Raw genomic sequence first — 114,439 nt, forward strand, 5'->3', positions numbered from 1 at the left:
TAGGCAATCAGGTCGCCTTTGCCGAGCATGGCGGCGCCGCAGAAGCCGGCCACCGACAGCAGCATGCCCAGCCGCCAGCAGCGCAGCGGGCCCCATTTGCGGGCCAACGCGGTCCAGGCCGGCAGACCGCAGGCGGCGGCGCCGAAATAGCAGGCCAGGAAGATGCCGGACAGTTGTGGCGCCCCTAGTTGATCGGCGATGTAGAACAGCGCCAGCGTTGCCGGTATTGCGACCGACAACGCATTCAGGAAATACGGCAGCAGCAGCGCGCGCAGTGGACGGTTGCCGGCCAGTGCGCGCCAGGTATCACGCCAGCCGGCGGACGCCTCGCGTTGCGGTGCGGCCGGCGCACGCCGCAGCAGGGCCAGCATGGCAATCGCCGTGACCAGTGCGAACGCCAGGCTGTAGGCGATAAGGCGGGGACGAACCTGCGCCGGGTCGCCGGCCAGAATGGCGGCAGGAATGAGGCTGGCTGTCAGCATGCCGGCCAGTCCCAGGCCTTCGCGCCATGCCACCGCGCCGAGCGTTCCGCTCAGCTGCGCGCCCCACGCGAGGTAGGCGATGTTGACCAGGCTGTGCGCGCCGTAGGCGATCACCAGCATGAGCGCCAGCCAGGCGCCGGTGGGCACGCTGGATGGCGGCAGCCACAGCGCGGCAAATGCCAGCACCAGCACGCCGGCGCCGAGCGTCATCCAGCGCCGGCGCCGGGCCGGCGCGCGGTCCAGCAGATGGCCCAGGAGTGGGTCTTGCAGCATGTCGATCAGGCGCGCGGCGAACAGCACGACGCCCAGCGGCGCCAGCGCCATGCCGAGGTGGGTGGCGTAGTAGGCTGGCAGTTGCACGAACAGCGGCAGCGCCGCCATCGCCAGCGGTGCGCCTAGCAGGCCGTAGGCGGCGTTGCTCATGGCGTGGCTCCCGTCAGGCGCTGGCGCAGTTTGCGGTCGCGGCTGTCTGGATTGAGCCAGATGTCGAAGAAGGCGCGGGCGAGGGCGTCGTCGTCCACGTCGGCGAGCAGGCGTTGGCGGTCGTATAGCTGCATGCCACGGCCTGGCTGGTAGACGCCAATCAGTTCGTCGCCCTCGCTGACGTCGACAAAGGCCGATGTCAGCAGTGCTTCCCAGCGCGACAGGGTGGCGGGCGGGATCGGCGCGCGGCTGAGGCGGCGGATTTCATCCATGCTGGTGGATACCAGCCGCTGCCGGCTGATATGCCGGTAGTAGCTGAGCTGCAGCGCGAACGGCTGGCCAGCGTCGAACGGCTTGCTGGCCGACCACAGGGTGGCGCGGTAGATGCGCAGGCCGAACCACGTCATGTCGCCGCTGCCGAGTGCTTGTGCTTGCGGCAGCGTGGCGCGCCACGGCGCTGCGTCGGCGGCGGTCGCGCTGGCCGCGGCGCCGGGGGCTGACGCTACTCCGCTTGCGCCGGCGCTCACGCTCATGACAGCGCCCATGGCCTGCGCCGCCGCAGTCAGGCTGAACGCGGCGCCGGCCAGCAGTGCCGCGCGCAGCAGGCGCCGGCGGTCAGGCTTTGTGCAAATGGAATTGAACAACATCGGTCCGGCCCTCGTCGAATGCAGCTTCGCAGTATGCGAAATACAGGTCCCATATGCGCATGAAATGGGTGTCCAGGCCGAGTGCGCTCGATTGCACAGCGGTAGCGTGATAGGCGGCCCGCCAGCGGCGCAGGGTTTCGGCGTAATCGCGGCCGAAGCCGAAATGTTCCGTGCAGCAAAGGCCGGCTTCGGCGGCGTGCTGCTCAAACCGCGCTACGCTGGGCAGCATGCCGCCCGGGAAGATGTACTCCTGAATGAAGTCCGCCGTGCTGCGATAGCGCTCAAAGTGGCGCTCGTCGATGGTGATCGACTGCACCAGCGCTTGGCCGCCGGGTTTCAGGCGCGTCGCCAGCGTGTCGAAATATTCCGACCAGTAGCGTTCGCCTACCGCTTCAAACATTTCAATCGACACCACCGCGTCGTAGGTGCCGTCGATGTCGCGGTAGTCGCGCAGCTCCAGTTGCGCCAGCTTGCCCAGGCCGGCGACATCGATACGGCGGCGTGCGATCTCCAGCTGCGACGGCGAAATCGTTACGCCGTGCACCTGGATGCCCTGGCGCGCCGCCTGTTCCGCAAAGCCGCCCCAGCCGCAGCCCACTTCCAGCACGCGGTCGCCGGCGCGCAGGCCCAGCGTGTCGATGATGCGCTGGTATTTGCGGTGCTGCGCCTGCTCCAGCGGCTGGCTATAGTCGCCGTCGAAGATGGCGGCTGAATAAGTCCAGCTCGGGTCCAGCCACAGCCGGTAGAAATCGTTGCCGATATCGTAGTGGCTGTGAATATTGCGACGGCTGCCGCTGCGGGTATTCGGCCGCAGCCAATGGCGCAGGCGATACCAGCAGCGCGCCAGCACACCGCCAAACAGCGCCGGCTCCAGCGCCGCCTCGTTTTTCAGCGCCAATCGCAGCAGCGCGACCAGATCCGGGCTGCTGATCCAGCCGGCGGCCCACGCTTCGGCCAGACCGATGTCGCCGGCGCGCAGGATGCGGCCGCAGGCGCGCCAGTCATGCAATTCCAGCGAGGCGGCGGGGCCGGCATGGGCGTTGCCAAATACCATGCGCGTATGGTCGGGCGTGATCAGTTCCAGATGGCCGTGGCGCAGGCGGCCCAGCAGATTCAGGAACACCCGCGCGGCGGCGGGGGCGCCCTGCGTGGTGGTCGACAGCGTTTGACTCATGGGAGCGGCTCCTGGTGAACGGTAATATGGGGAAGGGAACGCGGCGGCTTGCCGAAGAAGGGCACGCCCTTCAGCCATAACCGCAGCGCTTGCCAGTGAATGCGAAAAACGATGCCGATTCCCAGCAGCGGATAGCGCACCAGGGCGGCCGCAGCTGCGGCGCTGCTCATCGGCTGCGCCTGGCCGGACAGGGTGGTGCGAATCAGCAAGCCCTGCTCGTCGTGATAATCGATGGCGGCATGGGCGAGCTCGGCCTGCAGGCGGAAGCGGAAGCGGTAACTGCCGCGCGTCTCGCAGAACGGCGACACGTGCATCTGCTTCTGGCAAGCGCCGTGGGCGTGGCCGTCCAGTTGCAGCAGATAGCGGTGCGTCTCGCCGAAAGTGTTGTTGACCTCGGCCAGCACCGCGCGCAGGCGGCCGCCGGCGTCATGGCAATGCCAGAAACTGACCGGATTGAAGACGTAGCCGAAAACGCGGGGGAAAGTTTGCAGCCAGATTTCGCCATCGGCCTCGATGCCGTGCGTAGCCAGCAACGCGCGCATCCACTGTTGCAGATCGCTGCCGTCGCGCGGGCCGTAGTCGCGGGTGCGGATCGACAACGGGCGGCGGCGGTCGATGCCGAACCATGGCGACTGGCAATCGTCGAGCCGCGCCAGATTCACCCGCACATAAAACACCGGGTAGACAAAGCGGTGAAAGACGGGCCGCAGGCGCGCATGCATCACGCGCGCGTGCACCAGTTGGGCGGCTGGCGACTTCATGGCAGCGACATCCACGCGGGCGCGGCATCGAAGGCGGCGGCGATGCGCAGCGCTGATTTCAAGCCGTCTTCATGGAAGCCGTAGCCGGTCCACGCGCCGGCATACCACAGGCCGTTTGTGCCCTGGATGCGCGCCAACGCCTGCTGGGCGTCGATGGCCGGCTGGTCCATGATCGGATGATCGTACTCAAAGCGCGCCAGCACGGTATCGGCCGCCGGTGGGGTCGGCGGATTAAGCGTGACCACTACCGGCGTGCTGAACGGCAGGCTTTGCAGCTGATTCAGCCAGTAGCTGACGCACACCGGGCGGCTGCCATCCGTCTGGTGCGTCGACAGATAGTTCCATGCCGACCACACCTTGCGCCGTTGCGGCATCAGGCGCGCATCGGTGTGCAGCCAGGCGGTGTTGGGCTGGTAGCGCACCGCGCCCAGAATAGCGCGCTCATCGGCGCTGGCGTCGGACAGCATGGCCAGCGTGGCCGGCGCATGGGTGGCCAAGACCACCGCGTCAAAGATTTCCGTTTGCGCGCCGGTCTCGACCAGCACCTGGCCGTCGACGCGGCGCAGCGACCGCACCGGTGTCTTCAGCCGGTAATCGGCCAGCGTGGCGGCGATCGCCTGCACGTAGTTGCGCGAGCCGCCGCGTACGGTGCGCCATTGCGGCCGGTCGTTGACCTGCAACAGCGCGTGATTCAGGCAAAAACGCAGGAAGGTCGCCGCCGGAAACGCCAGGATGTCGCTTGGCGAGCTGGACCAGATGGCCGCCGCCATCGGCAGCAGGTAACCATCGCGGAACAGGCGGCCGTAGCCCTGGCGTGTCAGCAGTTCGCCCAGCGTGGCGCCATCGGCCGCGCTGCGCAACAGGAATTCCTCGGCATGGCCGTTGAAATGCAGGATGTCGCGCAGCATGCCGAGGAAGGCCGGCGAGAGCGCGTTGCGGCGCTGGGCGAACACCGTGTCGAGATTGGTGCCGGCCCATTCGAGCGCGCCGCCGTCCATGGAAACGCCAAACGACATATCGCTGGCGATGCTCTGCACGCCGAGTTCATCGAGCAGCGCGATCAGGTTCGGATAGGTTTTCTCGTTATACACCAGGAAACCGGTATCCACGGCGCAATGCTGTCCTTCGACCTGGATGTCCACCGTATTGGCATGGCCGCCCAGATAGCTGCCGGCCTCAAACAGCACCACGTCGTGCCGGCGCTGCAGGAAGTAGGCGGCGGCCAGGCCGGAAATGCCGGCGCCGACGATGGCGATGCGTTGCTTGCGTTGCGTTTGCATGGTTGTTTTGGGCGGATGATCGCCTGTTTATCTACCGGTGTGCTAATATTACTACTAATAAATCAGAAACGCTACTGATTAGTAGCGAAACGTACCAATGAGTATTCTCTCCAAATTCAGCTTCAAAGACCAGGCGTTTAAACTGCGCGAGAGCGCCATCCTGGACGCGACCACCTCGGTACTGGGCAGCAAGGGCTATGACTTGATGACCATGGACGATGTGGCGGGCGCCGTTGGCATCTCCAAACCCAGCCTGTACAAGCACTTCAAATCCAAGGAAGAACTGGTGGGCGAGGCGTTGATCCGCCTGCTGGACGGCGCCATCGATCAGATGGCGGCGATGGATGCAACGCTGACGCCGGTGCAGAAACTGTCGGCCCTGCTGGAGTGGGCGCTACGGGTGCGGCTGGCCGGCGGCCTGCCATTCCTGCCGTCGACCAGCCCGCATGTGCGGGATATGTTGATGCGCAACGTCAAATACATGCTGCGCGTGGTCAAGCTGAACCGCCAGCTGGAAGGGCTGGTCAAGCAGGCGCAGAAGGACGGCGACCTGAACGCCGCCTTGCCGAGCGACGTGATCCTGTTCAGCTACTATGCCCGCACCTGCGATCCCGCCGTGGAATTCCTGAGCAAATTCAGCAAGATGAGCGATGACGCCATCGTGCAGCACATGCTGACGGTGGCGTTCAAGGGCCTCTGACGTCATTCCCGCACACGCGGGAATCCATGCGCCGCTTGCAAGCCAGCGCAGTGAGGATGCCCGCAATTGCGCAGAACTATTGGCCGGCGGCGCTAGAGCGCAGCAGCTGGCCTTTCAGCTTGCCGTTTTCCACCGACGCCACAATGGCGTTGACGATGGAACCGCCCTTGGCGTCCAGTCCTTCCACGCTGGCCGGATTGTATTGTCCCGGCAGCTTGCGGAAGGCCTGATCCATCTGCGCGCGGATGGCGGTGGCGTCGCTGACGGTGCCGGCCAGCTTCATCGCTGCAATGGTGGCGTGCACTGCGGTGTAGTTGAGCGCCACTTCGCTGCTGGGGTCCTTGCCCTCGTTCAGCTTGCGGTAGCGCGAGGTGAAGGCGACCGCATCCGGCCGGTCGTCGCCGCTCATCGGCATCACGCCGACCGCGCCCTCCAGCGTACTGTAACCGCCGGTGATCTTCGCCATCTCGTCCAGCTTGGCCTGGTCCAGCACGATGAACGCGCCCTTGAAGCCCAGTTCGCGCGCCTGCTTGGCCACCAGTGCGGTCGGTTCCGACGCGCCGCCGATGAACAGCACATCCGGCTTGGCCTGGATCACGCGGCTGACGCCGCTGTAGAAGTCGGCCGCCTTGTTATATGACATCGGATTATCCGCCACCACTTTGCCGCCCGCCGCTTCCCACGCCGGCTTGAAGGCGGCTGACCAGGCCTTGGCGTAGTCGTGATCGGCCTGGGCCAGCGCCACGTTCTTGCCGTATTTGCTCATCGCCGCCTTGATGAAGGGCGAGATATAAGTAGTGAAGTCGGGCGGAATGCGCACCGTCAGCTTGTTGCCGCGCTCGGTCGCGGCAGGCAGGCTGGTGTAGGCCAGCAGCAGTACCTTCAGTTTTTCATTGGCGGCCTGCGCCGCGAATACGCCTCCAGAATGCGGCACCAGCACGGCGGCGGTCTGGTGCTGCTGCACCAGGCGTTGCAGGTTGATGCCGGTTTCGCTGGGGTTGTACTTGTCGTCCAGTGCGACGATCTCGACCTTGTAGCGCTTGCCGGCGATCTCGACCGGTGCCGCGCTGATTTCCGCAGCGGCCATCTGCATGCCGTTCAGCACGCTCTTACCGTACAGCGCGGCGCCGCCGCTCAGCGGGCCGGAATAGCCGATCTTGATGGTGTCCTGCGCATACGCGCCGCCGACGGCCAGGCTCAGCGCAAGCGCTACTGCTTTGAAGCGGGGGAATTGGTACATGGTACGTCTCCTTCATTATAAGTATGACCACAATGCTAGGCGCCGATATAGGCCTTGCGCACTTGCTCGTTGCCGAGCAATTCTTCACGACTTCCTTCCAGGACGATCCGGCCCTGTTCGATGACGTAGGCGCGGCTGGCGATATTCAGCGCCGCATAGGCGTTCTGTTCCGCCAGCAGCACCGTGGTGCCGGCTTGATTGATGCGGGCGATGATCTCGAACATCTGCCTGACCACCAGCGGCGCCAGCCCGAGCGACGGTTCATCCAGCAGCAGCGCCTTGGGCCGGCCCATCAGCGCGCGGCCGATGGCCACCATCTGCTGCTGGCCGCCGGATAGCGACCCGGCCGGGCAGTCCTTCTTTTCATGCAGGATGGGGAACAGCGCAAACACTTCATCGAGCAGGCGCTGGCTGCCCTTGCCGTCGCGCCGGTGGACGTAGCCGCCCAGCGTCAGGTTCTTCAGCACCGACATGCCCGGGAACAGCTTGCGGCCTTCCGGGCAATGCACCAGGCCATCCTCGACAATCTGCGACGGCTTGCGGCCGACCAGTTCTCGTCCGCCGAAGCGGATGCTGCCGCCGCTGGCGCGCTGCAAGCCGCTCACGGCGTGGAAGATGGAGCTTTTGCCGGCGCCGTTGGCGCCAAGCAGCACCACCAGTTCACCCTCGTCGGCGTGGATGTCGACACCGTGCAGCGCCTGGAAGTTGCCGTAGAGCAGCGATACCTTGTCAAGCGTGAGCATGGTCGCTCCCGAGGTAGGCTTCGATGACGACCGGGTTGGCGCGCACTTCGGCCGGCGTGCCTTCGGCGATCTTTTCGCCGTAGTTCAGCACCAGGATCTTGTCGGCCAGGTTCATGATCATGTCCATCTTGTGTTCGATCAGGCAGATGGTCAGGCCGCTGCGCTTCATTTTGCGGATCAGGTCGGCGAGGCCAACGGTCTCTTCCGGATTGACGCCGCCGGCTGGCTCGTCCAGCAACAGCAGCGTAGGATCGGTGGCCAGTGCCAGCGCGAAGGCGACGCGTTTGCGCTCTTCCTGCGAAATGTCGCCGGCCAGCCGCGCCTCGATGTGCGCCAGACCGACGAAATCCAGCGCCTCGCGGGCCTTGCGGCGGCAGGCGGCTTCCTCGTCGCGCAGGCGGCGGGTGCCGACTATCACGTCCAACAGGTTGGATCGGGTGCGCAGGCGGTGGCCGACGATCAGGTTGTCTACCACGCTGGCGTTGTCGAACAGCGTGGTGGACTGGAAGGTACGGCCGACGCCGATGCACGCCATCTGGTCGGCGCGCAGACCGGTGACGTCGCGGCCATCGATGACGATGCGGCCCTCGCTGAGCGGCATCGCGCCGCTGATCAGATTGAAGAAGGTGGTCTTGCCGGCCCCGTTCGGCCCGATGATGGCGTTGATGGTGCCGCGCTCGAAGCCGACGCTGATGCCATTGACGGCGGTTAGCCCGCCGAAGCGTTTGGTCACGGAAGTCAGTTCAAGCACGGCTGACTCCTTCACTGGTGACCAGGGGCACCGGCGGCGCGGCCGCCTGTTGCGCCGCCTTGCGCTTGCGCCGCGCCATCCACGTGCCGACGATGCCATGCGGCAGGAAGATCACCAGCGCCACCAGCATCGGGCCGAACACCACGAAGCGGTAGTCTTGCAGGAACTGCAACTGCTGCGTCAGCCACGGCATGCCGATCGCACCCAGCAGCGGACCGGCCATGGTGCCGATGCCGCCGATCAGCATATACATCGTCATGTCGAAGGTATGCTCGACGCTGGCCAGCTCGGGGCCGAGGAAGCGCACATAGCCGGCATACAGTCCGCCCGCCAGTCCCGCAAAGAACACCGACAGCATGAAGGCCAGCAGCTTGTTGCGCATCAGGTTGATGCCGAGCGCCTGCGCCAGCTCGTCGCCGTTGCGGATCGCCACAAAAGTGCGGCCCAGCAGCGAGTTGACGATGCGGTGCATGAGCCACATGCTCAGCGCCAGGAACAGCAGCACCAGATAGTACTGGGTGCGCGGCTCGGCGAAGTCGAGGCCGAACACCGACTCCGGCGCCGGAATGCCGACGATGCCGCCGCTGCCGTGGGTCAGGCTGTCCCATTTCTCGATCAGCAGGAACATGATGTAGCCGACGCACATGGTAAAGATCGAGAAGAAGTGCGTCTTCAGGCGCAGCGAGACCAGGCCGATGAAGAAGCCGAGGCCGGCCGCCACCACGCCGGACAATGCAAACGCGACCCAGAACGGCAGCTGGTAATCCACGGTCAGGATGCCGACCGTGTAGGCGCCGACCGCCATAAAACCGCTGTGCGCCAGGTTGAACTGGCCGGTGTAGCCGGTGATCAGGTTGAGGCCGACGGTGGCAATCGCATAGATGTAGGCGGTCGACATCACGGTCAGGTGATAATCGTTGCCGGCCATGAAAGGAAAGGCCAGACCCAGCGCCAGCAGCGCGCTCCAGCCGATTTTGGCGTTCATCAGTACGCTCCTTTGCGGAACAGGCCTTCCGGACGCAGCGACAAAATCGCCACCAGCAGCACAAAGGCGATGATGTCCTTGTAATCAGTGGAGATATAGAACGCGCCGAAGGACTCGGCAAAGCCAATGATCAGCCCGCCGGCAATCGCACCCGGCACGCTGCCCATGCCGCCCAGCACGATAATCACGAAGGCCTTGGTAATCACCAGATGGCCCATCGAGCTGTAGACCAGGTTGATCGGCGCATACAGCACCGCAGCCATCGCAGCCAGCACGCCGGCGATGGCAAAAGTCAGCATCGCCACGCGGTTGGCGTCGATGCCGACCAGCGCCGCGCCGTCACGGTTCTGCGCCATGGCGACGATGGTGGCGCCGGTGATGGTCTTTTTCAGGAATAGCTGCAACAGCAGCACCAGCACAAATGCCGCCACGATAATCAGCAACCGCTGCGCCGGCAGGGTGACATCGCCAAAGGACAGGATCTGGGAATAGGGCGTGGCCATGCGATGGAAGTCCGCACCCCACAGCGCCTGCACGCCGGATTCCAGGAACAGCAGGATGCCGATCGACGCGATCATGTGATGCAGGTAGGGAGCATTGCGCAGCGGATGGAACACCAGCCGCTCCGCCAGCACGGACAGCAACGCCACAGCCAGCGCGGCACCGGCCATCGCCAGCCAGTAGTGGAAACCCAGGCGGTCGATCAGGAAGAAGGCGGCATATGCCCCCGCCATGTAGAAAGCGCCATGGGCAAAGTTGGGCACATGCAGAATGCCGTAGACCAGCGTCAGGCCCAGCGCCACCAGGCAATAGACGCCGCCCAACGTCAGTCCATTGAGGACCTGTTGCAGGAATAACTCCATCGTGTCTCCATCATTATAGTTAGTTTTGCTGTGCGAAACTGTATTGTGTAAAATGGAATAGCACGAGCGTACGGCATTTTTAAAGGCCGGGCAAATGGTTTTTTTACAACAGGGAATGGCGATGCAGGCAGGTCTCGAAGAACGGTATTTCATCACGGCACTGGCGCGTGGTCTCGAGGTGCTGGGGTGCTTCCGCGTGGCCGATAAAGGGCTGAGCAACCAGCAGATCGCCGAGCGCTGCGGCTTGCCGAAGTCGACCATCACCCGCATCACCTACACGCTGACCCGGCTCGGCTATCTGGCACAGGACGCCAATCACAAATACGTGTTGGGCACGGCTACGCTGCGGCTGGGCAGCACCATGCTGCAAGGACTGGATATCCGCGAACTGGCGCGGCCGATGATGCAGGCGCTGGCCGATTCGACCGGCACCACGGTGGCCATCGCCGTACGCGACCGGCTGTCAATGATTTATGTGGATGTGTGCCGCAGCACGGCGGCGTTGTCGTTGTCGCTACAGGTCGGCGCGCGGCTGCAACTGGCGGCCTCGGCGATCGGGCGGGCTTATCTGGCCAAGGCGTCGGCAGCGGAGCGCCAGGAAATACTCAGCCGCAGCCGGGAGCTGGATGACACGGTCTACGACAGCATGCGGCAAGGCGTGGCGCGCGCGCTGCACGATGAGGCGGACTTCGGCTGCGCCACCTCGTTCGGCGAATGGCAGCAGGACATCAACGGCATCGCCGTCAGCTTCATGCCGATCTCGGGCGGGCAGCGCATGTCGATCAACTGCGGCGGGCCGTCGTCCAGCATCTCGCAGGAATATTTGCTGGACGAAGTCCGCCCGCGGCTGATCGCCATCGCCCGGCGACTGGAATCCTGAACCCGAAAAGTCTGCTATCTGTGCTAAGGTTGCCGCTGTTACCACAGTGAGCCTCGCACATGAAGATACAAGCCTCTCTCCCTATCTGGACCATCGCTGCACCCGTGCTGGGGTGGCTGGCTATCGGCGGAAAGTCGCTGTTCGGCGGGGATGGCGCGCCGTCGGTGCTGATGCTGGTGGTGCTGGCCGCCTGTTTGTTCGGCGGCGTGCTGGCGGCGGTGTTCCATGCCGAAGTGGTGGCGCACAAGATCGGTGAACCGTTCGGCACACTCGTGCTGGCGGTGGCGGTGACCTCGATCGAGGTGGCGCTGATCGTTTCGCTGATGGTGGCGGGCGGGGCCGAAACGACCGGGCTGGCGCGCGATACCGTGTATGCGGCGGTGATGCTGATCCTGAACGGTATGGTCGGGCTGTGTCTGCTGGCGGGCGGCGGCCGGCATGGCGAGCAAAGCTTTACGGCCACCGGCGTGTCGGCCGCGCTGGCGACGCTGGCGGCGATTTCGGTGCTGACCATGGTGCTGCCCAATTACACCATTACCACACCGGGCCCATCCTACAACAGCAGCCAGCTGATTTTTATCGCGGTGATTTCGCTGGTCCTGTACGGCACGTTTGTGCTGGTGCAGACGGTGCGGCATCGCGAATATTTCCTGCCACAGGAAGGCGCGGCCGCCGAGGATGAGCATGCGCCGGTGGCCTCGTCGCGCATGGCCTGGATCAGCGGCGCATTGCTGCTGGCTTGCCTTGGCTCCGTGGTGTTGCTGGCGAAGTCCTTGTCGCCGTCACTGGAAGCCGCAGTGCTAAAGATGGGTGCGCCGAAAGCGCTGGTGGGGATCATCATCGCGGCCGTGGTGCTGCTGCCGGAAGGCATCGCCGCCTTCCAGGCCGCGCGCGCCAACCGCCTGCAAACCAGCCTGAATCTGGCGCTCGGTTCGGCCCTGGCCAGCATCGGCCTGACGATCCCCTGCGTGGCGATTGTCGCATTGATGAACGGCTGGACGCTGACGCTGGGCATCGACATCAAATCCACGGTGCTGTTGCTGCTGTCGCTGATCGTCACCTCGTTGTCGCTGACCGGCGGCCGGACCACGATCATGCAGGGTACGATCTTGCTGACGATTTTTGCGGTCTACCTGTTCGTGACCATCGTTCCTTGATCAGGTTGCGCGCCACCGTCGCCAGGAACCGCGCCCTGGACGCGCTGCGCCGCCTCGATAATCACATAGTGCTTGCGGACCGGTTCGATCACCTCAAACACCCCCTTGAACCCGGAGGGGATCACCATGGCGTCGCCGGGTCCGGCTTCGGCGGCGTTGCCATACTCGTCGATGACGCGGCAACGGCCTTCTAGCACATAGAAATACTCGTCCTTGTTTTCGGCGAAAGCGATGCGCCAGCTGCCGCGTTCGCAGGCCCAGATTCCAGCGTTAACCTCGTTGCTGGCGCTGGTGAAATGATTCCAGGTCGTGCGCCGCGGATTGCCCTCCAGCCGGCGCTCTTCACGCGGATAGTCGTATTCGGGCGGCGGGGACTGAAGGCGGAATTGGGTAATGGTCGGCGTATTCATGGCGGAAGTTTAGCAGTTCAGAGATAGCGGCGGCGGTCGCTGAGATCATGATAGGATGGTTGAATCGCTATTAAGTAAATTTGTTCAATGTCGAACGTCGATGAACTGATAAAAAGATTTACAGATCGTATTTGGCTGCACGAAAACAGAACACGCTCACTTGCGAAAGCGAATCTGTTAGATCGCGCCGTCTTGTCAGAGCCGTTCTGCCGTGACATTGTCAATATCCTCCTGACGCGCGCATTCAAAAGTACTAACACTCGGCGTGCCAATGCCGACACAATCGATTTAGATGACGACACCCCCCCTCCGGTGTGTGCGCAAGTTACGATCAGGCAGGATCGCGCCAAAATTGATGAGACGCTAAAGCAGTTCTTTGAGAAAAATCTGCATAACAAATATGACGAGATTTACTTCTTCATTATTGGCGCAAAGCCCGATTACGATGAAAAGAAACGATTCCTCAGCGCTGACGGTTTCCTTTTTAAACCCGCTATCCACGTCATTTCTATCCCCGAGATGATCAAAATGGCTGCCGCTCTTCCCCTTGAACGTTTGGAGGCGCTGGTGGCAACCGCAGAAAAACATCTGGACAAGCGCGGAAAAGCGGTTGGCTGGTGGAGACGGAACGCCGTGGCGGGATGCGTAGCGGCGCTGACGCTTGCTATGGGCTTGTTCGCCGGCTATAAGATAAATCTCGGTGCTGAACGCACGGTTGTGATTCCGGGTGCCAATGCGTTGGAGCAGCAGATCAACCGCGCGAAGATGGAGGGGATTACGACAACGCTGTCAAGCGCGCAGTTTGTGGAGGCGTATGTGTTTGCCCGCCCTAGCTTGAGCCGTGACAGCCTGGAGCAAATGGGCGACCAAGTTGCATTGTCCAACGCCTCACCGCTGGAGCCTGAAGGCCAGGATCTGGTTTTTGCTGCCGGGCGTTGCCGTTTTTTAGGGCATGTTAAATGGCAGGACTTGTCTGCCCTCACTGCGCGGGCTGTAATCACGGTTATCAGCTGCCAGTTGGATAACCGCGATACCTACGAACTCGGAAACTACGATGGTCCGGGAATCGGCATGGTGGTGCGCGCTGCCACGCCGGCTATCCCAGATCTGCAACTGATCAAGGAGGACCGCGCTTTTACGCTGCCGGCTAATGAAAAATATGTGATACGTTTTACGCAGCCAATTCATCAGCTCCACCCCTCAGGAAAGTCTGCCATCGCCTGGTAAGGTCAGAGATAGCGGCGGTAGGCGGAGGGGGGCTCGCCGAAGGCGCGCTTGAACAGGTTGATGAAGGCGCTGGCGGTGGAGTAGCCGAGGTCCAGCGCTACGGTCCGCACCGGCACGTCTTGCGCCAGCAGTTCCAGCGAGCGCAACAGGCGGGCGCGCTGGCGCCATGCATTCGCCGACAGCCCCGGCAAGAACCGTATCGAGTCGCTACGCAATCCGGACCACGACGCACGGCTCGGCATGCTGTTCATCTTTCCCGGACTGGAGCTGTTCATGCGCATCAACGGTCGTGGCCGGGTATCGACCGATGCGGCGCTGCTAGAACAGTTCAGCGAAGGCGGCTGTGTGCCGAAAACCGTCACCGTGGTGGACATCGACGAAGTGCTACTCCACTGCGGCAAAGCCATCAACCGCGCCAAACTGTGGAGCCCGGATTCGCAACTGGATCGCGCGGCCCTGCCGACCGTCGGCCAGATGATCGCCAAATTCAGCAAACTGGCCGATCCCAAAGCCGAGATGGACGAGGCGCAGGTGGCACAAGTCGATCAGCACTACCAACACTCGGTACTACATGACCTGTCTAGCGCGGCGGCAGGTAGAATGCCGTCTTTTATTCCAGGGAGATACACCATGCGATTCCGGCACTACAAAGGCGGCGAGTACGAATTGGTCTGCGAAGCCACGATGGAGGCCGATCTGACGCCGCTGATCGTCTACCGCGCCGCCAACGGCGGCATCTGGTGCCGTCCGCGCGCCGTGTTCTTCGAGGAAGTCGAAGTGGACGGCAAACGCGTGCCACGCTTTGCGCCGATTATTGAGGCCTGAGCAAAAAGTACGGCGCACGGTCGATGTTGTCGCGTAAAATAATTGGTTCCATTGACCGTTTATTTTTCTATGCCATCCTCTGCGCCGCTTCATACTTCGTCCGATATCAATTGGCTGGCCGGCGGCGGCGAGATGGCGGCCCTGATTGCCACCATCGACTGGTCGCGCACGGCGCTGGGACCGATCGATGCCTGGCCACAGAGTTTGCGCACCACGGTCAGCCTGTGCCTGTCTTCGACCTTCCCGATCCTGGTGGCGTGGGGGCCCGAATACATCCAGATTTATAACGACGCCTACCGCCCGATCTGCGGCGGCAAGCATCCGGCGTCGATGGGCGAGCCGTTCAAGGTGTGCTGGGCCACGGCCTTGCCGGTGGTCGGCGACAAGTTCGACCGCGCGCAGCAGGGCGAGGGCACCTATATCAAGGACCAGCGCATGTTCCTGGACCGCGATGGCTATCTGGAAGAAGCGTTCATGACCTTCTCGTTCTCGCCGATCCGCGACGAATCGGGCGAGGTGGGCGGCATCTTCCACCCGATTACCGAAACCACCGCGCAGGTGCTGAACGCGCGCCGTTCGCAAAGCCTGCGCGACCTGAGCGCCGCGATCGTCGATGCGCGCACGGTGGACGACATCGGCCGCGATCTGGCCGGCCAATACGAACAGCTGTCGCTGGATGTGCCGTTCCTGCTGTTCTACCAGCGCGACGAGGACAGCGGCCAGTTGCAGCTGCGCGGCAGCGCCGGCATCGCCGCCGGCAGCGCGCTGGCGCCGCAACACACGCCGATGGATGACGCATGCTGGCCGTTCGCCCAGGTCGCGGCCAGCGGCAAGGCATTGCAGGTCGACGGCGTGGCGGCGCGTTTCGGCGCTACGCCGTGCGGTCCGTATGAAGAAGCGCCCAATTCCGCGCTGGTGCTGCCGGTCAGCCTGCCGGGCCAGCAGGAGGTGTTCGGCTTCCTGGTGGCCGGCGTCAGCGCGCGGCGCGCGGTCGATGAGGAGTACCGCAACTTCTACGCCTTGCTGAATGCTGCCTTCAATACCGCCGTCGGCAACGTCACTGCCTATGAACAGGAACAGCGGCGGGCCGAGGAACTGGCGCGCATCGATCGCGCCAAGACGGCATTTTTCTCCAACGTCTCGCACGAATTCCGCACGCCGCTGACGCTGATTCTCGGTCCGCTGGATGACGCGCTGGCCAACGACGGCCTGTCGCCGGAACAGCGGCGCCGCATCGAAACCACGCACCGCAACGCACTGCGCCTGCTTAAGCTGGTCAACTCGCTGCTGGACTTTTCGCGTATCGAGGCTGGCCGCGTGCAGGCCAGCTACCAGCCGGTGGACCTGGCGCAACTGACGGCGGAACTGGCCGGCGTGTTCGAATCGGCCATGATCAAGGGCGGCTTGCGCTACACGCTGGACTTGCCGCCGCTGGCGGAAGCGGTGTATGTCGACCGCGATATGTGGGAGAAGATCGTCTTTAACCTGCTGTCGAACGCCTTTAAATTTACGCTGGCCGGCGAAGTGACGCTGACGCTGCGCGAACACGCGGGCATGGTGCGGCTGTCGGTGCGCGACACCGGCGGCGGCATTCCGGCGCATGAGCTGCCCCGTACTTTCGAGCGTTTCCATCGCATCGAAGGCGCGCCGGGACGCACCTACGAAGGCAGCGGCATCGGCCTGGCGCTGATCCAGGAACTGGTGCGCCTGCACGGCGGCCAGATCGCGGTGCAGAGCGTGGTGGGCGAAGGCACGCAGTTTGATGTCGATCTGCCGTTCGGCCATGCGCATTTGCCGGCGGAGCGCGTGGTGGCGGTGGATGCCGATCCCGCACTGGCCAGCAGCGGCACGCCGCGTACCGGCGCCGCGTTTGTGGAGGAGGCGCTGCGCTGGCTGCCGGATGAAGAGCAGAACAAACCAGCCGCACGCCTGAACCATGGCGACGACGAGGCGGCCGGGCCGCAGCAGCAACGCCCGCGCATCCTGATCGCCGACGATAACAACGACATGCGCGCTTATCTCAAATCGCTGCTCGATGCGCACGCCGACGTGACCGTCAGCGCCGACGGTGAAGCGGCCTTCGCGCATCTGCTGCAGTATCCATGCGACCTGCTGCTGAGCGATGTGATGATGCCAAGGCTGGACGGCTTCGGCCTGATCGCCCGCATTCGCGCCACCGAAGCCGTGCGACATCTGCCTGTGATTCTGCTATCCGCGCGCGCCGGCGAGGAAGCGAAGATCGAAGGCTTGCAGGCCGGGGCTGACGATTACCTGGTCAAGCCATTCTCCACCAACGAGCTGCTGGCGCGGGTGCTGCGCCAGGTCACGCTGGCGCGCGAGCGCGAACAGCAGCGGCAGGACGGCATGCAGCGCGAGGCTTATTTCCACGCGCTGATCGACGCCTCGCCGGTGATCCTGTGGACTACCGACGCCGATGGCCAGACCACCTATCTGAGCCAGCGCTGGTATGACTACACCGGCCGCACGCCGGAGCAGGACTTGGGCGTCGGCTGGCTGGAGAACGTGCATCCCGACGATAAGGAGCGGGTGCGTCAGACCTTTGATGCCGCCTGCGCGGCCGGCATGCCGTATTCGGCGGACCTGCGGCTGCGCCGTCATGACGGCGTTTATCGCTGGTGCATCGACGCCGGCATGCCGCGCACGGGCGACGACGGCAAGCCGGCCGGCTTTGTCGGCACCGTCATTGACATTAACACGCGCAAGATGCTGCAGGAGCGCTTTGCGCGTGTGGCCGGCGCCGGCGATATCGGCGTGTGGCACGCTGATGCGCCGTTCGACGCGCTGCGCATCAATCCGCAGATGGCGGTGCACCTTGGCCTGGCAGGACAGGATACGATGTCGATCGATCAGCTGCTGTCAGTGGTGGACCATGAAGATCGCAACCGCCTCGCGGATGGCATCACGCGTGCCCTGCGCGACGGCGTGCCGCTCGATGTGGAGTTCCGCGTCGCCGGCGCCGCCGATACCGATACGGCGCCGCGCTGGCTGCGCGCTGTGGCCTGGTGCGACGTCGACGACCAATGCCAGCCAACCCGCTTTGACGGCATCAGCCTCGATATCACCAACCACAAGCAGGCGGAGATGAAACTCCAGCGCCTGGCCGGCGAACTGACCGAGAAGAACCAGCGCCAGAGCGAATTTCTCTACACACTGGCGCACGAGTTGCGCAATCCGCTGGCGCCGATCCGCGCCGGATTGGAATTGATGGCGGCGCGGCCGGCAGGCGCCGCAGCCGGCGACCTGCAAGGCATGATGCTGCGGCAGGTGGACCACATGGTGCATCTGGTGGACGACCTGCTCGATATCGCGCGGCTGGCCGAAGGCAAGGTCACGCTGCGGCATGAACGCGTGCCGCTGGCCGATGTGGTCAGCGACGCGGTGGAAATCAGCACGCCGCTGATGACCAAGGGCGCGCACCAGTTGTCGCTGCGTCTGCCTACGGCGCCGCTGATGCTGGAGGTGGACCGTCACCGCATTGCGCAGGTACTGAGTAATCTGCTGAATAACGCGGCCAAGTACACGCCGAGCGGCGGCCGCATCGAACTGTCCGCACGCGTGGCGGATCGTGAACTGGCGCTGACGGTGTCGGACAACGGCATCGGCATCGAGCCGCAGCTGCTGTCGTCGGTGTTCGATATGTACGCGCAGGCGCCGGCCGGCCAGCAGATGGCGCAGGGTGGTTTGGGCGTGGGATTGAATCTGGTGCGGCAAGTGGTGCAGCTGCACCATGGCCGGGTGCTTGCGGACAGCGATGGCGCGGGCCGGGGAAGCCGCTTTACGGTGTGGCTGCCGCTGCCCGAGCAGGAACTGGCCGGCGAGCAGCCGGTGCTGGCGCCGGCGTCTGCGCCACAGGCAAGCGGCCTGCGGGTGCTGGTGGTGGACGATAACGTCGACGCCGCCGAAACCCTGGGTGCGCTGCTGGAATTCAGCGGCCATCAAGTGCAGGTGGCGCACAGCGGCGCGGCGGCCCTCAGCAGCGCGGCCGCGCACTTGCCGCAGGTGGTGTTCCTCGACATCGGCCTGCCCGACATCAGTGGCTACGACGCCGCGCTGGCCTTGCGCGGCATGGAAGGGATGGCCGGCGCCCGCATCATCGCGCTGACCGGCTGGGGCACGCCGTCCGACAAGGCGCGCTCCAGCGCCGCCGGTTTCGACCAGCACCTGACCAAGCCGGTCGATTTCACTCTGCTGCTGGCGGCGCTCACTTGACGTGCAGCCCGGTAAGCATCAGGATGGGGCGATGACAAAAACATGGTCTCTCCACCTGATAGTCGCTTGCTTGTTGCTAGGCTTCACCGGCGGCGCGCTTGCCAAAGACTGCATCGGTTTCATCCCCAGCGGCGGTGGCGGCATTTTCTGGAAGGGCGTCCACAGCGGCGCAGTGGAGGCCGGCAAGACGCTGGGCTACGACATTTATTTTCGTGGCCCGCAGGAAGAAAGCCAGGCCGCCATCCAGACCGCCGTGCTGGAGATGGTCCGGCAGCGCGGCTGCAAGGCCTTGGTGATCGCGCCCGGTTCGGCCGACATGGCGCTGGCGGTGGGCAAGCTGCAGCGCAGCGGCGTGCCGGTCATTTACGTGGACCGCAACCTGGGCGCACCGGCGGCCACCGGCATGGTCGGCACCGACAACTACAAGGCCGGGCAAATGGCCGGCGAAGCCATGGCCAGGAGCCTTAAAGGAAAGGGCTCGGTGCTGCTGTTCCGCATGAAGCACGGGTTACAGACCACCGACCAGCGCGAGAACGGTTTTGCCGAAGCCGCGGCCCGCAAGGGCTTGCAGGTGATTGATGGCGGCTATCTAGGCGCCGTGTATGGCGAAGCGTTCGTCAACGCCTCGTCGGCGCTGGCCAGTCAGAAGGGCAAATTCCAGGGCGTATTCGCGCCCAACGAAGCCACCAGCATGGGCGTGCTGGCGGCGTTGCGCGACCAGCACCTGGCCGGCCAGGTGACCTACATTGCCGTCGACGTCACCGACCGGCTGCTGGAAGGCTTGCAAAGCGGCGCGGTGCAAGGCCTGGTGGTGCAAGCCGCGCACGCCATCGGCTACCAGGCGGTGCGAATGGCGGTCAGCGCCGTCGACAAGAAAATGCCGGTCAACCGCCGCGTGACGGTGGATGCGATCTACCTCACCAGAGAGACGGCCGACTCCTACATCCCCTGAGCTTGCTCACCGCATTCGCGTGCTCGCTGCGGCACAAACCTGTGCGCCAGCGCGGCCGCCGACATCGGTTCGCTGAAGTAAAACCCTTGCGCCTGGTCGCAGTGGAGTTGGCGCAGGAAGTCGCGCTGCTGTTCGGTTTCCACGCCTTCCGCCACCACCGTCAGCCCCATGCTGTGGGCCAGCGCGATGACGGCGGCGGCGATGGCGCCGTCGTCGTTGCTGGCCGCGCTCTTGGCCGCGATGTCGCGCACGAAGGAGCGGTCGATCTTCAGCGCGTTGATCGGGAAGCGCTTCAGGTAGGACAGGCTGGAATAGCCGGTGCCGAAGTCGTCGATGGCCAGCTGCACGCCCATGTCGCTCAGCCGCTGCAAAGTCTGGGCCGCGCTGTCGGGCCGCTCCATCAGCACCGATTCGGTGATTTCCAGCTCCAGCCGGTCAGCCGGACAGCCGGTTTCGGCCAGCACGCGGGCCACCATCGCGTCCAGCCCCGGCTGGCGGAACTGGCGTGCCGACAGGTTGACCGCGATCCGCAGGTCGGGCAGGCCGCTCTGGCGCCATGCTACCTGCTGCGCGCAGGCGGTGCGCAGCACCCATTCGCCGATCGGCACGATCAGCCCGGTTTCCTCGGCGATGGTGATGAACGCGTCCGGCATCACCAGTTGCTGGCCGGCCGGGCGCCAGCGCAGCAGCGCTTCGGCGCCGAGCATGGCGCCATCGGCCAGGTCGATCTGCGGCTGGTATTTCAGCTCCAATTCGCCGCGCTCGACGGCATGGCGCAGGCCGCTCTCCAGCGTCAGGCGGTCCAGCGTGCGGGCGTTCATTTCTTCCGAATAGAACTGGTAGTTGCCACGGCCCATGGCCTTGGCCTGGTACAGTGCGGCGTCGGCATTCTTCAGCAGCGTCTTGCCGTTGTCGCCGTCGCGCGGATACAGGCTGATGCCGATGCTGCACGCCGGCGCCAGTTCGTGGCCGTGGATCAGCATCGGTTCAAACAGGGCGCTGAGGATTTTTTGCGCCAGCGCAGCGGCGATGTCTTCGGTCGGCAGCTCCGGCAGCAACACCACGAATTCGTCGCCGCCGAAACGCGCCACGGTGTCGGCGTCGCGCACCGCCTGCTTGAGACGGCGGCCGACCTCGATCACCACGCGGTCGCCGGCGTCGTGGCCCAGGCTGTCGTTGATGGTCTTGAAGCGGTCCAGGTCGAGGAACAGCATGGCGACCTGGTTGCCGCTGCGGCGCGCCTGGGCGATGGCCTGCGACACCCGGTCCAGCAGCAGCGTGCGGTTGGCCAGGCCGGTCAGGGCGTCGTGCCGCGCCAGGTGCATCAATTCTTCCTCGAACTGCTTGCGCTGCGAGATATCCTCGATCACCGCCACCAGCGCGGCGTCGCCGGCGTCCGGCTGCATCGCGGTGACGGTGGCCTTGACCCATACGCGGCGGCCGTCTTTGCACAGGTAGCGCTTCTCGCGCGACGAGGTCTCCAGCTCGCCGTGCGCCAGCGCGCGCAGCAGCGGGGCGTCGATCTGCCAGTCCTCCGGCGTCACCAGGTCGGCCACGTGCATGCCGCGCAGTTCTTCCTCGGTGTAGCCGACGATGTCCTGCAGCTTGCGGTTGACGCGCAGCCACCGGCCGTCGGCCGACAACTGCGCCAGACCGACCGCCGCCTGGCCGAAGGCGCCGCGGAAGCGCGCTTCACTGTCGCGCAGCTGCTGGCGGCCGGCCTTGATATAGGTATCGAGCGCCAGGCCCATGTCGAAGCTGCCCACCTTCATCAGCGCGCTGTAGGTGGGCAGGAACAGGCCGGGACGGTCTTGCAGCAACTCTTGCAGCACCGGGCCGAGATCGCCAAGGTATTTGCGGTAGGCGCCGATATACCACTCCGGCGCCAGGCCGATGCGCTGGTGCGCCAGCCCCACGCGCAGCCGGTGGCGCACATAGTCAATGCCGTAGTCGCCCGCCGTCAGCGTCTGGAAGTAGGCCGCCTGCAGCTGGTACAGCCGGTCGAGCACCACCGGGTCCTTGAGCAGGCCGCGCAGGACCGGGATGGTTTGCAGGTGACGGTAGAAACCGGCGATGACCTCGGGCAGCCGTGGTTGCAGCAGCGGATGAACCTCGCGCAGCAGACGGACATCTTCCGCCGTCACCTCCAGAAACTGCAAGCGCAGCTGGATCTCGGCATCGGCGGGCATCATGTGACTGGCGGTACGGTCCAATTCGCTGGGGTCTGCAAGCATGCGGTGCTTCCTGGTCGGGCCGGCGCGCGGGGGCGTGCCGCGCACGGTGAGCACTGTAAGCTGCATCTTGCCAAAAAGAAATGTCGCAGATCAAGTTTGGACCACTCCTGGCGGATTTCAAAAATATCGGCCGTTTACATAAACGCTACATTTTCCTGTAGGATACCGACTTCTTCCATAAGCAGGATGGCCACAAGCTTTGCTGCCGAGGAGGTTGTTATTTTTTGGGCAAGGGAATCATACTGACGGCTTCCTTCATGTCCCGATCTCTGGAGACGGAATGGGAGTTTCACGCCCACTAGGGCAACGGCCAGGCAAACTGGCACTGCTGATATGTTTAATGGTTGTCGCAGTCGTGGCAGTCGCCGAAGGCTGGCGCGGCTCGCGCACGACGCCCCAACATGCCCGCCCGGACGTCGCTGGCGCGGTGGCGGCGCCGCCACCGATCACCCTGACCGAAATTTCCCGCGCGATTATTCCGATGCCGCCCGGCGTGCCGTCGGCGCACGCCAGCGCGCTGGCGCAGCTGCCGCATGGCGATTTGCTTGCCTTCTGGTGGGCCGGCAGCCGCGAGAGCGGGCCGGACGTCAAGGTCTACGCTTCGCGCTGGCGCAACGGCCAATGGAGCAATAACTGGGTCGTGGCCAGCCGCGATTCGCTCGGCGACGCGCTGGGCCACGGCGTGCGGCGCATCGGCAACCCGGTGGCGTGGACCGCCACCGACGGCAGCGTGCACCTGTACGTGGTGGCCACCGGCATGGGCGGCTGGGCCGCTTCGCGCGTGGTGCAGCTGCAATCGACCGACGAAGGCGCCACCTTCAAGGTGCGGCGCGTGCTGCCGATGTCGCCCGTATTCAATACCAGCGTGCTGGTGCGCGCGACCCCGGTCGGCCAGGCGGACGGCGGCTGGTGGCTGCCGGTGTATTTCGAAATCGGCCACAAGTACCCGATGCTGGTGTCGTTCGACGCCCACGGCGATCCGCAGCGCCTGACCCGTATCGGTGCGCGCACCCGTTCGCTGCAACCGACGCTGGTGCAGGTGTCGCCGACCGAAGTGCGGGCCTGGATGCGCGACGCCAACAAGGAACGCTCGGTGGTGCAGCAGGCCGTCAGCCATGACGGCGGCGAAAACTGGGACGATCTCGGCCCGACCACGATCCGCAATCGCGGCACCTCGCTGGCGGTGCTGCGGCTGCACAACGGCACCTTGCTCATGCTGGGCAACCAGGGCACGTCGAGGGCGACCGCGCGCAGCACGCTGGCGCTGTCGATGTCGGCCGACGGCCACCACTGGCAGCATGTGACCGACATCGTCAGCGGCCAGCCGCGCGACGAATTTTCCTATCCGGCCATGTTCCAGGTCGGCGACGAGCTGCACATCACCTACACCTACCAACGGCGCGCCATCGCCCACCATCGCCTGAAAATCGTAGAGGGAAAGGATCCGCTATGAGCTTGCCCGATCTGGCACTGCAAATCATTTATGCCCGCATCGCCTGGGGGCTGGTCGCCGCCGCGATGCTGCTGTCGGTGCTGCCGACGCTGTTGCCGCGGATCTTTCCGCAACTGGCGCAGCGCTCCAAGGCCATCGTCGCCATCACCATCGCCATCATGATGGCGCTGCCGGGCGCCGGTTCGCCGGCTTACTGGCTGACGCTGATATTCCAGTATCCGAGCGGGCTGCTGGCCGGGTACAGCCTGGTGGCGCTGTGTGCGCGCTGGACCGGGCGGCCGGTCGACTTTTTGCTCCATCCGGTATTCGCGCTGGTGCTGACCCTGGTTGGCATCGTGCTGTACCTGGACGCCTTCGGCGTGCTGGCACTGGGGCTGTATTACCGCGGCTTCGACTCCGACGCCGCCACGCTGCTGGCGATTGCCGCCGCAGTGGCCGGCGCGGCGGCGGTGCTGATGCGCCGGGCCGTCAGCGGCGGCGCCGCGCTGCTGGCCGCCGTGTTGCTGTTCTCGTTGCTGCGTCTGCCGACCGGCAACCTGTGGGATGCGCTGCTCGATCCGCTGCTGTGGGCCTGGGCGTTCGGCTCGGTGGTGGTAACTGCGCGCCGTTATTACTACAGCCGCAGCGGGCGTCCGGTCACGGCGCCAGAGCCGGCGTCGGAGCTGGTGCATGCCAGCGGTGTTGAACAACTTTAATATAAACATAGTAAAACTGGGAGTGGTACATGGCAGAGCAGAAGTGGTATATCCATCCGGTGATCGCGGTCGGGGTCTTGATGAACATCTTCGTGATGGGACTGGCACTGGCCTTCTCGCATGACCATGACGCCATGTGGCGTCTGCTGGTGGAAGACGGCATCGTCGAATGGATGCAGTTCCTGTGCTTCACCCTGTTGTCCGCCTTGCTGGGTTTCCTGGCCGTGGAACAATGGCAGCGTGAGCCGAAAATCAACCTGCAACTGGCAGCGTTTGTATTTCTGTCGGCGCTGGTCGGCCTGGCGGCGCTGGAAGAAATCAGCTGGTTCCAGCGCGTGCTGCACATCATTCCGCCGGACTTCTTCGTACAGAATAACCGTCAGGGCGAAACCAATCTGCACAATCTGGCGCTGGGCAAGAGCAGCCTGCACAAGGCCGTGCTGCTGAAAGTGATCGTGATCGTCGGCCTGACCCACACCATCTTCCTGCCGCTGCTGGCGCGCAAGCGTCCGGCGATCCGCACCTTCGTCGAGAAATTCGGCCTGTACCTGCCGCCGGTATGGCCGTCGTTGATCTACGTTGGCCTGGTGATCCTGTCGAATGTGGTGGTGGACCACCCGCGCAAAGGTGAACTGGGTGAAGTCTTCGGCGCCGTGCATTACCTGACCACCGTGGTCGCGGCGTACTTCTTCGGCGTCAACTACGGCAAACCGCCGGTGTTCGCACCGTCGCGTGACAGCCGCAACATCGCCACGCTGTTCTGCCTGGTGCTGGTCTTCATGCTGCTGATCGGCTGGATGCTGAGCGCCGGCGCCGGTGCCGGCGCCTACATCGCCTCCCACCCAGGCTTTGGCGCGGAATGATGTTTTATCGTCCTGAGACCCGGCTGACGCGTTGCGCGGCCTGGCTGGCGCGGCTGACCTTGTGGGCCGGCCCGTTCGCCGGCGTGCTGCAATTGCTGCTGCTTGGCCTGGTGATCTTTTCGCTGTCGCGCGCCGGGCTGATGGCCTGGCAGTGGACGCGGGTTTCCGCCACCGGCATTCCCGGTGAGATGCTGGTGCAGGGCGTGCGCGCCGATCTGATCATGCTCGGCTACCTGATCGTCCTGCCGGTGGTGCTGGCGCCGTTGCTGGCGTATCAGAAGACGCTGCGCGTATGGAAAACCCTGAATGTCGTGTGGGGTACGCTGGCGTTGATCTTCATCATCTTCATGGAGCTGTCGACGCCGCAGTTCATCATGCAGTTCGACATCCGTCCGAACCGCCTGTTCATCGAATACCTGTCGTATCCAACCGAAGTGATCGCCACACTGTGGCATGGCTTCCGCATCGCGCTGGTGCTGGGCATTGTGTTCACGGTGCTGCTGGGTACCGGCATCTACAAGCTGCTGAAGGCGGCATCGGTGAACATCACGACGTGGCGTCCGTTGCCGCTGTTGCTGGTGTGGCCGGTGCTGGTGCTGCTGGTGGCGGTCCAGATCCGTTCGACCCTGGCGCACCGTCCGGCCAACCCGTCGATGTTTGCGCTGACCGGCGACGCCATGGTCAATTCGCTGATCATCAATTCGCCCTGGTCGGTGCTGGATGCGTATGGCGCCATGAGCCACGAGGCCAATTCGTCCGAAATCTACGGCAAGTACCCGCGCGACAAGGTCTTGCCGACGGTGAAAAGCGCGCCATGGCTGCGCGACCTGCAATTTACCTCGGCCGAGCTGCCGACCCTGCACAAGCAGCAAGCGGTAATGCAGCGCGAACGCCCGCTAAATCTGGTGATCGTGCTGGAGGAAAGCCTGGGCGCGACCTTCGTGCAATCGCTGGGCGGCCTGCCGGTGACGCCGGAGCTGGAAAAACTGAAACAGGACGGCTGGTGGTTCGAGCAGCTGTACGCCACCGGCACCCGGTCGGTACGCGGCATCGAAGCCGTGGTGGCCGGCTATCCGCCGACGCCGGCGCGCAGCGTGGTCAAGCTGTCGCTGTCGCAGCAGAATTTCTACACGCTGGCAGCGGGCCTGGGCAAGCAGGGCTATCACACCGAATTCGTCTACGGCGGCGAAGCGCACTTCGATAATATGCGCGGCTTCTTCACCGGTAACGGCTTCCAGAAAGTGGTGGACCGGCGCGACATGAACCCGGTGTTTGAAGGCAGCTGGGGCGCTTCGGACGAAGACTTGTTCAACAAGTCGCTGGAGCGTTTGAAAACCCTGCACGATAGCGGCAAGCCGTTCTTCAGCCTGATTTTCTCGTCGTCCAACCATGAGCCATTCCAGTTCCCGGATGGCCGCATTACCTTGCACGACAAAGACAAACAGACGGTGAACAACGCGGTCAAGTACGCCGATTACGCGCTGGGCCGCTTCATTGCCGAGGCGAAGAAGCAGGACTACTGGAAGGATACGGTGTTCCTGATCGTGGCCGACCACGACAACCGCGTGTATGGCGACAGCCTGGTGCCGATCAATAAGTTCCACATCCCTGGCCTGATACTGGGCGCGGATGTGAAACCGAAGAAGATCACCACCATCGCCAGCCAGATCGACCTGGCGCCGACCCTGTTGTCGCTGATGGGCGTATCGAGCGAGCATCCGATGATCGGCCGCGATCTGGCGCGCGACAGCGATACGCCGGGCCGGGCGCTGATCCAGTTCGATAATTACTTCGCGTGGCTGGAAGGTTCGTCGGCGACGATTCTGCGTCCGAACCAGGCGCCGTTGCTGGGACATTACGATGCCGCCAGCGGCGTGCTGACCACCGGCGGCGTGCCGGATGCCGCGCTGGTCGACAAGGCGATGTCGCACGTGGTGCTGCCATCGATCCTGTATCGCGAGCAGCGCTACAAACTGCCGCCCGCGCCGCGTTAACGCCGCATTAACGCCGCATTAACGCCGGTTAAGGCTGGTTAAAGCTGTTTTGTGCAGAGCTGGAATTCCGGATCGTCCTCATACGGACGGATATGGAATTCCAGGCTGCCCATCAGGCGCAGCATGCCGCGGTTCTTGCGCAGCACCAGGCCGACGATTTCGCTCAGACCCTTGTCGCGCGCCACATCCATAATCTCCAGCATCAAGCGCGTGCCCAATCCCTGGCCGCTGAACTTGTCGTCCACCAGCAGCGAGAACTCGCAACTGCTGCGATCCGGATTGGCGATGTAGCGCGAGACGCCGATAATTTGTTCGGTCTCGGTGAAGCTTCCGTCGTCATCGGCGGTACGCGTGGTGAGCACCGCCACCAGCGCCATCTCGCGGTCATAATCAATCAAGGTATAACGCGCCAGCATCTGCGCCGACAACTCGCGCAGCGACGACGCAAAGCGGTTGTAGCGCGACTGGTCGGACAGGCCGCGCACCAGCGATTGCAGCATCTCCGCATCGGTCGGCTGCACCGGACGGAGTGTGTACTGGCCGCCGCCGCGCATCGGCCAGTCGCGCGCGTAGCTGGACGGGTAGGGCATGATGGCCAGCTGGTCGTAACGCTGCGCCGACGGCGGCGCCACGCCCACCGCCACGCGCGCGTCCACCGCCAGCACGCCGAACTGGTCGACGATCAGCGGGTTGATATCCAGTTCGCGCAGTTGCGGCAGTTCGCACACCATTTCCGACACGCGCAGCAGAATGTGCTCGATCGCCTGGCGGTCTACGCCCGGCGCGCCGCGCCATTCGCCCAGCGTGGCGGCGACCCGTGCGCGGTCGATCAGGCGCTGCGCCAGGAAGGGATTCAGTGGCGGCAGCTCGACGGCGCGGTCGTTTAGCAACTCCACCATCGTACCGCCGGCGCCGAAGCCGATCACCGGTCCAAACAGCGGATCGCTGGCGACGCCGATATACAGCTCGCGGCCGTCGCGCTTGCCGGCCATGCGCTGCACGGTCACGCCATTGATGCGCGCCTCCGGCTGCAAACGTCGAACGTTGGCGAGCATGTCGCCGTAGGCCGCACCCAGTGCGCCGGCGTCGGACAGGTTGAGCACCACGCCTTGCACGTCGGATTTGTGCGGAATGTCGGGTGAGTCGATTTTGAGCGCCACCGGATAGCCCAGCTGCGCGGCAATCAGTTGCGCCTCGGCCGCGCTGCGGGCCGGCATAGTCGGCGTGATGGGAATGTGGAAGGCCGCCAGCAGCGCCTTCGATTCCATTTCGGTCAGCACGCTGCGGCGCTCGGCCAGCACGCTTTCGACCAGGCGGCGCGCGCCTTCCAGGTCCGGCTTGGCCAGCTGCGACAGCGGCGGCGGAGTTTGCTGCAACAGTTGCTGGTTCTGATAAAACGCGGCGATGTTGCCGAAGCCATCGACCGCCGCTTCCGGGGTGCGGAAGGTGGCCAGGCCGGCCTGGCCGATGACCTTGCGCGCCGGCGCCACGCGTTCGTCGCCCATCCAGCAGGCCAGCAGCGGTTTGCCCAGGCCTTTGGCGGCAGCGGCCACGCTGTGCGCGATGGCGGTGGGGTCGCCATCCAGCTTGGGCGAGTAGATCACCAGCAGGCCGTCGACGTTGGCATCCTGCGCGCAGGCGCGGATGGCGGCGGCGTAGTGTTCCGGCCCGGCTTCCTCGGACAGGTCGAGCAGGTCGGTCAGCGTGGCGTGCACCGGCAGCAGCGGCGCCAGCGCCTTGGCCGATTCCGCGCCCGGACGCCCCAGTTGCAGGCCGAGTTGCCCGAGCCAGTCGGCCGCCAGCACGCCGGGACCGCCGCCGTTGCTGATCACCGCCAAGCGCGGCCCGACCGGGCGGTAGCGCGACGCCAGGCACTTGGCGGCCGAGAACAGCTGCACGAAGGTGTTGACGCGTACCGCGCCGGTACGCCGCAGCGCCGCGTCGAAGATCTCGTCACTGCCGATCAGCATGCCGGAGTGGGTGGCCGCCGCGCGCGAGGCCGCCGCCGCGTTGCCGGACTTGATGATGACCACCGGCTTGGTATTGGCCGTGCCGCGCAGCGCCGACAGGAAGCGGCGGGCATCGGTGATGCCTTCCATGTAGATGACGATGCTTTCGGTGGCCGGATCGGTGGCCAGGAAATCCAGCGTCTGCGCCAGGTCCACGGCCGTGTTCGGACCGAGCGAGACCACCGCCGACAGGCCGACCGAGTTGGTGCCGGCCCAGTCGAGGATGGCCGAGGTCAGCGCACCGGATTGCGAGATCAGCGCCAGGCTGCCGCTTTGCGCCAGCTTGCCGGCCACGCCGGCATTCAGCTTCAGGCGCGGACGCTGGAACCCCAGGCTGTTCGGTCCAAGCAGATACAGGCCGTGCTTGCGGGCGATGTCCTGCAATTCCGCCGCCAGTGCCGGCGGCACGCTGGACGAGACGATCAGCGCCGATTTGCACTGGATGCGGCCGGCCACTTCCAGCGCGAACGCCAGTTCCTCGTGCGGCAGCGCGATCATGGCCAGATCGGCGCGCGATTGCACCAGGTCGGCCAGGGTGCCGGTCATGCTGACGTCGAGAAAGGTCAGGGCGCCGTCATAGCCGCCGTCGCGCAACTGCGCGCACAGGCTGCGGCCGTAGGCGGTCTGGCGCTGCGGCTGGTCCGGCGGACCGGCAAAGACGACGATGGATTTGGGCGCAAACAGCGGGCTGAGGTAATGCAGATCCATGAGCTTATTCTCGACAATGACAGGCAAACCACACTATACGGCAAATCATCGGCGCTTGACCTGCATCATGGATTTCTGACAAGCAAGTGGGCATAGTGTGATGGTGGAGAGGAGACATGATGGATACGACTGCATTGACCAATGAGATGGTGCTGGGGATTCCCCTGTTTGACGAGGCGCATGCGGCGCTGGCCGAGCAGATCCACATGCTGCTGGACGGGCCCGACCACGACTTCGACGCCAACCTGGCCGGGCTGGTGGAATGCCTGGAGGTCGATTTCCGGCTCGAGGAGCAGCTGATGGAGGCGATCGATTATCCGGCCACGCGCAGCCATCGCGAGCAGCATGCGCGGGTGCTGGCCACGCTGCACGGCCTGGCGCCGGGCGATATCGTCAATGGCCGCAAGGTGGCGGCGCTGATTTTGCCGTGGTTTCAGGTGCATCTGGCGACGGCGGATACGACGCTGGCGATTGCATTGCAGATCGCCGGACGGGCGCAAGGCAAGCCGGCCGGCCAGGATGTGCCGGCTGCACGGTTGACGCCGCGCCGCCGGCCGGCGGCAATCAACTAAGACGCGCGCCGCGTCAGGCATCCAACGCCAGCGGCGCGCCGGCCGCCACCTTCTCCACATCCCGCAGTCCCGGCAGCGTGTACGCGCGCTGCGCCATCGCCAGCCAGCCGTGCCGCCGCAACACGCTCAGGCAGCGGCTGACGGTAGACGACGTCAAGCCCAGATAATCGGCGATGTCCTGGCGCGACATCGGCAAGGTGGCGCGGGCCAGCCCTTGCGCCACGCCCTGCGCCTGTTCCAGCCGTTGCAGCAGGAACTGCGCCACCCGCTGGATCGCCGATGTGCTGCGCAACATGGCCGCGTGCTGCTGGTGACGCGCAATCGTCCCGCTCAACAGCTGGCCAAACGCCTCGGCACTGCGCGGCTGCCTATCCAGGAGGGCCGTCAACAGCGTGTACGGCACGGTGGCAATCTCGCAATCGGTGAGCGCCACCGCGCCGGCATGGCGCTGATGCTCGTTCAACGACTCCAGCCCCACCCACGCGCCAGGTCCCAGAAACTCGATAATATGCTGGCCGCCATCGCTGCCGTGCTGGTACAGCTTGATGTCGCCCTGGCGGATGATGTACAGATGCTGATCCACTGCGTCGGACACGCGGAACAGGTGCTCGCCGCCGCGCAGCCGGATGCAGCGCTGCTCCATGCACGGCGCGCTGCGTTCGGCGTCTTCCGGCAGCTCGTCCAGACACAGCACGTTGAGCGGACAGCCGTGGCAGCGGCGGATGCTGTCGGCCAGCGCCGGCGTCACCAGGCGAAGTCGATGGCTCATGCGCCGCTTTCCACGCCGGCCGCCGCGCGTTGCAGCGCTGCCGGATCGAGCAACGTCAGGTCGCGCCGCTGCAACTGCACCAGCCCCTGACGGCGGAACTGGTCCAGCAGCCGGCTCACGCACTCGGCGCTGACGCCGATGTAGCTGGCGATATCGCAACGCGACATCGGCAGCCGGAAGCGCAGCGCCGAATAGCCATTGCTGCGATGCGCCTGCGACAAATTCAACATCAGGTCGGCCATGCGCTGGCGCGAATGGGTGTGATGCAGCAGCGCTGTGGCCTGCTGCGCGCGGCGGATTTCGCCCGCCAGTAGTGCATGCAGGCCAGGCCGCTGCATCGGCTGGCGGCGGCCGCGAAACGCCTGGCGATCCCAGTCGATGACGCACACTTCGCTATCCTCCAGCGCCACCGCCGAGGCGTTGTGGCCGGCGGCGCCCAGCGTGTTCAGGCCGAGAAATTCCGGCGCCATGGCAAAGCCGGTCACCTGTTCCTCGCCGCCGGGGCGCGTCATCACCATCTTGAAACTCCCGGAACGGATGCTGTAGATGCGGTTGCCTGGCGACTCGCCGGCGCGGTACAGGCTGTCGTGGCGGCGCACGCGCAGGCGATGGCCGGCGATCTGGTCGGCGTCGGCCGTGCCCTCGCACAGCGGCAGGTGGATGCAGCGTTCACAATTGCTGCGGTAACTGTCAATACGCATTGCCCGGCCCCGATTAATGCGCCATCAGCACGGGCAGCGTCATCGACTGCAGCACGCGCCGGGTGACCCCGCCCAGCACGATTTCGCGCCAGCGCTGGTGGCCGTAGGCGCCCATCACCAGCAGGTCGGCGCCGATATCGGCGGCCAGCGACAGCAGCGCGTTGCCGATGTCCAGCCCGGAAGGGGCATGCTGCTGCGCCACCTCGACCTTGACGCCATGGCGCGCCAGGTAAAGGGCGATGTCGGCGCCCGGCTGCTCGCCGTGCGCGCCGTCATTGACTTGCGGATTGAACACTGCCAGCGTGACGCGCTTGCTCTGACGCAGCAGCGGCAGCGCATCGGTGACGGCGCGGGTGGCGGCGCGGCTGCCGTCCCAGGCCACCAGCGCGTGCTGGTCGATGTGGCTGTAGCGGCCGGCGTAGGGCACCAGCAGCACCGGGCGGCCGCCGTGCAGCGCCAGGTGTTCCGGCAGCGTGCGCAGCAGGTCGGGGCCGTTCAGGCTGGGGTCGTTCTGGCTCAGCACCAGCAGGTCGGTGTAACGGGCTTGCAGTACCAGGCCGGTTTCGGCGTCGTCATCGCTGAGGCGGCGCTCGTGGCTGTTGCCGGCGGCATCGGCCTGGGCGACGAAGCTGGCCAGCGCCTGTTCGGCGCGGCTGGTGATCGCCTCGATTTCTTCCTGGGTCAGCAGCACGCCGCCATAGGCAAACGCGGCGTTCCGATACACTTCCACCGCCATGCCGGTAAAGGCGGCGCCGACCAGATGGGCGTCGTGACTGAGGGCGACCTGGCTGGCCAGCGCATAGCGTTGCGCGGCGTGGGGCGACAAGTCGGCGTGAACCAGAATATTTTTGTAAGACATGATGAGCTCCTTGTGATGACCGTTATCAGGCTATCAAAGCTCATCGACAAATTTTATGATCTGGATCAAATTTCCTCGGATAAATTATTGCGCTGTCCGGTTGACGGCCGCACAAAGCCGCGCTTACGTGTCGCCTCAGATTGCCGCTGTCGCCGCAGCGCGGGCGCTTTCGGCGTAGCGCAGCAGGGTATCGCCAAAGCCGCCGCGCGCCTTGGCGTCGCAGCGCGCGCTGGTGGTCACGCGCGGTGCGGCGCTCCAGGCGAAACGGGCGCCGCACCGTTCCAGCGCCGTCACCAGCGCCACGTCTTCACTGCAGGCCAGCGGCTCAAAGCCGCCGGCGCGCAGATAGGCGTCGGCCGCCACGCCCATGTTCGCGCCATGGATATGGTGATGGCCGTCGGCGTCGGTATAGCTGTTGCGGAAGTGCTTGCGCAGCAGGTCGGCGTTGTCGTTGTGCGGCGACCAGTCATCCACCGCCACGGTGCCGCATACCACGTCGACATTGAGGCGCAACTGCGCCGCCAGCCAGTTGGGCGAGACCTGGGTATCGGCATCGGTGAACGCCAGCCAGCGCGCGCCGTGGCGCAGCATGTGGCGGGCGCCGGCGGCGCGGGTGACGCCGACGTTGCGCGCCTCCACGCACACGTAGTCGATGACGCAGCGTGTGTCCGACTGGGCCGCGTGGCGTTCGACGACGGCATGCGAGCGGTCGGTGCAGCTGTCGAGCGCGACCGTGATGCGCACCGCTTCGCCGTGCAGTGCCGGGTCGGCGGCAGCGGCGCGGGCCGCACGCAGGCAGGCGTCCAGATACAGTTCCTCGTTGTGGGCGGGGATGACGATGCCGATCATGCCGTAACTCCTTCCTGTTGCGCGACCGAGCGCGGATCGGGCGACCAGACGTCCAGCAGGAAGTCGGCCTCCTCGTGACGGGAAACGCGGTGCAGTTGCGGAATGGCGTCAAACGCGGCGTGGATGGCGTCGGCGTCCTGCCTGCCGTCGCCAATCGGCCGGCGCCAGTGGCACAGCACCAGCGCGCCGCTCAAGCCCAGCGAGTTGACGCAGTTGGCACGCAGCTGCTCCAGTTCGTCGGCGTCGAGATAGTAGGCCATTTCGCTGATGACGATCAGGTCGAAGGCGGCGCCGGCCGGCCAGTCCTGCGGCACGCGCTGGCAGGCGACCGAGACGCGGCCGGCGGGCAGGCCGGCGACGCGGTTGCGGGTCAGTTCCACGGCGGCCGGCGAGAGGTCGCTGGCGGTGACGCAATCGGCGCGGCGGGCCAGGGCGGCAGTCAGTTCGCCATTGCCGCAGGCCGGCTCGAAAGCGTGATGGTAGTGCGGCGAGGGCAAGCTGGCCAGCAGCAAGGCGCGCTTGCGCTGCTCGTACCAGCGCTGGCGCACCTGCCAAGGATCGTTGTTTTGCTCGTACAGATGCTGGAAGTGTTCACTCATGTGAAGTAGATCTCGTAGGGATGGAGCAGGCGGGCCAGCACGTGCGGCGGCAGGATCGCCTGCTGCCCGCTGGAGGGATCGTCGTGTAACTGGGTCTGAAAACACTGGACGGCCTGCTGCTTGCGGCGCAGGACTTCGTCGCCAAGTTGCAGGCGGCGGGCGCGGTGCCATGGCAATCGGTGGTCGCCCGGCGTGGCCCAGTGCCAGCTCCATACCGGCATTTCGACCAGCGTGGCGCGGCAGGCGCGGGCCGCCAGCGATGCGGCCAGGCCGCAGGCTTCGTGGTCGGGATGGCCGTCCTGGCGCCAGGTGACAAACACCGTGTCTTCGGGCCGCAGCAGTTGGCGCAGCAGCGTATGGAGTTGTTCCAAATGCGCGCGCACCTGGCCGTCGGGCAGGCGCGCGCGCAGCAGTTGTGGCGCGTTGCCGCCGTCGAGACCCAGCGTCCGCAGGGCGGCGGCGGTTTCCTGGGGCCGCAGGCGCGCCAGGTCGGCAGGCGTCAGCAGGCCGGAGCCGGGATGGCTGGCCGTGCCGTCGGTGACCGCCAGCAGCACGGTGCGCGTGCCCTGGGCGTGCAGCAGTTGCAGCAGGCCGCCGCAGGCCAGCACTTCGTCGTCGGGATGCGGCGCGATGATGATGGCGCGTCCTTGCGTCGGCGCCAGGTCGGCTGCGGTGATGGGCGGCAGTTCGGCCAGGCCGCGCCACGCTTGCCACTCGGCGTCCGGCGTACCGCGGCCGGCGATGTGGCGTTCAGCGGTCTGAGGTCCCTGGGCAGCGCTTGGTGGCTGCAGCGGCTGCGGCCGGCGTGGCGCTTGTGGTGCCTGCGGCGCTTGCGGCTGTGGTGTGTACGCAGTGGTCATAACGCCCATGGCGCTTCCTCCTGTTGGGTGAGCAGGCTGCCGAGGGTGGCGAGATCGCGCTCGGCATGGCTCTGGCGCAGGAACACCGGCAGGTCGGCCGCCAGCCGCGCAAAGCGGGCGTCCCGGCACAGTGGGCCTGCGCCCAGCGCGCGGGTGGCATTGCGCAGCACTTCGGTGGCTGCGGCTTCCACCGCCAGCCTTGCGCGCATGGCGCTACGGCCGGCATAGGCGCCGGGAGCACGGTCGATCGACGCAGCGGTGGCGCGCAGCAGCGCGGCGGCGGCGCTGAGGGCGATGTCGGTCTCCCCCAGGTGCGCCAAGCGGTGCGGTTCGGGCTTGGACTGAACGCGCGCGGCGTCGTGCAGATAGTCGCCCAGCGCCTGAGCCGCGCCATACCAGCAGGCGGCGATGCCGGCGCCGCCATACCAGAAGCCGGGGCGGCTCAAATACTCTCCCGGCGCGCCGACCGGGATCGCCGGCACGTCGTCGAACAACACGTCGACACTGGCGGTCGCCGCCATGCCAACGGCCTGCCAGCCTTCATTGGTGACCGTCACGCCGGGATCGCGCAGCGCCACCGCGACCAGCATCCGTTCGCCGTGAGCGTCCTGGCAGCTGACCAGCGCGTGACTGAGCGCGGCTGCGCCGGAACACCACTGCTTGCGGCCGGAGATCAGCGCCTGCCCGGCGCTGTCGTGACGCAGCGTGACAACGGCGTCGGGCGGCTCGGCACACCACACGCCCCAGGCGGCACCCGGGCGTGACGGGCCACCGAGTTCCGCCAGAATCGCCAGGGCGTCGGTATGGCTTTCATACAGCTTGGCCAGCGTCAGATCGTAGTGTGCGACCTTGGCCAGGCATTGCCAGCGCTGCAGCGTGAGACCACTTGCCGGTAGCGGCAACTGATCCTGCCCGGCAGCGATCAGCTGCGCCAACTGCGCGCCGGCAGATTGCTGCGGGTCCAGTCGTATCAGCGCTTCGTCAAGCGTGTGCGCAGATGCATAGGGGAGTCGGTCGATTTTCATGCGCATGTCCTGAAGTTTGGAACATGATGGGCCGCGTTCGCGCTCGCTGTCTGTTAGTGCACGCACTCAGCCAGACGTTGTTCGGTGGCGGTGAGGTGGCGTACATACTGGCCAGAGCAGATCGGCGAAGCTGTGATTTCCTCAATTGGAGAAAAGCGCGTCCATGAATGATTGGCTCGATTTGCTGCAATGGCCGGCCATGGCCGTGACCGTTGGGGCGGGGCTGCTGGTCGGCTCCCGCACGCCAATGCGGCGCAAGGCCGGATTCATCGCTTTCCTGCTCAGTAACGCGCTGTGGATCGCGTGGGGTTGGCACGATGACGCCTGGGCCCTGATCGCGTTGCAGCTTTGCCTGGTGGTGACCAATGTGCGCGGTATCCTGAAAAACGAAGAAGGAGTCTCATGACCACTTATCCTGTGCGGCTGCAGCTCAATGGCGAGTCGCGGCAATTTGAGGTAGAAGCGTGGGTGACGCTGCTGGACCTGTTGCGTGAGCGCGCAGGCCTGACCGGCACCAAGAAGGGCTGCGACCATGGACAGTGCGGTGCATGCACGGTGCTGGTCGGCGGCAAACGTATCAATTCCTGCCTGACGCTGGCCGTCATGCAGGATGGCCGCGAGGTCACCACGGTGGAAGGACTGGCGGATGGCACGCAGCTGCATCCGCTGCAACAGGCCTTCATCGAGCACGACGCCTTTCAGTGCGGTTACTGTACGCCCGGCCAGCTGTGTTCCGCCGTTGGCCTGATGAACGAAGGCGAAGCTCACACCGTCGCCGAGGTGCGTGAGCTAATGAGCGGGAACATCTGCCGCTGCGGCGCCTATCCAGGCATTGTGGCGGCAGTGACCGACGTCATGGGGCTGGCGCAGCACGAGGACAATCCCGATCGTCCGTACTTGCCTGGCACGGTGCCGGCATGAATCCCATCGCCTATTTCCGCGCCGCCGAAGCCAACGAGGCGCTGGCGCACGCCGGCGGCGGCGCGCGCTTCATCGCCGGCGGCACCAATCTGATCGACTTGATGAAGGAATTCGTGATGCGGCCGGCGGCGCTGGTTGACATCAACGGCCTGTCATTCGGCGATATCGCACCGACCGGCGATGGCGGCCTGCTGCTGGGCGCGACCGCGCGCAACGCCGATACCGCCTATCATCCGCTGGTGCGTGAAGGCTATCCGCTGTTGACGGCGGCGATACTGGCCGGCGCGTCACCGCAGATCCGCAATATGGCGAGCAACGGCGGCAACCTGCTGCAACGCACGCGCTGCCACTATTTTTACGATGTGGCCACGCCGTGCAACAAGCGTGATCCGGGTACTGGCTGCTCCGCCATCGGCGGGTTGACGCGCCAGCATGCGATCCTCGGCGCCAGCCCGCAATGCATCGCGGTCCATCCGTCCGATATGTGCGTGGCGCTGGCGGCGCTGGGCGCCATCGTGCATGTGAGTTCGCTGGCGGGACCACGGCAGATCGCGTTTGCCAATTTTCATCGACTGCCTGGCGACCAGCCGGAGTACGACACCACGCTGGAGCCGGGTGACCTGATTACGCATATCGAACTGCCGCCCGCTGCGCAATTTGCGGCGCATTCGGCCTACCTGAAACTGCGCGACCGCGCCTCGTACGCGTTTGCGCTGGTGTCGGTCGCCGCAGCGCTGGATATCGGCGAAGACGGCGTGCTGCGCGCAGCGCGCATTGCCCTCGGCGGCGTGGCGCACAAACCATGGCGCATACCGGCGGCGGAAACGCTGCTGGCCGGCCAGCGGCCCTCCGCAGCGTTGTTTTCGGCTGCGGCGGACGCCATGCTGGCCGGCGCCCAGGGGCAGGGCGAGAACAATTTCAAGATCGACATGGCACGCCGTGCAGTGGTGCGCGCGCTGGAACAGGCCACGGCCGGAACATATGACAATACAGGGAGCGAACGTGACAGAGCTGATTGAAGCACTCCGCACACCAGCGGCGGACGAAGGCACGGGCGCGGTTACCATCGGCATGGCGGTATCGCGCGTGGATGGCCGCGACAAGGTGACCGGGCAGGCACGTTATGCGGCCGAGTATCCGGCCGAAGGGCTGTTGTACGGCGTGGTGGTCAGCGGCACAGTTCCGCTTGGTCGCATCGCCGCCATTCGCGCTGATGCCGCACTGGCGGTGGCCGGCGTGGTGGAGGTGATTACGCACCTGAACCGGCCGCGCATCCGCTCCTTCGATATCTTCTACAAGGACATGACGGCGCCGGGCGGCTCGCCATTCCGTCCGCTGTACGACGACAAGATCGCCTACAGCGGCCAGCCGGTGGCGCTGGTGGTGGCCGAGACGTTTGAAGCGGCGCGCTATGCGGCGCGGCTGGTGGAGGTCGATTACGAGGTCGAGCCGCACGCTACCTCGCTGGTTGAAAACCGCGAACGATCCTACACCCCAAGCCGCATGAAGGCCGGATTCACGCCGCCGCCGTCCCCCAAAGGGCATGCCGACGAGGTGTGGGAAAAAGCCGCCGTCAAGATCAAAGGCGAGTATTACAGCGGCGTTGAGCACCATAATCCGATGGAGATGTTCGCCAGCACGGTCATCCGCGACGACGACGGCCACCTGACGATCTACGACAAGACGCAAAGCTCGCAGAACAGCCGCTGGTACGTGTCCCACGTTTTCGGCCTGGGCAAGGACAAGGTCACGGTGCGCAATCCCTACGTGGGCGGCGCGTTCGGCTCCGGACTGCGGCCGCAGTATCAGCTGCCGCTGGCGGTGATGGCGGCGCTCAAGCTGGAACGCTCGGTGCGGGTGGTGCTGACGCGCCAGCAGATGTTCACTTTCGGCCACCGGCCGGAGACCTTGCAACGCGTGCGGCTGGCCGCCGAGGCGGATGGCACGCTGACTTCCATTATTCACGAAGCGGTGGCCGAAACCTCGCGCATGGAGGATTACGTCGAGGTGGTGGTCAACTGGTCCGGCGAGCTGTATGCATGTGAACACGTGCGGCTGGGCTACCATCTGGTCGACCTGGATCACGCCAGCCCGATGGACATGCGCGCGCCAGGCGCCGCACACGGCGTGTATGCGCTGGAAGTGGCAATGGACGAATTGTCCTATGCATTAAAGATGGACCCGCTGGCGCTGCGCCTGAAGAATTACGCCGACATCGATCCCTCGCGCGGTCTGCCGTATTCCACCAAGGAGTTGCGCGCCTGCTATCTGCAAGGCGCCGAACGATTCGGCTGGGACAAGCGTCCGCTGGAGCCGGGCGCCATGCGCGAGGGCCGGGAGTTGATCGGCTGGGGCATGGCGACCGGCATGTGGGACGCCATGCAGATGTTCGCGCGCGCCAGTGCCGTGCTGCATGCGGATGGATCGCTGGTGGTCAGCAGCGCAGCGACCGATATTGGCACCGGCACGTACACGGCGATGAGCATTATCGCGGCCGACGCTTTGGGCCTGCCGCTGGAGCAGGTGCGCTTCCAGCTGGGCGATTCGACGTTGCCGGTGGCGCCGATCGAAGGCGGTTCGTCGCACGTGGCGACGGTCGGTTCGGCGGTGCAGGGCGTTTGCGAAAAATTGCAGAAGAAGCTGTTCAAGCTGGCCAAGAAGCTGCCTTCGTCACCGCTGGCCAAGGTGCGCTTTGACGACATCGAGTTTTCCGGCGGCGCGCTACGTGTGTCGTCGCAGCCCGGTGTGGCCGTTGCGATCGCGGACATCATGGCTGGCAGCGGCGAGCAGCGGCTGGAAGAAAAGTACTTGATGCTGCCGAATATGCTCAAGCAAATGAAGTATCAGCGCTCCACGCACTCGGCGGTATTTTGTGAAGTGCGCGTCGATCCGGAATTCGGCACGGTACGCGTGACGCGCGTCGTCAGCGCCATCGCGGCTGGCCGCATTATCAATGCCAAGACAGCGCGCAGCCAGATTATCGGCGGCGTGGTGTGGGGCATTGGTCAGGCGCTGCATGAAGAGACCCACTGCGATCACCGGTTTGGCCGCTTCATGAACCATAATCTGGGGGAGTACCACGTCTCGGTCAACGCCGACATCCATGACATCGACGTCATCTTCGTTCAGGAGGACGACCGCATTGTCAGCCGCATCGGCGCCAAGGGCGTGGGCGAGATTGGCCTGGTCGGCGTGGCGGCGGCGGTATCCAACGCCATTTATCACGCCACCGGCAAGCGTGTGCGTAGTACGCCGATCACGCCGGATAAATTAATGCAATAGTGTTGCGTTTGTGTATAATGCAGCCGACTTGCATTAATGAATGGAGCTTTCATGTCGGCTGTACGATCTTCGCGCCTTGGGGTGTGCCTGGCTGCTGTCTATCCTTTTATGGCGTTAGCGGACGATGTGGTGGAAATCACCGCAGCGCGCCAGCCATATCGCAGCCTGTCCGCCGCCGGCGCCACCAAGACCGATACCGATCTGCGGGATCTGCCGCAAAGCGCCCGCGTGCTAACGTCCGACGTGCTGCGCGACGCCGGCGTGAGCCGCTTCGCGGATGCGCTGGAACTGGGCAGCGGCATTTCGCGCCAGAGCAACTTCGGCGGGGTGTGGGATAGCTACGCGGTGCGCGGCTTTACCGGCGATCCTAATTATGGCTCCGATTTGCTGGTCAACGGCTTCAGCTCCAGCCGTGGCTACAATGGTTTACGTGACAGCGCGAATATCGGCAGCATCGAGATTCTGAAAGGCCCGGCTGCTGCGCTGTACGGGCGCGGCGAACCGGGTGGCATCATCAATATCACCACGCGCAAGCCCTTGTTCCATCCTTCCTACATGCTGGAACAGTCGTTCGCGTCGCACCATACTTATCGCAGCGCGGTAGACTTGACCGGGCCGTTGAGCGAAGGCGTGGCTTATCGCCTCAATGCGGCCCATGAAAAGGGCGACAGCTTCCGCGATACCTTGTCGTCCAGGCGACATATGGTGTCGCCGTCGATCATATGGCGCCTGTCGGACAGCACCACACTATCGTACGAACTGGAAGCCTTCGAGCAGCAAGCCTATTTTGACCGCGGCGTGGTGGCCGTGAAGGGTGTACTCGGGCTGATCCCGAATTCGCGCTTCCTGGGAGAGCGTGCGGATGGCCCGATGACAGTCAAGTCCACCGGCCACCAGTTCTTTGTGCAGCATGATTTCAACGATGTATGGTCCCTGCAAAGCGGGCTGTCGTACCGCAGCAGCTCGATGATGGGCTTCTCGACCGAAGCGTCGGCCTTGCAGTCAGACGGCCATACGCTGTGGCGCCAGCGCCGTTATCGGGACTTCTCGGCGCAGGACTTGTCTGGCCGCATGGAGTTGGTGGGCAAGCTCGGTGCGCACCATGTGCTGGTGGGTGTGGACGGCTATCGCTTCGTCGACGACCGCCTGCAACTGCGCAAGAGCCCCAATGCGGCGGCGCCTTACGCCATCGATATCTACACGCCGGCATATGGCGGCGCGCAGCCGACGGTGCTGGGACCATCGATCAACACCAGCGAGCAGCAATGGCAGACGGCGTTCTACGCGCAGGACCAGATTGATCTGGCCGCGCAGTGGAAGGCGCTGGTGGGCGTGCGGCGCGACGCATATCGCCAGACCGTCACCAACTACAATCGCAGCGCCTTGCAGAACCGTCAGACGCTGGACGCCACCAGTCCGCGCGTCGGCATCGTGTATCAGCCGGACCGTCAGGTATCGCTGTACGCCTCTGCCGGCAAGTCGTTCCGGCCGAACAGCGGCATCGGCATCAATAACGAGTCCTTCCCGGCCGAGAGCAGCCACTCCTACGAGACCGGCGTCAAGTTCGATACGGCGGACGGCAAGGTAAGCAGCACGCTGGCAGTGTATTCGATCAAAAAAAAGAATGTGCTGACGCTGAATCCCGTCGATACCAACTTCTCGCTGGCCGCCGGTGAAGTCGGCAGCAAGGGCGTGGAACTGGATGTGGCGGGCGAGATTGCGCGCAAGCTGCAATTGTCGCTGTCGTATGCCTACACCGACGCCAAGGTCTTGCGCGACAACGCGTTGGCCGTGGGCGGCCGGCTGGCCAATGTGCCGAAGCAGAGCGCCAACCTGCTGCTGGTGCAGGAACTTAGCCTGGGCGGCGAGCGCGCCTCCTTGGGCGGTGGCGTCAATTACGTCGGCGAGCGCAATGGCGACGTCGCGGTCAGCAGCACCTTCAAGCTACCGGCATATACGACGGCGCGGCTGGTGTCATCCTATTCGCCGACAAAGAAAGTGCGCCTGTCGCTGGATGTCGATAATCTGTTCAATAAAGTGTACTATCCAAGCTCCTATCAGCAAACCTGGGTGGCGCCCGGCGAAGACCGCCGCCTGACCCTGAAAGTCGAATACAAGCTATGACCGGTATCAGTATGCGCGGCCCGCGCGTAGCGGCCATCGACGTCATGCGCGGACTGGTCATGATGATCATGATGGTGGACCACGTCCGCGAGACCTTCTTCCTGCGCTGGCAGGTCAGCGATCCGATGAATGTGACGGAGACCGCGCCGGAACTGTTCTTCAGCCGTCTTGCCGCCCACTTTTGCGCGCCGATGTTTGTGTTCCTGACTGGCTTGTCGGCCTGGCTGTATGCGCATCCATCGGCCGGTCCGCGTTCGCCGGCCGCCTTCCTGTTCAAGCGCGGCCTGTTCCTGGTGGCGCTGGAAATCTGCGTGGTCAGCGTGGCCTGGACCGGCCGCGTGCCGCCGACCACCCTTTACCTGCAAGTGATCTGGGTGATCGGACTGGCGATGGTTGCGCTGGCGTTGCTGCACCGGCTGCCGCGCGGCGTGCTGATTGCGCTGGGCCTTGTCATAGTGTTCGGCCACAATGCGCTGACGCCGATCGCCTTCCAGCCGGGCGACGCCGGCTATATTCCGTGGACCATCCTGCATGACCGTGGCTGGCTGGTGGCGGAAGGCGCGTTGAAGATTAAGGTCAGCTATCCGCTGCTGCCGTGGATCGGCGTGATTGTGCTGGGCTACGCCGCCGGCCCATGGTACGCGGCCGCCACCACGCCGGCGCAGCGCCGCAAGCTGCTGTTGCGGGCCGGCGTCATGGCACTGTCTCTGCTGGCGGTCCTGCGCGGGCTGAATGTCTACGGCGAGACCTTGCCATGGCAGCCGCAGGGCGATGCGCTGCATACCTTCATGTCCTTCCTCAACCTGACCAAGTATCCGCCTTCGCTGGCGTTCCTGCTGTTGACGCTGGGCGTGGGCTTGCTGGTGCTGGCGTGGCTGGAGCAGCGTGACAGCTGGTTCTTGCGCGTGTGCGCCACCTTTGGCGGCGCGCCGATGTTCTACTATCTGCTGCACCTGTATGTACTACTGGCGATGCAGATGCTGGCAGTGGCCTGGTTTGGCCCCAGCTACGGCCGGCGCTATGAGTTCGACAGTCTGTGGCAGGTGTGGGTCTTGACCGCCGTGCTGATACCGCTGCTGTATTGGCCGTGCCGCGCTTTCGGTCAGTTCAAGCGCCGCACGACGATGGCGTGGGTGCGTTATCTCTGAGCGAGTTGCTGTTCCATGAACTCGACGCACACGCGCACCTTGGCGGAACCCGCAAGCCGTTGCGGGTAGACCGCCCACACGTTGGCGCTCTGCGTGTACTGCGGCAGCACTTGCACCAGCTCTCCGCTGGCCAGGTGCGGTTGCGCATCCCAATGCGACCGCAGCACGATGCCGGCGCCGGCCACCGCCCATTGCAGCGCGATCTCGCCGTGATTCGATGACAGCGATCCAGTGACTTTCACTTTTTCTTCCGTGCCGCCGCTGTGCAGCGTCCACACGCCGAACGGCAGGTCGCGCTCCTTGATGGCCAGGCAGTTGTGGCCCGCCAGCTCCTGCAGGCTGCGCGGCGTGCCATGCTGCTTCAGATAGGCCGGCGAGGCGCACAGGATGCGGTGATTGGCCATCAGCTTGCGGGCGATGAGATGTGGCGCGATTTCATCCCCGACGCGGATGTCGAGGTCAAAGCCTTCGGCGACGATATCGACCAGGCGGTCGAACACTTCAAACCGCACTTGCAGCGACGGGTGCTCCGCTACCAGTCGCGCCACCACCGGTGCCACCACATTGCGGCCGAACCCAAAGCTGCTGCTGATGCGCAGCAGGCCACGCGGCACGTCGCGTCGCTCGGCCATTTCGTGCAGCAGGCTGTCGAGGTTTTCCAGGATGGTCATGGCGTGCGCATACACGAGCTCACCGTCTTCGCTGACGATCACGCGGCGCGTGGTGCGGTGGAACAGCTTCACGCCCAGCATCTGCTCCAGGATGCCGATCCGTTTGCTGACATAGGCCGGCGACATGCCCAGTTCCTCGGCCGCCGCCGCAAAACTGGCCTTGCGCGCCGCCGTCGCAAAGACGCGCAGGTCTTCGTTGTCGATACGATTGTCCACGATATGTGTTCCATGGCTTTACATTTGATCCAATTATAAACGACGGAAACCGGTTTATGCTGTGGCTTTCCATGGAGGAGAGCAGACATGAACGTACATAAAATCGCAGTGCTGGCAGGCGATGGCATCGGCAAGGAAGTGATGCCGGAAGGGATACGCGCGGTGGATGCGGCAGCGAAGCGCTTCAACATCGGCATCGAGTGGACCAGCTTTGAGTGGCCGAGCTGCGATTACTATCTGAAGCACGGCAAGATGATGCCGGACGACTGGAAGGAGCAGCTGGATGGCTACGACGCGTTGTTCTTCGGCGCGGTCGGCTGGCCGGACACGGTGCCGGACCACGTGTCGCTGTGGGGATCGCTGCTCAAGTTCCGCCGCCAGTTCGACCAGTACATCAATCTGCGGCCGGTGCGCCTGCTGCCCGGCGTGCCTTGCCCGCTGGCGAACAAGCAGCCTGGCGATATCGACATGATGATCGTGCGCGAGAATACGGAAGGCGAATATTCCAGCGTCGGCGGCCGCATGTTTGAGGGCACCGACCGCGAGTTCGTGCTGCAGGAAGCCATCTTCACCCGCACCGGTGTCGACCGTGTGCTGAAGTTCGCGTTTGAGCTGGCGCAGAAGCGGCCGAAGAAGCACCTCACTTCCGCCACAAAGTCCAACGGCATTTCGATCAGCATGCCGTACTGGGACGAGCGCGTGGATGCGATGAGTGCCGGCTATCCGGAGATCCGGCACGACAAGTACCACATCGATATTCTGGCCGCGCGCTTCGTGCTGTCGCCGGAGCGCTTTGACGTGGTGGTGGCGTCCAACCTGTTCGGCGACATCCTGTCCGACCTGGGGCCGGCTTGCGCGGGCACCATCGGCATTGCGCCATCGGCCAACCTGAATCCCGAGCGCAGCTTCCCGTCGCTGTTTGAGCCGGTGCACGGTTCGGCGCCGGATATCTATGGCCAGAACATCGCCAATCCGATTGCCATGATCTGGTGCGGTGCGATGATGCTGGACTTCCTCGGCTACACCGAGGCGCATGACGCCATGGTGGCGGCAGTGGAGCGCTGTCTCGTCGACGGCCCGCGCACGCCCGACCTGGGCGGCACGGCCAGCACCACCGAGGTGGGCATGGCCATCGCGTCGATTATTTAGCGTCGTCAATCAGCGGCTTGACGCTGAAGCCATGCACCAGTATCGACAGCATGATGACGCCCAGCGAGATGCCGGTTAGCTGCTTGGCCAGCGCGGGCGGCAGGCCGGCCTGCATCGCAAACACCAGGTAGAAAATGGAGCCGATGCCGCGCACGCCGAACCAGCCGATCATTCCGCGCATCCGTTTGCCGGTACCGCTGCCCATCAGCCCCACATAGACCGCCAGCGGCCGCGCCACTACGAACAGGAAGGCGGCGACGCCGATGGTTTCGTAAGGCAGTTCGCGCAGCGAGATCATGCCGCCCAACAGCAGCACCAGCGTCAGTTCGGACAGGCGCTCCAGATGCTCCTTGAACACCAGCGATTCGGCGCTCACCACCTGGGGCACGTCGTTGGTTGCGCTGTCTTGCGCTACCTGTGACTTGGCTAGCTCGGGTTCGCGCAGACCGTGGCGGTCCTTGGGGGCGCCGGCCAGTTTCAATTCGGTCTGGCGCAACGCAACGGCGGCGAAGAACACCGCCAGGAAGCCGGAAGCCTTGACCAGGCTGGCGACGCTGAAGACGATGGCGATTAATCCCAGCGCCACCAGGTCGTCCATGATTTCGTGGCGCGGTTTGACCACGCGCAGCTGCCAACCTATCCGCGCGACCGCGGCGCCGCAGCCGCCGCCGATCAGCAGTGCGCCGGCGGTGGACCACAGCACGTCCACCGACAGCCATTGCGCCAGATGAGTAGCGACATCGCTCATGTCGTCCATGTGCAGCATGCCGAGACCAAGCAGCACGAAGGGGAAGGCGCTGCCGTCGTTCATGCCGGCTTCGCAGGTGAGGTTGAAACGCAGCTCGTCCTTGTCGCCGGCATGGCGCACTTGCACGTCGGTGGCCAGCACCGGGTCGGTGGGGGCCAGGATCCCGCCTAGCAGGATGGCGGCGCCGGCCGGCAGATGCAGCACGTAGTAAGCAAACAGCGCCACCAGTCCCACCGTCAGCGTCATCGACACCCAGGCCAGGCGCAATGGTGCGTTCCAGCGCGCCAGATTGAATGGCACAGGCATCTTCACGCCGGCCGAGAACAGGGAAATCAGCAGGGCTGCCTGCGCCAGCATTTCCAGCAGTGCGGATTCCTTGGTGGGATCGAAGCGGAACAGGTTAAGGCAGCTGGGGCCGAGCAGTATGCCGACCGCCAAGTAGACGATCGCGGAGGTGAACGGCGAGCGCGAAATAGTGGTGGCAGCGAAGCCGCGCGCCAGCATTAACATGCCGATCAGCAGGAACCATCCGTTGGTGCTCATGGCGTTTCCCCGGCCGCGTTGGCGGCGTTAGCGGCGCTGGTTGGGATAGCGGTCCAACGTGGCGATCTCGCGGCCCGAGACCATGTATTCGCCATCGCCCCGATAGTGCAGCGTTTTCGGTAGCCTGGGCGTGGTGGCGACGTGCGCGCGCACCACCTCCCAGACGAACAGCGGATGATTGGGATTGGGATGCGCGTCCGCCAGGCGGCATTCGAAGCTGGCGTAGCATTCGGCGATCAACGGCGCGGCGACCTCCTCGGCCGGGGTGGCGGTCAGGCCGAACAGGGAGAATTTGTCCTGCTCCGCACCGCTGCAATTGCCGATCCCGATGACCTGTTCCAGCAGCTCGGCGGTCGGCAGGTTGATCACGCATTCGCGGCTGTTGACCACCATGTCGTAGCTATGGTTGCTCTCGTCGATATAACAACCGAACAGCGCCGGCTTAAAGCCGATCATCATGTGCCAGCCCATGGTCATGATGTTGGTCTTGTCTTGCCACGCGGAGCTGACCAGCACCACCGGCCCGGGCTCCAGCAGGCGGCGGATGTTGGCCACGTCGTACGGCTGCTTGCGGTATTTTTTCTTCATGGCTTGCAGAATAAGAGGGTTTCTTCAAGAAGTCTGTGGGGTAGGGCACGGTGGAGCGGTTATACTCTCCACCACCATGAAAAAACTCCTGCTCCCTGTGGCGGCCTTGTTGCCGCTGCTGGTATCGATATCGGCGTCTGCCGCACCGTGTCTGCCGGTCGAGGCGCTGATTGCGCGCGACGCGCAATATGAAGAAGCGCTGCGCGTGGGCGACCTGCCATTCCTGCAAGCGCTGCTGGCGGATGACTATGTCTGGGTGCATTCGCTCGGCTCGCAGGTGGAAACGCGGCCGTCGCTGCTGGCGCGGCTGGCCAAGCCGTTGATCTATAAATCGCGCACCACCAGTGATGTGCATGCACATGTGCAGGGCGATACGGTGGTGCTGCGCGGCGTGAGCACAACCGAGCAGTGGAATGCGGATGGCCAGACATCGCGCAGCAACCGTTATCAGTTCATGCGCACGTATGTGAATGTGGCAGGCCAGTGCAAGCTGCTGTCGGTACAAACTATGAATCTCAAGTGATGGAACAATTGAATACCAACGCCGTTGCCGGCGTGGCGCTGTCGCGCGCCGAACTGGAAGAACATCTGGCGCAAGGCGTGCGCCGTTTTGAGAGCTGTACTTTTGACGATGAGGACCTGTCGCGCCTCGATCTGCAAGGCTGCACATTTGAGCGCTGCACCTTCGCCGGCGCCATCCTGTTTGCCTGCAAGCTGGCGCGCTCGCACTGGCTGCGCTGCCGTGCCGGCGGTGTGGATCTGGAGTCGGTCGACGCGGTCGATGCGCGCTTTGACGGCTGCGATCTGAATAACGCCAAGTGGCGCCGCGCCAAGCTGGCTTCGGCCGCATTTCATGGCTGCAAGCTGACCGGCGCCTCTTTTGAAGAAGTGGCGCACCTTGGCATCCATTTTGAAGAGTGCCTGCTGGTGGGCGCCGACATGCGCGGCTTTTCTTTCAAGAAGGCGACGTTGAAGCAGCTGGATTTTTCCGAGGCCTATCTGTCGGGCTGCGACTTCCGCGAAGCGGTGTTTGAGGGCGGCAGCTTGCGCAACGCGGTACTCAAGCTGGCCAAGTTCCAGGGTGCGGATTTGCGTGCGACGAATATCGAAGGCGTGCGTTTGACCGAGGTGGGGCTGTTTAAGGGAGCGGTCATTTCTCACGCGCAGGCGGCGGCGTTTTTGCGCGAGCTAGATCTGGTTGTTATATGAGTTGCTAAATTTTTCATATGTTGCCCTATGGCAATCGTGTTAGGATTGATTTCAATTCTGATACGGTTGTTAACTTTTGAAATGGGGATTTAACATATGAAGCAGACTTTGATCGGTGCGGCGGTCGCCGTGCTGTTCGCCGGCAGCGCGCAAGCGGCTGATTGGCCGAGCGGCTTTTCCAAGTGCGCGGATGAAGGCGGGACCTGCAAGGCGGGCAGCAGCGCGCGGCAGGTTTCTTATGGCATCAAGGACAAGTGGGTGATCCAGACGCTGTCTGGCGACGTGACCTGCAATGTGGCGACTTTTGGCTCGGATCCGTATCCGGGCAAGGACAAGAAATGCGCGGTGGGTGCGTTGACGACGACCCCAACGCCGACCCCAACGCCGACACCGACACCAGCTCCGACCCCGGCGCCTGCGCCTGCACCAACGCCGGTGCCGGCGCCGGCCGACGCCACCTACGAGCCGGCGCCAAGCGCCGGCTGGGCGAGCCAGAACGGCGGCACCACCGGTGGCGCGGCTGCTGCCGCATCGGCCATCTACAAAGTCAGCTCCGCCGCGCAACTGGTGGCCGCCATCAAGGCCCAGGGCGACCAGCCGAAAATCATCAAACTGTACGGCACCATCGACCCGACCGCAGCCGATAACGGCGGCCCGTACACCAGCACCACCGACCAGGCCGCGCGCCTGCAAATCAAATTGGGCAGCAACACCACGCTGATCGGCATCGGCAATGACACGAAACTGGTCAACGCCAACATCGTCATCAACGGCGTGCAGAACGTCATCGTGCGCAACCTGAATATCCAGGCGCCGTGCGACATCGCGCCGGTATGGGACCCGGATGACGGCAGCGAAGGCAACTGGAATTCGGAGTACGACGGCATCACCGTGCTGGCTTCCAAAAACGTCTGGATCGACCACAACACCTTCACCGACGCGCCGTTGACCGACGATAAGCTGCCGGTTGAAAAAGGCCGCATCAAGCAGTGCCACGATGGCGCGCTGGACGTGAAGAACGGCTCGGACTACGTCACCATCTCCAACAACCGCTTCGAACTGCATCAGAAGAATAACCTGATCGGTTCCTCGGATTCGCGCAACACCGACGACGGTCACCTGACCGTGACCTTCACCGGTAACCACTTCCTCAACGTCAGCGAACGCGCGCCGCGGGTCCGCTTCGGCAAAGTCCACATCTACAACAACTACTTCGAAGGCAGCCGCTCGCACGCCATCTACCCGCACCACTACAGCGTGGGCGTGGGCTACCTGGCCAAGATCATCTCGCAGAACAATGCGTTTGAAGTGGCGGGCGCCAGCACCTGCGCGCACATCGTCACCAATCCGGGTTCATCGAGCAAGACCGGCGTGTTCACCGACAGCGGCTCCTTGCTGAACGGCGGCGCGCTGGATGTGGTGGGCAAATGCGGCTACAGCGGCGCCGTGGGGTGGACGGCGCCGTACGCCGTTACGCCGCTGGCTGCATCGGCGGTGAAGGCGGCGGTGCTGAACAACGCCGGCACCGGCAAGATCAGCGTGAAGTAGCTTCTTCCTCGCGCAACTGAAGGCTCATGCCGTCGCAGCTGTCCGACCATGCCGTCAGCCATTGCGGCAACGGCGGCGACTGTTCCGGCATGCCGAGGTCGCGCACGATATCGGCCGGGGGCACGGTGCCCCTGGCCGAGCGGAACACGCCGCGCATGACCACCACGCCGGCCACGCGGCCATCCTTTACAAAGCGGTGCTCCAGGAAGCTCCATTTGTCGTCCCAGCCCAGCATGCGGGTGTGCAGTTCAAACGATTCAAACACCTTCAACTCGCGGCGGAACTTGCCCCAGGCGTCGCCGACGATGGGTACAGCCTTGTGCCGCAGCGCGGTGCGGAAGGCGCCGGTCTTCAGCACATAGTCCATGCGGCCGATGTCGGCCAGCGTGAAGTAACGGCCGTTGGTGACGTGCCGGTTCAGGTCCAGGTCGAGCGGCCATACGCGCATGCGCACGACGGTGGTGGAAAACGGATCGGCATGCTGTCGCCACGGGCGTTTGAGCAGCATCCATATCAGACGAAACCAGAGATTCATGGTGTACAAAAGTAGTGGAAATGGCTATCACTATAGGCGATGCGTCTGCACTAAAGTAGATTGTTTCTTCAGCCAGCGCAGTGCCTGGCCACCCCGCTGCGGACTGGGGCCGACGTGGCTGTTGTAGCGGTGGCCCTGCAGCCGGTCGCGAACGACAGTACAATAACTATTCACTAATATGTATAAAGGCGGTACTGGGGGTATGGATATGAAATATGTCGTAGTGGGTTTTTTGTTTTTTTGCATTCTGCATGTGCATTTTCGGGGCAAGGTACGCCTGCCGTTCATGCGTCAGCTGTTCGATCACTCGTCGTTCATGGCGCCGATCAACCTGTTCATGCAACTGTTGTCGCGCGTGCCTTCGAAACCTTTTTTGCAGACCGGGCCATGGGAAGACCTTGCTCCACTTCAGCAGAACTGGGAAATTATCAGGGCGGAGGCGGTCAACTTGCTGGCACTGCAAAAAATCAAGGCGGCCGAGCAGAACAACGATGCCGGCTTTAATTCCTTCTTTAAAACCGGATGGAAGCGGTTTTACCTGAAATGGTATGCGGCCGGCCATCCGTCCGCCGAGCGCCTGTGCCCGCAGACGGTGGCCTTGCTGCGGGGCATTCCTTCGGTCAAGGCGGCAATGTTTGCCGAACTGCCGCCGGGCGCCAAGCTTAATCCGCACCGCGACCCGTATGCGGGCTCGCTGCGCTATCACCTGGGCCTGGTGACGCCGAACGACGACCGCTGTTTCATTGAAGTCGATGGAGAGCGCCATAGCTGGCGCGATGGCCAGAGCGTGATCTTCGACGAAACCTTTATTCACTGGGCAGTCAACGGTACCGACACCAACCGGGTGATCCTGTTCTGCGACATCGAGCGTCCGCTGCGCTTCCGCTGGGCCGAGGCGGTCAACCGCTGGCTGGGGCGCACGCTGATGACCGCCGCCAGTTCGCCCAACGAAACGGGCGACCAGACCGGCGTCATTAGCAAGCTGTTCACGATCTCTTTTGTGATGGGGGCGTACCGTCGCCGCTACAAGGCATGGAACAAGACCGCCTACCAGGTCACCAAGGCGGCGCTGATTATCGGCCTGGCGGGGCTGATTATCTGGCTGTAAGAGCGGGGAAATGGCTCTCGTTGCAGGGCCTGGATGTAAAACTGCCCGCATCGCGCGGGCAGTTGGTAGAGCGGTTTAGTTCAGCAGCGAGTGCTTGCGGGCGTAGCCGAAATAGATCACCAGCCCGATCGCCAGCCAGATGCCGAAGGCGACCCAGGTGACCCAGCTCAGGTAGCACATCAGCGTGACGCAGAAGATTACGGCCAGCGCCGGAATCACCGGCACGCCTGGGCAGCGGAAGGCGCGCTTCAGATCCGGACGCTTCTTGCGCAGGATGACAACGGCGATCGATACCAGGCTGAAGGCGGCCAGCGTGCCGATGTTGACCAGCTCACTCAGCACGTTCAGCGGCACCACGGCGGCCATCAGGCCAAACACGATACCGACGATCCAGGTGGCCAGGAACGGCGTCTGGAAGCGCGGATGCACCTTCGACAGGCGTTTCGGCAGCAGGCCGTCGCGTGACATGGCGTAGATGATGCGGGTCTGGCCGTACGCCATCACCAGGATCACGGTGGTCATGCCGAGGATGGCGCCCAGGTCGACGAAGCCGGCGAACCAGTTTTCACCCGCCTTTTGCAGCGCCAGCGTGACCGGGTGGTCGATGCCGAGGAATTCCTTGTACGGCACGATGCCGGTCATGATGGCCGAGACGATCACGTACAGCACGGTGCAACCGGCCAGTGAGCCGATGATGCCGATCGGCAGATCGCGCTCCGGACGTTTGACTTCTTCCGCCGCCGAGGTGACGGCGTCGAAACCGATGAAGGCGAAGAACACCAGCGCCGAGGCGCCCAGCATGCCGTTGACGCCATATGGCATGAACGGGTGCCAGTTGGCCGGCGTGACATGGCGCGCGCCGACGATGATAAACAGCAGCACCACGGCGATCTTGATGACCACCATGACGTTGTTCACGCGCGCCGATTCGCGCACGCCGATGCTGAGCATCGCGGTCAGCACCAGCATGATGCACAGCGCCGGCAGGTTGATCAGCGTGTGCACGCCGGGCAGGGCGCCGGGAGCGGCCGTCAACTCGACCGGCAGATGGATGCCGAAACCGGAAATCAGCGACTGGAAGTAGCCGGACCAGCCGACCGACACGGCCGATGTGGCCAGGCCGTATTCCAGCAGCAGGTCCCAGCCGATCATCCACGCAGCCAGTTCGCCCAGTGTGGCGTAGGAGTAGGTGTAGATGGAACCCGCCACCGGCACGGTGGATGCAAATTCTGCATAACACAGTGCGGCGAAACCGCAGGCGATGGCCGCTACCACGAACGACAGCGTCAGCGCCGGGCCGGCGGTCACGGCGCCGGTGCCGGTCAACACAAAGATACCCGTACCGACGATAGCGCCGATACCCATCAAGATCAGGTCGAAGGGACCAAGTACCTTCGCCAGGCCACCGGGCTTGCCGGCGTTGGCGATCATCTCATCCAGATTCTTCGTTCTAAAAAGGCTCAAAATAGCTCCAGTGCTCTTTGTGTTTTATCGTGTGGCCCAAGGCGCGCCTTGTGGGCTGCTTTTTAGGCAAGCGGGAATAATACAGCATGTTTTACGCATTTCCGAGGGTGTTGTTTTATGTGTATAACTGGCCTTCATTCAGTTTCATTGACTGGACAAGAGTACGGAAATGTAGAGCAAAAAACGGTCTTCCAGGCGCGCCAGATCCAGCCCGGTGATCTCGCCGATGCGGCGCAGCCGGTAGTCCAGCGTGTTGCGGTGGATGTGCAACGCTTCGGCGGTGGCGGCAGGGTGGCCGTCGTGCGCGAACCAAGTGGCCAGTGTGCGTTGCAACATATCTTTGTTGCGGCCGAGCTTTTCGACCGGCGCGCGCAGCTGGGCCGCCTGCCAGCCGGTGTCCAGGCCGGAGAGCAGTACAGGCAGCGCGTGGTCGTAGTAACTGTAGTGGTGACGGCGCGGATGGCGATTGCGGCCAATGCGCGCGGCGCTCTTGGCGCTCTGGTAGGAAATCGCCACGCCGGCGATGCCTTGCAGCGCGATGCCCATGGTGAGCGTGTGCGGCGTCGGGCAGATCTCGCGAACAATGCCGCCCAGCGCATGCAGCTGTTTGTCGTGGACCGGCGTGTCGAGAAAATCGAGTATCACCAGTTCGTGCGGGCCTGCCGCTGCGGTCAGTGCGGACGGCACGCGCGCCTGCAGCCGTAGTTGCAGCGCTTGCAGGTCGGCGTCGTCCAGCTCTAAAAGATAGACAGCGTGCGGCCGGTCGAAGCTGACGCCGAGGCGATGCGCCCACGCATTCAGGTCCGCGAGGCTGGCATGTTCGGCGTTGATCAGGTTGAGGACAAAGGCTTCGCGGTAGCGTGAATCGCGTTGCAGCTCGCCGGCCAACTGCGCCTGTTCGAGGATCATTTCGGCGGTCAGGCGTACCAGTTCGCCGAACTGGCGCACCTGGTCCGGCGGGCCACTCAGGCCTACCGCACCGCACAATTGCCCCTGCACTGTCAGCGGCAAATTGATGCCCGGCTGGGCGCCGTGCAGGTTTCTGGCGCTGGCGTCGTCGATTTCGACCGTCAGTTTCTTGGCCAGCGCCAGCAGGGCGCCGGCGTGCAATTCGCCGATGCGGGCCGGATTGCCGCTGGCGATAATGCTGCCGTTGGCGTCCATCACGTTGACGTTATAGGGAATAATGCGCATGGTGCGGGTAACGATATCCTGCGCCAGCGCGGTGCTGATAATGTTCATGGCGCTCATTTTAGTGCATTTGCCTAAGAATCGAGGGCGAAGACCGGCCAGATTCGGGCGTCGGTCCAATGCTTTTTTGTGATCGATTCCAGATAATCCCGGTATCATTAAAATATACTGGAGACCTGCATGAGCAATTCCACCACCTCTGCCCGGGCGTGGCCGGCGACCGCCATCCTCGATGGGGCCTATAAAAAAGCCAGCTGGCACCTGATCCCGTTCATCTTTGTCTGCTACCTGTTCAATTACCTGGACCGCGTCAACGTCGGCTTTGCCAAGCTGGAAATGCTCGATGCGCTCAAATTGAGCAATACTGTTTACGGATTGGGCGCGGGGATTTTCTTCATCGGCTACGTGCTGAGTGGCGTACCGAGTAACCTGATCCTGCATAAAATCGGCGCGCGGCGCTGGATTTCCGTGATGATGATCGCCTGGGGCGCGCTGTCCGCATGCACCATGTTCGTCAATTCGCCAACCTCGTTCTATGTGGTGCGCTTCTTTACCGGTGTGGCGGAAGCGGGCTTCTTCCCTGGCATGGTGCTGTACTTCACCCACTGGTTCCCGACGCAGAAGCGCGGCCAGGTGATGGCGCTGTTCATGTCGGCGATTCCGATTTCGGGCTTGATCGGCGGTCCGCTGTCCGGCTGGATGTTGTCGCATTTCTCGGTGGGCCAGGGCGGCCTGGCCGGCTGGCAGTGGCTGTTCCTGCTGCAAGGCCTGCCGACCGTGCTGCTGGGCGCCGGCGTGTTCTTCTACCTGAACGATGGCATCGCCTCTGCCAAATGGCTGAGCGCCGAAGAAAAATCCGCCATGGAGGCCGCGCTGGCGGCCGATGAGCAGGAGCGCGCTGCGGTCAGCACGGTAGGGCAGTCGTTCGGCGCGGTGCTGAAGAATAGCAGCGTGTGGACGCTGGGCGCGATCTACTTCTGCATCCAGATGGGCGTATATGCGATTAATTTCTGGCTGCCGTCGATTATCAAGTCGCTCGGCTTCGACAATGCGCAGACGGTGGGCTGGCTGAGCGCCATCCCGTATCTGGCTGCCGCCGTGTTTATGGTGTGGGCCGGCCGTTCGGCCGACAAGCACCGCGAACGCCGCTTCCACGTCAACCTGCCGATGGTCATGGGCCTGATTGGCCTGCTGCTGGCGGCGAACTTCTCCAGCAATACGGTGATTGTCATGATCGGCTTAAGCATGGCGACCATGGGCGCCTTGACTGCGCTGGCCTTGTTCTGGTCCCTGCCGGCGGCCTTTCTCGGCAGCGCGGCAGCGGCGGGCGGCCTGGCGCTGATTAATTCGCTGGGTCAGATCGCCGGTTTCGTCAGCCCGTTCCTGGTCGGCTGGATCAAGGACGCGACCAAGAGCACCGACGTGGCGCTGTACATCCTGTCCAGCGTACTGCTGGTTGGGGCCATCCTGGTGCTGCGCATTCCTGCGAAGCTGGTCAACCGCTAGGAGCTCCATATGAAAATAGTCATCGCACCCGATTCGTTCAAGGAGAGTCTGACGGCGATGGCCGTGGCCAACGAAATCGAGGCCGGCTTCCGCGAGATTTTCCCTGACGCCGACTACGTGAAATTACCGGTGGCGGACGGCGGCGAAGGCACAGTCCAAGCCATGATCGACGCCAGCGGCGGCAAGCGCGTGGCCTTGCAGGTCACCGGTCCGCTGGGCTATCCGGTATCGGCATTCTATGGCTTGATGGGGGACGGCCAGACGGCGGTGATCGAAATGGCCGCCGCCAGCGGGCTGGAACTGGTGCTGCCGTCGCAACGCAATCCGCTGCGCACCACCAGCTTCGGCACTGGTCAGCTGATCCTCAACGCGCTCAACGCCGGCGCACGCCGCTTTGTGCTGGGTATCGGCGGCAGCGCCACCAATGACGGTGGCGCCGGCATGCTGCAAGCACTCGGCGGCCGTTTATTGGACGGCACCGGCGCCGATCTGGCGCTGGGCGGCGGCGCGTTGAATATACTGGACCGTATCGACCTGTCCGGGCTTGATGCGCGCATCAAGGACTGCGTGTTCGACGTGGCCTGCGATGTCAGCAACCCGCTGGTGGGGCCGCAGGGCGCCTCTGCCATCTTTGGCCCGCAAAAGGGCGCCACACCGGAAATGGTGGCGCGTCTGGACGATAATCTGCGCCACTACGCGCAAGTGATTGAGCGCGACCTTGGCCGGCAAGTGGCCGACGTGCCGGGCGCCGGCGCCGGTGGCGGTATAGGCGCGGCCATGCTGGTATTCCTCGGCGGCAGTCTGCGGCCGGGTAGCGAGATCGTCACGGCAGCGGTGGGCCTGGACGCTGCGGTGGCCGATGCGGACCTGGTCATCACCGGCGAAGGCCGCATCGACGGACAGACCGTCCACGGTAAAACGCCGGTTGGTGTTGCGCGAGTGGCACAGCGTCACGGCAAGCCGGTGATTGCCATCGCCGGAGGTCTGGGCACCGGCGCGGCTGCGGTGCACGATCACGGCATCGACGCGGTATTCGGTTCCGTCAGCCGTCCGGTCACGGTGGAAGAGGCGATGGCCTCCGCGGCAGCCAATGTCCGCAACGCAGCCCGCAACATCGCCGCCACTTTGCGCATCGGTGCGCAGCTGCGGAGCGATAACTAAAATGAAGGCTGTTATATCCATTTGGTGATGCCGTTTATTTTGGAAGAAGCTTATTTGGATTTGTTCGTTTTATTAAGTGGCCTGCCGTTCTATATTGGCGGCCATGATTACCGTTTCCTTCGCTACCGCCGCGCGCGACCAATTCCTCGGCGGCGAATTCCGCCGCAGTTATGGCTGGCTCACGGCCAGCGTCCACCGCCTGGTCGGCTCGCGCAATGACGCAGAAGACCTGGCGGCATCGGCATTCACTGAACTGGCTGGCATGGAAGACGTCGGCCAGATCCGCCAACCGCGCGCGCTGCTGACCACCATTGCGCGCCGCCTCACTTACGAATTCTGGCGCCGCCGCGACCTGGAACGCGAATACCTGGAACAACTGGCGCAGGCGCCGGAGTTTTCCGACGCCTCGCCCGAAGATGTTTGCGAAGCCATCGACGAACTGCTGCGCATCGACGCGGCGCTGCAAAGCATCAGCGCCAAAGCGCGCGAAGCCTTTATTCTCAGCCAGTTCGAGGAACTGGGCTATGCGGAAATCGCCACGCGTCTGTGTGTGTCGGTCAGCATGGTGCGCAAGTACATGGCGCAGGCGTTGACCGCCTGCTGTGCGCTGGCATGAAGCTGGCGCCGGCCGAACATCAGGCGGTGATGTGGGAAGTACGATTGCGCGAAGGCGATGTTGGCGCCTCCGTGCTGGATGAATTCGACCACTGGCGCACGGCGCATGCCGACAACGAACAAGCCTGGAACGCCTTGCAGCAGCGGCTCTCGCGCATCGGCGGTTCGCACTCGCGCGATGCCTCGGCCATGGCGCATGCCTTGCGCACGCCGGCGACGGAACGCCGCCGCGTGTTGCGTGCGGCCTTTGCCATGCTGGTGGTGGGTTGCGGTACGTGGGGCATCCGGGAGGGGCTGCATGGCATGGGCCTTGACGCCGACTGGCGCAGCGCCGTTGGTGAGCGCGGCGAAGGCAAGCTGGCCGACGGTACGCCGCTGGCGTTCGACGCCAATAGCCGCATCTACCTCGGTGGCAGCGCTGCCAGTCCACGCCTGGACTTGAAACAGGGACAGGTGCTGGTCAAATCCTGGCCGCAGCGCGACGATCTGCTCAGCGTGGCCACCGACCACGGTATGGTTGCCACCGAGGGTGCGACCCTCAATGTCGGCCGCCTGCATCAGCGCAGCATGGTATCGGTCAGTGCCGGCAGCGCGTTGCTGCGCACCCTCGGCGGACCGCCGGTACTGGTGTCGGCTGGTGAAACCTTCTACTTCGATCACAAGGGCGTGCAGCAGGCGGAAATGTCGTTTGCCGCCGCCAGCGCGTGGACGCGCGGCGTTTGCGTGGCTGACCGCATGCCGCTTTCTGAGCTGTTGGAGATTTTCGGCCGCTATCGCAAAGGGCTATTGCGCGTCAGCGGCCGCGCGGCGGCGATGCAGATCAGCGGCGTATTTCGGCTGGAAGATGTCGAGCTCGCGCTGATGCAGGTTGTTGATATTTTGCCGCTGCGCGTCAAGCGTTATGGCAGCTATTTGACGGTGCTGAGCGCAACCTGAAAAAATTTTCCATTTACGGTGTCACTTTCCAATTCTCGATGCACATGGTTGGTGAAGCGCTTCGATCGATGCGCCATAACCTTGTGAGGCATGTTTTGCAAAAACCACAGCACATCCTGGCCATCCTGGCCGTGACCCAGTTACTTGCACTGCCAGCCGCGCTGGCGCAGGATGCGACCCGCCACCAGTACCAGCTGGCCGGCGCTTCGCTGGACAAGACGCTGTTGCGCATTGCTGCGGAAAGCGGCGTCGCGGTGGCCTACGATCCCAAGCTGGTGGACTCGGTGCGTTCCGCGCCGGTGAGCGGCAACTACAGCGCCACCGAGGCGATCGAACGCGCGCTGGAAGGCACAGGTTTTGAATTGGTCAGCGCTGGTGGTGGCCGCACCCTGACGATCCGCCGCGCGATTGCGGCGCCGGCTGCCGCGCGTGCGCCGTTGCAGGCCATGATTACGCCGGTGACGCTGCGCGCACAGGTGGCGGCAGCTGCCGTGGTTTCCGCGCCAGTCGCCAGTAACGAGGTGTTGGCGCGCGTAACGGTGAAGGGGGCCAAGCGCCGCGGAAGTCAGGAGTCCGACGAAGTGCAGCGCGCGCCGACGTCCGCCTATCGGATTAGCGGCGAAGATCTGGAAGAGCAGAACCTTACCACCCTGGAAGACCTGCAACAATTGGTGCCCGGCCTGGTGATCCAGAGTACCGATCCGTCGGACACGCAGATATCGATTCGCGGCGTGGGCGATGGCGGCGGCCAGGCTAGCGGCGACTCCAACATCGGCATGCCTAGCAGCGTGGCGATTTATGTCGACAGTGTGTACCTGCCGCGCGCCGGCATGTTGAGCAGCGGCCTGGGAGATATCGCCTACGCCGAGGTGCTGAGCGGCGCGCAGGGGACGATGTTTGGCGCAAATGCCACCGGCGGCGTGCTGAATCTGCAAACGCGCGCGCCTTCCTTCGCGCCCGAGGCCTCCGCCAGCGTGGCGTATGGCCAGCATGGCTACTCGCGGGGACGCGCGATGGTATCCGGCGCTTTGTCGGACAACTGGGCCGGCCGCCTCAATCTGGTGTACAGCAATAACGACGGCGCGGTGACCAATGTCCGCAACGGCAATCATCTGAATGGTTCGACCAGCAGCGGCGCGCGCGGCCAGTTGCTCTACAAGCGTGGCGACAACTTTGACTTGCGCCTGAGCGCCGACATCAATGTCACCAACAGCGAGCCGACGGCGGTGCTGTTGTCGACCAATGTGTTCAGCGGGGTGGATAGCTATCTCAAACACTCGACGGCGGTTGGCAACCATGTGGTGTTCGGGCCGAATGTGGATCTGGACGACGAGAACCGTTCGCACGTAAGGCAAGGCGGCGTGTCGGCGGAGGCAAACTGGCGCTTCGACAATGGCTACAAGCTGCGCTCCGTGACCTCGTACCGTTACTTCCGCTCCGATCCTACCTATGCGGACGGTCTGAGTGTGGCGGTCTACAACAACACCGGCACGCGGGTGCTGGACCGCACCTGGTCGCAGGAGTTGCGCCTGGATTCGCCGGTTGGCGAGAAGTTCGATTATGCGCTTGGACTGACCTATCTGGGCGAGAACCTGGATACAGCTGCGCACACGCGCTATACCAACAACAAGCTGGCCGGCATCTACACGGATGCGGCCAGCAACAACAATCTGGACATCATCCGCTTTGGCCTGCTGCACGATCATATGGTTTCGCCGTATGCGCAGGGCACGCTGCATATCGCGCAGGATTGGGATCTGGTGGCCGGCGTGCGCGCCAATTATGAAGAGAAGGGCGGCCAGTTTATTCGTTATAACAAGGCTGCCTTCAATTCGGGCTATATCAAGGAATACCACGTGCTGCCATCGGGTACGCTGGTATTAAAGTATCAGCTGGCGCCAGCGTGGAACAGCTATCTGGCCGGTTCTTACGGCGAGAAATCGGGCGGCATCAATATCTCGGCGGGTGCGGCCAAGGCGGCTGGTTACGATACGCTGATCATCAAGCCGGAAAAGACCAAGAGCACGGAACTCGGCATCAAGGGTTCGCTGTTGGATAACAAGGTTAGCGTGAAGGCGGATGTATTCCTGACGGAGGTGACTGACTTCCAGACGCAGGGCTACAACCCAGATGACCAGCAGACCTATTTGCTAAACGCGGGTTCGTTCCGTTCGCGTGGCGCGGAAGCGACGATCGGTGTGGCGCTGGCCAAGGGCTGGCAGGCGAATCTGGCGGGCGTCTATAACGATGCCTACTACACCGACTACGCGCATGCACGCTGCGGTTCGGAGATTACCTTGTCGCCCAAGCCACCGGCTTTCTGCAATCTGACCGGCCAGCGCGTGTTCAATGCGCCGAAAGTGACGTGGAATGCGAGTACGCGTTATGACTGGCGCACCGAGAATGGCTTGAAGAACTTCGTCACTGCGCGTTATTCGTATCGTGGCTGGATGTATGGCTCGGTGGACAATTCCTCGCTGACGCGGGTGCAGGGTTATGGTCTGGCGGCGTTTTCGGCCGGCACCAGCGGCAAGCTGGATCGCGGCGAGTGGACGGCGTCGGTCTGGGTGAACAATGCGTTTGACAAGCAGTATTACCGTCGTGTGGTGGCCGGTGATTACGGTTCGGTGTGGGGCTGGCTGGGCGAGCAGCGCACCTTCGGCGCAACGCTGGCTTACAAGTATTAAGGAGTTGGCGGTATGAGTGCATCGCTTGAACGACGTCAGTTTTTCAAACTGGCGGCGCTTTTGACGGGGGGCGCGGCGGGCTCGGCTGAAGGTGGCGCGGCTGCTGCGCGGGATAAGTTGGCTGGGCCGGAGGCAGGCGGCCGAACATCGGCCTTGCAGGAGGGCGAGACGCCTCTGCATTGGCTGGAGGGTGTGCCCGCCAGCTTCCAGGGCGCGACCTGGGGTGTGCCTTGGCCGCAAGGTCGTGTCCCTGCTGACAGCACGTTTGAACTGCGGCCGGCCAGCAAGCGCGCCGACGCGCCGCTCGCCGGCGTTCAAGCTGCCCGCGAGGCCGTTGCGGTGCAATCATGGCCGCTAGCTTATTGGCCGGATGGTACGCTCAAATGGTCTGCCCACGCGCTGCCGCCGGATGCCAATGGCGCAGCGCCAGCCGGCGGTTACACGCTGCATGCGTTGCTAGACGCGACCGGCCGCGCCATGCCAGCCGGGTCGCCCACGGCTGCAGCATCGGCCGGACTTGTTGCCGCTGGTACGTTAGCGGCGGAGCAGGGTGATGCGATTATCGTCAACACCGGCAAGCTACGATGCACGCTGGCGAAATCTGGCGCCATTTTGCTAAACGCCGTTCAACGTGAAGACAAGCCACTGCTGCGCGAGGGCCGCCTTGTGCTGCTGGTAGACGGCGCCGCCGACGACGAAGCCAGCACCAATGGCCGCCGCGCCTACGACAGCGTAATCGACACCGTTACGCTGGAGCAGAACGGCCTGCAACGCGCCGTCATCCGCGTCAACGGCGCGCACCGCCATGCAGACGGCGCCAGACTGCTACCCTTCATCGTCCGCCTCTACTTCTACAAAAACTCGGACGCCATCCGCGTGCTGCACACGCTGGTGTACGACGCCGATCCACAACAAGCCTTCATCCGCGGCGTTGGCCTGCGCTTCAACGTGCCGCTCACCGCGCCGCTGCACGACCGCTACATCCGCTTCGTCGGCGCCAACGGCGGTGTGTTCGCTGAAGCCGTGCAGGGCCTCACCGGCCTGCGCCGCGATGCAGGTGACGCCGCCGAAGCACAACGCCAAGGCCGCGCCGTCGCCGGCGCACTACCCGCCAACGTCAGTAAAAACCTGCGCTACGTGCCAGCTTTCGGCCAATACACGCTATTGCAATCGCATCCGGACGGCTACAGCATCAGCAAACGCACCAGTCCAGGCCATGGCTGGATCCACGCCGCAAGCGGCAACCGCGCCGCCGGCACCGGCTATCTCGGCACGCCAGAATGCGGCATCGCTTTCGGCATCCGCAATTTCTGGCAAAGCTATCCCGGTCAGATCGACATTCACGGAGCAGAAGCCGACCAGGCCACCGTCACACTGTGGCTCTGGGCGCCGAAGGCCGAAGCCATGGACCTGCGTTTTTACCACGACGGCATGGGTGAGACCGACTACGCCAAACAGCGCGATGCGCTCGACATCACCTACGAGGACTACGAGCCAAAATTTGGCACACCATACGGCGTCGCCCGCACCAGCGAACTGGAACTGCAACTGCTGCCAGCCACGCCGTCGCACGAAGAACTGGTCGCTATCAGCCGCCGCATCCAGTCGCCGCCGATGCTGACCACGTCAGCGGAACGGCTGCACAGCGCCGGCATCTTCAGCGAATACTGGCACCCGGCCGCCGCCAAGCCGAGCAAACTCGATCAGCAACTGGCGTGGGCCTTCGACTTCTACTGCAAGCAGGTGGAAGACCGAAAATGGTATGGCTACTGGGACTATGGCGATGTAATGCATACCTACGACACCCAGCGCCACGTATGGCGCTACGACGTCGGCGGCTTCGCCTGGGATAATTCGGAGCTGAGCACGGAAATTTGGCTGTGGCACTACTACCTCCATAGCGGCCGTTCCGACGCCTACCGGCTGGCCGAAGCCATGACGCGCCACACCGGCGAAGTCGACATCCACCACATCGGCCCATACAGCCCGCTCGGCACGCGGCACGGCGTACAGCACTGGAGCGACAGCGCCAAGCAGCTGCGCGTGTCCACCACCATCAATCGCCGCTTCTTCTACTACTTGAGCGCCGATGAACGCGTCGGCGACCTGCTGCGCGAACAGGTGAACGCGGTAGACCGCCTGCGCACCATCATCCCCGGCCGAAAAATCGGCCAGAAAGCACCGGACAAGGAGCCAGATAACCACGCCAGTGTGGCCTTCGGCACCGACTGGGGGGCGGTGGCTGCGGCCTGGTTCACCGAATGGGAACGTACCGGCCAGCCGCAGTATCGCGATAAACTGTTGAACAGTATGGCCAGTATCGCCGCGCAGCCGCTAGGTTTCCTGACCGGAGGCGGCATCATGGATCTGCGCACCGGCGCCTACCTGTATAACGCCGATGCAAAAATTAATGTGTCGCACCTGAGCGCCGTCTTCGGTCTGCCGGAAATCGCCAGCGAATTGATACGCACCGTACCGCAACCGGCCTTCCGCGAGGCCTGGCTGCGCTACTGCCGCCTGTACAACGCCAGCCCGGAACAGCAGAGGGCCGAGTTGGGGCAAGACCTGGGCAAGCTGAATCTGGGCCAGGGCCACGCGCGTTTGCTGGCCTACGTCGCCGTGCAGCAGCAGGATAAGGAGATGCTGGCCCGCGCTTGGGCGCAGTTCCAGGAAGGTCGCGCGGGCCTGCGTGACAAGGATCTGGTTTCGCGCCGCGTGAAGCCGCCGCTGGTGCTCAATGAGGTGGAAGAGGCGCCAACGCTCTCTACCAATGCGGTTGCGCAATGGGGACTCGGCGCCATCGGCATGCAGGCCCTGGATGCGCAGGCGGCCGACAGCACGCTGGCGCGCGATGACTTTGCGCGCTTCGATTCGCAAACCTGGGCGGTGGAGGCGGAAGCGGGCAACACCGTCGCAGCAGCGTACGTCGAACGTGGTGCGCTGATCCTGAAGGCAGATCGCGGGCTGACGGTGTGGCTGCGCCAGCAACTGCTAGGCCATTACGAAATCAGCTTCACTCGCACGGTGCTGGCAGAGGGGCGGCTGTCGGATCTGAACTTCTTCTGGGAGGCGCAGCTACCTCACGGCTTCAAGCAGTCCGGCACACTGGAAGAATACGGTGCGCTGCGGCTGTTCTATGCAGGCATCGGCGGCAATACCAACAGTACCACGCGCTTCCGCTATTACGACGGCAGCGGTGCGCGCAATCTGCTGCGGGAATACACCGCGCCCGAGTATCTCCTGAAGGCCAGTCACCCGTACCACATCCGCATCGTGGTCGATGCGCGTGGCACGCGGTTGTACGTGGATGACCGTGAGTACTTCAATGCACCGGGGCCGTTGGTGGGCGGTGGCTATTTCGGCTTCCGCACCACGCATTCGGTGCAGACAGTGGAGCATTTTCGCGTGCGCCGCGTGGCCTGATCAGAGCACGGAAGGATTGCGTTGCCAAATGCTGTAGCAAAGGCAGGTGGCAAAACTCACCCAGCCGATATAGGGAACTAACAGCAGTCCGGCCATGCGGTCGCGCCGCCAGAAGGCCGCGATGGTGGCGGCGATCAGCACCCATAGCAGCAGAATCTCGACAAACGCCCATGCGCCCAGATGCCAGCCGAAGAATAGCCAGGTCCACAAGGCGTTGGCGGCCAATTGCACAACGTAGAGCGTGAGCGCGGGGCGGCCGCTGGCGGTGGTCGTGGCGCGCTGCACGCGCCAGGCGGCCACGGCCATCAGCAGGTACAACGCGCTCCACGCGGGGCCGAATAGCCAGGCCGGCGGAGCCCAATCGGGTCTATCGAGTTGAAGATAGAAGTCTGCCGCTTGCGCCGAGGCGTAGGCGCCGATGGCGGCGAAGATAAACGTCAGTATCAGCCAGCCGGCCAGGGCGGGCAGTTGCAAGGGGTGGTGCGGGGCGGAAGTGGGCGTAGGCATGGGAATTCCCTCCGAACTAAGGTACTGTCATGGTGGCGGCGCACGCGGGGGTGGTCTGTGCGGCAATCAACCGATCTTCAATCTGGCGTTGAAGGTCATTCAAGCATTGGGCCAATTATCGGCATGCGGGTTGGGGCGCAGAATGAATGCACGTTATCTCATTTAGGAGTGCATCATGAAGAATCAGCTGGTCGTGGTAGTTGGGGGGCTGTCCGGTATAGGGCGGTCGGTGGCGGAGCAGGCGGCGGCCGAAGGCGCGCGGGTGATTGCGGCAGGCCGACGCGCGAAGCCGGCGGATTGGCCGTCGCAGATCGAAGCGGTGCAGCTGGATGTGACGGATGACGCGGCGGTACAGCGCTTCTTCGCCGACGTTGGCGCATTCGATCATCTGGTGGTGACGGCCGGTCCGGTAATTCCTTCCAGCCGGCTGGTGGATCTGGTGCCGGAGCAGGCGATGGCGGCTTTCAATGTGAAGGTGTTCGGCCAACTTCGGGCGGTGAAGTACGCGGCGCGTTATCTGAAAGCGGGTGGTTCGGTGACGCTGACTTCCGGTCTTCTGTCGCGCAAGGTGATGCCGGGTGGCGTCGTTAAATCGACCATGAATGCAGCGGTGGAGGTGATGGGCAAGACGCTGGCCAAGGAACTGGCGCCGTTGCGCGTGAATGTGGTTAGCCCCGGCATGGTGGAAACCGGCATGTGGGGCCAGATGACCGATGCTGAGCGTGGTGCGATGGCGCAGCGCGCAGGTGCTGGCATACCGGTGGGACGTGTCGGGCAGGGATCTGATTTGGCGCAGGCGTACTTGATGCTGATGCAGAACGGATTCATGACCGGCGCGGTGGTGGATGTTGACGGCGGAGGTTTGCTGTGAGCGCCGTTTTGGGGGCGCGCCGTCGCTTTCTGGCGCAGGCGGCCAGCGGTGCGGCGGTGATGGCGGCAGGTGTCGCCGGTGCGGCGGGGGCGGCTGATGCTGCAGATGCTGCGACCACGCAGGGCGCTGGCGGTAGCGGAACATTCTGGCCCAACGATGCGCGCCTCGTGATCTCAATCTCGATGCAGTTCGAGGCCGGTGGCCAGCCACCCAAGGGCGCCGACTCGCCATTCCCGAAAGTCGACTTTCCCGCCAGCGTGAAATCCGACGCCGTCGCCAACACCTGGTTCGCCTACGGCTACCGCGAAGGCATCCCGCGCATGCTGGATTTGTGGGATAAGCACGGCGTCAAGGTCACCTCGCACATGATCGGCGAAGCGGTGCAGCGCCATCCCGAGCTGGCGCGCGAAATCGTCAAGCGCGGCCACGAAGCCGCCGGCCACGGCCCGCGCTGGAGTTCGCAGTACGCCATGACCCGCAACGAAGAACGCGCCTTCCTCATCGCTGGCCGCGACATGGTGCAGCAAGTGACCGGCGAACGCACTGCCGGCTACAACTGCAACTGGCTGCGGCGCGGTCCGAACACGCTGTCACTGTTGCAGGAGCTGGGCTTCACGTACCACATTGATGACGTCAGCCGCGACGAGCCGTTTATCGAACAGGTAGATGGCAAGGACTTCGTGGTCGTGCCCTACACGCTGCGCAATAACGATATCCTGCTGATCGAAGGCCGCAATTACTCGCCGCAGCAGTTCCTCGAACAGATCAAGGGCGAATTCGACCAGCTGTACGAGGAAGCCGGCACGCGCCGCCGCATGATGTCAATCAGCGCGCATGACCGCATCAGCGGCACGCCGCAGATGGTGCGGGTGTGGGACGAGTTCCTCACCTACGCCCGCAGCAAGGCCGGCGTGGCGTTCATGCGCAAGGACGATATCGCCCGTTACGCGCTGACCAGTCCGCAGACTGTGCGCGAACGGGAAACCATCTGACCTCAGGCCGGGCGGCGGCGCAGCTTGTAACCGATGGCCAGCGCCGCCAGCCACACCGGAATCAGATACACCGACAGCCGCAGGTCCGGCGTCAGGTACATCACTACCAGGATCGCCGCCAGGAAGGCCAGGCACAGGTAGTTCGTTGCAGGGTAGCCCAGGCTGCGGAACTGCGTGATCTGGCCGGCCGCCTTTTTCTGCGCGCGGAAGCGCAAATGGATCCAGCTGATCAAGCCCCAGTTGATAATCAGCGCCGACACCACCAACCCCATTAAAAAGCCGAAGGCCTGCGCCGGCATGAAGTAGTTGACCGCGACGCAGATCCCGGTGGCCAGCGCCGATACGCCGAGTGCCGTCAACGGCACGCCGCGCGCGTTGACCTTCAACAGCGCCTGCGGCGCATTGCCTTGCCTGGCCAGACCATACAGCATGCGGGTGTTGGCGTACACGCCGCTGTTATAGACCGACAGCGCGGCCGTCAGCACCACCAGGTTCAGTACATTGGCCACCACATCGCTGTTCAGCGCGTGGAAGATCAGCACAAACGGGCTGCCGCTGGTGACTACTTTTTGCCACGGATACAGCGACAGCAGGATACCCAGCGCGCCGATGTAGAAGATCAGGATGCGGTAGATGGCCTGGTTGGTCGCCTTGGGAATGGTCTGCGATGGATTATCCGCTTCGGCGGCTGTGATGCCGATCAGTTCCAGCCCGCCGAACGAGAACATGATGACCGCCATGGCCATCACCAGTCCACTGACGCCATGCGGGAAGAAGCCGCCATGCTGCCACAGGTTGGCCACGGTCGCTTGCGGACCGGCGTCGCCGGAGATCAGCAGCCAGGCGCCGAACAGGATCATGCCGACGATGGCCAGCACCTTGATGATGGCGAACCAGAATTCCATCTCGCCGAAGGCCTTGACGTTGAACAGGCTGATGGCGTTGATGATGGCGAAGAAGGCCAGCGCCGACACCCAGGTCGGCACCGCCGGCCACCAATATTGAATATAGATGCCGACCGCCGACAGCTCGGCCATGCTGACCAGCACATACAATACCCAGTAGTTCCAGCCCGCCATGAAGCCGGCCCAGTGACCGCAGTATTTGTCGGCGAAGTAGCTGAAGGAGCCGGCCACCGGTTCGTCGACCACCATCTCGCCCAGCTGGCGCATGATGAAGAAGGCGATGACGCCCGCCACGCCATAACCCAGCAGCACCGAGGGGCCGGCCATCTGAATCGTCTGCGCGATACCGAGAAAGAGGCCGGTGCCGATGGCGCCGCCCAGCGCGATCAACTGAATGTGCCGGCTTTTCAGGCCGCGCTTGAGTTCACTCATCAAATCTCCTGTGCACACGGAAGTAAAAGTTGATTCTCGCACAACTGCGGGTCCGGTAGCCAGATGCAACGGCGCTCTGTCATATAATTGTAGGGATCACCCAGACGAGGAATATCGTATGACGAGTTTAGTTAAAGCGGTGCGCATGCTGTGCGTGTCGTTGGTCGCACTGGCCATGCAGGTCTCAACCGCTGCCGAAGGCGCGCCGAAGGGCCATTTGCTGATCGCCGGCGGCGCCGTGCGGGCCGATAACGGCGAGGTATGGACGCGACTGGTGGAGCTGGCCGGCGGCAAGGGTGCGCGCATCGCGGTGATGCCCAGCGCGGCCGGCAATCCGCTGCGTTCCGGTACCAATCTGGTGGCAACGCTGAATAAATATGGCGCCTCGGCCTTCGCCGTGCCGGTCGGGGTGCGCTTCAAGGACCGCGACTACAAGCGCGATGCGGAAGATGAAACGCTGGCGGGCCAGATCCGCGCAGCTGGCGGCGTCTACTTCGCCGGCGGCGACCAGGGCTTGATCACCAAGGCGCTGGTGCGTCCGGACGGCACGCGTACCGCCGTGTTGCAGGCGATCTGGGATGTCTACCAAAAGGGAGGGGTGATCGCAGGTAGCAGCGCCGGCGCCGCCATCATGAGCAGCACCATGTATTACGAAGCCAGGACGGTGTTGGGCACCCTGAGCGTGGGCGTTAACGACGGCCAGGAACTGGCGCCGGGCCTGGGCTTCGTCGGCAAGGACTTGTTTGTCGACCAGCACTTGCTGGCGCGCGGCCGCTTTGCACGCATGCTGCCGGCGATGCTGAAGAAGGGCTACAAGCAGGGCCTCGGCATTGACGAAAACACCGCCGTCATCATCGACGGCCAGCGCAATGTGGAAGTGATCGGCTACCAGGGCGCGCTGCTGCTGGACCTGGAAAAGGCGCAAACCAACGGCACCGAGAAGGCTTTCAACCTGACCAACGCGCGCATCAGCTATCTGGATCGCGGCGACCGCTATAACCTTGAGACCCGCCAGTACACGCCGTCCTCCGACAAGAAGGACGGCAAGCTCGATCCGGCCAGTCCTTATCTGGATGAGCAGGTTTATTCGGCCGACATCCTGGGCCACAACACCGTGCTGGTGATGATGGAAAAGCTGATTAATAATTCGCGCAGCGAGGCGATCGGCATTGCGGCGCCAGCGCCGGGAGACCCGCGCCCTGACCTGGGCTTCGAATTCAAGCTGACCCGCGACGCCAGCAGCGTTGGTTACGAGTCGGCCACTTCGGATGCGTACACCATTCTCAACCTGCGCATGGATGTACGCCCGCTGAAGATTACCCAGTCCTGGTATCAGTAAGGCGCATTACAAATCGGTAAGGCAAACGCTTACGCGTAAATACCCAGTTCACAGTTGCTTGAAATTTAAGTATGCTGGCGGTTTTGAGAATTGAGTATGGCATGACATCAGGGGAATCGGTTTCGGCGGACGTGGCTTTCGTACAATCGCCACTGGGGCGGGTGCTGTCCGCCGTGCTGACCGAGGGATCCGCCTCGCACCGCAGCATCGCGGATTACCTGATGCGCAACCCGATGCGCGGCACTGCGCTCAAGATCGAGGAGATGGCGGAGGGCTGCAAGGTTTCCACCGCCACCATCAGTCGCTTCGCGCGCGATATCGGCTTTGGCAGCTACGGCGCGATGCGCAGCGCGCTGGCCGAAACGCTGCATTCCGCCTTGCAGCCGGTGGAAAAGCTGCGCAGTTCCATCGTGCGCAGCAAAGACGCTGTATCGCCGGCCGAAGCCAGTATGGAATATGCACGCGCCAACCTGGCTACCACGCAAGGCGCACTGTCGCAGCAGGCGCTGGACGAGGTGGCGCGCAAGATCGATGGCGCGCGCACCATTTACGTGCTTGGACTGGGCATGTCATCGAGCTTTGCGTCGCTGCTGTCGCTGCACCTGCAACCGTACTGCAAGCACGTGGTGGAGATGGCCGGCGCCGGCGGCAACGAGGCGGCCGCCGGAAGGCTGGTCCACATCGAGCGTGGCGATATGCTGGTGGCCTTGTCCTTCCCGCGCTATTCCTCGGACACCATGCGGCTGGCGCACTTTGCCCGCAACCGCAATGCTTGCGTAGTGGCGATGACCGACGTGCCTTCGGCGCCGATGGTGCCGCTGTCCGACCATGTGCTGTACGCCAGCAGCGCACATGGCGTGCTGCCGGGGAGCTATGTGGCGGCGGTGGCGGTGATCGAGGCGCTGGTGGCGACGCTGATGGTGTCCAATAAATCCAACGTCAGGAAGGCAGCGCGGCTGACCGAGGTAATGTCCGAATACCTGGTCGACCCCGCTGTTTAGCGGATTTACTAAACATTGCCCCTTATGCGTTCTATCGATTGACCGGGGCCGGAGCAGACGCTATAAAGTCGGATCGTCTTGATAGCGGATGCAAAATGAACGTGATCAAATCCATTTTCCCGGCGCTGGCCCTGGCCATCCCTGCCTTTTGTTTCGCCCAGACCACGCCCGCAGCGGCGGTCGATGTGTTCATCGGCACCGGCGGCGACGGCCATACCTTCCCAGGCGCCACGCGGCCTTTCGGCATGGTGCAGCTCAGCCCCGACACGCAGGTGCGGCCGTTCCGCCAGAGTTACCCCTGGGCGTCCGGCTACCGCTATGACGACGACAGCATTCTCGGTTTCTCGCATACGCACTTTTCCGGCAGCGGCCACTCCGACCTGGGCGATGTGCTGCTGATGCCCTACAGCGGCGAGACCAAATGGGAGCCGGGCTATCCCGAGCGCCCATTCAGCGGCTACCGTTCGCGCTTCAGCCACAAGGACGAACACGCGTCGCCTGGCTACTACGCGGTGCGCCTGTCCGATAACGAAGTGGACGTGGAGCTGACCGCCAGTGATCGCGTCGGCCTGCATCGCTACCGCTACGCCAAGGGCGCCGAGGCCAAGGTGATGCTGGATCTGCGCAGCAGCATCTACGACTACGCCGCCAAGAACCTGTGGTCACGCCTGCGCGTGCGCGACAACACGCTGATCACCGGCATGCGCGAAACGCGTGGCTGGGCGGCGGGCCGGCAGCTGTATTTCGCCATCCAGTTCTCGCATCCGCTGTCGTCGCGCTCCCTGCGCAATATGGAGCGCGATGTGGAATACCGCGGCTTTGCAGGGCCGGGCAGCGGTCCGGGCGACAAGGCGGTGGTGGAGGGCAAGGCGCTGGTCGGTTCGCTGGACTTCGGCGTGCCGACCGACGGCAAGCTGGAAGTGAAAGTAGCGATATCCGGCGTCAGCGAGGAGGGCGCGATCGCCAATCTGGCCGAGATGCCGGGCTGGGACTTCGACGCGGAGCGCGTCAAGGCATCGGCCGCGTGGAACGAGGCGCTGGGCGCCGTCGCCATCGAGGCCGAGCCGGAGATGCGCAAGATGGTGTACACGGCGCTGTATCACAGCATGCTGGCGCCAAGCCTGTACATGGACCGCGACGGCCGTTATCGCGGCCCTGACAACGAGGTGCATCAGGCGAAGGGCTTCCGCTATCACTCGACGTTCTCGCTGTGGGACACCTATCGCGCACTGCATCCCTTGCTGACGCTTATCCAGCCGGAGCAGCGCAATGTGGACTTTGTGCGATCGCTGATCGAGTCGCAGAAAGCCAGCCCGTACGGCATTCTGCCGGTGTGGCAGTTCCATGGACTGGAGACCTGGTGCATGATCGGCTACCACGCGGTACCGGTAATCGCCGACGCCTACATGAAAGGCCTGAAAGGCTTCGACGCGGAAGAAGCACTGAAAGCCATGACCAGCAGTGCGGAATATGGTCCTTACGGCGGCCTGCAACACTATATGAAACTGGGCTATGTGCCGATCGACCTGGAACCGGAAGCGGCGTCCAAGACGGTGGAGTATGCGTTTGACGACTGGACCATTGCCCGCATGGCAGAGAAGATGGGCAAGAAAGACATCGCCGCCCGCTACTACCAGCGCGCGCAGAACTACCGCAATTCCTTCGATGTGAAGACGGGCTTCCTGCGCGCCCGCAAATCGGACGGCAGCTTCCGCGAGCCATTCAATCCGGTGCAGTCCAACTTCGGCAGCGACTACACCGAGGGCAGCGCGTGGCAGTATTCGTGGTATATGCCGCACGATAACGCGGGCCTGATCAAGATGCTGGGCGGCGACAAGGCGCTGCAGGACAAGATCGACATGGTGTTCGACGCCAAGGTGGACGACAACGTCTACGCGCACATGGAAGACATCTCCGGCTTGATCGGCCACTACGCGCATGGCAACGAGCCGTCGCACCATGTGGCTTACCTGTACAACTACGCCGGCGCGCCGTGGAAGACGCAGCAGCGGTTGACGCAGGTGGTGGCGTCGCAGTACAACACCACGCCGGCCGGCTTGTCGGGCAATGACGATCTGGGACAGATGTCGGCCTGGCTGGCCTTTACGGCGCTGGGCTTTTATCCGGTGGCGCCGGGCAGCAACGAGTATGTGATCGGACGTCCGTTCCTCGACAAGGCGGTGATGAATCTGCCGAACGGCAAACGCTTCACCATCCGCGCGCCCGGTCTGAGCAAGGAGAATATCTATGTGGCCGGTGTGACGTTGAACGGCAAGCCGCTGGCGCAGACCTTCCTGCGCCATGAGCAGATCACGGCTGGCGGTGAGCTGGTGTTCACCATGTCGAACCAGCCGAATACGGCATGGGGCAAGGACACTACGGCGCGTCCTTACACCCAGACTGCTTATTGAGGCAAAGACGTCTTCACGTCCGCGTGGCGCAGATATGCTGATCGATTAGTGCCGCTACTTCTGCGGCGTGGGTGTACGCCAGATCGTGATCTGCGCCTTCAAAAATGTGAAGGTCAGCGCGCGGCAGGTGTTGTGCCAGTTTTTGGCCCACCAGTACGGGACTGATCGCATCAGCGTCACCCCAGAGTAGCAGAGAAGGCATACGGAGTTGCGACAGTTGTCCGGTCAGATCCTGGCGGTCATTCAGGAACCAGTCGGGCAGCGTCGGAAAGTCTTTTCGCACGACTTCCCGCCAATCCTGCGCACCGAGCCCGGAAATATCAAGACCGCCTGAGGTTGCGGCGAGAACCAGATGCGTGACGTGCTCAGGTCGCGCCAATGCAGCGCGGATCGCCACCACGCCTCCCATTGACTGGGCAATGAGTGCGCAGGGGCGGTCAAGTTGCTTGACTACCCTGGCAACCAGATCCTCAATGCCGTTCACGTCAGGTTCAGCCGGAGTGGGACCGAAACCGGGCCAGCCAATGTGAATCGACTGCGCTGGACAGCGAATAAGCCCGGCGGCGGGACGCCAGAAGTCCATCCGTCCGAGCGCGCCAGGCAGGAAAAGTAATTTATCAGGCATCATCATTTTGTTCCGTGTCCGCCGTGCTAGGACAGCAAGGCGATCAATGCGTTGGGATGGATGGCCCAGCCGGCCAATCCCGCCAGTCCCATAAGGACACCCAGCGCGGTCGGCACCAGCGCCACCGCGTACAGCGCCCATAACTGCGTCAGCGCGGTGATAGCGAACAGCGAGATGGCGATGGCCAGCAGGGCGTCGGACAGGTCGAACTGGTCGTCCTTGAAGTTGGCGGCGTCGTAGACTTTCTGGTCGTTTTCGGCGTCTGCCTTGGCTTCGGCTTTTTTGTGCGCCTGTTCCTGCGCCAGCGTTTCGTACTGTTTGATGGCTTCCTGATATGCCGGCTGTTCGGCGGCGGGTCGCCCGGCGGCGGCCAGCTTCAATTGCAGCACGGTGGACTTGGCGACTTCCTCGCGCACATTGCGGGCCTGGTAGAAGGCCCAGTGGTCAACGCGGTTGGCCTGCGCCTGCTGCATGCTCTGGTTGATGTTGTCGTCCTTGACCTTGCAGATGCCGATAAAGGTGGCCAGCAGCGCGACCGTGATAGCGACGGTGGCATTCAGCTTGCGGTTGTTGGACTGTGCGGTGTCGTTCTGCGTATCGACGATGTCGAGTGGTTCCATGATGCTTAGGGAGAGTAGAAAGCCGCCAGCATAACCTACTCTCTGCGTTTGGCGGTGATGGTGATGTGGTGGTCGGTGCCGGCTTTGCCGTTGACGACGGTCGGTCGGTTCCATTGCAGCAGGTGCTGCGAGTCGCCGGTCTTCTGCAGCAGCTTGATCTCCAGACCTTCATTGCAGGACGATACAGCGACAACCGAGAACGCGAAGTTGGGCGAGCTGAATTCCTGCGGAGTCGAGCTGCCGACGAATTTGTCGCTGGAGCGCATGGTGGTGACGCCATGCTGCGCCGTCAAGGCAATGGTCGCCGGCGCTTGCGGCAGTGGTTTGCAGTCGGTGGCAGCGAAGGCCTGGCAGGCCATCATGCTGGCGGCGATCAGAACAAGTTGGCGCATTGCCTATCCTTTCAGATCGAAATTTCCGGCGAACGGTTGAAGAAGGTCAGGCGGTTGCTGGATGGGTCTTTGACCGACATTTCACGGCCGCCCCACGTTGGCTTCGTCGAAAAAGCGAAAGATTGGGGTAACGGTGCCCAGGTTCATGGCGCCTCCTTCTAGTGATGGAACATCGAAATCAGCATGGTGACTACACCCAGTATCACCACATAAAACGCCAGCGGCAAGATCAGAAACCAGAATCGCGCTTTCGATTTCTGCACAGTGAATACCGTGGTGGCCGCGCAGTAGCTGGTCCAGCAGGACCAGAATACGAAGATCAGCACCAGCATGCCGGTGACGTCGCTGGCTTCCCACGCCTCCGCATAATTGCTGTAGGTGGCGGTCTGGATCAAGGCCAGCAGGATGGTCGGCAGTATGTACACCAGATCCTGAAGTACGGCGACGCTGCGGGCGTCATCCGGCGCCACCTCGCCGGCGCCGGACCACTCAAGCCGCTTGCGATACCACCAGCCGCGAATGTACCAGATGAACACCGAGCCAATCAGGCCGGCGCCGATCACCAGTATCCAGTAATTCATCCACGATTGCAGTACCCAGGAGGTCATCGTGCTGGTCTCGCCCATACCTTGATTGCTCAAATCTGCGCGTACCAGCTTCTGGTCGATGCGGTCCATGGCGCCGGCAAAGCCGGACAGCACGGCCGCAATCAGGATGCCGCGGCGGTCGCGCAGCAGGTCGGGGTGGGCAAAGTAGGTGCGTGGCGTCAACAGCAGCGACACCAGCCGGTGCGGTCCGAACACCGATGGCGTGGTTGGCATCATGGCAGCAGCTCCACTTGCTGGATAAAGTCTGGACTGAACAGGGGCAGCTTGCCTTGCTTTTGCGCGAAGGTCTGGTAGCGCAGCAGGAACTGCTTCGGCGGTTGCTTGAGCAGGTCGAAGATTGCCCCCTTGCCGTCCTGGCGGATGATGGTGGAGGCCATCAGCCAGCCAAGTTCGTAGGCGGTTTCGTCGAAGTCGGTGTAGAACATGACGCCGTAGATCTGGTCGTAGGCTGCTTCGTCTGCCGGTGGCGCCGCCAGCATGCGCCAGCCCAGCGATTCAAACGTGGTGCGGATGCCGCCGATGCGTTTGGCGTTGCGTTCAATGACCAGTTTTTTCGGGGCGGAATAGATGGTCGGCGCGCGGTCGGCGATGGGATGGGTGAACAGTTCAGCGGTGCCTTCGCGGACCAGCTGGTCCAGCAGTTGATTCAGCCAGAGCGGACCTGCGACGTTCTTGGCGTCGGCGGCCGTGGGCAGCGCCTCGTGGCGCATGACGTGGTTTTGTATCGCGTGGAACAGCTCATGGGCGACGGTTTCGGCCAGTTCCTGCGTATTGGCGGCGCTGAAGCCCTTCATGTCGACGTACACATCATCCGGCGTATCGCCGAACGCAAAACCATCGGACAGGCTACCGAAGATGAAGTGCACATTGAGCTGCGCGTGGAAGTCGGCCGGCACGTATTCCCTGAGCTGGCGCGCGACTTCGGCAGCCAGTGGCGCGTATTTGCCGTAGCCCGGCTTGGAAAGTTCAATCGACAGCGCCTTGGCGGCATCGACCACTTGCGGCCTGTCGCGCAATATCTTATAGCGGCCGATCAGCGCTTCGCAATCCTTCAGCCGCATCTTTCTGATCAGCGCCTTGGCGTCGGCGGTGGTGCAGAAAGTGGCGGGGAGGTCGAAATCGCCAGTGCTGATCGCCGCGCTGACGATCCTGGTGTTCTCAAAATCGAAGCCGAAGCGTAGCTGCCCGGCGTGGGCGTTGGGGGAGAGTAGTACTAGCAGTATCAGCAAGCGGCGCAACCAGAACATCCATCCCCCACGCAGAAATATATAAAGCTGATAACTTTAACAGCTTAGTATATTTCTGGCACGATAATTTCGGCAGGCACCGGGCGGCGCACGTAGTCATCGTGATATTCGCGTTCCGGCAGGTGGATCTCCGGATGCGCCACTTCTTCATACGGCATCTGCTCCAGCAAATGATGGATGCAGTTCAGGCGCGCTTTTTTCTTGTCCACGCCTTGCACCACCCACCATGGCGCCTCCGGAATATGGGTCCGTTCCAGCATCACTTCCTTGGCCTTGGTGTATTCCTCCCAGCGGCGGCGCGATTCCAGGTCCATGGGGCTGAGCTTCCACTGTTTCAGCGGATCGTGGATGCGGCCAAGGAAGCGCGCATTCTGCTCTTCGTCGGAAATCGAGAACCAGTACTTGATCAACTGGATGCCGGAGCGGGCCAGCATGCGCTCGAATTCCGGCACCGTCTGGAAGAATTCCTCGTATTGGTCGTCGCTGCAAAAGCCCATCACGCGTTCGACACCGGCCCGGTTGTACCAGCTGCGGTCAAACAGCACGATCTCGCCGGCGGCCGGCAGGTGCGACACGTAGCGCTGGAAGTACCACTGCGTACGTTCGCGGTTATTCGGCGCAGGCAGCGCGGCCACGCGGCACACGCGCGGATTGAGGCGCTGGACGATGCGCTTGATGACGCCACCCTTGCCGGCGGCGTCACGGCCTTCAAACAGGATCACGACCTTGTGACCGGTGTGGACCACCCAGTCCTGCAGCTTGACCAGCTCCGCCTGCAGGCGGAACAACTCGCGGAAGTAAAGGCGGCGTTGTTCCTTGGCTTCGGCACTGCGCTCACGCTCGACCACTTGCTTGGTGAGTGGGTCGATCTCGCGATCTTCCAGCTCCATCTCCAGTTCTTCGTCGTAGCTGTCGGTCAGTTCACGGTGGACGCGGTCCAGCAAGTCTTGCTCGTTCAGCTGCATGGTGTCTCCAGTATGAAATGGAAACCGACTGTACCGGTGGATTATGACGGCGTGATGACCAATTCAGGCGGTGCTGGCGTGGTCGCCGGCTCCGGTACGGTTTCACCGCGCGTGGCCAGATCCAACTCATGGAAGGCATCCTGCGTCAGCTGCATCAGGCGTTCCGGGTCCGGCACCAGCGCGGTATCCACGAACAGCGCCAGCTGGATCTGGCCGGCGTAGGAGATGAAGGCCAGGCCGACGCCCAGCTTGCCGGTCTGCGGCACCCAGCAGATCAGGTCCGTCAGGCGCGATCCGGCCAGATAGCGGCGGCTGGCCGGCCCTTCGATATTGGTAAGCACCACCGAGCCCTTGGAGGTGAACAGGTTGAGGGCGAAGTGCTGCAACGCCGTCGGCAGGCAGCCGGCCAGCGACAGGAAGGCCATGGTGGCGCGCGGCTGGTGCGAGCGCTTGATGGCCGTCATGCGGCTGCTGGACTGAAGCAGCCGCACGCACGGGTCGTCAACATCGGTCGGCAAATCGACGGCGACCAGGCCGAATTCATTCCCAAGCTGGAAGGCATTGGCCTTCTCGCGCAGGTTGAAGGTGACGGCGGCGCGCAGCGCCCGGCCATCCAGATGCTGGCCGCGTTCGCCGAGGTACTGGCGCAGCGCGCCGGAGACGGCCGCCACCCAGACGTCGTTGAGCGTCACGCTCATGCGCTTGGACATGGCGCGCACCCTTTCCATTTCCAGCGGCGGCAGCCAGACCAGCTGCTTGTCGCCGCTCATCGGCGTCTTGAACTGGGTCTCGGCGTCCGGCCACAGGACGGACAGGCGCGCCACGTGGCCGGCGATCTTCAGCGATGACAGGCCGCGCACCAGCGCCGAACACACCGGATTGTGGGCGATGGCGCGATGCGGATGGCCGACCGGCGATGGCGTCTTGCCATGCAGGCCGTTGTCGTCGGTGAGGTGATTCAGCACATGCACCAGTCCCAGGCCGTCGGTGATGCAGTGATGGACGCGGAACACGATCGCATGGCCGCCGTTGACGCGGTCCAGCACCGTCATGTGCCAGCGCGGGCGGTCCGCCGGCAGCGGCAGGTGGGCGAGGCGGATCAGCTGCGCTTGCAGTTCCTCGCGCGGCACGTCGCGTTGCATGCATTCCAGTTCAACGTGATGATTGATGTCGAATTGTTCGTCCTCCACCCAGCGCTTGCCGACCACCTTTTGCGTGAAGCGCGGGTAGTTGGTCAGGCGGTAGGCGATGGTGGCGGTCAGCCGCTCCATATCAACAGGGCCGTCAAACAGCAAAATGCTGTTGATGACCATGAGGTTCTTGTCGCTGTCCATGCGGTGCCACGCGTAGTCGCGGCGCGTCAGGGCCGATGGCGCGGCCGGTTTGTCGTTGCGCGGCCGCAGCGCGTAGTGGTTCAGTCCCGCCATATGCACGCGGCACAGGTAGTCCTGCCAGTCGATGGCGCGGGTGTCGACGCTGTAGCGCGCCTGGTCTTCGGCGCCGAAGCGCTGCGCCAGTGCTTGCAGGTGGTCGCTGTGAAAGATATAGCGCGGCGCGGTGTAGAACGAGAAGGTCAGGGCCAGCAGCTGGGTGGTGCGCAGGGCTTCCAGCGACGGCGATTCGCTGGCGCCGAGCAGCTTGCGCACGCCGCTCCAGGCGCCGGCGCCAATGCGCATGGCGCGCAGCATCAGCAGGAAGGCAGGGCGGTTGACGACGCGGAATTCATGTCTGGGCGGCTGGTGGAACAGGCGTTCGTACTGGCGCCAGTTGCGCTTCGCTTCGCCCTGTATCAACTCGATCACGCGGCCGACGGTGACCGGATTGGTGGCGCCGGTGCAGGCCTGGTAGATGCGCAGGGCCGGTGGCGCCTGCAGCGCTTCGGCGGCGGCCAGGATGATGCTGTTGGCAACCAGATCGGCTGGGATGATGTCCACTACCTGCTCCGGTTGCGCCGGGAACAGATTGGTCTTGCCGCGCGCGTAGGCCAGGATGATGGCGTCGGCCACCTTCACGCCTTCGATCCAGCCGGGCGCCGGCTCCTGCAAGGTGCTTTCGATGATCGACGGCCGCACGATGGTCAGCGCGCGGCCGCGCATGGCGGCCATGGCCAGCTGTTCGCCGATCCACTTGGTGAATGTGTAGGTGTCGTTCCAGCCGTGGTAATTGGCTTCGGCGATGCCCAGCGCGGTCAGGCGGCGCGCAAGTTCGGTGGTATCGGTGACGTCGGCGCGCAGCTGGGCGATGCGGTGTTGCAGGTGCCGCAGCAAGCCGTCCAGCTCGTAGTGGCCGTCGGCATGGCGCGGAATGGCGGCGCGCGCCGGCGTGACGATCTGCTCCGTCATGGCGCCGCGATGGTAGCCATTGACGTAGCAGGTCGAGACCTGGATCAGCGGCGCGTTGCCGGCACGCGCCAGTTCGGTGATGTTTTGCACGCTGACAGCATTGATGGACAGCGCCTCGTCCAGCGCCTCGCGAAAGTTGACGCTGGCGGCTGCGTTGACCACCAGGTCGATGCGACGCGCCAACGCGTTGAAGGCAATGAGCGTCAGGCCGAAGCAGGGCGCCGTTACTTCGCCGCTGACGCATTCGATTTTATCGGCGAAGAACTGCACCAGGAAATCCGGCCGCTCGGCGCGCAGGCGGTCGAAGATCGACGAGGTGGCGATTTCGCTTTCGAAGCGTGCACGGGCGTCGCCGCGGATCAGCAGCACGATGCGGCCGATGTCTGGCACGCTGCGGATCAGCTTTTCCAGCACCACCTTGGCGAGGAAACCGGTGCTGCCGGTGATCAGTACGCGCTTGCCGGAGAGTGCCGTTTGCACATGGAATGCGGAGGTCATAGCGGGCTCTAAAAAGATGTCATAGCTGCAATGACCCGATCTTAGAACCAAACCGCGCGGTCGCTAGCGACTTTGCACTGGCTTGGGAAGCCAAACACATGGCGCTGCGAGTCAGCCCCGGTGACAGGCCGCGCGCCGCGTTGCGGCATTTGCGCAACGTTTAAATAGATTGCCAGAAAACGCGGCAAGCAGGTTTAGGCGCAGTTGCTGGCGCCGGAGACGCTGGGTCTTTTGGGAGCAGGTGGAGCTGATCGATGATTCGGTCGGCAAGGCGGATGCCGACGCGCGGCTGGTGGATCAGGCCGGCGTTACGATGGACGAGATAGCGGATAGCGGATAGCGTGACGCGGGCTGGCGGGTTCTGCGGCCCGGTTTTAGGGTTTTATGATGCAACCGCACATGGAAAAATGTGCGGTTTTGGCAGCGTTGTCTTGATACCACATTTGCCGCACTGTCAAAGCCCGCACACCGCAGGCGTCAGGGTCTGACCCCCTGTGGGGTCAGACCCTTTCGTCCGGGGTGCTTAGTTATCGCGGATATGCCAAGCGCGGTTGATGCTCAGCGCTGCCAGCGACGCGGCGGCGCCGGACAGCAGGTACACGCCGGCATAAGCCAGGCCGAAGTGCGAGGACAGGCCCAACGCCACCAGCGGCGCGAAACCCGCACCCACCAGCCACGCCACGTCGCTGGTCAGCGCCGCGCCGGTATAGCGGAAGCGCTGCGGGAAGTTGGAGGTCACCGCGCCCGAAGCCTGGCCGTAAGACAGACCCAGCAGGGAGAAGCCGATCAGGATAAATGCATCCTGCCCGGTCTCGCCGCTGCCGATCAGGAACGGTACGAACAGGCTGAAGATACCGATCATGATCGCCAGCGTGCCCAGCGTGCGGCGGCGACCGACACGGTCGGCGATGAAGCCGGAGATGATGATACCCACCGCCATCAGCGCCACGCCCACCATCTGCACATGCAGGAAGCCGGCAATCGAGCGTTGCGACGTCAGCGTGATCCACGATAACGGGAACACCGTCACCAGGTGGAACAGCGCATAGCTGGCCAGTGCCGCCAGGGCGCCAATGATGACGTTGCGCGACTGCGAATTGAGCAACTCGCCGACCGGGACCGGATCGAGCTGGTGCTCATCCAGCAAGTGCGAATATTCATGCGTGGTCACCAGGCGCAGGCGGGCAAACAGCGCCACCACGTTGATGGCGAACGCCACGTAGAACGGATAGCGCCAGCCGAATTCGAGGAAGTCCAGCGAACTGAGGTTGGTCATCAGGTAGGCAAACAAGCCGGCCGCGATGACGAAACCGATCGGCGCGCCCAACTGGCCCAGCATGGCGTACCAGCCGCGTTTGTGCTCGGGCGCGTTGAGCGCCAGCAGCGACGGCAGGCCGTCCCACGAGCCGCCCTGGGCGATGCCTTGTCCAATCCGCAAAATCGCCAGGAACACAATCGAGGTGGTCCCCAAACTGGCATAGTCCGGAAGGAAGGCGATACCTGCCGTGGAAACCCCCATAATCAACAACGCCAGCGTCAGTTTGGTTTCACGCGTGAAGTGATGTTGGACTGCCATAAAAGCCACAGTCCCTATCGGACGGGCAATAAAGGCAAGCGCAAAAATCGCAAAAGCGTATAGTGTGCCGTCAAGCCTGCTGTCGTATGGAAAGAAAACCGACGGGAATACCAGCGCTGACGCAATGGCGTAGACGAAGAAGTCGAAGTATTCGGATGCGCGCCCGATGACCACGCCGATCGCAATTTCCCCGGGAGAGATATGTCCGTCCCTGGCGTTGATGCTGCGTGCTCCAGGGCTTGTTTGATGATGGACGTCAGCTTGGACGTCACTAATAGAAGTCGTAGTAGCCATAGTCTCTTTGTCTCGTGTTAAGTAATTGTTATCACGGCGAGTCCGAGCACGTAGGACAAAGTGTCCAATTGCAAGAACAACCCGTCGTGAGTACAGTAGCATGTTCCCAACAATCTGTAATCTAAATTACCGCATGATTCCTCCTATCGTTCGTCGTGGATTGCTCCTCGCACCGTTATTGTGGCTCGCTGGCTGCGATACGGTCGTGCTGAATCCGTCCGGGGATATCGCAGCGCAGCAAGCACACCTTGTCGTGGTGTCAACTTTGCTGATGCTGTTGATTATCGTACCTGTCATGTTTCTCATCTGTCTGTTCGCTTGGCGCTATAGAAAGTCAAATACTGCCGCCGAATACAAACCAGACTGGGACCACTCTACCAAGCTCGAACTGCTGATCTGGGGCGCACCGCTGCTGATCATCATCGTGCTGGGCCTGATCACGTGGATTTACACCCACCTGCTCGATCCGTATCGTCCGCTGAGCCGCCTGGACGAAAACCGTCCGATCGCCGCCGGCGTCAAGCCGCTGGAAGTGCAAGTGGTGTCGATGGACTGGAAATGGGTCTTCATTTATCCGGAGCAGGGCATCGCCACCGTGAATGAGCTGGTCACGCCGATCGACGTGCCGGTGCGCTTCCACATGACTTCCACCTCGGTGATGAACGCGTTCTACATTCCTGCGCTGGCCGGTATGGTCTACACCATGCCTGGCATGGAAACGCAGCTGAATGCGGTAATGAACAAGGTCGGCATCTACGACGGTTTCTCGGCCAACTACAGCGGCGCCGGTTTCTCGGACATGCGCTTCAAGTACCACGGCGTGTCGCAGGCTGACTTCGACGCCTGGGTGGCCAAGACCAAGTCCAGCACCACCGTGCTGAACCGCGCGCAAGCGCTGGCCCTGGAAGAAAAGAGCATCAAGCATCCGATCATGCATTTCGGTACCGTGGACAATGGCATTTATGACCTGATCCTGAACCGTTGCGTGGCTGAAGGCTCGGTCTGCGTGAACACCCAGATGCACCAGGATGCCACGCGCATCAAGGCAGCGGCAGTCATGAAAAACCTGCCAAAAGACGTGTGTGAGCCTGCCACCGTCGCCGCAACTGCTCAACCTACCCGTAAAGAATGACCATGTCTGATCTCAACCTGACCAAACTGATCTTTGGGCAACTGTCACTGGAAGCAATTCCATACCATGAGCCCATTCTGATCGGTACCTTCGCCGGCGTGGCATTGGGCGGTATCGCCTTCCTCGCCGCCATGTTCTACTTCCGCTTGTGGGGTCCGTTCTGGCGTAACTGGGTTACCTCGATCGACCACAAGAAAATCGGCATCATGTATATGGTGCTGGGTATCATCATGCTGCTGCGCGGCTTTGCCGATGCACTGATGATGCGCGCACAGCAGGCCATGGCTTTCGGGGATAACCCGGGCTTCCTGCCGCCGCACCACTTCGACCAGGTGTTCACCGCCCACGGCACGATCATGATTTTCTTCGTCGCCATGCCGCTGGTTACCGGTCTGATGAACTACGTGGTGCCGCTGCAAATCGGCGCGCGCGACGTCTCGTTCCCGTTCCTGAATAACTTCTCGTTCTGGATGACCACCTTCGGCGCCATGCTGACCATGGTGTCGCTGTTCATCGGTGAATTCGGCAAGACCGGCTGGCTGGCCTTCCCGCCGCTGTCGGGCATCGCCGCGTCGCCGGACGTCGGGGTCGATTACTACATCTGGTCGTTGCAGGTGGCCGGGGTCGGGACCACGCTGTCCGGGGTCAACCTGCTGGCCACCATCATCAAAATGCGCGCGCCTGGCATGTCGATGATGAAAATGCCAGTGTTCACCTGGACCGCACTGTGCACCAATGCACTGATCGTCGCCACTTTCCCGATCCTGACCATCACCCTGGCCATGCTGTCGCTGGACCGTATCGCCGGCTTCAACTTCTTCACCACCGAACTGGGTGGTAACCCGATGCTGTACGTCAACCTGATCTGGATCTGGGGTCACCCAGAGGTCTACATCCTGATCCTGCCGGTGTTCGGCGTGTTCTCGGAAATCGTCTCGACCTTCTCCGGCAAGCGTCTGTTCGGCTACACCTCGATGGTGTACGCCACCGTCGTGATTACTGTCCTGTCCTACCTGGTATGGCTGCACCACTTCTTCACCATGGGCTCAGGCGCAAGTGTGAACTCGTTCTTCGGCATCACCACGATGATCATCTCGATCCCGACCGGCGCCAAGATCTTCAACTGGCTGTTCACCATGTACAAAGGCCGCATTCGCTTCACCGTGCCGATGATGTGGACCGTGGGCTTCATGCTGACCTTCGTTATCGGCGGTATGACTGGCGTGATGCTGGCCGTGCCTCCGGCCGACTTCGTGCTGCACAACTCGCTGTTCCTGATCGCCCACTTCCACAACGTGATTATCGGTGGTGTGGTGTTCGGTCTGTTCGCTGGCATCAACTACTGGTTCCCGAAAGCCTTCGGCTTCACGCTGGATGAGTTCTGGGGCAAGGTATCGTTCTGGTGCTGGCTGGTCGGTTTCTGGGTGGCCTTCACACCGCTGTACATCATGGGCTTCATGGGCGTCACCCGCCGCATGAACCACTTCGATGATCCATCGCTGCAGATCTACTTCATCGTGGCCGCCATCGGCGCGCTGATCATCGCGGCCGGTATCGGCGCCTTCCTGGTGCAGATCGGCGTCAGTGTCATGAACCGCAAGAAACTGCGCGACGTCACCGGCGACCCATGGGGCGGCCGTACGCTGGAGTGGGCCACTTCGTCGCCACCGCCAGACTACAACTTCGCCTTCACGCCAGTGGTGCATGACAGCGACAGCTGGGCCGACATGAAAGCCAACCAGTATCAGCGTCCGCTGAAAGGTTTCGTCGACATCCACATGCCGAAGAACACCGGCGCCGGCTTCATCATCTCGGCACTGGCCTTCGCTTTCGGCTTCGCCATGGTCTGGTCGATGTGGTTGCCTGCAGCGCTGTCGTTCGCGGCCATGCTGGTAGCGATCATCGTCCACACCTTTAACTACAAGCGCGATTACTACATCAAAGCCGATGAAGTGAATCGTACCGAAGAAGCGCATACTCGTTTGCTGGAAAGCCATGTCTGAAATTAACGCTAATGGCGCCATGAGCGCCGATCCAAGCGCGCGTTACTACGTGCGTGACCATCATCCTGAGCACAGCACGCTGCTGGGCTTCTGGATTTACCTGATGAGCGACTGCCTGCTGTTCGCCGGCCTGTTCGCCGCTTACGCAGTCCTGGGCCGCAGCTATGCGGGCGGCCCAAGCGGCGCGGAACTGTTCGACCTGCCGACCGTGGCCCTCAACACCGGCTTCCTGCTGATGTCGTCGATCACCTACGGCTTCGCGATGATCGCCTCGCAGCGTAAAAACCTGAAGGCCACCATCGTCTGGCTGCTGATCACCGGCGCCTTCGGCCTGGCGTTCCTGTACCTGGAGCTCGACGAGTTCCTGCACCTGATCCACGAAGGCGCGGGTCCGCAACGCAGCGCGTTCCTGAGCTCGTTCTTCGCGCTGGTCGGCACCCACGGTCTGCACGTGACCTTCGGTACCGTCTGGCTGGTGACGCTGTGCTTCCAGCTGGGCAAGCACGGCCTGACCCCTGAAAACAACCGCCGCCTGATGTGCCTGTCGATGTTCTGGCACTTCCTGGACGTGATCTGGATCGGCGTCTTTACCTTTGTCTACCTGATGGGAGTTCTGCCATGAGCGCACCACACAACCACTCTGCGCATGATGACCACGGCCACGGCCACGATGACCACGAAGGCGATGGCCACCACGGCAGCCTTAAGGACTACGCGATCGGTTTCATCCTGTCCGTGATCCTGACCGCGATTCCGTTCTACCTGGTGATGACCAAGGCGTTCGACAAGTCGAGCACCACCGCCATGGTGATCCTCGGCTTCGCCGCGATCCAGGTGATCGTGCACATGGTTTATTTCCTGCACATGAACGGCAAAGCCGAAGGCGGCTGGTCCATGCTGGCCACGCTGTTCACGCTGGTGTTGCTGGTGATCGTCCTGGCGGGCTCCATCTGGGTCATGTACCACATGAACCTGAACATGATGCCATCCATGGGTAACGACGCTCACAACATGCAAGACATGCAATGATGACGGGCGCCTCCAAGCGCCAACGTTCCCGAACCCTGCGCGTCATCCTGGTCCTCGCGGCCGGGGTGATGTTTGCAGGGTTTTTTGCTTTGGGGACGTGGCAGGTATTCAGACTTCAATGGAAACTGGCGCTGATCGAGCGGGTCGACCAGCGCGTGCATGCGGCGCCGGTGCCGGCGCCGTCCATGGCGCAATGGCCGCAGCTGGCCGCGGACACCGACGACTACCGGCGCGTGCAGTTGAGCGGCGTGCTGCTGGACGGTTCGACCACCCAGGTGCTGGCGTCGCTGGACCGCGGCATCGGCTACTGGGTGGTGACGCCACTGTGCACGCCGGACGGCGGCATCGTGATGGTCAATCGCGGCTTTACGCCGGCAGGCCTCGGCGGCTGGAAGCCACAACCGGCGCCGCCGGCGGCAACGGCCGAGGCATGCCGTAGCGCGGCTGGTCCGATGGTGTCGGTCACCGGTCTGCTGCGGCTGACCGAAGTGGCGGGGCGCTTGCGCCAGAACGAACCGGCACGCAATTACTGGTACACGCGCGATGTGCAGGCGATCGCACAAGCGCGTGGACTGCCGGCGGTGGCGCCGTACTTTGTCGATGCCGATGCGGCGTCGGCCAGGGCGGCGGGACCGGTGGCGAGCGTGCAGCCGGTCGGCGGACTGACAGTTATTTCCTTCGTCAACAACCACTTGGTTTATGCTATCACCTGGTACGCACTGGCCCTGATGGTGGCTGGAGCGACGGTATGGATAATCCGAGATGCGCGCAAACAAAAATAGTAATCCTTATGACGGTGGCCCGGCCCGGCTGCGGCCCCGTCTTCCTGTCGTAGAACCGCTGGCGCCGGCCAACGCCGCCGCCAGCACGATCACCCACGCGGCCGGTCACAAGAACATGCAGCAGCTGATCCAGCTGCGCTGGATCGCCGTGATCGGCCAGATCACCACCATTGCCACCGCCTCGATTCTGCTGGGCGTGCAGCTGCCGATGCCGGCCATGCTGAATGTGCTGGCCTGCCTGATCGCCTTTAACGTCGCCAGCATCCTGCGCTGGCAGGAAAACCAGGTGGTGTCCAACAGCGAACTGCTGCTGGCGTTGACGGTGGACGTGGCCAGCCTGACGGCGCAGCTGTATCTGAGCGGCGGCGCCACCAATCCATTTGTCTTCCTGTATCTGCTGCACGTGATTTTGGGCGCGGTGCTGCTGGAGACGTGGGCCACGTGGACCATGGTGATCGTTACCGGCGCCTGCATCGCCGGGCTGGCGCTGTTTTCTGAACCGTTGCCGCTGCCGCAGGATCACGCGCTGGGCATTTTCAGCCTGTACGTGCAGGGCATGCTGCTGTGCTTTATCCTGGACGCGGCGCTGCTGGTCATCTTCATCACCCGCATCATGCAGAATATGCGCAGCAGCGCGGCGGCGGTCTCCGACCTGCGCCAGCGCGCGGCGGAAGAAGAACACATCGTCCGCATGGGGTTATTGGCGTCCGGCGCGGCGCATGAACTGGGCACGCCGCTGGCCACGCTGGCGGTGATCCTCGGCGACTGGAAGCACATGCCGGAATTCAAAGGCAGCCCGGTGCTGCTGGAGGAAATCGCCGAGATGCAAACGCAGCTCAAGCGCTGCAAGTCCATCGTCAGCGGCATTCTGATGTCGGCCGGCGAGGCGCGCGGCGAATCTTCGACCGCCACCACGCTCAATACCTTCCTCGACGAAGTGGTGGCCGAGTGGCGCGTCGGCCGCCCGGTGGTGGCGTTTGAACTGGAAAACCGCATCGCTATTGACCTGCCGGTGGTGTCCGATTCCACCCTCAAGCAAATGATCTGTAATGTGCTGGATAATGCGCTGGAAGCGTCGCCGGCGTGGCTGCGCATGGAAGCGAGCATCGAACGCGGCATGCTGGTGCTGCTGGTGACCGATAACGGTCCGGGCTTCGCACCGTCTATACTGGCGCAGTTTGGCAAGCCATACAATTCCAGCAAGGGCCGTCCTGGCGGCGGACTGGGACTGTTCCTGGTGCTGAATGTGGCGCGCACGCTGGGCGGCGAAGTGATCGCGACCAACCGCGAGCAGGGCGGGGCGATGGTGCGTTTGACGCTGCCGTTGTCGGCCATCGAAATCAAATCGGAACAACAAACGACATGACGACAGAAGATCGAGTACTGCTGCTGGTAGAAGATGATGCAGCCTTCGCCCGTACCTTGGGGCGTTCCTTCGAGCGGCGCGGCTATCAGGTGCTGCTGGCGGAAAACGTGGACGATGCCAGCGCGCTGCTGGTCGACCATTCGCCCGGTTACGCCGTGGTGGACTTGAAACTGAAGGGCAATTCGTCCGGCCTGGCCTGCGTGCAGATGCTGCATGAGCATGACGAAGAGATGCTGATTGTGGTGCTGACCGGCTTCGCCAGCATCAACACGGCCGTGGAGGCGATCAAGCTGGGCGCCTGCCAGTATCTGGCCAAGCCGTCCAACACCGACGATATCGAAGCCGCATTCGAGCACGTGGCTGGCGCGGCGGACCTGGAACTAAGTTCGCGCACCACGTCGGTCAAGACGCTGGAGTGGGAGCATATTCACACGGTGCTGGCGGAGACCGATTTCAATATCTCCGAAGCGGCTCGCCGTCTCGGCATGCACCGCCGCACGCTGGCGCGCAAACTTGAGAAACAACGGGTGAAGTGAGCCCGAAAATATGAGCCAGCAAGCATCGCTATTTGATTTTGAACCGCCGCCAAAACTGACGGACCGGATCTTCTTCGCCATCGCGCCGGATGCTGCGGCCATCGCCGCCGTCGGCGCGCTGACGGCGACGCTGAAAGCGCAGCACGCCATGCAAGGCCGGCCGATTGCCGAAGCCAAGCTGCATTGCACCCTGTGTAATCTCGGAGACTTTGCCGGCATGCCGGACACGCTGATCGCGCGTGCATCGGCAGCGGCAACGCAGGTGGCCGGCGCCACGCTGCCGTTTGTGGCCAGCTTCGACACCGCACAGACCTTCGTGAACCGCGCCCGCAACCGGCCTTTCGTTTTGACCGGCGGCGATGGCGTGATCGGTGTCGCTGCGCTGTACCGTAACCTGAACAGCGCGCTGCACAAAGCGGGCATCCCCGGCAATCCCGCCAGCTACACGCCGCACGTCACGCTGCTGTATGACGATGTCACGGCGCCGCCGCAAGGCGTGGCGCCGGTGGAATGGACCGTGCGCGAGTTCGTCCTGCTGCACAGTCACATTGGTCAGGCACGTCCTTACAACGTGCTGGCCCGCTTTAGAATGCCTTCAGCTTGAGCTGAATCGACAGCGCGCCGTACAAACGGTCTTTGTACGACGGCACGATGGCGACATTGACGCCAACGCGTTCGTATTCGTAGCTGAGGGTGGGGATGGCGGCGGGGAACCAGCCGCCATCGCGCATTTTAGGGTAGCCGCTAAAGCCGCCGACCACCGCGCCGATGCGCACCGGGCCGATTTTCCATGGCTGGTAATACACGCCCGCGTAATTGGAATAAGCGCGGTCGCTGTTATAGAAGCGTCCCGCTGTTACTGATGCCACCGTCGAAAAGCGCCATTCCGCGCCCAGGCCGGGATTGCTGTCGTTCAGGCCCTTATCGCGCTGGAAGTGGTAGGAATAAAAACCACCATTGATCCAGACTTCCTGCAGCGGCTTCGACTCGATGGTCTCAAAACCGTCGGCCATGGCCTGACCGGATACACAGGCCAGCAACGCCAGCCCGGCAATACGCAAACTATTAATCATCCGAAGCTTTCTTCGTCATGTTGATTGAGGACTGGGATTATAGCCGTGTATGATGCGGGCATGAAAACCACGTCGCGTCCCTTTCTCGGTTTGCTGGTGTTTGCCGCCGGCTGCGCGCAGGCCGCCGAATGGCGTGGCCTGGTCGATGTGCGCGCCGTCGATTCCGACGCCAGCCGCAGCTTCCTCGACAGCGGCATGGGCAAGACGCGCTACGACGCAAACTCGCCGCGCTTCAGCATCGGCCAGGCCGTGTTGCATGGCGATGCCGATATCACCGACAGCATCAGCGGTACATTGGAATTGAGCGCCGATCAGCAGCATCGCGGCGTGATCGACGTGCGCGAGGCATGGCTGGCATGGAGCCCGGTGCCGTCGGGCGCGTGGAAGACGCGCGTCAAGGCCGGCTTCTTCTTCCCGCCGACCAGCGTGGAAATCGACTACGACAGCGTCGGCTGGGTGCCGAAGCACACCATTTCCAGCTCCGCCATCAATAGCTGGATCGGCGAGGAGCTGCGCACCAACGGCGTGGAGTGGAGTGCGCGCCGGCTGGGCCGCTATGTCGATGCGCCGTACGACGTGGGCGTGGTGGCGGCGGTCTTTAACGGCAATGATCCCACTGGGACGTTGCTGGCATGGCGCGGCTGGTCGATCAGCGACCGCATCGCCGGCCGCTTCGATACAGTCAAGCTGCCCGATCTGCCGGTGTACCGGCGCGACGGCGCCATCCCACGGCAGTGGCGCGACATCCATCCGTTCCGCGAAGTCGATGGGCGGCTCGGCTACTACGCCGGCGCCAATTTCAATGTAGGCACGCGGCTGGAGCTGGCTGCGCTGCATTACGATAATCTGGGCGATCCGATGGTGGTCAAGGACTGGCAGTACAGCTGGCGCACGCGCTTCGACCATGTCAGCGCCGTATGGCGGCCAAGCGGCCAGTGGGAACTGGCGATGCAGGCCATGCGCGGCGATACGCTGATGGGGCCAGACGCGGTGGCGCTGGATTTTCAATCGTGGTTTGCGCTGGCCAGCCATCCGCTTGGCGGTGGCACGGCGGCGATTCGCTATGATCATTTCCGCACGCGCGGGCACGATATCCTGCCCGCCGATCCCAACGACGAAAACGGCTACGGTATCGCGCTGGCCTTCGACTGGCCGCTTTCGGACAACCTGTCCCTGATGAGCGAAGCGCTGCTGGTCCGCAGTGACCGTTCGGCGCGGCGCCTGATCGCCGAGCTACCCCAGCAAACCGAACGCAGCATCACGCTGTCGCTGCGCTGGCGTTTCTAAGCCGGTCTCATACCTCGTTGGAGAGGTGTTTTCCCTATCTTTAAAGTAGTAAAGTTCCATCCAAGTTGACGCATGGACATTGCTAATAGGCAATGCCTATTGACTGGATTTAATCAATCCATTTAACGAAATTGCCGAAATACAATATGATGCGGATATCTCGTGTGCGATCTAAAGGAAATGCAATGGAAACGAATAAGAATGAAATCAGCGTCGCCGCCCGTCTGAGCATCGGTTTTGGCATCGTGCTGGCGATGATGCTGGCGTTGTCGGCACTGAGCGTGATCAAGGTCAATGCCATCGACAACAGCCTGCAACACATCAGCGAAGTGAATAACGTCAAGCAGCGGTACGCGGTCAACCTGCGTGGCAGTGTGCACGACCGCGCGATTGGACTGCGCGACGTGGCCTTGGTCAGTGATGGTGAACTGGCTGCGGTGACCGCGCAGATCGACAAACTGGATAGCGACTACCAGCGCTCCGCGCAGCCGCTGGACGCCATGATCAGCGACGCCAAAGCCAAAGTCACGCCGGAAGAACGCGAGTGGCTGAACAAGATCAAGCAGAGCGAGGCCCGCGCCACGCCGCTGATCAAGAAAATTGCGGAAGCCCGCCGCGCCGGCGACACCGACAATGCCCGCAAGATGATGCTGGATGAGGCCAAACCGGCCTTCACCGATTGGCTGGCCAATATCAATGGCTTCATCGACCAGGAAGAGAAACTGACCGGGGCCGAATCGGAGCTCGCGCGTAAGGGCGCGCATAACTTCCAGTCGCTGGCCCTGTTGGCTGCGGCGATTGCCATCGCCATCGGCGTGGTGGTTGCATGGCGCGTGACGCAGTACCTGCTGCGCGCGCTCGGCGCCGAACCGGCGGAAGTGAAGGCGCTGGCCAATGCGGTGGACCGTGGCGAGTTGTATCACGAAGTCGAATTGCGTGGCCAGGACAAGGACAGCATCATGGCCGTGCTGGTGAAGATGAGCCGCAACCTGCGCAGCACCGTCACCGAAGTGCACGAAGCCGCCGTTGCCGTAAGCAGCATCAGCGACCAGATCTCGGAACAGAACCAGCACCTGTCCGGCCGCACGGAAGACCAGGCCAGCTCACTGGAGGAAACCGCATCGGCGATGGAAGAACTGACCGCCACCGTCAAGCAAAACGCCGACAGCGCCCGCGACGCCAACAACCTGGCGCACAACGCGTCCGATATCGCCAGCAAGGGGGGCGAGATTGTCGATGAAGTAGTGCAGACCATGAACGCCATCGACGTCTCGTCGCGCAAGATCGAAGAGATCATCAGCGTAATTGACGGTATCGCCTTCCAGACCAATATCCTGGCATTGAACGCTGCCGTGGAAGCAGCACGCGCCGGTGAGCAGGGGCGCGGCTTTGCGGTGGTGGCGACTGAAGTGCGTAGTCTGGCGCAGCGCAGCTCCACCGCGGCGCGCGAAGTGAAAACGCTGATCGATGAATCGGTCGCCAAGATCCACGCTGGTACCGCGCTGGTGGAACACGCCGGTACCACCATGCGCGACATCGTGCACAGCGTGAAGCAGGTAAGCGACATGGTGAGCGCCATTACGCTGGCCAGCAATGAACAGAGCGTGGGCATCGAGGAAGTCAACCGCGCCATCTCGCAGATGGACCAGGTGACGCAGCAGAACGCCGCGCTGGTGGAACATGCGGCCGGGGAAGTCGAAGTGCTGCAGGAGCAGGCAGCGCAGCTGAATAACGCCGTCAGCGTGTTCAAGACCCGCCGCGAAGGCTGGAGTGCGCAGCCTTCGCGTGCCGCACATTCCGATGCCCGTGCCGAAGCCCGTGTCGGCTTGCTGTCGGCGCCACTGGGAGCGTAAGGATGCAGCAGATTCTGCTCAAAAACTCCGAGCCGGAGCGCGTCCGCGCGCTCCACCAGTTGGGTATTTTGAACACCAACACCAGCGAGTATTTCGACGCTGTCACGCGGCTGGCGATGGAGCTGTTTGGCGTTGATGGCGCGTACATCTCGCTGCTGGACAGCGACCGCCAGTGGCTCAAGTCCACCGTCGGTTTCTGCCCGCCGAACACGGAGCGCGAGCAAACCTTCTGCAACTACACCATCCAGCAGGCCAGCGTACTGGTGATCGAAGACACGCTGCTGGACGCGCGCTTTGCCGATAATCCAATGGTCACCGGCCCGCAGGCGGTGCGCTTTTACGCAGGCGCGCCGCTGATTACGGTGGACGGCTACGCCATCGGCGCGCTGTGCGTTATTGATCGGCAGCCGCGCAGCCTGAACGCGGCCGAGAAGGACAAGCTGACGCGCCTGGCGTCTCTGGTGATGGCGCACATCACGCTGGGCCGCGCGGTTGGGCATGTTGATGCGGTCAGCGGCATCCCCAATAAATACCAGCTGTTTGAAGACCTGACCACGCAAGCGCGCCTGTATCCGCAGCAGCGCCGCGTGCTGGCGGATATCGCCATGCCGGATGCGGCCAAGTCGTTCGAAATCATCCGCGTGCTCGGTGCTGCGGTCTACGATGCGCTGGTCCGTGAAGTCGGCGCGCGGCTGATTCGGCTGTTTGAGGGCAGGGCACAGGTGTATCACCTGAACGATGCGCGCTTCGCGATTCTGTCGCGCGACGAGGATACGGATGGTTTCATCAGCTACCTGCACGGGCTTGACGACGCGCTGGAAGCACCGCTGAATGGCTTGAATATTCCGATGGCGTTGAACAGCTTCGGCGGCATCGTGGTGTTCGAGCTATGCCAGAACGCGGCCCAGGATGCGCCGCGCAAGGCCGCTGCCGCCATCAATCACGCGATGGTCAACCAGCAGCGCTGGAGTCAGTACAGCAACGCGGAAGACGAAAAGCAGCAGCGCGCGTTCCGGCTGCTGAACGATGTGCGGCACTCCATCGCGCAAGGCCATTTCGAGTTGTTCTATCAGCCCAAGCATGAACTGAACAAGGGCGCCTGCCTGTCCGCCGAGGCCCTGCTGCGCTGGAACCATGCCGAACTGGGGCCGGTGTCGCCGGCGGAATTTATCCCGCTGGTGGAAAAGACCGCGTTGATCGGCCCATTGACCCATTGGGTGATCCGCACCGCCATTCGCCAGCTCGGCGAATGGCATGCGGCGGGCAATCAGATCAAGGTGGCGATCAACCTGTCGGCCTATAATTTTGCGGAGCCGGATATCGTCGAACGGCTGGCCGCGACCTGCCGCGAATTCAATGTCGATCCGCGCTACGTGGAGATCGAATGCACTGAAGGCATGTGGATGGAAGGGCCGGGCATCCTGAAGGCGCTGCACGGTATCCGCGATCTGGGCATGAGTCTCGCGCTGGACGATTTCGGCACGGGCTACAGCAACTTCGCGTATTTGCAGAAGGTGCCGGCCACGGTGGTAAAGGTCGACCAGTCGCTGATCCGTAATGTTGACGCAAACCCGCGCGACCAGCGCATCGTCCGTTCGCTGATCGGCTTGGCGCGTGAGCTGGATTACCAGGTGGTGGCGGAGGGCGTGGAGACCGAACAGTCACTGGGCCTGATCCGCGCCTGGGGCTGCGACATCGCGCAGGGCTATCACTTCGCCAAACCGCTTAACGCCACGGCCTTCCTCGCCCACGCGATCCAGCACCGCGAAAGTCACGCCGCGGTCACGCTCTAAGGTCTGCCGCTGCTCTGGCCTGGATTGTAAAGTTGGCATTATAATCCGGCCATGAAAACCATATTGCGCCTGATTCCCCTGATTCTGCTGCTGGCCGGATGCCAGTCCACCCAGCAGCGGATTGCCGATTGCAAGGTCGGCGACTGGACTGCCATTGGCCACAAGGACGGCTTGCTCGGCGAGCCGGCCAACTACGCCGACCGCAAGGACTTCTGTGATGATCACGCCGACACGCCTGCCGCCGCCGATGCCGTCGCGCGCTACACGGCTGGTTGGGCGCAAGGTAACTGGGACGCCTGGCACATCCTCGGCCAGCAGGATGGCGTGCAGGGGAAGCAGCCACAGTTTGAGCAGCGCGCCAACGCTGACGAAGTCCGCAAGCACAAAACGCCGCTGAATCGTCCGGCTTACGATGACGGCTGGGCCAGCGGTAACTCTACCTATTGGCGCAATACCGGCCAGCGCGATGGCGCCAGCGGCCAGCCGGCGACGCAAAAGGAAGCCAGCCGCGCCAATGCGGCAGCCGCGCAGCTGCGGTTTGACGATGCCGCCTACGCCGATGGCTGGCGCGCCGGCAACCGCACCTTCTGGTCCGACGCCGGCTACTCGGACGCCAGGAGCGGCATCCCGGACAGCGAATTCCGCAACCGCGCTACCGCCGCCCGGCGCGCCGGCGTCGATGTGCAGGAAGAGTCGTACCGCACCGCCTGGAATGCGGAGATCGTCAACTACTGGCGCAATCTCGGCACGCAGGATGCCACCAGTGGCAAGGAGTTCGGCACGCGCGGACGCGAGGCCAAGGCAAAGGGATTGAAGATCTACGAGCAGGAATACCGCCAGGCCTGGGAGGCCCGTCTGATCGAATACTGGCGCACAACTGGCGCAGCGGACGGTTACGGCCAGCCGTTCCTGCTGGAAGACCGTATCAATAACGCCAGCGGAAATGGCGTGTTTGCGATTCCCGGCACGCGCGATGCCTACACCAATGCGTGGCGCCAGGAGAACGCGCGTTACTGCGTGCCGGATAACGCTTTTGAACGGGGACGAACCAATACCGGGATGGCGGTGGAAGTTTGTGCGCCCGCACTGCAGAACCAGTTGAAGCACGCTTACGTGAGCGGCCAGGATTACGAGGTCGCGGCGGTCAAATACCGCCAGGCGGTGGCAGATGCCAACGATCTGGCGAACCGCGCGCGTGATGCGCGCAACCGGTTAGGAAAACTGGAACGCGAGATCCGCGCCAGTCAGGAAGCGAAGGACCGTCCCGCCAACGACGACACGGCCAAGCAGGATCGCCGCCGGGAACAGGAGCGGCGCGAGTTGAACGACTATCTGCAACGTGTGGAGCGGCAGCTGGATGACGTCCGACGTTGGGTCGAGCGTCATGACCTGCAAATGCAGCGCCTGCGTCGCGAGATCTATTAGAAGCCGACCGTCGCCGACAACGAGAAGGTGCGCGGTGCGCCGAGGATCAGGTAGCCCGAACCCGGGTAGCCGCCGGCCGAGGCCCAGTAGCTCTTGTCGGTGACGTTGTCCACACGTACTCGGAAGGTCACGTTGCGGTCCAGGATGTGGGTGGCGTAGCTCGCGCCCAGATCCAGGCGGGTCCACGATGGCAGTTCCTGCGTGTTGGCGCCGTCGGCGTATTGCGACGAGGTGTACAGCGTGCGCGCATTCACGCTCAGGCCATGCACGCCCGGCACATCCCAGTCGGCGCCGATGTTCAGCTGCGTGCCCGGCACGCCGATCACGTCCTTGCCCTGATTGACACCGCCAGCTGTCACGCGCTGCGTCGCATCCAGCAGCGTCAGGCCACCCAGCAGGCGCAGGCCACGCAGCGGCATGCCGTACACGGTCATTTCCAGACCCTGGTTACGCTGTTCGCCATACACGCCGAAGATATTGTTCTGAATATAGGCCGACGGCTGATTGGTGCGGAACAGCGCCGCAGTCGCGCCCAGGGTGCCCACTTCGACCTTGACGCCGACTTCCTTCTGCTTTGAGACGTAGGGCGAGAACACTTCGCCGACGTTGATGACACCGGCGCCGGACGCGGTCGGGCCTTGCTGCAGGCCTTCGACATAGTTCGCGTACAGCGACACGGCTTTTACCGGATGGTAAACGATGGCGGCCATCGGCGTCACTTTGCTCTGGTTGTAATGCGCGTTGCTGATGCCGGTGTTGTAGTCGTAGCCGTCGGTCTTGATGGTCTGGTCACGCGCGCCCACAGTCAGCAGCACTTTATCGTCCAGCATCGACAGCGTATCGGCCAGCGCATAGCTGCTGAAGATGGTCTTGGCGGTCAGGCCTGGGTTGCTCAACACACCGCCGGTGAAGAAAGTGGCCGGCGGCGCGCTGACGTCGATCGGCGTGTAGATGTTGGTGGCGATGCCGCCAAAGGTGCTGAACGCGTAGGCGTTCTTCGATTCCAGCCAGTAGCTCGACGCGCTGGCGCTGATGCTGTGGCCAATGCTGCCGGTGAGCAGTTTGGTGCGCACGCCGATTTCGCCGGTGCGCACGTTGTCGTGGCGGGTGTTGTCGAAGCGATAGGCGTTGGCAGTGCCGCTGGTGGCGGTGACGGTCGGTTCGGACAGGCTGTTGTTCTCGTCGCCGCTGCGCGCGCCGAAGGCCGCCCACGCCACCGAGTCGGTGCCCAGATCCCATTCGCCACGGACGGTGCCGAAGGTGTCGCGTTCATTCGAGTGGGTCCAGTTCTGCGCCCAGTTGCTGCCGCTGTCCGGCGCGGCAGGCAGTGCAATGCCGCCGGCAACGGTGACGGCCGGACGTGGCGCAGTCAGCTTGTTGTCCTGGTAGCCCAGATCGGCCGACAGGCGGAAGCCACGGCCCTGGTAGTCCAGGCCGACCGAGGCTACGTTCAGTTCACGGTGTTCTTTGTCGACGGCGGTGTCGCCGTCGCGGCGAGCGACGTTGACGCGGATGCCGGCGCGGTCTTCCGGGCCAAAGCGGCGGCCGATATCGGCGGCAGCGTAACCCTGGCCGCCGCTTTCGACGCCGACCGTCACTTCGGTCAGCGGCGCGTTGCCGGCGCGTTTAGGCAACAGGTTGATCGAACCGCCGATGCCGCCGCCGCCCGGCGCTGCGCCGTTGAGGAAGGAGTTCGCGCCGCGGAAGACTTCCACGCGCTCCAGCAGTTCGGAGGCGACGAACTGGCGCGGCAGCACGCCGTACAAGCCGTTGTAGGCCAGGTCGTCGGAACTGACGGCGAAGCCGCGAATCACATACAGTTCTTGGAAATTGCCGAAGCCGCGCGCCACGCGCACCGATGGATCGTTCTGCAGCACGTCCGCGACGCTGCGCGCCTGCTGGTCCTGGATCAGGGCAGCGGTGTAGTTCAGCGAGTTGAACGGCGTGTTCATCATGTCGACATTGCCCAGCAGGCCGACGCGCCCGCCGCGCGCGATCTGGCCGCCGGCGAAATTCTTGGTCAGGCCGGCCGCCGATGCGTCAGCCGAAGCGCTGATCACGACCGACTGCATTTTTTCATCGCCGCCGGTGGTGGTAGCGTCGGTTTGCGTTTGCGCTTGCGCGGTCGCTGCCGCCAGCAACATGGCGGCGAGGGCGAGCGGGGACAATTTCAGATTCAGGGTTTGCATGGCGGTTTATTGATTTACTAAGTAAATGAGATCGATTCTCAATTATACCGCCGGCCCTGATTTTTCGCTGCGTAATGAGAGTAATTTGCATTATCATTGTAGGATGGATACAGTAACTGGATAACAAAATGACACCAATCGCCGTCCGCCGCTGGGCATGGATACACAAATGGAGCAGCCTGGTCTGCACTGTGTTCATGTTGTTGCTTTGCCTTACCGGCCTGCCGCTGATTTATCACCACGAAATCGATCACGCGCTCGGCAACGCCATCGAAGCGCCGACGATGCCGGCCAGTACCCCCAAAGCCAGCCTGGACGACGTGATCGCCGCCGGCAAGGCGCTGTATCCGAACAAGATCGCCATGTATTTGTCGCAAGAGCCGGATGATGCCAGCATCTGGTTCCTGACCATGGGCGACAATCCCACCGACGAAAAATTCAAGTCCATCGCGGTAGACGCGCGCACCGCCAAGGTGCTGGGCGAGCCGAGTTTTGAAGGCAGTTTCCTGGGCGTGATGTTCCACTTGCACGTTGACCTGTACGCCGGCCTGTGGGGCAAGCTGTTCCTCGGTTTCATGGGGCTGCTGCTGGTAATCGCCATCATTTCCGGCGTGGTGCTGTACGCGCCGTTCATGCGCAAGCTGGAGTTTGGCGAAGTGCGGCGTCAGCGCGGCCCGCGCGTCAAATGGCTGGACCTGCACAATATGCTGGGCATCGTCACGCTGACCTGGGCGCTGGTAGTCGGCGCCACCGGCATGATCAATACCTGGGCCGACCTGTTGCTGAAGTACTGGCAGGTGACAGAAATGTCCGAGATGATCGCGCCGTACAAGGGCATGCCAGCGCCGACCCGATTGGGCTCGATGCAAAAATCGCTGGAGCACGCGGTGGCGGCGGAACCGGGCATGAAGATTGGCTTCGTGGCATTCCCGGGCACGCCGTTCACCAGCCCTCACCATTACGGCATCTTTATGCGTGGCGACGAGGCGCTCACTTCGCGCCTGTACAAACCGGTGCTGATCGATGCGCAGACGACCGAAATTACCGACCGCCGCAACCTGCCGTGGTATCTCACCGGCCTGTTGATTTCGCAGCCGCTGCACTTCGGCGACTACGGCGGCGCGTGGATGCAGTTCCTGTGGGCGGCGCTGGATGTGATCACCATCTTCGTGCTGGGTAGCGGACTGTATCTGTGGCTGAAGCGCGGCGCGCCGGCGCCGGCCCGCGCCGCCAATCCGGGTGCCCTAGCGCGCCGCGAGAAAAATGCTCCGGAACTGGCGACGGAAGGGGAGGCCCAATGAGCAGGCCATTCATGCGCATGTGGGGCGCGCCCGTTGCACTCGCCGCGCTCACCATCATTGGCCTGATCTCGGCGCTGGTGGGGGACGGGGTGTGGGATCACGTCTCCGCTGTAGCGTTGGGTGTACCGGTACTGTTATGCCTCTGGTTTGGTTTGCGGCGTCGCACAAAAAGCGATTGATTTATTGGCATCTGTTGTATCATTCCCATGCTGCCTTACAGAGGAGATCGCATGGAAAGACCGCACCCGCACTACGATAGATTGATCGCTGCAGCGCGTCATGCCGGACCGGCGACGGTTGCCGTGGCCCACCCCTGCGACCGCAATGCGCTGGAAGGCGCGCTCGATGCGGCCCGCATGGGATTGATCAAGCCGATACTGGTCGGCCCCGTCGCCCGCATCCGCGAAGTGGCCGATGCGGCCGGGCTGGATATTTCGGACTGGCCCATCGTCGACACCGAACATAGCCATGCTTCGGCAGCGCGCGCGGTTGAGCTGGTGCATGAAGGCCAGGCCACCGCGCTGATGAAGGGCAGCCTGCATACCGACGAGTTAATGGGGGCCGTGGTAGCAACAGCCACCGGCCTGCGCACCGCGCGCCGCCTTAGTCACTGCTTCGTGATGGACGTGCCGGACCGCCCGGAGCCGTTGATTATCACCGACGCCGCCGTCAACATCGTTCCCACCCTGGCCGACAAGGTCGACATCGTTCAGAACGCCATCGACCTGGCGCATGTGCTGCGCTTTAATCCCGTCAAGGTCGCCATCCTGGCCGCCGTGGAGACGGTCAGCTCCAAGATGCCATCCACCATCGACGCGGCGGCGCTGTGCAAGATGGCCGACCGCGGGCAGATCACCGGCGCGTTGCTGGATGGTCCGCTGGCGATGGACAACGCCATCAATCCGGAGGCGGCGGCCATCAAGCATCTGGTGTCGCCAGTCGCCGGGCAGGCCAATGTGCTGCTGGCGCCGGACCTGGAAGCCGGCAATATGCTGGCCAAGAGCCTGACCTTCATGGCCGGCGCCAGTGCAGCCGGCATCGTGCTCGGCGCGCGTGTACCGATCATCCTCACCAGCCGTGCAGACAGTGTGCAGGCACGGTTGGCGTCGTGTGCGGTGGCTGTGCTGGTCGCGCACAGCAAACTGTCTGGTGCGCGTATCCTGGGGAGCTGACGCCATGCAGGCCAACGATAGCATCATCGTCATCAACGCTGGTTCTTCCAGCATCAAGTTCTCGATGTACAGCGGGCCCGCGCTGGACCTGACCATGCGCGGCAAGATCGAGAACCTGTACAGCGGCGTGGCCCACTTCATCGCGCAGGATGAGGACAACGACGTGGTGGGTGAACGCCACTGGCGCGACGGTCCGCTCGACCACAAAGGTGGCATGCGCTTCCTGATCGACTTCGCCCAAGCGCATCTGGATGGTCACCGCGTGGTAGCGGTTGGGCATCGGATCGTGCATGGCGGTGTGGCGCATAGCCGGCCAGTCGTGCTGACGGCAGCGCTGGTCGATGAACTGGAAAAGCTGGTGCCGCTGGCGCCCCTGCACCTGCCGCACAACCTGGCGCCGGTGCGATCATTGCTGGCGATGACCCCGCATGTGCCGCAGATCGGTTGCTTCGATACCGCCTTCCACGTCGGCCAGCCGGCCGAGGCGCAGGAGTTTGCGCTGCCGGCGAATATCACGGCGCTGGGCGTGCGCCGCTACGGTTTCCATGGACTCTCTTACGAATATATTGCTAGTGTGCTGCCACAGGCGGATGCCGGCCTGGCGCATGCGCGCGTGGTGGCGGCCCATCTGGGCAACGGCGCCAGCATGTGCGCCATGGATGCGGGCCGCAGCATGGCCAGCACCATGGGCTTTACCGCCGTTGATGGCCTGCCGATGGGTACCCGCTGCGGCGCGCTCGATCCGGGCGTGGTGCTGTATCTGATGCAGGAGTTGGGCATGGATGTGGCGGCGGTGCAGAAGCTGATGTACCAGCAATCCGGCCTGCTGGGCGTGTCCGGCATTTCATCCGACATGCGCACGCTGGAGCAGAGCGACGACCCGCGCGCCAAGGCGGCGATAGACCTGATGGTGTACCGTATCGGCCGCGAACTGGGCTCGCTGGCGGCGGCGCTGGGCGGCATCGATGCGCTGGTATTCTCCGGCGGCATCGGCGAAAACAGCATGTCCTTGCGCGCCGCGGTCTGCCAGGACGCGGCCTGGCTGGGTGTGCAGCTGGACGATGCGGCGAACGTCGCCGTCAATGGTGGCATCGTCCGGATCAGCAAGGCGGACAGCAAAGTCGCTGTCTGGATAGTGCCTGCCAACGAGGAATTGATGATCGCGCGCCATGCGCTGGAAGTGGTGGAGGCAGCATGAATACGGAAACCGTCTATCCCATCCTGACCGGCAAGCGCGCGCTGGTGGTTGGCGTCGCCAACGAACAGTCGATCGCGTGGGGCTGTGCGCTGGCCTTCCGCAAGCTGGGCGCCGACGTCGTGCTCACGTATCTGAACGAGAAGGCGCTGCCGCACGTGGCGCCGCTGGCGCAGCAGATCGATGCGCAACTGCTGCCGCTGGACGTGACGCAGCCCGGCCAGCTGGAGGCGGTATTCGCCACGCTGGCGCAGAAGGGCCAGCTGGATATCCTGGTCCACTCGATCGCCTTCGCGCCGAAGGCGGATTTGCAGGGCGGTTTGCTGGACTGCTCGCTGGACGGCTTCCTGCAGGCGATGGATGTGTCGTGCCACTCGTTCGTGCGCATGGCCAAACTGGCGGCGCCTTTGATGTCCGACGGCGGCACGCTGTTCGCCATGAGCTACCACGGTGCGGACAAGGTGGTCCCCAACTACAACGTCATGGGACCGGTGAAGGCGGCGCTGGAAGCGGCTTGCCGCTATCTCGCTTATGAACTCGGGCCACGCGGCATTCGCGTGCATGCCATTTCGCCGGGGCCATTGCAAACGCGCGCCGCCTCGGGGCTGAAGGACTTCGACCATTTGCTGGCGGATGCGGTGGCGCGCGCGCCGTTGGGAGAACTGGTGGACATCGTTGATGTCGGCAATACCTGCGCCTATCTGGCATCGCCGTTTGCGAAACGGCTCACCGGCAGCACGGTCTACGTAGACGGCGGCCTGAATATCATCGCTTGAGGGGAACACACCATGCAAGTCATCTTGTCCGGATTGCACTGCGACGCGTGTGAAGACAGCGTCACGGAAGGGCTGAAGCCATTTTTCCACGTGAAGAACGTGAACATGATCCGCGAGGGGTTGGAGGACAATCCCTGGGCCTTGATCGAGGTACACGATTCGTATGAACACGTGTGGAACGTCTGTAACCAGCTGCGCGGCGTTTTCCATCGCGGTAAGAAGCTGCACTTTTATATTCCGCTGCACCAGGAAGACGTATTCCACGATTTCCACGAGCTGGCGCCGCATCAGCGCATCAATATCCTTTAGGCCCGGCTGGCCAGGAAGCCGTGGATCTGCGACACCACCGCTGCGCCTTCGCCCACACCCGCCGCTACCCGTTTGGTGGAGCGTGCGCGGACATCGCCAATCGCAAATACGCCCGGCACGCTGGTTTCCAGCGCCGCCCGCTCACTGCCCGGCGCAGCCACGTCGGAGCCAGTCAAAATAAAGCCTTTGTCATCTACCTGTACACCGCAGTCGCTTAGCCAGCCGGTGTTCGGCTCGGCGCCGATGAACAGGAACACGTGCTTGATGTTGTAGACCGTTTGTTCCTCGCTGCGATGGTTGCGCACTTCTACTTTCTCCAGACCTTCCTCGTCGCAGCCTTCCAGAGCGACGATTTCCGATTCCGTATGCAGTGTGATGTTGGGCGTGGCCGCAATGCGGTCGATCAGGTAGCTGGACATGGTGTCCGCCAGGCTGTCCCTGCGGATCAACATATGGACCCTGGAAGCGTGGCTGGCCAGATACACGGCCGCCTGGCCGGCCGAATTGCCGCCGCCGACCAGGATCACTTCATCGTTGGCGCACAGGCCTGCTTCCAGCGGCGAGGCCCAGTAGTACACGCCTTTGCCTTCGAACTGCTTGAGATTCGCCAGCGACGGACGGCGATAGCGCGCGCCGCAGGACAGCACCACGGCGCGGCCTTGCAGGTGCGTCAGGCTGCCGCACATTTCCACTTGCAGCGGATAGGTGTCGCACAGCAGGCGGCCGGCCGGCGCGGGAATCGCCATCTTGACGCCGAATTTTTGCGACTGCACGAAGGCGCGGCCGGCCAATGCAGCGCCCGAGATGCCGGTCGGGAAGCCGAGGTAGTTTTCGATGCGCGCGCTGGCTGCGGCCTGGCCGCCGTAGGCGCGGGTTTCCAGCACCAGCACCGACAGTCCTTCGGAGGCCGCGTACACGGCGGTGGCCAGGCCTGCGGGGCCGGCGCCGACCACGATCACGTCCCAGATCGTGTCGGGACTGAGCGGGGGCAGGGTGCCGAGGCAGCGGCCCAGGTCCACCACGGTTGGATTCATCCTGACGCCGCCATCCGGGCACACGGCCAGTGGCCAGTCGCTGGCTTCCGGCTGGTAGCGTTCGACCAGCGCGCGCGCCTGCTCGTCGCTGCGCGGGTCCAGCACGCGGTGGGGCAGGCCGTTACTGTTCAACCATCCCTGCAAGGCGTGCATGCGCGGGTGGCCGGGCGGGGCTACCAGCACTACGCCGCCGTCCTTGTTGTCCAGTTGTTCGACGCGGCGCAAGATGAAGGCGCGGACGATGCGCTCGCCCAGCTCCGCTTCGGCGATCAGCAGCGAGCGCAGTGCTTCGGTGGTCAGCGCCAATACTTCCACCTCGCCCACGGCGTGGCCGTTGACCAGTGACGGCGCGCCGGCCAGCTGGCTGATTTCGCCGGCGAACTCGCCCACGCCATGCTCGGTGATGACCGAGCTGTTGCCCAGACCATCGTAACGGCCAATGCGTATCGCGCCTTTCAGCACCACATACATGCCAAAGCTGCTGTGGCCTGCTTCGAACAGGCGCTCGCCGTCGCGGAAGCACATCAACGCACCGAAGCGCTGGATGCGTTTGATCTCGGCCGGCGCCAGTTTTGGCAGCGCTTGCGCGCTGCGGTTCTTGAAAGTGTCGTAGATCGTCATGATGCTAGTCTACCGCTAATCGACTGCGCACAACTACATTCTAAAGTGAGACTTTTGGCAGATCGTGGTTCGCATATACTGTACAAAAATTCATAAAGGAGACGGTGTGCGTAAATTAGCAAGTGCTGCGATATTGATGTTGGCCGCCCAGGGCGCCGGCGCGGTCGATCTGTTTAACGGCCGCGATTTCAGCGGCTGGGAACTGCAAACCACGCCATCGGCTACGGTTGCCGATGCTTTCCGCATGCTGCCGGATGGCGTGATCGCTTCGGCAGGCAAGCCGTCCGGCTTTCTCGCCACTACCGATAATTTCCGCAACTACACGCTGCACGTTGAATGGCGCTGGACCGGCAAACCGGGAAATAGCGGCGTGCTGCTGCACATCAGCCCCGGCGCGTTTGACAGGGTATGGCCGGTCAGCCTGCAAGTGCAGACCAAGAACGGCAACGCCGGCGACCTGCTGCCGATGGCGGCCGGCAGCTTCGCCGAGCCGCTGACCAGCAAGCCTGGCGCAGAAACCCGCATCAAGGCGCATACGGCGGCCGACAGCGAAAAGCCGGTGGGTGAATGGAATGCCTGCGACATCGTCAGCCGCGACGGCACGGTGGAGGTGACGGTCAATGGCGTGTTGCAGAATCGCGTGACGAACGTGTCACCGGCATCCGGCCGGATCGGCTTCCAGCTGGAAGGCACGCCGTACGAGTTGCGCCGCGTGGTGCTGACGCCGCTGGATTGAGATCTCAGCGGGGCGGCGCTTAGTCTCCGCCGCCACCTCCGCAACCACCGCCACCACACCCGCCGCCACAGCTGCTTCCTCCGCTGTCCCCGCCACCGTCGCTGCTATCGCCGCCGCCATCGCCCCAATCGGAGCCGCCATCGCTGCCGCCGCCACAGCCGGTGCTGGTATGTCCAAGGTCGCCGCCGCAGTAGGGCGCTGCGCTGCTACTGCCGTCCTGGCGCGGAAAGCCACTGCAATCCGGCACGTAGACGTAGCCATTGAGTATGCTGAATTTGGCGTCCAGCGCAAATAACAAGGGCAAGCGCGTGGGATTCTTCGGATTGATGTTCTCCTCATGGCAAGCGTAGTGCCAAGTGCGCCGGATGCCGGCGTTGTTGCGCTGTCCCTTGAGCAGCATGATGGCCGGTGAATGATGCAGGAACCGGCCGAACGCATGACGGCAAAACTTGTTGTATTCGCGGGTGTAGAGGATGAATTCGTGCCACAGGTCGTCGACCACTTGCGAGGGCATCGAGACGAATTGGCGCCCGCTTTTCAGGTGCGCCATAAAGAACTGACGAAGTCCTTGCGCTACCAGTTGGCAGTCCTTCTGCGTAAGATGCGGATGATGCTGGCGCAGCTTGTCGAAGAGGCCTGGTGGCAGGGAAAATTCCCGGATGTGCTGTTCTCGGCGAGCGCGCCGAGCGGTGCGCAGGTCCATCCATAAGATAGCGGATAGTCCAACCAATACGATGTAGGGAATGGACGCGGGAATGTTCACGCTGACACCTCGTTGACTATCTTGACGAGGGCAATTCTAGATCACGGGGCTGACGTAACCACTGGTGTTTGTCAAATTTCGTTCAGCCGCAGTGCTGATTGCGCCTGCGCAGGCGCAAAACCCCGGCGCCATGCACCCGGCCGTGATCAGCACCATCGTCAACGCCGCGCATTAAAAAAATGCCGGGCACTTCGCAGTGCCCGGCATCAAAGAACTACTAAGGATAAGTTACAGCGACTTCAGGAACGCCAGCAGCGCATCGCGGTCCGCTGCGGTCAGGTTTTCAAAGCGTTGACGCGATTTGGTCGCTTCGCCGCCGTGCCACATGATCGCCTCGGTCAGGTTGCGTGCGCGGCCGTCGTGCAGGTAGCCAGCTTTGCCTGCGGAACCCATCACGGTGTCCGAGTAGCCGATACCCCACAGCGGCGAGGTACGCCACATATTGCCCTTGGCCTGGCCTTCCACAAACTTGTCCGCCAGACCGGCGCCCATGTCGTGCAGCAGCAGGTCGGTGTACGGTTTGATGTTCTGGTTGCGCAGTTCCGCAAACAGGCTGCCGCTGCCGGTCTTCTGGTCTACCGTGTGGCAGGCAGCGCAACGCATGCCCTGGAACACCGTGCTGCCCTTGGCGATCTTGGCCGGATCCACATCCAGATCCTTCAGCGGCGACACGCCTTTCGGGAAACCGCTGGAGATCGCGCGCTGGGAAGGCACCGCCACCAGCGACAGATACTGGGTGATCAGCGTCAGTTCCGCTTCGCTCACGCCTTTTTGCGCGGCCGCCGACTTGCAGCCGGCAGGATCGGTCAGGCAGCTACGGTTAGGATACAGCGGCGATGTCACCGACATATCCTGTACCAGCGCAGCAGCAGCCTGGTGACGCAGGGTGGCCTTGGCAGCTTTCCAGCCGAAGCGGCCCAGACGCACGGCGCCGGTGTCCGGATCGAACACGTAGTTGGCGCTGCCTTTCACGCCGTCTTCATCCGGTGCGGTACGGACCTTGGCCAGGATGTCGGCTTCCGGAATGGCTTCCAGCAGGCCGACGCCCAGCATCGGCTGCGCCTGGCGCAGCGATACGGTGTCCGGCGTCGCGCTTTCGAAGGCCAATACCGGCTTGCGCAGTTCCACCGCCGTGCCATCCGCCAACTTGGCGATGCTGGAAACGAAACTGGCGACACGTACGCCCAGGCCCCAGTTCTGTGGCGCACCGGTCGACGATACCGCGTTCATCTGCACCGCCGTACCATATTGCGGATGCGGGGTTTGCACGCCATTGGCATCGGTCACCGCCACCCGCACGGTCATGTTGTCCAGACGCTGGTTGACAGCGATCGGCGCCGGGCTGCGGCCGTTGTTGACGTGGCAGCCGATACAGGCGGACTGGCCATAACGCTGGCCTTGCAGGCCGACGGCCGGATCGTAACGGTCATTGCCTGGCTCGTTGTGCATGCCGGTGGTGAAGTTGGTGTGCACCAGACGCCGGCCTTCGACGAAGCGCTGCATATTCTGCATGCCGACGTTGTTTTGCGGCTGCTGGAACATGTGGTCGCCGTTGTCGGCGTAATCATACGACACCGAACCGGTACCGCCTTGCAGGTACTGGTCTGGAATCGGCGTCGAATTCAGGCGCGGCTGGATGCCGTACCATGGACGCAGGCCCTGGCCGACTACATAGGTCCACTCGTTGGCGTAGTAGCGGAAGCCGCCGTTGTCGCCCTTGGCCTTCATCGCTGCCTCGACCGCAAACATCGATGGACCGGCTTCGATCACGTCGCCGACTTTAAGCGGGCGCGCATCGACGGCGGTGCCGTCCGGGAAACCGGCCGCGTTCAGGTGGTTATGACGCGGGTACTCCTTGATCAACAGCGTGCAACCGTTATTGATGCCGTTTGCCGAGTTGAGCTTGAAGTTGGCTGGGTAGGCGACCGGATCGCAAGGCTGGTTGTTGTCCTGCACGATCTCGCGGCCGACCATCCAGCCGTAGCCGGTGCTGCCCGGGTCGTCGAAGCGGCGGAAGAACACAGTGTTGCCGCGCAAGCCCTGGGTCTGGTGGTACTCGTTGAAGATCAGGGTCGGCTTGGTAACGCCGGCCACGCGGCTGTTGTCGATCATCTCCAGGCCCCAGGTGCGGTTCTTGAAGTAGTTCGCCACGAAGATCAGGTAAGCGCCCGGGCCTTTGTCCTGCGGCAGACCGGTGACCGGATCGACGGTGTCGTTGGGGCCGTAGCCGATTTCGTTCCAGTCCTCGCCGCGCTCGCGGCCATGACGGCCGACGCCGCGCGCGCCCCAGCGGGTGACGATGGTGCCGTCGGCCAGCGTGAACTGGGTCGATTCCAGCGGCTGCGCATAGCTCGGCAGCGGAATCAGGCCGGCGCCGCTGGCAGGGAAGGGGAAGGCCGAGGTGGTGGTGCCGGCCGCCAGGCTGTTGTCGCTGCCCGGAGTCTTGAACTCGACTTCAAACAGCGAATAACCGTACTGGGTGGCGCGCTGCACGCCTTGCAGCTGGATGTAGCGGGCGTTGACGCCGAGGTTGAAGAACTCCTCGGTGCCGCCCTGGCCGTTGGTGACACTGCGGATCACGGTCCAGCTCTGGCCGTCGTCCGACACGGCCAGGTTGTACTGCTTGCCGTAGGCGTTTTCCCAGGTCAGCTTCAGGTAGCCGATTTGCGTCTTGGCGCCGAAGTCGAATTGCAGCCACGCGCCATTGTCGGCGGCGCTGCTCCAGCGGGTATTGAGCTTGCCATCGACCGCCAGGTCGGCGGTGTTGGCGCCTTCCACTGGCGAGGAGGTCACCTTGACCGGCTTGATCGACACGCCCGGCTTGGTCACGTCGACCGGCACTTGCGGCGTGGTGGCCGGATCGTCCGGCAGGGTGCCGGTACCGGTGTCCGTGCTGCCGCCGGAGTAGGCGACGATCTCGAAGATCGAGTAGCCGTAGCCGGTGGAACGCTTGATGCCCAGCATGCGCAGATAGCGGCCCTGGCCGTTCAGGCCGGTCAGGTCCTCGACGCCGCCATTGCTGCCGGTGACGTGTTTGAGCGTGGTCCAGTTGGAATTATCGTCCGACACCTGCAGTTCATATTCGGTGGCGTGGGCGTTTTCCCAGTTGATGTGGACGCGGTTGATGGTCTGGGTCTGGCCGTAGTCCAGCGTCAGCCATTCGTTGTCGCTGAAGCCACTGCCCCAGCGCGTGCCGTCGTTGGTATCGATCGCAGCAGTGGCGCCGAGATCGCCTCGTTCGGCGGAGCTGGCGGTGGCGCCCACCGGTGTTAGCGCTACCTCCGCAACTGCCGCTTTCATCATGCTCATGGTGCGGGCATTTGGTGCGGTAGTGCTGTCACTGCTGCCGCCACACGCAGCTAGTGCCAGACTCAGTGCGATTGGTAGCGCTGTCCTAGAAAAAGTGTGAAAGCTTTCCAAAGAACGCTTTCTCTGTGGCAAGTTTGTCATGTATATCCCCTGGCTTTCGGCTGAAATGGAAAGATTGCCAACGGCACACCGCCGTAGCGACGCGCATTCTGCAACAAAAAAAGTTTTCGCTGCGCACGAATGATTCAAGTACTTGAATCCTATAATTGCTGCATGGCAATAGGCGTGAAGATAGCTTTGGTCCTATTGACTGTCAAGCTATTTGGACAACCATACAACAAAATCTTTTGGGGTATATCGATCAGCTGCCTGTTTTTAGGCAGACGCATGAAAGCCGCTCACAGAGGTACTGTGAGCGGCTTCTCCGGCGGCTGGCGTCGCAATTTAGGCAGGGATCAGGCGCGTGGGCGCTGGCGGTGGAAGGTAAGCGGGCTGTATGGAATGTTGGATGGCGGCGCCGACTTCAAGATACCCGGCTTCATCGCGCCGACCACGTGCATTTCGCACGGTTTGCAGTCGAATCGCAGGGTATAGGTCTCGTCGCCGCTGACCAGGGTCATCGGCTCGGCCTTGACCTGGCCCTGCACGCCTTGCACGCCCTTGGCCTGCTTTGGACACAGGTTGAACGAGAAACGCAGGCAGTGCTTGGTGATCATCAGCGGCACTTCGCCGGCTTCCTCATGCGACTCGTAGGCAGCGGCTATCAGTTGCACGCCGTGCCTGGTGTAGAAAGCGCGCGCTTTTTCGTTGTAGACGTTGGCCAGGTAGCTCAGCTGGGTATCCGGGTAGATCGCCAGCGGCTCGGCGGCCGGCTTGCGCGTCGGCCGCTCCCAGGCCGCCAGACGCACGGCCTCATGCGCCTCGATGGCGTCGCGCCGCAAAGCGTTGATGACGGCCGATGGCACAAACCACGGCTGCGACAGCTTCAGCGTGACGCTGTCGGCGCGGAACATGGTGTTGCCCAGTTTGCCCAGGCTGGCGCGCAGGCCGGCGTCGGCCTGCTCGGGGTTTTGCGCCGGTTGCAGCGCCAGGGCGGCGTTGGTGCTGCTCAGGTAGCCGTCTTCGTCGCACAGGTCCAGGCGCAGGCCGCCGTCCTGTTCGCTCAGCGTCAGGTGCAGGCCAACCTTGCGGTCGGACGATTTCTTGTTGAGCGTCGATTCCCACTGGCGGTCGCCATTGCGGTTGACCGACAGGCCGATGCGCAGGCCGGGGAGGGCGCTGATCGCCTCGTTCGGATAGACGCGCCACAGCTGGCCTTCCTCGCTGTCGCCGATTTTCTTGGCGGTGTTGGCCTGGATGCCGAAGGTCTCGCGCTTGTGCATGTAGTTCAGGCCGTCACCATTGGACATCGCCGCGTTGGTGACCATGTCGAAGTGGTCGGTGGCCAGACGAGTGATGGTGCCCAGCTCGACGCCGACATACTTCGGGCTGTCGAAGGCGCCGATTTCGTCCTGACGGCCGTTGGCGAAGTAATCGGTGTGGCCGCGGTGGAAGTTCTTGTCGATGTCCGGCGTAAACAGGATGCTGGTGGCGCCGCTGGCCGCGCGGGTAAATTCGGTGCGGCGCTCCAGGATTTCGTCGAGCAGCAGGCGGTAGTGGGCGGTGATGTTCTTCACATAGCCCATGTCCTTGTAGCGGCCCTCGATCTTGAACGAGCGGATGCCGGCGTCGATCAGCGCTTCCAGATTGCGGCTCTGGTCATTGTCCTTCATCGACAGCAGGTGCTTTTCGTAGGCCACGACGCGCCCCTTGTTGTCGCTCAGCGTGTACGGCAGGCGGCAGGCTTGCGAGCAGTCGCCGCGGTTGGCGCTGCGGCCGGTGTCGGCGTGCGAGATGTAGCACTGGCCCGAGTAGGCCACGCACAGCGCGCCGTGGATGAAGTATTCCAGCGGCGTGTCGACGTCGGCGTGGATCTTCTTGATCTGCTCGATGGTCAGCTCGCGCGCCAGCACCAGTTGCGAGAAGCCGACATCGCCGAGGAATTTGGCTTTTTCCATGGTGCGGATGTCGCACTGGGTACTGGCGTGCAGCTGGATCGGCGGCAGGTCCATTTCCAGCAAGCCCATGTCCTGCACGATCAGCGCGTCGACGCCGGCTTCGTACAGCTGCCAGATCTGCTTGCGGGCCGCGTCCAGCTCGGCGTCGTGCAGGATCGTGTTCAGCGTGACGAAAACGCGCGAGCGATAGCGGTGCGCGAATTCCACCAGGCTGGAGATCTCCTCGATCGAATTGCTGGCGTTGTGGCGCGCGCCGAAGGCCGGGCCGCCGATATAGACGGCGTCGGCGCCATGCAGGATGGCTTCACGGCCGATTTCGGCGGTTTTGGCGGGCGACAGCAGTTCAAGCTGGTGGGCTAGCAGGGTCATGGCGGCATTCCTTACGATTAAGGCGGGAATTATAGCGAAATCAAGGCCTTAAGTCATTGTCCGCATCGCTACAACGGTTTTAGACGACGCATTTTGATGTGGATCAATGTCAGAGCCGGTGGGGCTCACTATCGTGTCCCCATGCCACTCGTAACCGAATCGGAATCGCCAGGAGAAAAATGATGGGAAAAATGATGAAAGCCGCCGTGGTGCGCAGCTTCGGCCAGCCCCTGTACGTGGAAGATGCACCGGTGCCGACGCCCGGCGCTGGACAGGTGCTGGTGAAAATCGAAGCGTGCGGCGTGTGCCATACCGATCTGCATGCCGCCGAGGGCGATTGGCCGGTGAAGCCTAATCCGCCTTTCATCCCAGGCCATGAGGGCGTCGGGTATATCGCCGAAGTCGGGGCAGGGGTAAAGCATGTCAAGGCGGGCGACCGGGTTGGCATCCCGTGGCTGTACTCGGCCTGCGGCCATTGTCCGCATTGTCTGGGCGGATGGGAAACCTTGTGCGAGTCCCAGCAAAACACCGGGTACTCAGTCAACGGCGGCTTTGCCGAATTTGCACTGGCCGATGCCGATTACGTCGGCCACCTGCCCAAGAGCATCGGCTTCGTCGAGATCGCGCCGATACTGTGCGCCGGCGTGACGGTCTACAAGGGTTTGAAAGTAACCGACACCAAGCCGGGCGACTGGGTCGTTATCTCCGGCATCGGCGGACTGGGTCACATGGCGGTGCAATACGCCAAAGCGATGGGGCTGAATGTGGTCGCGGTCGATATCGACGACGCCAAACTGGCGCTGGCCAAGCGGCTCGGCGCGGCGCTGACCGTCAACGCCAGGACGGTCGATCCGGCGGCGTTCATCAGGAAGGAGATTGGTGGCGCCCATGGTGCGCTGGTCACGGCGGTCTCGCCCAAAGCCTTTGCACAGGCGGTCGGCATGGTGCGGCGGGGTGGTACGATTTCGCTCAATGGCTTGCCGCCGGGCGACTTTCCGATCTCGATCTTTGACATGGTGTTAAACGGCATTACCGTACGCGGCTCCATCGTCGGCACGCGGCTGGATCTGCAGGAAGCGCTGGCGTTCGCCGAGGAGGGCAAGGTACGGGCGACGGTGGCAACCGCCAGGCTGGACGACATCAACAGCGTGTTCGACCGCATGCGCGCGGGCGATATCGAAGGGCGGATCGTGCTGGATTTTGCAAACGCGCCGCAGTAACCGGCCGCGCCATCCCGGCAGCGCATCAGGTGGCGCTGCCGCCGGAGAGCATAACTTTTAATCGACATTACTACCTATATTGTCGATTAAAATAACTGTACGAGATACTGTATAATCCACTAGATATTCATACAGTATTTAGCGTTCAACAATGCCAGAAAAGAAATTTGACGTCATCAATCTGGACCCATTTCCCGCCCGCAGCGGCGGCGCGGCGGAACGCCGGCAGCGCGATACAGACGCCCTGCGCACGATTGCCGAAGATGCCATCACCGATGCCCGAACCGATAGTGAAATTGCAAGGGAATTCATCAGCCATGGTGAACTGGGCGAAAAATCGGTCGCCAACACCCAGAAAGAGCTGTTCCGGTTTTTAACCTGGTGCCGGGAAGAGGCGGGGAAAACCCTGCGTCAGCTGACCGTGGCCGATCTGAATGGCTACAAAGACTTCATCCGATCGCCGCCGCCGGACTGGATTTCCACCACCAAGTGGCCGCGAAACGATCCGCGCTACCGGCCGTTCAGCGGACCTTTGTCCGACGCCAGCCGGCGCCAGGCAATGATCGCCGTCAAAGGATTGTTTGCGTACGCCACTCAAACGGGCTATCTGCGGCGCGATCCGGCTGCACTGGTCAAGCACGTCAAGACCACCAGTGCCAGCCGCATCACGCGCTACCTGACGCCGGACGCGCTGGAATTGGCGCTCACAGTCGTTGCCACGCGCGCAGCATCGACGCCAGCGTCCATCCGCCGGCGCGAACGCGATCGTTTCCTGTTGACGGCCTACATCC

General features: G+C 63.3%; 97 protein-coding genes (2 of these 97 cut by a window edge). 54 read left to right on the top strand and 43 right to left on the bottom strand.

Features of this window, described 5'->3' with window-relative positions:
- The 5 genes in view from GTP55_RS18515 to GTP55_RS18535 are tightly spaced (each overlapping or abutting the next) and all read right to left on the bottom strand, a layout consistent with a single transcriptional unit that may run on beyond the window.
- A protein-coding gene (locus GTP55_RS18515; protein WP_371868385.1) for an MFS transporter crosses the window boundary here: on the bottom strand, positions 1-965 show its 5' portion. It extends 316 nt beyond the left edge of the window; only the first 965 of its 1,281 coding nucleotides appear in the window; its start codon is at positions 963-965; the stop codon falls past the left edge of the window.
- The gene (locus GTP55_RS18520; protein ID WP_229258036.1) at positions 902-1,552 is read right to left on the bottom strand and encodes a chalcone isomerase family protein; all 651 of its coding nucleotides are present in this window, start codon (positions 1,550-1,552) and stop codon (positions 902-904) included. The genes GTP55_RS18515 and GTP55_RS18520 overlap by 64 nt, the downstream gene beginning before the upstream one ends.
- The gene (locus tag GTP55_RS18525; RefSeq protein WP_161046328.1) at positions 1,521-2,726 is read right to left on the bottom strand and encodes an SAM-dependent methyltransferase; all 1,206 of its coding nucleotides are present in this window, start codon (positions 2,724-2,726) and stop codon (positions 1,521-1,523) included. Before GTP55_RS18525 ends, GTP55_RS18520 begins: the two co-directional genes overlap by 32 nt.
- On the bottom strand, positions 2,723-3,487 hold the full coding sequence (locus GTP55_RS18530; RefSeq protein ID WP_161046329.1) for a DUF1365 domain-containing protein: 765 nt from the start codon (positions 3,485-3,487) through the stop codon (positions 2,723-2,725). The genes GTP55_RS18525 and GTP55_RS18530 overlap by 4 nt, the downstream gene beginning before the upstream one ends.
- A complete protein-coding gene (locus GTP55_RS18535; protein WP_161046330.1) occupies positions 3,484-4,767 on the bottom strand; it encodes an NAD(P)/FAD-dependent oxidoreductase in 1,284 nt (427 codons plus the stop codon). Before GTP55_RS18535 ends, GTP55_RS18530 begins: the two co-directional genes overlap by 4 nt.
- Before the next feature lie 97 nt (positions 4,768-4,864).
- Here GTP55_RS18535 and GTP55_RS18540 point away from each other — a divergent pair, with 97 nt between their 5' ends.
- Entirely contained in the window at positions 4,865-5,467 is a 603-nt protein-coding gene (locus GTP55_RS18540; RefSeq protein WP_161046331.1) for a TetR/AcrR family transcriptional regulator, read from the top strand.
- Between the two features lie 76 nt (positions 5,468-5,543).
- On the opposite strand, the gene GTP55_RS18545 is transcribed toward GTP55_RS18540, so the two are convergent.
- From GTP55_RS18545 to GTP55_RS18565, 5 genes are read right to left on the bottom strand one after another with little or no spacing between them, the layout of a single operon-like run.
- The gene (locus GTP55_RS18545; protein ID WP_161046332.1) at positions 5,544-6,707 is read right to left on the bottom strand and encodes an ABC transporter substrate-binding protein; all 1,164 of its coding nucleotides are present in this window, start codon (positions 6,705-6,707) and stop codon (positions 5,544-5,546) included.
- A gap of 35 nt (positions 6,708-6,742) precedes the next feature.
- Positions 6,743-7,450 carry an ABC transporter ATP-binding protein gene (locus tag GTP55_RS18550; RefSeq protein WP_161046333.1) on the bottom strand — a complete coding sequence of 236 codons (708 nt, stop codon included), beginning with the start codon at positions 7,448-7,450 and terminating at the stop codon, positions 6,743-6,745.
- A complete protein-coding gene (locus GTP55_RS18555) occupies positions 7,437-8,201 on the bottom strand; it encodes an ABC transporter ATP-binding protein (protein ID WP_161046334.1) in 765 nt (254 codons plus the stop codon). The genes GTP55_RS18550 and GTP55_RS18555 overlap by 14 nt, the downstream gene beginning before the upstream one ends.
- Positions 8,194-9,186, bottom strand: a complete 993-nt coding sequence (locus tag GTP55_RS18560) for a branched-chain amino acid ABC transporter permease (RefSeq protein ID WP_161046335.1) — start codon at positions 9,184-9,186, stop codon at positions 8,194-8,196. Before GTP55_RS18560 ends, GTP55_RS18555 begins: the two co-directional genes overlap by 8 nt.
- Entirely contained in the window at positions 9,186-10,049 is an 864-nt protein-coding gene (locus GTP55_RS18565; RefSeq protein ID WP_161046336.1) for a branched-chain amino acid ABC transporter permease, read from the bottom strand. Before GTP55_RS18565 ends, GTP55_RS18560 begins: the two co-directional genes overlap by 1 nt.
- 121 nt (positions 10,050-10,170) lie before the next feature.
- Between GTP55_RS18565 and GTP55_RS18570 the strand changes: the two genes are divergently transcribed.
- Both GTP55_RS18570 and GTP55_RS18575 read left to right on the top strand, forming a co-directional pair.
- The gene (locus GTP55_RS18570; RefSeq protein WP_229258037.1) at positions 10,171-10,929 is read left to right on the top strand and encodes an IclR family transcriptional regulator; all 759 of its coding nucleotides are present in this window, start codon (positions 10,171-10,173) and stop codon (positions 10,927-10,929) included.
- 59 nt (positions 10,930-10,988) lie between these two features.
- Positions 10,989-12,086: a calcium:cation antiporter gene (locus tag GTP55_RS18575; RefSeq protein ID WP_161046337.1), complete on the top strand. Its 1,098-nt coding sequence runs from the start codon at positions 10,989-10,991 to the stop codon at positions 12,084-12,086.
- Here GTP55_RS18575 and GTP55_RS18580 read toward each other — a convergent pair.
- The gene (locus GTP55_RS18580) at positions 12,059-12,496 is read right to left on the bottom strand and encodes a cupin domain-containing protein (RefSeq protein ID WP_161046338.1); all 438 of its coding nucleotides are present in this window, start codon (positions 12,494-12,496) and stop codon (positions 12,059-12,061) included. The two genes, GTP55_RS18575 and GTP55_RS18580, sit on opposite strands and share 28 nt — an antisense overlap.
- Before the next feature lie 87 nt (positions 12,497-12,583).
- On the opposite strand from GTP55_RS18580, the gene GTP55_RS18585 reads away from it, so the two are divergent.
- Positions 12,584-13,723 carry an SMEK domain-containing protein gene (locus GTP55_RS18585; protein ID WP_161046339.1) on the top strand — a complete coding sequence of 380 codons (1,140 nt, stop codon included), beginning with the start codon at positions 12,584-12,586 and terminating at the stop codon, positions 13,721-13,723.
- A 2-nt stretch (positions 13,724-13,725) separates the two neighbouring features.
- Here the strand turns inward: GTP55_RS18585 and GTP55_RS29885 are convergent, their stop codons facing one another.
- Positions 13,726-13,965, bottom strand: coding sequence for a helix-turn-helix domain-containing protein (locus GTP55_RS29885; protein WP_229258038.1), 240 nt, complete (start codon positions 13,963-13,965; stop codon positions 13,726-13,728).
- 388 nt (positions 13,966-14,353) lie between these two features.
- Between GTP55_RS29885 and GTP55_RS18595 the strand changes: the two genes are divergently transcribed.
- The 3 genes from GTP55_RS18595 to GTP55_RS18605 all read left to right on the top strand — a co-directional run bounded on the left by GTP55_RS18595 (position 14,354) and on the right by GTP55_RS18605 (position 19,730).
- Positions 14,354-14,548, top strand: a complete 195-nt coding sequence (locus GTP55_RS18595; RefSeq protein WP_161046455.1) for a DUF1653 domain-containing protein — start codon at positions 14,354-14,356, stop codon at positions 14,546-14,548.
- Positions 14,549-14,680: 132 nt separating this feature from the next.
- Positions 14,681-18,778, top strand: a complete 4,098-nt coding sequence (locus GTP55_RS18600) for an ATP-binding protein (protein WP_161046341.1) — start codon at positions 14,681-14,683, stop codon at positions 18,776-18,778.
- Between the two features lie 31 nt (positions 18,779-18,809).
- The gene (locus GTP55_RS18605; protein WP_161046342.1) at positions 18,810-19,730 is read left to right on the top strand and encodes a substrate-binding domain-containing protein; all 921 of its coding nucleotides are present in this window, start codon (positions 18,810-18,812) and stop codon (positions 19,728-19,730) included.
- On the opposite strand, the gene GTP55_RS18610 is transcribed toward GTP55_RS18605, so the two are convergent.
- Positions 19,718-21,964, bottom strand: coding sequence for a putative bifunctional diguanylate cyclase/phosphodiesterase (locus GTP55_RS18610; protein ID WP_161046343.1), 2,247 nt, complete (start codon positions 21,962-21,964; stop codon positions 19,718-19,720). The genes GTP55_RS18605 and GTP55_RS18610 overlap by 13 nt on opposite strands.
- A gap of 340 nt (positions 21,965-22,304) precedes the next feature.
- Between GTP55_RS18610 and GTP55_RS18615 the strand changes: the two genes are divergently transcribed.
- From GTP55_RS18615 to GTP55_RS18630, 4 genes are read left to right on the top strand one after another with little or no spacing between them, the layout of a single operon-like run.
- On the top strand, positions 22,305-23,417 hold the full coding sequence (locus tag GTP55_RS18615; RefSeq protein WP_229258039.1) for a sialidase family protein: 1,113 nt from the start codon (positions 22,305-22,307) through the stop codon (positions 23,415-23,417).
- A complete protein-coding gene (locus tag GTP55_RS18620) occupies positions 23,414-24,112 on the top strand; it encodes a hypothetical protein (RefSeq protein WP_161046345.1) in 699 nt (232 codons plus the stop codon). Before GTP55_RS18615 ends, GTP55_RS18620 begins: the two co-directional genes overlap by 4 nt.
- Positions 24,113-24,141: 29 nt before the next feature.
- A complete protein-coding gene (locus tag GTP55_RS18625; RefSeq protein WP_161046346.1) occupies positions 24,142-24,975 on the top strand; it encodes a hypothetical protein in 834 nt (277 codons plus the stop codon).
- Complete coding sequence (locus GTP55_RS18630; RefSeq protein WP_161046347.1) at positions 24,975-26,969, top strand: LTA synthase family protein; 1,995 nt, start codon at positions 24,975-24,977, stop codon at positions 26,967-26,969. Before GTP55_RS18625 ends, GTP55_RS18630 begins: the two co-directional genes overlap by 1 nt.
- 38 nt (positions 26,970-27,007) lie before the next feature.
- Here the strand turns inward: GTP55_RS18630 and GTP55_RS18635 are convergent, their stop codons facing one another.
- On the bottom strand, positions 27,008-29,686 hold the full coding sequence (locus tag GTP55_RS18635; RefSeq protein WP_161046348.1) for a bifunctional acetate--CoA ligase family protein/GNAT family N-acetyltransferase: 2,679 nt from the start codon (positions 29,684-29,686) through the stop codon (positions 27,008-27,010).
- A gap of 116 nt (positions 29,687-29,802) precedes the next feature.
- Here GTP55_RS18635 and GTP55_RS18640 point away from each other — a divergent pair, with 116 nt between their 5' ends.
- Complete coding sequence (locus GTP55_RS18640) at positions 29,803-30,258, top strand: bacteriohemerythrin (protein WP_202423779.1); 456 nt, start codon at positions 29,803-29,805, stop codon at positions 30,256-30,258.
- A gap of 13 nt (positions 30,259-30,271) precedes the next feature.
- Here the strand turns inward: GTP55_RS18640 and GTP55_RS18645 are convergent, their stop codons facing one another.
- The 7 genes from GTP55_RS18645 to GTP55_RS18675 form a co-directional block, all read right to left on the bottom strand.
- Entirely contained in the window at positions 30,272-31,027 is a 756-nt protein-coding gene (locus tag GTP55_RS18645) for a Crp/Fnr family transcriptional regulator (RefSeq protein WP_161046349.1), read from the bottom strand.
- The gene (locus GTP55_RS18650; RefSeq protein ID WP_161046350.1) at positions 31,024-31,728 is read right to left on the bottom strand and encodes a Crp/Fnr family transcriptional regulator; all 705 of its coding nucleotides are present in this window, start codon (positions 31,726-31,728) and stop codon (positions 31,024-31,026) included. The genes GTP55_RS18645 and GTP55_RS18650 overlap by 4 nt, the downstream gene beginning before the upstream one ends.
- Positions 31,729-31,741: 13 nt before the next feature.
- Positions 31,742-32,587, bottom strand: coding sequence for a universal stress protein (locus GTP55_RS18655; protein ID WP_161046351.1), 846 nt, complete (start codon positions 32,585-32,587; stop codon positions 31,742-31,744).
- A 135-nt stretch (positions 32,588-32,722) separates the two neighbouring features.
- The gene (locus GTP55_RS18660) at positions 32,723-33,436 is read right to left on the bottom strand and encodes a glycosyltransferase family 2 protein (protein WP_161046352.1); all 714 of its coding nucleotides are present in this window, start codon (positions 33,434-33,436) and stop codon (positions 32,723-32,725) included.
- Entirely contained in the window at positions 33,433-34,035 is a 603-nt protein-coding gene (locus GTP55_RS18665) for an SAM-dependent methyltransferase (RefSeq protein WP_161046353.1), read from the bottom strand. Before GTP55_RS18665 ends, GTP55_RS18660 begins: the two co-directional genes overlap by 4 nt.
- Positions 34,032-34,904: a PIG-L deacetylase family protein gene (locus tag GTP55_RS18670; RefSeq protein WP_229258040.1), complete on the bottom strand. Its 873-nt coding sequence runs from the start codon at positions 34,902-34,904 to the stop codon at positions 34,032-34,034. Before GTP55_RS18670 ends, GTP55_RS18665 begins: the two co-directional genes overlap by 4 nt.
- Entirely contained in the window at positions 34,892-35,920 is a 1,029-nt protein-coding gene (locus GTP55_RS18675) for an acyl-CoA dehydrogenase family protein (protein ID WP_202423780.1), read from the bottom strand. Before GTP55_RS18675 ends, GTP55_RS18670 begins: the two co-directional genes overlap by 13 nt.
- Before the next feature lie 163 nt (positions 35,921-36,083).
- On the opposite strand from GTP55_RS18675, the gene GTP55_RS18680 reads away from it, so the two are divergent.
- The 6 genes from GTP55_RS18680 to GTP55_RS18705 are packed head-to-tail and all read left to right on the top strand — an operon-like array spanning position 36,084 to position 43,395.
- On the top strand, positions 36,084-36,326 hold the full coding sequence (locus tag GTP55_RS18680; protein WP_161046354.1) for a hypothetical protein: 243 nt from the start codon (positions 36,084-36,086) through the stop codon (positions 36,324-36,326).
- Entirely contained in the window at positions 36,323-36,841 is a 519-nt protein-coding gene (locus GTP55_RS18685) for a (2Fe-2S)-binding protein (protein ID WP_161046355.1), read from the top strand. The genes GTP55_RS18680 and GTP55_RS18685 overlap by 4 nt, the downstream gene beginning before the upstream one ends.
- The gene (locus GTP55_RS18690; protein ID WP_161046356.1) at positions 36,838-37,860 is read left to right on the top strand and encodes an FAD binding domain-containing protein; all 1,023 of its coding nucleotides are present in this window, start codon (positions 36,838-36,840) and stop codon (positions 37,858-37,860) included. Before GTP55_RS18685 ends, GTP55_RS18690 begins: the two co-directional genes overlap by 4 nt.
- 52 nt (positions 37,861-37,912) lie before the next feature.
- Positions 37,913-40,123 (top strand): xanthine dehydrogenase family protein molybdopterin-binding subunit, encoded by a 2,211-nt coding sequence (locus tag GTP55_RS18695; protein ID WP_229258050.1) that lies wholly within the window; start codon positions 37,913-37,915, stop codon positions 40,121-40,123.
- Positions 40,124-40,174: 51 nt separating this feature from the next.
- Positions 40,175-42,247, top strand: a complete 2,073-nt coding sequence (locus tag GTP55_RS18700) for a TonB-dependent siderophore receptor (protein ID WP_161046358.1) — start codon at positions 40,175-40,177, stop codon at positions 42,245-42,247.
- Entirely contained in the window at positions 42,244-43,395 is a 1,152-nt protein-coding gene (locus tag GTP55_RS18705) for an acetyltransferase domain-containing protein (protein WP_161046359.1), read from the top strand. The genes GTP55_RS18700 and GTP55_RS18705 overlap by 4 nt, the downstream gene beginning before the upstream one ends.
- On the opposite strand, the gene GTP55_RS18710 is transcribed toward GTP55_RS18705, so the two are convergent.
- Entirely contained in the window at positions 43,386-44,282 is an 897-nt protein-coding gene (locus GTP55_RS18710; RefSeq protein ID WP_161046360.1) for a LysR substrate-binding domain-containing protein, read from the bottom strand. The two genes, GTP55_RS18705 and GTP55_RS18710, sit on opposite strands and share 10 nt — an antisense overlap.
- Positions 44,283-44,369: 87 nt before the next feature.
- Here GTP55_RS18710 and GTP55_RS18715 point away from each other — a divergent pair, with 87 nt between their 5' ends.
- On the top strand, positions 44,370-45,431 hold the full coding sequence (locus tag GTP55_RS18715) for a tartrate dehydrogenase (RefSeq protein WP_161046361.1): 1,062 nt from the start codon (positions 44,370-44,372) through the stop codon (positions 45,429-45,431).
- Here GTP55_RS18715 and GTP55_RS18720 read toward each other — a convergent pair.
- Together GTP55_RS18720 and GTP55_RS18725 are read right to left on the bottom strand one after the other, a co-directional pair.
- Positions 45,424-46,722 (bottom strand): cation:proton antiporter, encoded by a 1,299-nt coding sequence (locus GTP55_RS18720; protein ID WP_161046362.1) that lies wholly within the window; start codon positions 46,720-46,722, stop codon positions 45,424-45,426. The genes GTP55_RS18715 and GTP55_RS18720 overlap by 8 nt on opposite strands.
- Before the next feature lie 27 nt (positions 46,723-46,749).
- Entirely contained in the window at positions 46,750-47,310 is a 561-nt protein-coding gene (locus GTP55_RS18725) for a flavin reductase family protein (RefSeq protein WP_161046363.1), read from the bottom strand.
- Between the two features lie 76 nt (positions 47,311-47,386).
- Between GTP55_RS18725 and GTP55_RS18730 the strand changes: the two genes are divergently transcribed.
- The 3 genes from GTP55_RS18730 to GTP55_RS18740 all read left to right on the top strand — a co-directional run bounded on the left by GTP55_RS18730 (position 47,387) and on the right by GTP55_RS18740 (position 50,067).
- Positions 47,387-47,833: a nuclear transport factor 2 family protein gene (locus GTP55_RS18730; RefSeq protein WP_161046364.1), complete on the top strand. Its 447-nt coding sequence runs from the start codon at positions 47,387-47,389 to the stop codon at positions 47,831-47,833.
- Positions 47,833-48,519, top strand: a complete 687-nt coding sequence (locus tag GTP55_RS18735; protein WP_161046365.1) for a pentapeptide repeat-containing protein — start codon at positions 47,833-47,835, stop codon at positions 48,517-48,519. Before GTP55_RS18730 ends, GTP55_RS18735 begins: the two co-directional genes overlap by 1 nt.
- Before the next feature lie 96 nt (positions 48,520-48,615).
- Entirely contained in the window at positions 48,616-50,067 is a 1,452-nt protein-coding gene (locus tag GTP55_RS18740; RefSeq protein ID WP_161046366.1) for a pectate lyase family protein, read from the top strand.
- Here the strand turns inward: GTP55_RS18740 and GTP55_RS18745 are convergent.
- Positions 50,054-50,575: a thioesterase family protein gene (locus GTP55_RS18745; RefSeq protein WP_202423781.1), complete on the bottom strand. Its 522-nt coding sequence runs from the start codon at positions 50,573-50,575 to the stop codon at positions 50,054-50,056. The genes GTP55_RS18740 and GTP55_RS18745 overlap by 14 nt on opposite strands.
- A 235-nt stretch (positions 50,576-50,810) precedes the next feature.
- On the opposite strand from GTP55_RS18745, the gene lpxO reads away from it, so the two are divergent.
- The gene (gene lpxO / locus GTP55_RS18750) at positions 50,811-51,710 is read left to right on the top strand and encodes a lipid A hydroxylase LpxO (RefSeq protein WP_161046368.1); all 900 of its coding nucleotides are present in this window, start codon (positions 50,811-50,813) and stop codon (positions 51,708-51,710) included.
- Positions 51,711-51,785: 75 nt separating this feature from the next.
- On the opposite strand, the gene bcaP is transcribed toward lpxO, so the two are convergent.
- Together bcaP and GTP55_RS18760 are read right to left on the bottom strand one after the other, a co-directional pair.
- Positions 51,786-53,174 carry a branched-chain amino acid transporter BcaP gene (bcaP, locus tag GTP55_RS18755; protein WP_161046369.1) on the bottom strand — a complete coding sequence of 463 codons (1,389 nt, stop codon included), beginning with the start codon at positions 53,172-53,174 and terminating at the stop codon, positions 51,786-51,788.
- A gap of 144 nt (positions 53,175-53,318) precedes the next feature.
- Positions 53,319-54,416 (bottom strand): sugar diacid recognition domain-containing protein, encoded by a 1,098-nt coding sequence (locus tag GTP55_RS18760; protein ID WP_161046370.1) that lies wholly within the window; start codon positions 54,414-54,416, stop codon positions 53,319-53,321.
- A gap of 129 nt (positions 54,417-54,545) precedes the next feature.
- Between GTP55_RS18760 and GTP55_RS18765 the strand changes: the two genes are divergently transcribed.
- The 6 genes from GTP55_RS18765 (at position 54,546) to GTP55_RS18790 (ending at position 64,693) form a co-directional block, all read left to right on the top strand.
- On the top strand, positions 54,546-55,871 hold the full coding sequence (locus GTP55_RS18765; protein ID WP_161046371.1) for an MFS transporter: 1,326 nt from the start codon (positions 54,546-54,548) through the stop codon (positions 55,869-55,871).
- A gap of 9 nt (positions 55,872-55,880) precedes the next feature.
- Entirely contained in the window at positions 55,881-57,032 is a 1,152-nt protein-coding gene (locus GTP55_RS18770) for a glycerate kinase (protein WP_161046372.1), read from the top strand.
- 103 nt (positions 57,033-57,135) lie between these two features.
- The gene (locus GTP55_RS18775) at positions 57,136-57,648 is read left to right on the top strand and encodes a sigma-70 family RNA polymerase sigma factor (protein WP_161046373.1); all 513 of its coding nucleotides are present in this window, start codon (positions 57,136-57,138) and stop codon (positions 57,646-57,648) included.
- Positions 57,645-58,583, top strand: a complete 939-nt coding sequence (locus tag GTP55_RS18780) for a FecR domain-containing protein (RefSeq protein WP_161046374.1) — start codon at positions 57,645-57,647, stop codon at positions 58,581-58,583. Before GTP55_RS18775 ends, GTP55_RS18780 begins: the two co-directional genes overlap by 4 nt.
- A gap of 95 nt (positions 58,584-58,678) precedes the next feature.
- Positions 58,679-61,270 carry a TonB-dependent receptor gene (locus tag GTP55_RS18785; RefSeq protein ID WP_161046375.1) on the top strand — a complete coding sequence of 864 codons (2,592 nt, stop codon included), beginning with the start codon at positions 58,679-58,681 and terminating at the stop codon, positions 61,268-61,270.
- Between the two features lie 12 nt (positions 61,271-61,282).
- On the top strand, positions 61,283-64,693 hold the full coding sequence (locus GTP55_RS18790; RefSeq protein WP_202423782.1) for an exo-rhamnogalacturonan lyase family protein: 3,411 nt from the start codon (positions 61,283-61,285) through the stop codon (positions 64,691-64,693).
- Here GTP55_RS18790 and GTP55_RS18795 read toward each other — a convergent pair whose 3' ends face one another.
- Complete coding sequence (locus GTP55_RS18795; RefSeq protein WP_161046376.1) at positions 64,694-65,200, bottom strand: TspO/MBR family protein; 507 nt, start codon at positions 65,198-65,200, stop codon at positions 64,694-64,696. It abuts the gene before it with no gap.
- A gap of 175 nt (positions 65,201-65,375) precedes the next feature.
- Here GTP55_RS18795 and GTP55_RS18800 point away from each other — a divergent pair, with 175 nt between their 5' ends.
- Positions 65,376-66,071, top strand: coding sequence for an SDR family oxidoreductase (locus GTP55_RS18800; protein ID WP_161046377.1), 696 nt, complete (start codon positions 65,376-65,378; stop codon positions 66,069-66,071).
- A 59-nt stretch (positions 66,072-66,130) separates the two neighbouring features.
- On the top strand, positions 66,131-67,063 hold the full coding sequence (locus GTP55_RS18805) for a polysaccharide deacetylase family protein (RefSeq protein ID WP_161046458.1): 933 nt from the start codon (positions 66,131-66,133) through the stop codon (positions 67,061-67,063).
- A gap of 2 nt (positions 67,064-67,065) precedes the next feature.
- On the opposite strand, the gene GTP55_RS18810 is transcribed toward GTP55_RS18805, so the two are convergent.
- Entirely contained in the window at positions 67,066-68,400 is a 1,335-nt protein-coding gene (locus GTP55_RS18810) for an amino acid permease (RefSeq protein WP_161046378.1), read from the bottom strand.
- A gap of 118 nt (positions 68,401-68,518) precedes the next feature.
- Here GTP55_RS18810 and GTP55_RS18815 point away from each other — a divergent pair, with 118 nt between their 5' ends.
- The 3 genes from GTP55_RS18815 (at position 68,519) to GTP55_RS18825 (ending at position 73,151) form a co-directional block, all read left to right on the top strand.
- The gene (locus tag GTP55_RS18815) at positions 68,519-69,739 is read left to right on the top strand and encodes a cyanophycinase (protein ID WP_229258041.1); all 1,221 of its coding nucleotides are present in this window, start codon (positions 68,519-68,521) and stop codon (positions 69,737-69,739) included.
- Between the two features lie 131 nt (positions 69,740-69,870).
- Complete coding sequence (locus GTP55_RS18820) at positions 69,871-70,740, top strand: MurR/RpiR family transcriptional regulator (protein ID WP_371868383.1); 870 nt, start codon at positions 69,871-69,873, stop codon at positions 70,738-70,740.
- 95 nt (positions 70,741-70,835) lie between these two features.
- Positions 70,836-73,151, top strand: coding sequence for a GH92 family glycosyl hydrolase (locus tag GTP55_RS18825; protein ID WP_161046380.1), 2,316 nt, complete (start codon positions 70,836-70,838; stop codon positions 73,149-73,151).
- A 13-nt stretch (positions 73,152-73,164) separates the two neighbouring features.
- Here the strand turns inward: GTP55_RS18825 and GTP55_RS18830 are convergent, their stop codons facing one another.
- From GTP55_RS18830 to GTP55_RS18865, 8 genes are all read right to left on the bottom strand, one after another.
- Complete coding sequence (locus GTP55_RS18830) at positions 73,165-73,782, bottom strand: alpha/beta fold hydrolase (RefSeq protein WP_161046381.1); 618 nt, start codon at positions 73,780-73,782, stop codon at positions 73,165-73,167.
- Between the two features lie 20 nt (positions 73,783-73,802).
- Positions 73,803-74,396 (bottom strand): DUF4337 domain-containing protein, encoded by a 594-nt coding sequence (locus GTP55_RS18835; protein WP_161046382.1) that lies wholly within the window; start codon positions 74,394-74,396, stop codon positions 73,803-73,805.
- A gap of 35 nt (positions 74,397-74,431) precedes the next feature.
- Positions 74,432-74,788: a hypothetical protein gene (locus tag GTP55_RS18840; protein WP_161046383.1), complete on the bottom strand. Its 357-nt coding sequence runs from the start codon at positions 74,786-74,788 to the stop codon at positions 74,432-74,434.
- Between the two features lie 158 nt (positions 74,789-74,946).
- Positions 74,947-75,612, bottom strand: a complete 666-nt coding sequence (locus GTP55_RS18845; RefSeq protein WP_161046384.1) for a hypothetical protein — start codon at positions 75,610-75,612, stop codon at positions 74,947-74,949.
- On the bottom strand, positions 75,609-76,643 hold the full coding sequence (locus GTP55_RS18850; protein ID WP_161046385.1) for a DUF5700 domain-containing putative Zn-dependent protease: 1,035 nt from the start codon (positions 76,641-76,643) through the stop codon (positions 75,609-75,611). The genes GTP55_RS18845 and GTP55_RS18850 overlap by 4 nt, the downstream gene beginning before the upstream one ends.
- A gap of 44 nt (positions 76,644-76,687) precedes the next feature.
- On the bottom strand, positions 76,688-77,608 hold the full coding sequence (gene ppk2, locus GTP55_RS18855) for a polyphosphate kinase 2 (RefSeq protein WP_202423783.1): 921 nt from the start codon (positions 77,606-77,608) through the stop codon (positions 76,688-76,690).
- A 41-nt stretch (positions 77,609-77,649) separates the two neighbouring features.
- Positions 77,650-80,448 (bottom strand): SDR family oxidoreductase, encoded by a 2,799-nt coding sequence (locus GTP55_RS18860; protein ID WP_161046386.1) that lies wholly within the window; start codon positions 80,446-80,448, stop codon positions 77,650-77,652.
- A gap of 523 nt (positions 80,449-80,971) precedes the next feature.
- Entirely contained in the window at positions 80,972-82,318 is a 1,347-nt protein-coding gene (locus GTP55_RS18865; RefSeq protein WP_161046387.1) for an MFS transporter, read from the bottom strand.
- Between the two features lie 133 nt (positions 82,319-82,451).
- Between GTP55_RS18865 and cyoA the strand changes: the two genes are divergently transcribed.
- The 8 genes from cyoA to GTP55_RS18905 are packed head-to-tail and all read left to right on the top strand — an operon-like array spanning position 82,452 to position 89,770.
- On the top strand, positions 82,452-83,450 hold the full coding sequence (cyoA, locus tag GTP55_RS18870; RefSeq protein WP_161046388.1) for a ubiquinol oxidase subunit II: 999 nt from the start codon (positions 82,452-82,454) through the stop codon (positions 83,448-83,450).
- 2 nt (positions 83,451-83,452) lie between these two features.
- Positions 83,453-85,453 (top strand): cytochrome o ubiquinol oxidase subunit I, encoded by a 2,001-nt coding sequence (gene cyoB / locus GTP55_RS18875; protein WP_161046389.1) that lies wholly within the window; start codon positions 83,453-83,455, stop codon positions 85,451-85,453.
- On the top strand, positions 85,446-86,075 hold the full coding sequence (gene cyoC, locus GTP55_RS18880; protein ID WP_161046390.1) for a cytochrome o ubiquinol oxidase subunit III: 630 nt from the start codon (positions 85,446-85,448) through the stop codon (positions 86,073-86,075). Before cyoB ends, cyoC begins: the two co-directional genes overlap by 8 nt.
- The gene (cyoD, locus tag GTP55_RS18885) at positions 86,072-86,482 is read left to right on the top strand and encodes a cytochrome o ubiquinol oxidase subunit IV (RefSeq protein WP_161046391.1); all 411 of its coding nucleotides are present in this window, start codon (positions 86,072-86,074) and stop codon (positions 86,480-86,482) included. Before cyoC ends, cyoD begins: the two co-directional genes overlap by 4 nt.
- Positions 86,479-87,264 (top strand): SURF1 family protein, encoded by a 786-nt coding sequence (locus tag GTP55_RS18890; RefSeq protein ID WP_161046392.1) that lies wholly within the window; start codon positions 86,479-86,481, stop codon positions 87,262-87,264. The genes cyoD and GTP55_RS18890 overlap by 4 nt, the downstream gene beginning before the upstream one ends.
- Entirely contained in the window at positions 87,245-88,630 is a 1,386-nt protein-coding gene (locus GTP55_RS18895; protein WP_161046393.1) for an ATP-binding protein, read from the top strand. The genes GTP55_RS18890 and GTP55_RS18895 overlap by 20 nt, the downstream gene beginning before the upstream one ends.
- A complete protein-coding gene (locus GTP55_RS18900) occupies positions 88,627-89,166 on the top strand; it encodes a response regulator transcription factor (protein WP_161046394.1) in 540 nt (179 codons plus the stop codon). Before GTP55_RS18895 ends, GTP55_RS18900 begins: the two co-directional genes overlap by 4 nt.
- Positions 89,167-89,176: 10 nt before the next feature.
- Positions 89,177-89,770, top strand: a complete 594-nt coding sequence (locus GTP55_RS18905; RefSeq protein ID WP_161046395.1) for a 2'-5' RNA ligase family protein — start codon at positions 89,177-89,179, stop codon at positions 89,768-89,770.
- On the opposite strand, the gene GTP55_RS18910 is transcribed toward GTP55_RS18905, so the two are convergent.
- Positions 89,751-90,239 (bottom strand): hypothetical protein, encoded by a 489-nt coding sequence (locus GTP55_RS18910; protein WP_161046396.1) that lies wholly within the window; start codon positions 90,237-90,239, stop codon positions 89,751-89,753. The genes GTP55_RS18905 and GTP55_RS18910 overlap by 20 nt on opposite strands.
- 60 nt (positions 90,240-90,299) lie before the next feature.
- On the opposite strand from GTP55_RS18910, the gene GTP55_RS18915 reads away from it, so the two are divergent.
- From GTP55_RS18915 to GTP55_RS18930, 4 genes are all read left to right on the top strand, one after another.
- Positions 90,300-91,526 carry a hypothetical protein gene (locus tag GTP55_RS18915; protein ID WP_161046397.1) on the top strand — a complete coding sequence of 409 codons (1,227 nt, stop codon included), beginning with the start codon at positions 90,300-90,302 and terminating at the stop codon, positions 91,524-91,526.
- A gap of 185 nt (positions 91,527-91,711) precedes the next feature.
- Positions 91,712-93,379 (top strand): methyl-accepting chemotaxis protein, encoded by a 1,668-nt coding sequence (locus tag GTP55_RS18920; RefSeq protein WP_161046398.1) that lies wholly within the window; start codon positions 91,712-91,714, stop codon positions 93,377-93,379.
- Between the two features lie 2 nt (positions 93,380-93,381).
- A complete protein-coding gene (locus tag GTP55_RS18925; RefSeq protein ID WP_161046399.1) occupies positions 93,382-95,172 on the top strand; it encodes a sensor domain-containing phosphodiesterase in 1,791 nt (596 codons plus the stop codon).
- A gap of 51 nt (positions 95,173-95,223) precedes the next feature.
- Positions 95,224-96,597 (top strand): DUF2799 domain-containing protein, encoded by a 1,374-nt coding sequence (locus GTP55_RS18930; protein ID WP_161046400.1) that lies wholly within the window; start codon positions 95,224-95,226, stop codon positions 96,595-96,597.
- On the opposite strand, the gene GTP55_RS18935 is transcribed toward GTP55_RS18930, so the two are convergent.
- Positions 96,594-98,786 carry a TonB-dependent receptor gene (locus tag GTP55_RS18935; RefSeq protein ID WP_161046401.1) on the bottom strand — a complete coding sequence of 731 codons (2,193 nt, stop codon included), beginning with the start codon at positions 98,784-98,786 and terminating at the stop codon, positions 96,594-96,596. The genes GTP55_RS18930 and GTP55_RS18935 overlap by 4 nt on opposite strands.
- A gap of 128 nt (positions 98,787-98,914) precedes the next feature.
- On the opposite strand from GTP55_RS18935, the gene GTP55_RS18940 reads away from it, so the two are divergent.
- The 5 genes from GTP55_RS18940 (at position 98,915) to GTP55_RS18960 (ending at position 103,539) form a co-directional block, all read left to right on the top strand.
- Positions 98,915-100,087 (top strand): PepSY-associated TM helix domain-containing protein, encoded by a 1,173-nt coding sequence (locus tag GTP55_RS18940; RefSeq protein ID WP_161046402.1) that lies wholly within the window; start codon positions 98,915-98,917, stop codon positions 100,085-100,087.
- A 230-nt stretch (positions 100,088-100,317) separates the two neighbouring features.
- A complete protein-coding gene (locus GTP55_RS18945) occupies positions 100,318-101,259 on the top strand; it encodes a phosphate acetyltransferase (protein ID WP_161046403.1) in 942 nt (313 codons plus the stop codon).
- 4 nt (positions 101,260-101,263) lie between these two features.
- Complete coding sequence (locus tag GTP55_RS18950) at positions 101,264-102,457, top strand: acetate/propionate family kinase (RefSeq protein ID WP_161046404.1); 1,194 nt, start codon at positions 101,264-101,266, stop codon at positions 102,455-102,457.
- Complete coding sequence (fabI, locus tag GTP55_RS18955; RefSeq protein ID WP_161046405.1) at positions 102,454-103,230, top strand: enoyl-ACP reductase FabI; 777 nt, start codon at positions 102,454-102,456, stop codon at positions 103,228-103,230. The genes GTP55_RS18950 and fabI overlap by 4 nt, the downstream gene beginning before the upstream one ends.
- Positions 103,231-103,242: 12 nt before the next feature.
- Positions 103,243-103,539 carry an RNA-binding protein gene (locus GTP55_RS18960; protein ID WP_161046406.1) on the top strand — a complete coding sequence of 99 codons (297 nt, stop codon included), beginning with the start codon at positions 103,243-103,245 and terminating at the stop codon, positions 103,537-103,539.
- Here the strand turns inward: GTP55_RS18960 and GTP55_RS18965 are convergent.
- Positions 103,536-105,194 carry an FAD-dependent oxidoreductase gene (locus GTP55_RS18965; RefSeq protein WP_161046407.1) on the bottom strand — a complete coding sequence of 553 codons (1,659 nt, stop codon included), beginning with the start codon at positions 105,192-105,194 and terminating at the stop codon, positions 103,536-103,538. The genes GTP55_RS18960 and GTP55_RS18965 overlap by 4 nt on opposite strands.
- 106 nt (positions 105,195-105,300) lie before the next feature.
- On the opposite strand from GTP55_RS18965, the gene GTP55_RS18970 reads away from it, so the two are divergent.
- Positions 105,301-105,930 (top strand): 3-keto-disaccharide hydrolase, encoded by a 630-nt coding sequence (locus GTP55_RS18970; RefSeq protein WP_161046408.1) that lies wholly within the window; start codon positions 105,301-105,303, stop codon positions 105,928-105,930.
- A gap of 19 nt (positions 105,931-105,949) precedes the next feature.
- Here the strand turns inward: GTP55_RS18970 and GTP55_RS18975 are convergent, their stop codons facing one another.
- The 3 genes from GTP55_RS18975 to GTP55_RS18985 all read right to left on the bottom strand — a co-directional run bounded on the left by GTP55_RS18975 (position 105,950) and on the right by GTP55_RS18985 (position 112,428).
- Positions 105,950-106,693, bottom strand: a complete 744-nt coding sequence (locus GTP55_RS18975) for a glycine-rich domain-containing protein (RefSeq protein ID WP_202423784.1) — start codon at positions 106,691-106,693, stop codon at positions 105,950-105,952.
- Between the two features lie 228 nt (positions 106,694-106,921).
- Positions 106,922-110,002, bottom strand: coding sequence for a di-heme oxidoredictase family protein (locus tag GTP55_RS18980; RefSeq protein ID WP_229258043.1), 3,081 nt, complete (start codon positions 110,000-110,002; stop codon positions 106,922-106,924).
- Positions 110,003-110,457: 455 nt separating this feature from the next.
- Positions 110,458-112,428 carry a peptidase U32 family protein gene (locus tag GTP55_RS18985; RefSeq protein WP_161046410.1) on the bottom strand — a complete coding sequence of 657 codons (1,971 nt, stop codon included), beginning with the start codon at positions 112,426-112,428 and terminating at the stop codon, positions 110,458-110,460.
- A 182-nt stretch (positions 112,429-112,610) separates the two neighbouring features.
- Between GTP55_RS18985 and adhP the strand changes: the two genes are divergently transcribed.
- Positions 112,611-113,648: an alcohol dehydrogenase AdhP gene (gene adhP, locus GTP55_RS18990; RefSeq protein WP_161046462.1), complete on the top strand. Its 1,038-nt coding sequence runs from the start codon at positions 112,611-112,613 to the stop codon at positions 113,646-113,648.
- A gap of 151 nt (positions 113,649-113,799) precedes the next feature.
- Positions 113,800-114,439: the 5' portion of a tyrosine-type recombinase/integrase gene (locus GTP55_RS18995; protein ID WP_161046411.1), read on the top strand. Its footprint extends 536 nt past the window's final position; only the first 640 of its 1,176 coding nucleotides appear in the window; its start codon is at positions 113,800-113,802; its stop codon lies off the right edge, out of view.

This window comes from Duganella margarita, assembly GCF_009857535.1.
Taxonomy (GTDB): Bacteria; Pseudomonadota; Gammaproteobacteria; order Burkholderiales; family Burkholderiaceae_D; genus Rugamonas; species Rugamonas margarita.

What these genes read in the sequence shown, in the direction of transcription:
- GTP55_RS18620 (WP_161046345.1), top strand. Translation starts at nt 23,414, where the DNA reads ATGAGCTTGCCCGATCTGGCACTGCAAATCATTTATGCCCGCATCGCC.
- GTP55_RS18565 (WP_161046336.1), bottom strand. Translation starts at nt 10,049, where the DNA reads ATGGAGTTATTCCTGCAACAGGTCCTCAATGGACTGACGTTGGGCGGC.
- GTP55_RS18940 (WP_161046402.1), top strand. Translation starts at nt 98,915, where the DNA reads ATGACACCAATCGCCGTCCGCCGCTGGGCATGGATACACAAATGGAGC.
- GTP55_RS18545 (WP_161046332.1), bottom strand. Translation starts at nt 6,707, where the DNA reads ATGTACCAATTCCCCCGCTTCAAAGCAGTAGCGCTTGCGCTGAGCCTG.
- GTP55_RS18945 (WP_161046403.1), top strand. Translation starts at nt 100,318, where the DNA reads ATGGAAAGACCGCACCCGCACTACGATAGATTGATCGCTGCAGCGCGT.
- GTP55_RS18715 (WP_161046361.1), top strand. Translation starts at nt 44,370, where the DNA reads ATGAACGTACATAAAATCGCAGTGCTGGCAGGCGATGGCATCGGCAAG.
- GTP55_RS18950 (WP_161046404.1), top strand. Translation starts at nt 101,264, where the DNA reads ATGCAGGCCAACGATAGCATCATCGTCATCAACGCTGGTTCTTCCAGC.
- GTP55_RS18560 (WP_161046335.1), bottom strand. Translation starts at nt 9,186, where the DNA reads ATGAACGCCAAAATCGGCTGGAGCGCGCTGCTGGCGCTGGGTCTGGCC.
- GTP55_RS18825 (WP_161046380.1), top strand. Translation starts at nt 70,836, where the DNA reads ATGAACGTGATCAAATCCATTTTCCCGGCGCTGGCCCTGGCCATCCCT.
- GTP55_RS18530 (WP_161046329.1), bottom strand. Translation starts at nt 3,487, where the DNA reads ATGAAGTCGCCAGCCGCCCAACTGGTGCACGCGCGCGTGATGCATGCG.
- GTP55_RS18745 (WP_202423781.1), bottom strand. Translation starts at nt 50,575, where the DNA reads ATGCTGCTCAAACGCCCGTGGCGACAGCATGCCGATCCGTTTTCCACC.
- GTP55_RS18680 (WP_161046354.1), top strand. Translation starts at nt 36,084, where the DNA reads ATGAATGATTGGCTCGATTTGCTGCAATGGCCGGCCATGGCCGTGACC.
- GTP55_RS18890 (WP_161046392.1), top strand. Translation starts at nt 86,479, where the DNA reads ATGATGACGGGCGCCTCCAAGCGCCAACGTTCCCGAACCCTGCGCGTC.
- GTP55_RS29885 (WP_229258038.1), bottom strand. Translation starts at nt 13,965, where the DNA reads ATGCCGAGCCGTGCGTCGTGGTCCGGATTGCGTAGCGACTCGATACGG.
- GTP55_RS18765 (WP_161046371.1), top strand. Translation starts at nt 54,546, where the DNA reads ATGAGCAATTCCACCACCTCTGCCCGGGCGTGGCCGGCGACCGCCATC.
- GTP55_RS18695 (WP_229258050.1), top strand. Translation starts at nt 37,913, where the DNA reads ATGGCGGTATCGCGCGTGGATGGCCGCGACAAGGTGACCGGGCAGGCA.
- GTP55_RS18720 (WP_161046362.1), bottom strand. Translation starts at nt 46,722, where the DNA reads ATGAGCACCAACGGATGGTTCCTGCTGATCGGCATGTTAATGCTGGCG.
- GTP55_RS18655 (WP_161046351.1), bottom strand. Translation starts at nt 32,587, where the DNA reads ATGTCTTACAAAAATATTCTGGTTCACGCCGACTTGTCGCCCCACGCC.
- GTP55_RS18735 (WP_161046365.1), top strand. Translation starts at nt 47,833, where the DNA reads ATGGAACAATTGAATACCAACGCCGTTGCCGGCGTGGCGCTGTCGCGC.
- GTP55_RS18900 (WP_161046394.1), top strand. Translation starts at nt 88,627, where the DNA reads ATGACGACAGAAGATCGAGTACTGCTGCTGGTAGAAGATGATGCAGCC.
- GTP55_RS18815 (WP_229258041.1), top strand. Translation starts at nt 68,519, where the DNA reads ATGACGAGTTTAGTTAAAGCGGTGCGCATGCTGTGCGTGTCGTTGGTC.
- GTP55_RS18805 (WP_161046458.1), top strand. Translation starts at nt 66,131, where the DNA reads ATGGCGGCAGGTGTCGCCGGTGCGGCGGGGGCGGCTGATGCTGCAGAT.
- GTP55_RS18910 (WP_161046396.1), bottom strand. Translation starts at nt 90,239, where the DNA reads ATGATTAATAGTTTGCGTATTGCCGGGCTGGCGTTGCTGGCCTGTGTA.
- GTP55_RS18615 (WP_229258039.1), top strand. Translation starts at nt 22,305, where the DNA reads ATGGTTGTCGCAGTCGTGGCAGTCGCCGAAGGCTGGCGCGGCTCGCGC.
- GTP55_RS18675 (WP_202423780.1), bottom strand. Translation starts at nt 35,920, where the DNA reads ATGAAAATCGACCGACTCCCCTATGCATCTGCGCACACGCTTGACGAA.
- GTP55_RS18525 (WP_161046328.1), bottom strand. Translation starts at nt 2,726, where the DNA reads ATGAGTCAAACGCTGTCGACCACCACGCAGGGCGCCCCCGCCGCCGCG.
- GTP55_RS18845 (WP_161046384.1), bottom strand. Translation starts at nt 75,612, where the DNA reads ATGATGCCAACCACGCCATCGGTGTTCGGACCGCACCGGCTGGTGTCG.
- GTP55_RS18685 (WP_161046355.1), top strand. Translation starts at nt 36,323, where the DNA reads ATGACCACTTATCCTGTGCGGCTGCAGCTCAATGGCGAGTCGCGGCAA.
- cyoD (WP_161046391.1), top strand. Translation starts at nt 86,072, where the DNA reads ATGAGCGCACCACACAACCACTCTGCGCATGATGACCACGGCCACGGC.
- GTP55_RS18550 (WP_161046333.1), bottom strand. Translation starts at nt 7,450, where the DNA reads ATGCTCACGCTTGACAAGGTATCGCTGCTCTACGGCAACTTCCAGGCG.
- GTP55_RS18930 (WP_161046400.1), top strand. Translation starts at nt 95,224, where the DNA reads ATGAAAACCATATTGCGCCTGATTCCCCTGATTCTGCTGCTGGCCGGA.
- GTP55_RS18580 (WP_161046338.1), bottom strand. Translation starts at nt 12,496, where the DNA reads ATGAATACGCCGACCATTACCCAATTCCGCCTTCAGTCCCCGCCGCCC.
- GTP55_RS18600 (WP_161046341.1), top strand. Translation starts at nt 14,681, where the DNA reads ATGGCGGCCCTGATTGCCACCATCGACTGGTCGCGCACGGCGCTGGGA.
- GTP55_RS18535 (WP_161046330.1), bottom strand. Translation starts at nt 4,767, where the DNA reads ATGCAAACGCAACGCAAGCAACGCATCGCCATCGTCGGCGCCGGCATT.
- cyoB (WP_161046389.1), top strand. Translation starts at nt 83,453, where the DNA reads ATGTCTGATCTCAACCTGACCAAACTGATCTTTGGGCAACTGTCACTG.
- GTP55_RS18670 (WP_229258040.1), bottom strand. Translation starts at nt 34,904, where the DNA reads ATGGGCGTTATGACCACTGCGTACACACCACAGCCGCAAGCGCCGCAG.
- GTP55_RS18835 (WP_161046382.1), bottom strand. Translation starts at nt 74,396, where the DNA reads ATGGAACCACTCGACATCGTCGATACGCAGAACGACACCGCACAGTCC.
- GTP55_RS18965 (WP_161046407.1), bottom strand. Translation starts at nt 105,194, where the DNA reads ATGACGATCTACGACACTTTCAAGAACCGCAGCGCGCAAGCGCTGCCA.
- GTP55_RS18520 (WP_229258036.1), bottom strand. Translation starts at nt 1,552, where the DNA reads ATGTTGTTCAATTCCATTTGCACAAAGCCTGACCGCCGGCGCCTGCTG.
- GTP55_RS18725 (WP_161046363.1), bottom strand. Translation starts at nt 47,310, where the DNA reads ATGAAGAAAAAATACCGCAAGCAGCCGTACGACGTGGCCAACATCCGC.
- GTP55_RS18790 (WP_202423782.1), top strand. Translation starts at nt 61,283, where the DNA reads ATGAGTGCATCGCTTGAACGACGTCAGTTTTTCAAACTGGCGGCGCTT.
- GTP55_RS18665 (WP_161046353.1), bottom strand. Translation starts at nt 34,035, where the DNA reads ATGAGTGAACACTTCCAGCATCTGTACGAGCAAAACAACGATCCTTGG.
- GTP55_RS18980 (WP_229258043.1), bottom strand. Translation starts at nt 110,002, where the DNA reads ATGAGCATGATGAAAGCGGCAGTTGCGGAGGTAGCGCTAACACCGGTG.
- GTP55_RS18775 (WP_161046373.1), top strand. Translation starts at nt 57,136, where the DNA reads ATGATTACCGTTTCCTTCGCTACCGCCGCGCGCGACCAATTCCTCGGC.
- GTP55_RS18585 (WP_161046339.1), top strand. Translation starts at nt 12,584, where the DNA reads ATGTCGAACGTCGATGAACTGATAAAAAGATTTACAGATCGTATTTGG.
- GTP55_RS18830 (WP_161046381.1), bottom strand. Translation starts at nt 73,782, where the DNA reads ATGATGATGCCTGATAAATTACTTTTCCTGCCTGGCGCGCTCGGACGG.
- GTP55_RS18780 (WP_161046374.1), top strand. Translation starts at nt 57,645, where the DNA reads ATGAAGCTGGCGCCGGCCGAACATCAGGCGGTGATGTGGGAAGTACGA.
- GTP55_RS18895 (WP_161046393.1), top strand. Translation starts at nt 87,245, where the DNA reads ATGCGCGCAAACAAAAATAGTAATCCTTATGACGGTGGCCCGGCCCGG.
- cyoA (WP_161046388.1), top strand. Translation starts at nt 82,452, where the DNA reads ATGATTCCTCCTATCGTTCGTCGTGGATTGCTCCTCGCACCGTTATTG.
- GTP55_RS18705 (WP_161046359.1), top strand. Translation starts at nt 42,244, where the DNA reads ATGACCGGTATCAGTATGCGCGGCCCGCGCGTAGCGGCCATCGACGTC.
- GTP55_RS18915 (WP_161046397.1), top strand. Translation starts at nt 90,300, where the DNA reads ATGAAAACCACGTCGCGTCCCTTTCTCGGTTTGCTGGTGTTTGCCGCC.
- GTP55_RS18625 (WP_161046346.1), top strand. Translation starts at nt 24,142, where the DNA reads ATGGCAGAGCAGAAGTGGTATATCCATCCGGTGATCGCGGTCGGGGTC.
- GTP55_RS18770 (WP_161046372.1), top strand. Translation starts at nt 55,881, where the DNA reads ATGAAAATAGTCATCGCACCCGATTCGTTCAAGGAGAGTCTGACGGCG.
- GTP55_RS18640 (WP_202423779.1), top strand. Translation starts at nt 29,803, where the DNA reads ATGATGGATACGACTGCATTGACCAATGAGATGGTGCTGGGGATTCCC.
- GTP55_RS18700 (WP_161046358.1), top strand. Translation starts at nt 40,175, where the DNA reads ATGTCGGCTGTACGATCTTCGCGCCTTGGGGTGTGCCTGGCTGCTGTC.
- GTP55_RS18630 (WP_161046347.1), top strand. Translation starts at nt 24,975, where the DNA reads ATGTTTTATCGTCCTGAGACCCGGCTGACGCGTTGCGCGGCCTGGCTG.
- GTP55_RS18690 (WP_161046356.1), top strand. Translation starts at nt 36,838, where the DNA reads ATGAATCCCATCGCCTATTTCCGCGCCGCCGAAGCCAACGAGGCGCTG.
- GTP55_RS18865 (WP_161046387.1), bottom strand. Translation starts at nt 82,318, where the DNA reads ATGGCTACTACGACTTCTATTAGTGACGTCCAAGCTGACGTCCATCAT.
- GTP55_RS18905 (WP_161046395.1), top strand. Translation starts at nt 89,177, where the DNA reads ATGAGCCAGCAAGCATCGCTATTTGATTTTGAACCGCCGCCAAAACTG.
- GTP55_RS18985 (WP_161046410.1), bottom strand. Translation starts at nt 112,428, where the DNA reads ATGACCCTGCTAGCCCACCAGCTTGAACTGCTGTCGCCCGCCAAAACC.
- GTP55_RS18935 (WP_161046401.1), bottom strand. Translation starts at nt 98,786, where the DNA reads ATGCAAACCCTGAATCTGAAATTGTCCCCGCTCGCCCTCGCCGCCATG.
- GTP55_RS18740 (WP_161046366.1), top strand. Translation starts at nt 48,616, where the DNA reads ATGAAGCAGACTTTGATCGGTGCGGCGGTCGCCGTGCTGTTCGCCGGC.
- GTP55_RS18660 (WP_161046352.1), bottom strand. Translation starts at nt 33,436, where the DNA reads ATGATCGGCATCGTCATCCCCGCCCACAACGAGGAACTGTATCTGGAC.
- GTP55_RS18925 (WP_161046399.1), top strand. Translation starts at nt 93,382, where the DNA reads ATGCAGCAGATTCTGCTCAAAAACTCCGAGCCGGAGCGCGTCCGCGCG.
- lpxO (WP_161046368.1), top strand. Translation starts at nt 50,811, where the DNA reads ATGAAATATGTCGTAGTGGGTTTTTTGTTTTTTTGCATTCTGCATGTG.
- GTP55_RS18540 (WP_161046331.1), top strand. Translation starts at nt 4,865, where the DNA reads ATGAGTATTCTCTCCAAATTCAGCTTCAAAGACCAGGCGTTTAAACTG.
- adhP (WP_161046462.1), top strand. Translation starts at nt 112,611, where the DNA reads ATGGGAAAAATGATGAAAGCCGCCGTGGTGCGCAGCTTCGGCCAGCCC.
- GTP55_RS18595 (WP_161046455.1), top strand. Translation starts at nt 14,354, where the DNA reads ATGCGATTCCGGCACTACAAAGGCGGCGAGTACGAATTGGTCTGCGAA.
- GTP55_RS18760 (WP_161046370.1), bottom strand. Translation starts at nt 54,416, where the DNA reads ATGAACATTATCAGCACCGCGCTGGCGCAGGATATCGTTACCCGCACC.
- GTP55_RS18730 (WP_161046364.1), top strand. Translation starts at nt 47,387, where the DNA reads ATGAAAAAACTCCTGCTCCCTGTGGCGGCCTTGTTGCCGCTGCTGGTA.
- GTP55_RS18840 (WP_161046383.1), bottom strand. Translation starts at nt 74,788, where the DNA reads ATGCGCCAACTTGTTCTGATCGCCGCCAGCATGATGGCCTGCCAGGCC.
- GTP55_RS18960 (WP_161046406.1), top strand. Translation starts at nt 103,243, where the DNA reads ATGCAAGTCATCTTGTCCGGATTGCACTGCGACGCGTGTGAAGACAGC.
- GTP55_RS18850 (WP_161046385.1), bottom strand. Translation starts at nt 76,643, where the DNA reads ATGTTCTGGTTGCGCCGCTTGCTGATACTGCTAGTACTACTCTCCCCC.
- GTP55_RS18570 (WP_229258037.1), top strand. Translation starts at nt 10,171, where the DNA reads ATGCAGGCAGGTCTCGAAGAACGGTATTTCATCACGGCACTGGCGCGT.
- GTP55_RS18920 (WP_161046398.1), top strand. Translation starts at nt 91,712, where the DNA reads ATGGAAACGAATAAGAATGAAATCAGCGTCGCCGCCCGTCTGAGCATC.
- GTP55_RS18575 (WP_161046337.1), top strand. Translation starts at nt 10,989, where the DNA reads ATGAAGATACAAGCCTCTCTCCCTATCTGGACCATCGCTGCACCCGTG.
- cyoC (WP_161046390.1), top strand. Translation starts at nt 85,446, where the DNA reads ATGTCTGAAATTAACGCTAATGGCGCCATGAGCGCCGATCCAAGCGCG.
- GTP55_RS18810 (WP_161046378.1), bottom strand. Translation starts at nt 68,400, where the DNA reads ATGAGTGAACTCAAGCGCGGCCTGAAAAGCCGGCACATTCAGTTGATC.
- GTP55_RS18635 (WP_161046348.1), bottom strand. Translation starts at nt 29,686, where the DNA reads ATGGATCTGCATTACCTCAGCCCGCTGTTTGCGCCCAAATCCATCGTC.
- GTP55_RS18860 (WP_161046386.1), bottom strand. Translation starts at nt 80,448, where the DNA reads ATGACCTCCGCATTCCATGTGCAAACGGCACTCTCCGGCAAGCGCGTA.
- ppk2 (WP_202423783.1), bottom strand. Translation starts at nt 77,608, where the DNA reads ATGCAGCTGAACGAGCAAGACTTGCTGGACCGCGTCCACCGTGAACTG.
- GTP55_RS18645 (WP_161046349.1), bottom strand. Translation starts at nt 31,027, where the DNA reads ATGAGCCATCGACTTCGCCTGGTGACGCCGGCGCTGGCCGACAGCATC.
- GTP55_RS18800 (WP_161046377.1), top strand. Translation starts at nt 65,376, where the DNA reads ATGAAGAATCAGCTGGTCGTGGTAGTTGGGGGGCTGTCCGGTATAGGG.
- GTP55_RS18650 (WP_161046350.1), bottom strand. Translation starts at nt 31,728, where the DNA reads ATGCGTATTGACAGTTACCGCAGCAATTGTGAACGCTGCATCCACCTG.
- GTP55_RS18610 (WP_161046343.1), bottom strand. Translation starts at nt 21,964, where the DNA reads ATGCTTGCAGACCCCAGCGAATTGGACCGTACCGCCAGTCACATGATG.
- GTP55_RS18795 (WP_161046376.1), bottom strand. Translation starts at nt 65,200, where the DNA reads ATGCCTACGCCCACTTCCGCCCCGCACCACCCCTTGCAACTGCCCGCC.
- fabI (WP_161046405.1), top strand. Translation starts at nt 102,454, where the DNA reads ATGAATACGGAAACCGTCTATCCCATCCTGACCGGCAAGCGCGCGCTG.
- GTP55_RS18605 (WP_161046342.1), top strand. Translation starts at nt 18,810, where the DNA reads ATGACAAAAACATGGTCTCTCCACCTGATAGTCGCTTGCTTGTTGCTA.